General features: G+C 71.4%; 101 protein-coding genes (1 of these 101 running past the window's edge). 45 read left to right on the plus strand and 56 right to left on the minus strand.

What is annotated here, in order from left to right:
• Positions 1-159: 159 nt before the first annotated feature.
• Positions 160-1,074, minus strand: a complete 915-nt coding sequence (locus ABT127_RS00005; protein ID WP_351444027.1) for a heme o synthase — start codon at positions 1,072-1,074, stop codon at positions 160-162.
• 465 nt (positions 1,075-1,539) lie between these two features.
• Between ABT127_RS00005 and tkt the strand changes: the two genes are divergently transcribed.
• Genes tkt through pgl form a run of 5 tightly spaced genes read left to right on the plus strand, consistent with a single transcriptional unit; the run spans position 1,540 to position 8,227 of the window.
• Positions 1,540-3,627 carry a transketolase gene (gene tkt, locus ABT127_RS00010; protein ID WP_351443545.1) on the plus strand — a complete coding sequence of 696 codons (2,088 nt, stop codon included), beginning with the start codon at positions 1,540-1,542 and terminating at the stop codon, positions 3,625-3,627.
• 32 nt (positions 3,628-3,659) lie between these two features.
• Complete coding sequence (gene tal, locus ABT127_RS00015) at positions 3,660-4,778, plus strand: transaldolase (protein WP_502971599.1); 1,119 nt, start codon at positions 3,660-3,662, stop codon at positions 4,776-4,778.
• A 4-nt stretch (positions 4,779-4,782) separates the two neighbouring features.
• The gene (zwf, locus tag ABT127_RS00020) at positions 4,783-6,318 is read left to right on the plus strand and encodes a glucose-6-phosphate dehydrogenase (protein ID WP_351443546.1); all 1,536 of its coding nucleotides are present in this window, start codon (positions 4,783-4,785) and stop codon (positions 6,316-6,318) included.
• The gene (gene opcA, locus ABT127_RS00025; RefSeq protein WP_351443547.1) at positions 6,315-7,445 is read left to right on the plus strand and encodes a glucose-6-phosphate dehydrogenase assembly protein OpcA; all 1,131 of its coding nucleotides are present in this window, start codon (positions 6,315-6,317) and stop codon (positions 7,443-7,445) included. The genes zwf and opcA overlap by 4 nt, the downstream gene beginning before the upstream one ends.
• A complete protein-coding gene (gene pgl / locus ABT127_RS00030; protein ID WP_351443548.1) occupies positions 7,442-8,227 on the plus strand; it encodes a 6-phosphogluconolactonase in 786 nt (261 codons plus the stop codon). The genes opcA and pgl overlap by 4 nt, the downstream gene beginning before the upstream one ends.
• 185 nt (positions 8,228-8,412) lie before the next feature.
• Here the strand turns inward: pgl and ABT127_RS00035 are convergent, their stop codons facing one another.
• From ABT127_RS00035 to uvrC, 12 genes are all read right to left on the minus strand, one after another.
• Positions 8,413-10,113 (minus strand): FUSC family protein, encoded by a 1,701-nt coding sequence (locus ABT127_RS00035; protein WP_351443549.1) that lies wholly within the window; start codon positions 10,111-10,113, stop codon positions 8,413-8,415.
• Between the two features lie 60 nt (positions 10,114-10,173).
• Positions 10,174-10,431, minus strand: a complete 258-nt coding sequence (locus ABT127_RS00040) for a DUF2087 domain-containing protein (protein WP_351444028.1) — start codon at positions 10,429-10,431, stop codon at positions 10,174-10,176.
• Positions 10,432-10,721: 290 nt separating this feature from the next.
• A complete protein-coding gene (gene pgi, locus ABT127_RS00045) occupies positions 10,722-12,377 on the minus strand; it encodes a glucose-6-phosphate isomerase (protein WP_351443550.1) in 1,656 nt (551 codons plus the stop codon).
• Between the two features lie 174 nt (positions 12,378-12,551).
• Positions 12,552-12,887: an RNA polymerase-binding protein RbpA gene (locus tag ABT127_RS00050; protein WP_111666920.1), complete on the minus strand. Its 336-nt coding sequence runs from the start codon at positions 12,885-12,887 to the stop codon at positions 12,552-12,554.
• Between the two features lie 227 nt (positions 12,888-13,114).
• Positions 13,115-13,345 (minus strand): preprotein translocase subunit SecG, encoded by a 231-nt coding sequence (secG, locus tag ABT127_RS00055; protein WP_111666919.1) that lies wholly within the window; start codon positions 13,343-13,345, stop codon positions 13,115-13,117.
• A gap of 171 nt (positions 13,346-13,516) precedes the next feature.
• Positions 13,517-14,293: a triose-phosphate isomerase gene (tpiA, locus tag ABT127_RS00060; RefSeq protein WP_351443551.1), complete on the minus strand. Its 777-nt coding sequence runs from the start codon at positions 14,291-14,293 to the stop codon at positions 13,517-13,519.
• Between the two features lie 6 nt (positions 14,294-14,299).
• Positions 14,300-15,511, minus strand: coding sequence for a phosphoglycerate kinase (locus ABT127_RS00065; protein WP_351443552.1), 1,212 nt, complete (start codon positions 15,509-15,511; stop codon positions 14,300-14,302).
• Positions 15,512-15,649: 138 nt separating this feature from the next.
• Positions 15,650-16,660 carry a type I glyceraldehyde-3-phosphate dehydrogenase gene (gap, locus tag ABT127_RS00070; protein WP_018533283.1) on the minus strand — a complete coding sequence of 337 codons (1,011 nt, stop codon included), beginning with the start codon at positions 16,658-16,660 and terminating at the stop codon, positions 15,650-15,652.
• A 558-nt stretch (positions 16,661-17,218) separates the two neighbouring features.
• Complete coding sequence (whiA, locus tag ABT127_RS00075) at positions 17,219-18,244, minus strand: DNA-binding protein WhiA (protein ID WP_351443553.1); 1,026 nt, start codon at positions 18,242-18,244, stop codon at positions 17,219-17,221.
• Positions 18,235-19,272, minus strand: coding sequence for a gluconeogenesis factor YvcK family protein (locus ABT127_RS00080; RefSeq protein ID WP_351443554.1), 1,038 nt, complete (start codon positions 19,270-19,272; stop codon positions 18,235-18,237). Before ABT127_RS00080 ends, whiA begins: the two co-directional genes overlap by 10 nt.
• Positions 19,269-20,288, minus strand: a complete 1,020-nt coding sequence (gene rapZ / locus ABT127_RS00085) for an RNase adapter RapZ (RefSeq protein ID WP_502971600.1) — start codon at positions 20,286-20,288, stop codon at positions 19,269-19,271. Before rapZ ends, ABT127_RS00080 begins: the two co-directional genes overlap by 4 nt.
• A complete protein-coding gene (gene uvrC, locus ABT127_RS00090) occupies positions 20,285-22,378 on the minus strand; it encodes an excinuclease ABC subunit UvrC (protein ID WP_351443556.1) in 2,094 nt (697 codons plus the stop codon). Before uvrC ends, rapZ begins: the two co-directional genes overlap by 4 nt.
• 402 nt (positions 22,379-22,780) lie before the next feature.
• Here uvrC and ABT127_RS00095 point away from each other — a divergent pair, with 402 nt between their 5' ends.
• Entirely contained in the window at positions 22,781-23,731 is a 951-nt protein-coding gene (locus tag ABT127_RS00095) for a hypothetical protein (RefSeq protein WP_351443557.1), read from the plus strand.
• Between the two features lie 197 nt (positions 23,732-23,928).
• Here ABT127_RS00095 and ABT127_RS00100 read toward each other — a convergent pair whose 3' ends face one another.
• The gene (locus ABT127_RS00100) at positions 23,929-24,360 is read right to left on the minus strand and encodes a Rieske (2Fe-2S) protein (protein WP_351443558.1); all 432 of its coding nucleotides are present in this window, start codon (positions 24,358-24,360) and stop codon (positions 23,929-23,931) included.
• Positions 24,361-24,699: 339 nt separating this feature from the next.
• Here ABT127_RS00100 and ABT127_RS00105 point away from each other — a divergent pair, with 339 nt between their 5' ends.
• On the plus strand, positions 24,700-25,641 hold the full coding sequence (locus ABT127_RS00105; RefSeq protein WP_351443559.1) for a carbohydrate kinase family protein: 942 nt from the start codon (positions 24,700-24,702) through the stop codon (positions 25,639-25,641).
• A gap of 109 nt (positions 25,642-25,750) precedes the next feature.
• Here the strand turns inward: ABT127_RS00105 and uvrA are convergent, their stop codons facing one another.
• Positions 25,751-28,810 (minus strand): excinuclease ABC subunit UvrA, encoded by a 3,060-nt coding sequence (gene uvrA / locus ABT127_RS00110; protein WP_351443560.1) that lies wholly within the window; start codon positions 28,808-28,810, stop codon positions 25,751-25,753.
• Positions 28,811-29,097: 287 nt separating this feature from the next.
• On the opposite strand from uvrA, the gene ABT127_RS00115 reads away from it, so the two are divergent.
• From ABT127_RS00115 to ABT127_RS00135, 5 genes are all read left to right on the plus strand, one after another.
• Positions 29,098-29,823 (plus strand): maleylpyruvate isomerase family mycothiol-dependent enzyme, encoded by a 726-nt coding sequence (locus ABT127_RS00115; protein ID WP_351443561.1) that lies wholly within the window; start codon positions 29,098-29,100, stop codon positions 29,821-29,823.
• 9 nt (positions 29,824-29,832) lie between these two features.
• Positions 29,833-30,489 carry an MBL fold metallo-hydrolase gene (locus ABT127_RS00120; protein WP_351443563.1) on the plus strand — a complete coding sequence of 219 codons (657 nt, stop codon included), beginning with the start codon at positions 29,833-29,835 and terminating at the stop codon, positions 30,487-30,489.
• Between the two features lie 114 nt (positions 30,490-30,603).
• Positions 30,604-31,485, plus strand: coding sequence for an ABC transporter substrate-binding protein (locus tag ABT127_RS00125; RefSeq protein ID WP_351443565.1), 882 nt, complete (start codon positions 30,604-30,606; stop codon positions 31,483-31,485).
• Positions 31,482-32,363, plus strand: a complete 882-nt coding sequence (locus tag ABT127_RS00130) for an amino acid ABC transporter permease (protein ID WP_351443566.1) — start codon at positions 31,482-31,484, stop codon at positions 32,361-32,363. The genes ABT127_RS00125 and ABT127_RS00130 overlap by 4 nt, the downstream gene beginning before the upstream one ends.
• A complete protein-coding gene (locus ABT127_RS00135; RefSeq protein ID WP_351443567.1) occupies positions 32,360-33,109 on the plus strand; it encodes an amino acid ABC transporter ATP-binding protein in 750 nt (249 codons plus the stop codon). The genes ABT127_RS00130 and ABT127_RS00135 overlap by 4 nt, the downstream gene beginning before the upstream one ends.
• A gap of 5 nt (positions 33,110-33,114) precedes the next feature.
• On the opposite strand, the gene aroQ is transcribed toward ABT127_RS00135, so the two are convergent.
• Entirely contained in the window at positions 33,115-33,588 is a 474-nt protein-coding gene (gene aroQ, locus ABT127_RS00140; protein ID WP_351443568.1) for a type II 3-dehydroquinate dehydratase, read from the minus strand.
• A 172-nt stretch (positions 33,589-33,760) separates the two neighbouring features.
• On the opposite strand from aroQ, the gene ABT127_RS00145 reads away from it, so the two are divergent.
• On the plus strand, positions 33,761-35,053 hold the full coding sequence (locus ABT127_RS00145) for an MFS transporter (protein ID WP_351443569.1): 1,293 nt from the start codon (positions 33,761-33,763) through the stop codon (positions 35,051-35,053).
• On the opposite strand, the gene ABT127_RS00150 is transcribed toward ABT127_RS00145, so the two are convergent.
• From ABT127_RS00150 to ABT127_RS00180, 7 genes are all read right to left on the minus strand, one after another.
• Positions 35,043-36,143 (minus strand): calcium:cation antiporter, encoded by a 1,101-nt coding sequence (locus tag ABT127_RS00150; protein ID WP_351443570.1) that lies wholly within the window; start codon positions 36,141-36,143, stop codon positions 35,043-35,045. The two genes, ABT127_RS00145 and ABT127_RS00150, sit on opposite strands and share 11 nt — an antisense overlap.
• A 70-nt stretch (positions 36,144-36,213) precedes the next feature.
• Positions 36,214-36,522: an NIPSNAP family protein gene (locus ABT127_RS00155; protein WP_351443571.1), complete on the minus strand. Its 309-nt coding sequence runs from the start codon at positions 36,520-36,522 to the stop codon at positions 36,214-36,216.
• Positions 36,523-36,652: 130 nt separating this feature from the next.
• The gene (locus ABT127_RS00160; RefSeq protein WP_351443572.1) at positions 36,653-37,642 is read right to left on the minus strand and encodes a TerC family protein; all 990 of its coding nucleotides are present in this window, start codon (positions 37,640-37,642) and stop codon (positions 36,653-36,655) included.
• A gap of 233 nt (positions 37,643-37,875) precedes the next feature.
• Positions 37,876-39,777: a TerD family protein gene (locus ABT127_RS00165; protein WP_351443573.1), complete on the minus strand. Its 1,902-nt coding sequence runs from the start codon at positions 39,775-39,777 to the stop codon at positions 37,876-37,878.
• A gap of 9 nt (positions 39,778-39,786) precedes the next feature.
• Positions 39,787-40,407, minus strand: a complete 621-nt coding sequence (locus ABT127_RS00170) for a TerD family protein (RefSeq protein WP_502971601.1) — start codon at positions 40,405-40,407, stop codon at positions 39,787-39,789.
• Between the two features lie 108 nt (positions 40,408-40,515).
• Entirely contained in the window at positions 40,516-42,651 is a 2,136-nt protein-coding gene (gene uvrB / locus ABT127_RS00175; RefSeq protein WP_351443575.1) for an excinuclease ABC subunit UvrB, read from the minus strand.
• Positions 42,652-42,711: 60 nt separating this feature from the next.
• Positions 42,712-43,587, minus strand: coding sequence for an MHYT domain-containing protein (locus tag ABT127_RS00180; RefSeq protein ID WP_351443576.1), 876 nt, complete (start codon positions 43,585-43,587; stop codon positions 42,712-42,714).
• 268 nt (positions 43,588-43,855) lie between these two features.
• Between ABT127_RS00180 and ABT127_RS00185 the strand changes: the two genes are divergently transcribed.
• From ABT127_RS00185 to ABT127_RS00195, 3 genes are all read left to right on the plus strand, one after another.
• The gene (locus tag ABT127_RS00185; protein ID WP_351443577.1) at positions 43,856-44,740 is read left to right on the plus strand and encodes a glycerophosphodiester phosphodiesterase; all 885 of its coding nucleotides are present in this window, start codon (positions 43,856-43,858) and stop codon (positions 44,738-44,740) included.
• Between the two features lie 43 nt (positions 44,741-44,783).
• Positions 44,784-45,368, plus strand: coding sequence for a methylated-DNA--[protein]-cysteine S-methyltransferase (locus tag ABT127_RS00190; protein ID WP_351443578.1), 585 nt, complete (start codon positions 44,784-44,786; stop codon positions 45,366-45,368).
• A gap of 129 nt (positions 45,369-45,497) precedes the next feature.
• Positions 45,498-46,757, plus strand: a complete 1,260-nt coding sequence (locus ABT127_RS00195) for an MFS transporter (RefSeq protein WP_351444029.1) — start codon at positions 45,498-45,500, stop codon at positions 46,755-46,757.
• Between the two features lie 26 nt (positions 46,758-46,783).
• On the opposite strand, the gene ABT127_RS00200 is transcribed toward ABT127_RS00195, so the two are convergent.
• Positions 46,784-47,170, minus strand: a complete 387-nt coding sequence (locus ABT127_RS00200; protein WP_351443579.1) for a cupin domain-containing protein — start codon at positions 47,168-47,170, stop codon at positions 46,784-46,786.
• Between the two features lie 154 nt (positions 47,171-47,324).
• Here ABT127_RS00200 and ABT127_RS00205 point away from each other — a divergent pair, with 154 nt between their 5' ends.
• From ABT127_RS00205 to ABT127_RS00220, 4 genes are all read left to right on the plus strand, one after another.
• Positions 47,325-47,588 (plus strand): GlsB/YeaQ/YmgE family stress response membrane protein, encoded by a 264-nt coding sequence (locus tag ABT127_RS00205; RefSeq protein ID WP_351443580.1) that lies wholly within the window; start codon positions 47,325-47,327, stop codon positions 47,586-47,588.
• Between the two features lie 168 nt (positions 47,589-47,756).
• Positions 47,757-48,983, plus strand: coding sequence for a formaldehyde dehydrogenase, glutathione-independent (gene fdhA, locus ABT127_RS00210; protein WP_351443581.1), 1,227 nt, complete (start codon positions 47,757-47,759; stop codon positions 48,981-48,983).
• A gap of 157 nt (positions 48,984-49,140) precedes the next feature.
• Complete coding sequence (locus tag ABT127_RS00215) at positions 49,141-50,046, plus strand: pseudouridine-5'-phosphate glycosidase (RefSeq protein ID WP_351443582.1); 906 nt, start codon at positions 49,141-49,143, stop codon at positions 50,044-50,046.
• On the plus strand, positions 50,043-50,951 hold the full coding sequence (locus ABT127_RS00220) for a carbohydrate kinase family protein (protein WP_351443583.1): 909 nt from the start codon (positions 50,043-50,045) through the stop codon (positions 50,949-50,951). Before ABT127_RS00215 ends, ABT127_RS00220 begins: the two co-directional genes overlap by 4 nt.
• A 213-nt stretch (positions 50,952-51,164) precedes the next feature.
• On the opposite strand, the gene ABT127_RS00225 is transcribed toward ABT127_RS00220, so the two are convergent.
• Entirely contained in the window at positions 51,165-51,968 is an 804-nt protein-coding gene (locus tag ABT127_RS00225) for a methyltransferase domain-containing protein (RefSeq protein ID WP_351443584.1), read from the minus strand.
• 253 nt (positions 51,969-52,221) lie between these two features.
• Between ABT127_RS00225 and ABT127_RS00230 the strand changes: the two genes are divergently transcribed.
• The gene (locus ABT127_RS00230; RefSeq protein ID WP_351443585.1) at positions 52,222-53,349 is read left to right on the plus strand and encodes a magnesium and cobalt transport protein CorA; all 1,128 of its coding nucleotides are present in this window, start codon (positions 52,222-52,224) and stop codon (positions 53,347-53,349) included.
• 31 nt (positions 53,350-53,380) lie between these two features.
• Here the strand turns inward: ABT127_RS00230 and ABT127_RS00235 are convergent, their stop codons facing one another.
• Positions 53,381-54,025, minus strand: coding sequence for a nucleoside/nucleotide kinase family protein (locus ABT127_RS00235; protein ID WP_351443586.1), 645 nt, complete (start codon positions 54,023-54,025; stop codon positions 53,381-53,383).
• Between the two features lie 56 nt (positions 54,026-54,081).
• Here ABT127_RS00235 and ABT127_RS00240 point away from each other — a divergent pair, with 56 nt between their 5' ends.
• From ABT127_RS00240 to pdxR, 4 genes are all read left to right on the plus strand, one after another.
• Positions 54,082-54,855, plus strand: a complete 774-nt coding sequence (locus ABT127_RS00240) for a DUF2293 domain-containing protein (protein WP_351443588.1) — start codon at positions 54,082-54,084, stop codon at positions 54,853-54,855.
• A 135-nt stretch (positions 54,856-54,990) separates the two neighbouring features.
• Positions 54,991-55,476, plus strand: coding sequence for an anthrone oxygenase family protein (locus ABT127_RS00245; RefSeq protein ID WP_351443589.1), 486 nt, complete (start codon positions 54,991-54,993; stop codon positions 55,474-55,476).
• A 131-nt stretch (positions 55,477-55,607) separates the two neighbouring features.
• Positions 55,608-57,098, plus strand: a complete 1,491-nt coding sequence (locus ABT127_RS00250; protein WP_351443590.1) for a glutamate synthase subunit beta — start codon at positions 55,608-55,610, stop codon at positions 57,096-57,098.
• Between the two features lie 91 nt (positions 57,099-57,189).
• Positions 57,190-58,695: a MocR-like pyridoxine biosynthesis transcription factor PdxR gene (pdxR, locus tag ABT127_RS00255; protein ID WP_351443591.1), complete on the plus strand. Its 1,506-nt coding sequence runs from the start codon at positions 57,190-57,192 to the stop codon at positions 58,693-58,695.
• 154 nt (positions 58,696-58,849) lie between these two features.
• Here pdxR and ABT127_RS00260 read toward each other — a convergent pair whose 3' ends face one another.
• On the minus strand, positions 58,850-59,122 hold the full coding sequence (locus ABT127_RS00260) for a DUF397 domain-containing protein (protein ID WP_111661655.1): 273 nt from the start codon (positions 59,120-59,122) through the stop codon (positions 58,850-58,852).
• Complete coding sequence (locus tag ABT127_RS00265; RefSeq protein WP_351443592.1) at positions 59,123-59,992, minus strand: Sco1979 family transcriptional regulator; 870 nt, start codon at positions 59,990-59,992, stop codon at positions 59,123-59,125.
• Positions 59,993-60,324: 332 nt separating this feature from the next.
• Between ABT127_RS00265 and ABT127_RS00270 the strand changes: the two genes are divergently transcribed.
• Both ABT127_RS00270 and ABT127_RS00275 read left to right on the plus strand, forming a co-directional pair.
• On the plus strand, positions 60,325-60,816 hold the full coding sequence (locus ABT127_RS00270) for an ATP-binding protein (protein ID WP_351443593.1): 492 nt from the start codon (positions 60,325-60,327) through the stop codon (positions 60,814-60,816).
• 103 nt (positions 60,817-60,919) lie between these two features.
• Positions 60,920-61,375, plus strand: a complete 456-nt coding sequence (locus ABT127_RS00275) for a hypothetical protein (RefSeq protein ID WP_351443594.1) — start codon at positions 60,920-60,922, stop codon at positions 61,373-61,375.
• Between the two features lie 253 nt (positions 61,376-61,628).
• On the opposite strand, the gene ABT127_RS00280 is transcribed toward ABT127_RS00275, so the two are convergent.
• Together ABT127_RS00280 and ABT127_RS00285 are read right to left on the minus strand one after the other, a co-directional pair.
• Positions 61,629-61,811, minus strand: a complete 183-nt coding sequence (locus ABT127_RS00280) for a DUF8839 family protein (protein WP_351443595.1) — start codon at positions 61,809-61,811, stop codon at positions 61,629-61,631.
• A gap of 156 nt (positions 61,812-61,967) precedes the next feature.
• Complete coding sequence (locus tag ABT127_RS00285; protein ID WP_351443596.1) at positions 61,968-62,678, minus strand: DUF899 domain-containing protein; 711 nt, start codon at positions 62,676-62,678, stop codon at positions 61,968-61,970.
• 223 nt (positions 62,679-62,901) lie between these two features.
• On the opposite strand from ABT127_RS00285, the gene ABT127_RS00290 reads away from it, so the two are divergent.
• The gene (locus ABT127_RS00290) at positions 62,902-63,741 is read left to right on the plus strand and encodes a S1 family peptidase (RefSeq protein ID WP_351443597.1); all 840 of its coding nucleotides are present in this window, start codon (positions 62,902-62,904) and stop codon (positions 63,739-63,741) included.
• Positions 63,742-63,789: 48 nt separating this feature from the next.
• Here ABT127_RS00290 and ABT127_RS00295 read toward each other — a convergent pair whose 3' ends face one another.
• Entirely contained in the window at positions 63,790-65,598 is a 1,809-nt protein-coding gene (locus tag ABT127_RS00295; RefSeq protein ID WP_351443598.1) for an FUSC family protein, read from the minus strand.
• Positions 65,599-65,723: 125 nt separating this feature from the next.
• Here ABT127_RS00295 and ABT127_RS00300 point away from each other — a divergent pair, with 125 nt between their 5' ends.
• Positions 65,724-66,272, plus strand: coding sequence for a 2'-5' RNA ligase family protein (locus ABT127_RS00300; protein ID WP_351443599.1), 549 nt, complete (start codon positions 65,724-65,726; stop codon positions 66,270-66,272).
• On the opposite strand, the gene ABT127_RS00305 is transcribed toward ABT127_RS00300, so the two are convergent.
• The gene (locus ABT127_RS00305) at positions 66,236-67,060 is read right to left on the minus strand and encodes a nucleotidyltransferase domain-containing protein (protein ID WP_351443600.1); all 825 of its coding nucleotides are present in this window, start codon (positions 67,058-67,060) and stop codon (positions 66,236-66,238) included. The two genes, ABT127_RS00300 and ABT127_RS00305, sit on opposite strands and share 37 nt — an antisense overlap.
• A gap of 56 nt (positions 67,061-67,116) precedes the next feature.
• Positions 67,117-69,165 carry a hypothetical protein gene (locus ABT127_RS00310; RefSeq protein WP_351443601.1) on the minus strand — a complete coding sequence of 683 codons (2,049 nt, stop codon included), beginning with the start codon at positions 69,163-69,165 and terminating at the stop codon, positions 67,117-67,119.
• Positions 69,166-69,464: 299 nt separating this feature from the next.
• On the opposite strand from ABT127_RS00310, the gene ABT127_RS00315 reads away from it, so the two are divergent.
• A complete protein-coding gene (locus tag ABT127_RS00315; protein ID WP_351443602.1) occupies positions 69,465-70,334 on the plus strand; it encodes a SigB/SigF/SigG family RNA polymerase sigma factor in 870 nt (289 codons plus the stop codon).
• A 77-nt stretch (positions 70,335-70,411) separates the two neighbouring features.
• Here the strand turns inward: ABT127_RS00315 and ABT127_RS00320 are convergent, their stop codons facing one another.
• The 4 genes from ABT127_RS00320 to ABT127_RS00335 form a co-directional block, all read right to left on the minus strand.
• The gene (locus ABT127_RS00320; protein ID WP_502971602.1) at positions 70,412-71,419 is read right to left on the minus strand and encodes a cation diffusion facilitator family transporter; all 1,008 of its coding nucleotides are present in this window, start codon (positions 71,417-71,419) and stop codon (positions 70,412-70,414) included.
• A 111-nt stretch (positions 71,420-71,530) separates the two neighbouring features.
• On the minus strand, positions 71,531-72,232 hold the full coding sequence (locus ABT127_RS00325; protein WP_351443603.1) for a hypothetical protein: 702 nt from the start codon (positions 72,230-72,232) through the stop codon (positions 71,531-71,533).
• 175 nt (positions 72,233-72,407) lie between these two features.
• A complete protein-coding gene (locus ABT127_RS00330; protein WP_351444031.1) occupies positions 72,408-73,367 on the minus strand; it encodes a glycoside hydrolase family 6 protein in 960 nt (319 codons plus the stop codon).
• Between the two features lie 100 nt (positions 73,368-73,467).
• Positions 73,468-74,925: an NCS1 family nucleobase:cation symporter-1 gene (locus tag ABT127_RS00335; RefSeq protein WP_351443604.1), complete on the minus strand. Its 1,458-nt coding sequence runs from the start codon at positions 74,923-74,925 to the stop codon at positions 73,468-73,470.
• Between the two features lie 137 nt (positions 74,926-75,062).
• Between ABT127_RS00335 and ABT127_RS00340 the strand changes: the two genes are divergently transcribed.
• A complete protein-coding gene (locus tag ABT127_RS00340; protein WP_351443605.1) occupies positions 75,063-75,746 on the plus strand; it encodes a GntR family transcriptional regulator in 684 nt (227 codons plus the stop codon).
• Here ABT127_RS00340 and ABT127_RS00345 read toward each other — a convergent pair.
• The 4 genes from ABT127_RS00345 to ABT127_RS00360 are packed head-to-tail and all read right to left on the minus strand — an operon-like array spanning position 75,733 to position 80,612.
• Entirely contained in the window at positions 75,733-76,932 is a 1,200-nt protein-coding gene (locus ABT127_RS00345) for a nitrate/nitrite transporter (RefSeq protein ID WP_351443606.1), read from the minus strand. The genes ABT127_RS00340 and ABT127_RS00345 overlap by 14 nt on opposite strands.
• Positions 76,933-76,951: 19 nt before the next feature.
• Complete coding sequence (locus ABT127_RS00350; protein WP_351443607.1) at positions 76,952-77,698, minus strand: uracil-DNA glycosylase; 747 nt, start codon at positions 77,696-77,698, stop codon at positions 76,952-76,954.
• A 17-nt stretch (positions 77,699-77,715) separates the two neighbouring features.
• On the minus strand, positions 77,716-79,230 hold the full coding sequence (locus tag ABT127_RS00355; protein WP_351443608.1) for a YfcC family protein: 1,515 nt from the start codon (positions 79,228-79,230) through the stop codon (positions 77,716-77,718).
• On the minus strand, positions 79,227-80,612 hold the full coding sequence (locus ABT127_RS00360; RefSeq protein WP_351443609.1) for a M20/M25/M40 family metallo-hydrolase: 1,386 nt from the start codon (positions 80,610-80,612) through the stop codon (positions 79,227-79,229). Before ABT127_RS00360 ends, ABT127_RS00355 begins: the two co-directional genes overlap by 4 nt.
• 116 nt (positions 80,613-80,728) lie before the next feature.
• Here ABT127_RS00360 and ABT127_RS00365 point away from each other — a divergent pair, with 116 nt between their 5' ends.
• Positions 80,729-81,214 carry an RNA-binding S4 domain-containing protein gene (locus ABT127_RS00365; protein WP_351443610.1) on the plus strand — a complete coding sequence of 162 codons (486 nt, stop codon included), beginning with the start codon at positions 80,729-80,731 and terminating at the stop codon, positions 81,212-81,214.
• Between the two features lie 60 nt (positions 81,215-81,274).
• Here ABT127_RS00365 and ABT127_RS00370 read toward each other — a convergent pair whose 3' ends face one another.
• The 4 genes from ABT127_RS00370 to ABT127_RS00385 all read right to left on the minus strand — a co-directional run bounded on the left by ABT127_RS00370 (position 81,275) and on the right by ABT127_RS00385 (position 84,852).
• On the minus strand, positions 81,275-81,700 hold the full coding sequence (locus tag ABT127_RS00370) for a DoxX family protein (RefSeq protein ID WP_351443611.1): 426 nt from the start codon (positions 81,698-81,700) through the stop codon (positions 81,275-81,277).
• A 99-nt stretch (positions 81,701-81,799) separates the two neighbouring features.
• Positions 81,800-82,483 carry a class I SAM-dependent methyltransferase gene (locus ABT127_RS00375; protein WP_351443612.1) on the minus strand — a complete coding sequence of 228 codons (684 nt, stop codon included), beginning with the start codon at positions 82,481-82,483 and terminating at the stop codon, positions 81,800-81,802.
• Positions 82,484-82,530: 47 nt separating this feature from the next.
• The gene (locus ABT127_RS00380) at positions 82,531-83,535 is read right to left on the minus strand and encodes an acyltransferase domain-containing protein (RefSeq protein ID WP_351443613.1); all 1,005 of its coding nucleotides are present in this window, start codon (positions 83,533-83,535) and stop codon (positions 82,531-82,533) included.
• 75 nt (positions 83,536-83,610) lie between these two features.
• Positions 83,611-84,852, minus strand: coding sequence for a PucR family transcriptional regulator (locus ABT127_RS00385; protein WP_502971603.1), 1,242 nt, complete (start codon positions 84,850-84,852; stop codon positions 83,611-83,613).
• 112 nt (positions 84,853-84,964) lie between these two features.
• On the opposite strand from ABT127_RS00385, the gene ABT127_RS00390 reads away from it, so the two are divergent.
• Genes ABT127_RS00390 through ABT127_RS00400 form a run of 3 tightly spaced genes read left to right on the plus strand, consistent with a single transcriptional unit; the run spans position 84,965 to position 88,193 of the window.
• On the plus strand, positions 84,965-85,867 hold the full coding sequence (locus ABT127_RS00390; protein ID WP_351443614.1) for an SGNH/GDSL hydrolase family protein: 903 nt from the start codon (positions 84,965-84,967) through the stop codon (positions 85,865-85,867).
• A gap of 7 nt (positions 85,868-85,874) precedes the next feature.
• On the plus strand, positions 85,875-87,872 hold the full coding sequence (locus ABT127_RS00395; protein WP_351443615.1) for a hypothetical protein: 1,998 nt from the start codon (positions 85,875-85,877) through the stop codon (positions 87,870-87,872).
• A gap of 54 nt (positions 87,873-87,926) precedes the next feature.
• On the plus strand, positions 87,927-88,193 hold the full coding sequence (locus ABT127_RS00400) for a DUF6343 family protein (RefSeq protein ID WP_351443616.1): 267 nt from the start codon (positions 87,927-87,929) through the stop codon (positions 88,191-88,193).
• Positions 88,194-88,271: 78 nt separating this feature from the next.
• Here ABT127_RS00400 and ABT127_RS00405 read toward each other — a convergent pair whose 3' ends face one another.
• From ABT127_RS00405 to rpsA, 6 genes are all read right to left on the minus strand, one after another.
• Positions 88,272-88,679 (minus strand): tetratricopeptide repeat protein, encoded by a 408-nt coding sequence (locus tag ABT127_RS00405; protein WP_111661677.1) that lies wholly within the window; start codon positions 88,677-88,679, stop codon positions 88,272-88,274.
• Between the two features lie 37 nt (positions 88,680-88,716).
• Entirely contained in the window at positions 88,717-89,100 is a 384-nt protein-coding gene (locus tag ABT127_RS00410) for a DUF3592 domain-containing protein (protein ID WP_351443617.1), read from the minus strand.
• On the minus strand, positions 89,097-89,705 hold the full coding sequence (gene coaE / locus ABT127_RS00415) for a dephospho-CoA kinase (RefSeq protein WP_351443618.1): 609 nt from the start codon (positions 89,703-89,705) through the stop codon (positions 89,097-89,099). Before coaE ends, ABT127_RS00410 begins: the two co-directional genes overlap by 4 nt.
• A gap of 59 nt (positions 89,706-89,764) precedes the next feature.
• On the minus strand, positions 89,765-90,700 hold the full coding sequence (locus tag ABT127_RS00420) for a PAC2 family protein (protein ID WP_351443619.1): 936 nt from the start codon (positions 90,698-90,700) through the stop codon (positions 89,765-89,767).
• Positions 90,701-90,792: 92 nt separating this feature from the next.
• Positions 90,793-92,319 carry a flavin monoamine oxidase family protein gene (locus ABT127_RS00425; protein WP_351444034.1) on the minus strand — a complete coding sequence of 509 codons (1,527 nt, stop codon included), beginning with the start codon at positions 92,317-92,319 and terminating at the stop codon, positions 90,793-90,795.
• A gap of 321 nt (positions 92,320-92,640) precedes the next feature.
• Entirely contained in the window at positions 92,641-94,149 is a 1,509-nt protein-coding gene (gene rpsA / locus ABT127_RS00430; RefSeq protein WP_351443620.1) for a 30S ribosomal protein S1, read from the minus strand.
• A gap of 381 nt (positions 94,150-94,530) precedes the next feature.
• Between rpsA and ABT127_RS00435 the strand changes: the two genes are divergently transcribed.
• On the plus strand, positions 94,531-95,358 hold the full coding sequence (locus ABT127_RS00435) for a class I SAM-dependent methyltransferase (protein ID WP_351443621.1): 828 nt from the start codon (positions 94,531-94,533) through the stop codon (positions 95,356-95,358).
• Between the two features lie 35 nt (positions 95,359-95,393).
• Complete coding sequence (gene hrpB, locus ABT127_RS00440; RefSeq protein ID WP_351443622.1) at positions 95,394-97,925, plus strand: ATP-dependent helicase HrpB; 2,532 nt, start codon at positions 95,394-95,396, stop codon at positions 97,923-97,925.
• On the opposite strand, the gene pgfA is transcribed toward hrpB, so the two are convergent.
• The 3 genes from pgfA to ABT127_RS00455 form a co-directional block, all read right to left on the minus strand.
• On the minus strand, positions 97,915-98,910 hold the full coding sequence (pgfA, locus tag ABT127_RS00445) for a cell envelope lipid trafficking protein PgfA (RefSeq protein WP_351443623.1): 996 nt from the start codon (positions 98,908-98,910) through the stop codon (positions 97,915-97,917). The genes hrpB and pgfA overlap by 11 nt on opposite strands.
• A gap of 48 nt (positions 98,911-98,958) precedes the next feature.
• Entirely contained in the window at positions 98,959-99,093 is a 135-nt protein-coding gene (locus ABT127_RS00450) for an SPW_0924 family protein (RefSeq protein ID WP_351443625.1), read from the minus strand.
• 169 nt (positions 99,094-99,262) lie between these two features.
• On the minus strand, positions 99,263-101,011 hold the full coding sequence (locus ABT127_RS00455; protein WP_351443626.1) for a lytic transglycosylase domain-containing protein: 1,749 nt from the start codon (positions 101,009-101,011) through the stop codon (positions 99,263-99,265).
• A gap of 285 nt (positions 101,012-101,296) precedes the next feature.
• On the opposite strand from ABT127_RS00455, the gene ABT127_RS00460 reads away from it, so the two are divergent.
• Positions 101,297-102,142, plus strand: a complete 846-nt coding sequence (locus ABT127_RS00460) for a DUF4184 family protein (RefSeq protein ID WP_351443627.1) — start codon at positions 101,297-101,299, stop codon at positions 102,140-102,142.
• On the opposite strand, the gene ABT127_RS00465 is transcribed toward ABT127_RS00460, so the two are convergent.
• Positions 102,036-103,016, minus strand: coding sequence for a serine hydrolase (locus ABT127_RS00465; protein WP_351443628.1), 981 nt, complete (start codon positions 103,014-103,016; stop codon positions 102,036-102,038). The genes ABT127_RS00460 and ABT127_RS00465 overlap by 107 nt on opposite strands.
• Positions 103,017-103,258: 242 nt before the next feature.
• Complete coding sequence (polA, locus tag ABT127_RS00470; RefSeq protein ID WP_351444035.1) at positions 103,259-105,928, minus strand: DNA polymerase I; 2,670 nt, start codon at positions 105,926-105,928, stop codon at positions 103,259-103,261.
• Between the two features lie 233 nt (positions 105,929-106,161).
• Between polA and ABT127_RS00475 the strand changes: the two genes are divergently transcribed.
• The 7 genes from ABT127_RS00475 to ABT127_RS00505 form a co-directional block, all read left to right on the plus strand.
• Entirely contained in the window at positions 106,162-108,438 is a 2,277-nt protein-coding gene (locus ABT127_RS00475) for an FdhF/YdeP family oxidoreductase (RefSeq protein ID WP_351443629.1), read from the plus strand.
• A gap of 87 nt (positions 108,439-108,525) precedes the next feature.
• Positions 108,526-109,008 carry a PaaI family thioesterase gene (locus tag ABT127_RS00480; RefSeq protein ID WP_351443630.1) on the plus strand — a complete coding sequence of 161 codons (483 nt, stop codon included), beginning with the start codon at positions 108,526-108,528 and terminating at the stop codon, positions 109,006-109,008.
• A 1,335-nt stretch (positions 109,009-110,343) separates the two neighbouring features.
• Complete coding sequence (locus tag ABT127_RS00485) at positions 110,344-111,573, plus strand: branched-chain amino acid ABC transporter substrate-binding protein (protein WP_351443631.1); 1,230 nt, start codon at positions 110,344-110,346, stop codon at positions 111,571-111,573.
• A gap of 119 nt (positions 111,574-111,692) precedes the next feature.
• A complete protein-coding gene (locus tag ABT127_RS00490) occupies positions 111,693-112,622 on the plus strand; it encodes a branched-chain amino acid ABC transporter permease (protein ID WP_351443632.1) in 930 nt (309 codons plus the stop codon).
• Positions 112,623-112,627: 5 nt separating this feature from the next.
• Complete coding sequence (locus tag ABT127_RS00495; protein WP_351443633.1) at positions 112,628-114,433, plus strand: branched-chain amino acid ABC transporter permease; 1,806 nt, start codon at positions 112,628-112,630, stop codon at positions 114,431-114,433.
• A 5-nt stretch (positions 114,434-114,438) separates the two neighbouring features.
• Complete coding sequence (locus ABT127_RS00500) at positions 114,439-115,317, plus strand: ABC transporter ATP-binding protein (RefSeq protein ID WP_351444036.1); 879 nt, start codon at positions 114,439-114,441, stop codon at positions 115,315-115,317.
• Positions 115,314-115,343, plus strand: partial view of an ABC transporter ATP-binding protein gene (locus ABT127_RS00505; protein ID WP_351443634.1) — the 5' portion only. 687 nt of this gene lie beyond the right edge of the window; only the first 30 of its 717 coding nucleotides appear in the window; the start codon lies at positions 115,314-115,316; its stop codon lies beyond the right edge, outside the window. Before ABT127_RS00500 ends, ABT127_RS00505 begins: the two co-directional genes overlap by 4 nt.

The following is a 115,343-nucleotide window of genomic DNA, read 5'->3' on the forward strand; positions in this document are numbered from 1 at the left end:
CCGCGCGCCGCGCCGCACGCCGGCGCCCGCCCCGCCCCACTAACTCTTGCGGTGAGGTCGAGCTCCGGGGGGCGCGGGGGGGGGGGCGGCGGGGGGGGGGGGGGGGGGGGGGGGCCGGCCCCCCCCCACCCCACCCATCGGAAGAGCTTCAGCGCCGCGTCAGCGCAGGAACGGGTCCACCGCCACCGCGACGAAGAGCAGCGACACATAGGTGATGGACCAGTGGAACAGGCGCATCTCCTTGAGCTTGCCGCCCGTGACCTCGGCCTTGGCGCGGTTCTGCAGACCGTGCGCCTCCCACAGCCAGAAGCCGCCCGCGAGCAGTGCGACCACGGTGTAGAACCAGCCGGTGTAGCCGAGCGGCGTGAGCAGCAGCGAGACCACCACCATCACCCAGCTGTAGATGACGATCTGCTTCGCGACCACCTTGTTGGAGGCGATCACCGGCAGCATCGGCACGCCCACGCGCGCGTAGTCGTCCTTCACCTTCATGGACAGCGGCCAGTAGTGCGGCGGCGTCCAGAAGAACATCACCAGGAAGAGGATGACCGGCGCCCACGACATCGAGTTGGTCACCGAGGACCAGCCGATGAGCACCGGCAGACAGCCCGCGATGCCGCCCCACACGATGTTCTGCGACGTCCGCCGCTTCAGGATCATCGTGTAGACGACCACATAGAAGAGCAGGGCGCCGAGCGACAGCCAGGCCGACAGCCAGTTCACGGCGAAACCGAACAGCAGTGTGGAGATCACCGCGAGAGAGATGCCGAAGACGAGGCACTCGTTCGGACTCACCATTCCGGTGACCAGCGGCCGCTGCGACGTGCGCTCCATGAGCGCGTCGATGTCGCGGTCGTACCACATGTTCAGCGCGTTGGCACCGCCCGCCGACAGGTAGCCGCCGAGGCAGGTGACGAGCACCAGCTTCAGGTTCGGCACACCCTGCTCGGCGAGGAACATCACCGGAACCGTGGTGATGAGCAGCAGCTCGATGATCCGCGGCTTGGTCAGCGCCACGAACGCCTTGACTCGGGCCCCGAACGGCCGCTGGCTCCGGTTGCTGCTGCTCGTCAGCGCTCCCGCTGGACGGGATTCGACGGCCGTCACGCACACCCCTGACAGAGACTCCAGCGAGCCGCCGAAGAAGACCACTTGATGTGAAGTCCCGGTAAAGGCTCGCGCGTACCACGCCACTGTAGACGTTGCCTATACCTCGCCCTTCGTGGGGGTGGGGTCGTGTTGGGCAGCATGCCGCGAAGGACGCAACGCACACGCGCGCGGACTGCCCGCTGTCCGTTTCGCCCGGGTCCGCAGGGGCACTCCAGATGAGCCGTCAGGGCCCCGGATGAGCCCGCAGATGAGCGGGTCCGTATTCACGTGAAGAACGGCCCCGATCCCTGTCAGGAGGCGGATTCCGCGCGGGCCCGGCAGTCTGGAACGAGTCGAAAAAATGCACGTTCCCGCAAGGGTAGGCTCGACAACGGCCGGTGAGACCGACATCACCGGCATTAGCCATGTGGAGAGGAGCCCTGACTCAGGGTGAGTACCAAGCCGACCACCACAGACCTCGAGTGGACCGATGTGGACCAGCGGGCGGTGGACACCGCCCGGGTCCTGGCCGCCGATGCCGTACAGAAGGTCGGTAACGGCCATCCCGGTACGGCCATGAGCCTGGCCCCGGTCGCGTACACCCTCTTCCAGAAGGTGATGCGACACGACCCGGCGGACGCCGACTGGGTCGGGCGCGACCGTTTCGTGCTGTCCGCGGGCCACTCGTCCCTGACCCTCTACATCCAGCTGTACCTGGCCGGTTTCGGCCTGGAGCTGGACGACCTGAAGGCGTTCCGCACCTGGGGCTCCAAGACCCCCGGCCACCCGGAGTACGGCCACACCACGGGCGTGGAGACCACCACGGGCCCGCTGGGCCAGGGTGTCGCCAACGCCGTGGGCATGGCGATGGCCTCGCGCTACGAGCGCGGTCTGTTCGACCCGGAGGCCGCCGCCGGCACCTCCCCGTTCGACCACTTCATCTACGCCATCGCCGGTGACGGCTGCCTCCAGGAGGGCATCTCCTCCGAGGCGTCGTCGATGGCCGGGCACCAGAAGCTCGGCAACCTGATCCTGCTGTGGGACGACAACCACATCTCGATCGAGGGCGACACCGAGACGGCCGTCTCCGAGGACACCTGCAAGCGCTACGAGGCGTACGGCTGGCACGTGCAGCGGGTCGCCCCGAAGCCCGACGGCGACCTGGACCACGAGGCGATCTACAACGCCATCGAGGCGGCCAAGGACGTCACGGACAGGCCGTCCTTCATCGCCATGCGCTCGATCATCGCCTGGCCCGCCCCGAACGCGCAGAACACCGAGGCCGCCCACGGCTCGGCGCTCGGCGACGACGAGGTGGCCGCCACCAAGCGCGTGCTCGGCTTCGACCCGGAGAAGAAGTTCGACGTCTCCGACGAGGTCATCGGTCACACCCGCAAGGCCCTCGACCGCGGCGCCCAGGCCAAGGCCGAGTGGGAGAAGTCGTTCCAGGAGTGGCGCACCGCCAACCCGGAGCGCGCCGCCGAGTTCGACCGCATCAACGCGGGCGAGCTGCCGGCCGGCTGGGAGCAGAGCATCCCCGTCTTCGAGACGGGCAAGGCCGTCGCCACGCGCGCCGCGTCCGGCAAGGTCCTCCAGGCGCTCGGCCCGGTCGTCCCCGAGCTTTGGGGCGGCTCCGCCGACCTCGCGGGCTCGAACAACACGACGATCGACAAGACGTCCTCCTTCCTCCCGGCGGGCAACCCGCTGCCGGAGGCGGACCCGTACGGCCGCACGATCCACTTCGGCATCCGCGAGCACTCCATGGCCGCGGAGATGAACGGCATCGCGCTGCACGGCCACACCCGCATCTACGGCGGCACCTTCCTGGTGTTCTCCGACTACATGCGCAATGCCGTCCGACTGTCGGCCCTGATGCACCTGCCCGTCACGTACGTGTGGACGCACGACTCCGTCGGTCTCGGCGAGGACGGCCCGACCCACCAGCCGGTCGAGCACCTGGCCTCGCTGCGGGCGATCCCCGGGCTGCACGTGGTCCGTCCCGCGGACGCCAACGAGACGGCCATCGCCTGGCGCGAGATCCTCAGGCGCGGCAAGAAGGACTACGGCAAGAGCGCCCCGCACGGCCTGTCCCTGACGCGTCAGGGCGTGCCGACGTACGAGCCGAACGAGGACACGGTCAAGGGCGGCTACGTCCTGGCCGAGGCCTCCAAGGAGACTCCGGACCTGATCCTGATCGCCACCGGTTCCGAGGTGCAGCTGGCCGTCGAGGCCCGCGAGACGCTGGAGGCCGAGGGTGTCGCCACGCGCGTGGTGTCGATGCCGTGCGTCGAGTGGTTCGAGGAGCAGGACCAGGGGTACCGGGAGAGCGTCCTGCCGTCCGCGGTCAAGGCCCGGGTGTCGGTCGAGGCCGGTATCGGTCTGACGTGGCACAAGTACGTCGGTGACGCGGGCCGCATCGTCTCGCTGGAGCACTTCGGTGCTTCCGCCGACGGCAAGGTCCTCTTCAAGGAGTTCGGTTTCACCGCCGAGAACGTGGTGGCCAAGGCGCGGGAATCCCTCGCGGCGGCCCAGCGCTGACGCCCGTACACGACTTAGGAGATGCAATTTCCATGACAGACGCACTGAAGCGCCTCTCCGAGGAGGGCGTGGCGATCTGGCTGGACGACCTGTCGCGCAAGCGGATCACGTCCGGCAATCTCGCCGAACTGATCGACCAGCAGCACGTCGTGGGCGTCACCACCAACCCGTCGATCTTCCAGAAGGCGATCTCGGAGGGCGACGGTTACGACCAGCAGCTCGCCGACCTCGCGGCCCGCAAGGTGACCGTCGAGGAAGCGATCCGCATGATCACGACGGCGGACGTCCGCGACGCCGCCGACATCCTGCGCCCGGTGTTCGACTCGACGGGCGGCCAGGACGGCCGGGTCTCCATCGAGGTCGACCCGCGCCTCGCGCACAACACCAAGGCGACGGTCGCCGAGGCCAAGCAGCTCGCCTGGCTGGTGGACCGGCCGAACACGCTCATCAAGATCCCGGCGACGAAGGCCGGTCTGCCGGCCATCACCGAGGTCATCGGCAAGGGCATCAGCGTCAACGTCACGCTGATCTTCTCGCTCGAGCGCTACCGCGAGGTCATGGACGCCTACCTGGCCGGTCTGGAGAAGGCCAAGGCCGCCGGCCTGGACCTGTCCAAGATCCACTCGGTGGCGTCCTTCTTCGTGTCCCGCGTGGACACCGAGATCGACAAGCGGATCGACGCCCTGGGCACCGACGAGGCGAAGGCCGCCCGCGGCAAGGCCGGTCTGGCCAACGCGCGGCTCGCGTACGAGGCGTTCGAGGAGGTCTTCGGCAGCGACCGCTGGACCGCCCTGGACAAGGCGCAGGCCAACAAGCAGCGTCCGCTGTGGGCCTCGACCGGTGTGAAGGACAAGGCGTACAAGGACACCCTGTACGTCGACGACCTGGTCGCCCCGGGCACGGTGAACACCATGCCGGAGGCCACGCTGGAGGCCGCGGCCGACCACGGCCGGATCACCGGGAACACCATCGCGGGCACGTACGACAGGTCCCGCCAGGAGATCGAGGCCGTCGAGAAGCTCGGCATCTCGTACGACGAGGTGGTCCAGCTCCTCGAGGACGAGGGCGTCGAGAAGTTCGAGGCGGCCTGGAACGACCTGCTCAAGTCGACCGAGGCGGAGCTCAAGCGCCTCGCCCCTTCGGAGGGCTGAACCCTTGACCGCACACGGAGCGAACCACAATCCGCTCCGTGACGCCGCAGACCGACGGCTCCCGCGCATCGCGGGGCCGTCGGGTCTGGTGATCTTCGGCGTTACGGGTGATTTGTCACGTAAAAAGCTGATGCCTGCCGTTTACGACCTCGCCAACCGGGGTCTGCTCCCCCCGGGCTTCTCGCTGATCGGGTTCGCCCGCCGCGAGTGGCAGGACGAGGACTTCGCGCAGGAAGTGCACGACGCGGTCAAGCAGCACGCCCGTACGCCGTTCCGCGAAGAGGTCTGGCAGCAGCTCATCCAGGGCATGCGCTTCGTCCAGGGCAACTTCGACGACGACGACGCCTTCGAGAACCTCAAGGCGACGATCAACGACCTCGACAAGTCGCAGGGCACGGGCGGGAACTTCGCGTTCTACCTCTCCGTACCCCCCAAGTTCTTCCCGCAGGTCGTGCAGCAGCTCAAGAAGCACGGGCTCGCGGACGCGCCCGAGGGCTCGTGGCGGCGCGCCGTCATCGAGAAGCCCTTCGGTCACGATCTCGCCTCCGCCCAGGAGCTGAACGCGATCGTGCACGAGGTGTTCGACCCGGACCAGGTGTTCCGGATCGACCACTACCTCGGCAAGGAGACCGTCCAGAACATCCTGGCGCTGCGCTTCGCCAACCAGATGTTCGAACCGATCTGGAACCGGTCGTACGTGGACCACGTGCAGATCACCATGGCCGAGGACATCGGCATCGGCGGCCGCGCGGGCTACTACGACGGCATCGGCGCCGCCCGTGACGTCATCCAGAACCACCTGCTCCAGCTGATGGCCCTGACCGCGATGGAGGAGCCCGCCTCCTTCGACGCGGACGCGCTCGTCGCGGAGAAGGCCAAGGTGCTCGGCGCCGTGCGGCTGCCCAAGGACCTCGGCCGGGACACGGTGCGCGGCCAGTACGCGGCCGGGTGGCAGGGCGGCGAGAAGGCCGTCGGCTACCTCCAGGAAGACGGCATCGACGCCAAGTCGAAGACCGACACCTACGCGGCCGTGAAGCTGGAGGTGGACAACCGCCGCTGGGCGGGCGTCCCCTTCTACCTGCGGACCGGCAAGCGGCTCGGCCGGCGCGTCACCGAGATCGCCGTCGTCTTCCAGCGCGCCCCGCACTCCCCCTTCGACCACACGGCGACGGAGGAGCTGGGCCAGAACGCGATCGTGATCCGCGTCCAGCCGGACGAGGGCATCACGGTCCGCTTCGGCTCCAAGGTGCCGGGCACGTCGATGGAGATCCGGGACGTCTCGATGGACTTCGCCTACGGCGAGTCGTTCACCGAGTCGAGCCCGGAGGCGTACGAGCGGCTGATCCTGGACGTCCTGCTGGGCGACTCGAACCTCTTCCCGCGCACGGAGGAGGTCGAGCTGTCCTGGAACATCCTCGACCCGATCGAGCAGTACTGGGACACGCACGGCAAGCCCGCGCAGTACCCGTCCGGCACGTGGGGGCCCGCCGAGGCGGACGAAATGCTCGCACGAGACGGACGGAGCTGGCGGCGCCCATGAAGATCGATCTGACGGACACCACCTCCAGCAAGATCAACAAAGCCCTGGTGCAGGGCCGTCGTGCCATCGGCACCCCGGCCGTCGGCATGGTGCTCACCCTCGTCATCGTCACCGACGAGGAGAACGCCTACGACGCACTGAAGGCGGCCAACGACGCCTCGCGCGAGCACCCTTCGCGCACCCTCGTGGTCATCAAGCGCGTCTCCCGCTCCCCGCGCGACCGCACGAAGTCGCGGCTCGACGCCGAGGTGCGGGTCGGCGCGGAGGCGGGCACCGGCGAGACCGTGATGCTCCGGCTGTACGGCGAGGTCGTGAACCACGCCCAGTCGGTCGTCCTGCCGCTGCTCCTCCCCGACGCCCCGACGGTCGTCTGGTGGCCCGTGGACGCCCCGCTGGACCCCGCGAACGACCCGCTGGGCGCCCTGGCCCAGCGGCGCGTCACGGACACCTACGCGGCCGAACAGCCGGTCCACGAGCTGGAGGCCCGCGCGGCGTCCTACTCCCCCGGCGACACCGACCTGTCCTGGACCCGGATCACGCCGTGGCGCTCCATGCTCGCGGCGGCCCTGGACCAGGTCACGACGGACGTCACGTCGGTGGAGGTCGAGGGCGAGGAGTTCAACCCGAGCTGCGAGCTGCTGGCCATGTGGCTCGCGGACCGGCTGGACGTCCCCGTCAAGCGCACCCTCTCGGCGGGCCCCGGCCTGACCGGCGTGCGGCTCGACTCCACGCACGGCCCGATCGTCCTGGACCGGGCCGACGGCACGCTGGCCACGCTCTCCATCCAGGGGCAGCCGGACCGCGCGGTCGCGCTCAAGCGGCGTGAGACGTCCGAGCTGATCGCGGAGGAGCTGCGCCGGCTGGACCCGGACGACACGTACGCGGCCGCCCTGCGGTTCGGCGTGGACCGGCTCGGCGAACCGGCGGAGCAGAAGACGGTTCCCGCGGAGTCCGCTCCGGCCGAGAAGCAGGCCGAGGCGCCGTCGCGGCCCGCGCCCGTGAAGAAGGCCGTCGCGAAGAAGGCTCCCGCCAAGAAGACGGCAGCCAAGAAGGCGGCGGCCACGAAGACAGCAGCCAAGAAGGCCCCTGCCAAGAAGGCTCCGGCCAAGAAAGCGGCAAGCAAGTGAGTGCAGCACCCCAACTGGTCGTCCATCGCGACAAGGAGCTGATGGCGCAGGCCGCCGCGGCCCGGCTGATCACCAAGATCGTCGACGCCCAGGCCGCCCGCGGTTTCGCCTCCGTCGTCCTGACGGGCGGCCGCAACGGCAACGGCCTGCTGGCCGCGCTGAGTTCGTCCCCGGCCAGGGACGCGATCGACTGGGGCCGCCTCGACCTGTGGTGGGGCGACGAGCGGTTCCTGCCGGACGGCGACCCCGAGCGCAACTACACACAGGCCAAGGAGGCGCTGCTCGACGCCGTTCCGCTCGACCCCGCGCGCGTGCACGCCATGCCCGCGTCGGACGGGCCCCACGGGGACGACGCGGACACGGCCGCCGAGGCGTATGCGGCCGAGCTGGCCGCCGCGGCCGGACCCGAGGACCACGGGGACGTCCCGGCCTTCGACGTCCTCATGCTCGGCGTCGGCCCGGACACGCACGTCGCGTCGCTCTTCCCCGAGCTGCCGGCGGTCCGTGAGACGGAGCGGACGGTGGTCGGTGTGCACGGCGCCCCGAAGCCCCCTCCCACACGCGTGTCGCTCACGCTTCCGGCCATCCGGGCCGCGCGTGAGGTGTGGCTGCTGGCGGCGGGCGAGGACAAGGCCGAGGCCGCGGCGATCGCCCTGTCGGGCGCGGGAGAGGTCCAGGCCCCGGCGGCGGGCGCCTACGGCCGCTCGCGCACGCTGTGGCTGCTCGACGCGGCCGCGGCCTCGCAGCTTCCCCCGGAGCTGTATCCGCCGGCGGTGTCCTGACCGCTGACGCCAACGGGCCCCGTACGGACGCATGTGAACACATGTGCCTGTACGGGGCCCGACGCGTTCCGGGCCGGGTCCTCAAAGACCGGGTCCTCAAAGACCGGGTCCTCAAAGACCGGGTCCTCAAAGAAGGGCGGCGACGCCGCGCCGCTGCCGGACCACGGCGGCCATGAGGTCGCCGGTCATGCCCCCTGTTGCCCGGCGCCGACGAGCGGTTCGTCGCGTACGAGCCCCTGCCGTCGTACCGTCTCGGCGAGCGTGCGGTGGGCCCGCTGTTCGGTGCGCAGCAGTTGCTCCTCGGGCAGGGCGCGCTGCCACCATTCGCCGGCGGCGGTGTCGGCGGCGTCCCTCAGCTCCACCAGGCTGGCGGTGAGGCGGCGGCGGGCGACGGCGAGATCGGCGACGGAGCCCGCGGGGACGGCCAGCGCGCTGTCGGCGCCGGCGGCGGCCTGCTCCGTGGCGGCGAGGGCCTGCTCCATCCGGCCGCCGATGCGCCGGTTGGTGATGAGTACGGCCGCGCCCAGGCCGACCACGACACCGGCGAGGGTGTCGAGGACCCGGTCGGTGACGAGCTCCGGGACGGGCCCGACATGGGCGAACTCGGTGATCAGCAGCGCCATCGGCGTGACCGAGACGGAGCCGAGCCAGTAGTTGCGGCTGATCAGCATCTCGTTGCAGAAGCTGAGGACGACGCACAGGACGGCCAGGACGACGACACTGGTCCGGGCCAGCGGGACGAGCGCGAGGAAGACCAGGACGCCCAGGACATTGCCGAGCAGACGCTGGACCACGCGGTGCCAGGTCAGGGTGACGTTCGCCTGGTAGATCGCACCGGCCGAGACGATCGCCCAGTACGGGTGGCCGACGCCGAGGGCCAGGCCCACGTACCCGGCGGCCGCGCAGCCGACGGCGCAGCGCGCGGCGATGGGCAGCACGGCCGATCCGGGCCGCAGAAGTAGCGCCACGAGACGCTTGCGGCCCTGCGCGCGACGCCCTGCGCGCTCGGCGTCGATGCCCAGCAGTTCGTCGCCGCCGCCCGGGGGCAGCTCCACCGCGGGCAGGGGGCCGCGGCCGCGCACCTGGCGGGCCCAGCCGAGGAGCTGTTCGCTGTCGCCCGCGCGGGGCGTGCCGACCAGAGCGGCTTCGGCGTGCAGCACGAGGTGTTCCAGGGTGCGCCGGGCCGGGGTGCGCTCACCGGCGGCCAGCAGGGACTGCCAGGCGCCCTGTACGGCAGCCGCGGCGGTGTGCCGGGCCCGGGCACGCCGGGTGGCGTCCTCGGTGGCGAGAGAGGCCGCTGCGGCCTCCAGGGCCCGTGCGGTGGCGCGCCGCTCGGGGCCCTCGCGCCGGATCAGGGCCGGGGCCAGTGCGACGCACGCGGCGACGACGCCCCCGCCGAAGGTCAGCAGGACGTGGAAGGGGACCTCGCGCAGCTCCTGTGGGGCGAACAGGGTGCCCGACACGACGAAGACGGGGATCACGTGGCCGGGCGGGCCGATGCGGGTGGCGTCGCAGACGGCCTTCAGCACGCCGGCGAGCACGGCGGCGATCGCGATCAGCGCGACGACGCTGTCGACGAGCGCGGCGCAGATCAGGGCGACGGCCATGCCCGCGGTCATGCCGATGACGACCCAGGCGGTGGCGCGGGCGCGCGCGCTGTAGGGCAGCTGGTGCCCGTAGAGCGCGCAGAACGCACCGGCCATGGCGTACATCGCCAGCTCGCTGCGGCCCGCCGCGAGCAGCGGGACGAGGACGAGGGCGGCGGCCACGGCGACGCTGGTCGCGGGCTTGAACCAGATGTCGGACGGCCGGTTGATGCGGAGGACGCCGGTCAGCGGGAGTCTTCGGACGGGGGGCTGTCGGGTGGCGGACGCGGCATCACTCATATCAAAAGATTAACATGTGTTTTACCCGTAAAAGATTACGTCGAGCGGCGGCTGCTCGCGCTACCGGACCGCGACCTGGTAGTCCGATCCGTCCTTCTCGCGTACGAGCAGACCGTCGATGACGCAGTAGCGGCGCAGCGCGGCGGTGTCGTCGTGGACGGTGCGCAGCGCTTCGTTGACCTCGCGCTCGCTGTAGGAGCGGTCCGCGTCGAAGAGGGTGTCCGTGAGATGGACGAGAAGCTGGTGCCGGACGGTGGCACGCACCGGGATCGCCGTCAGCCGGCCGCCGGCGAAGAAGCCGGTGAGATGGCGCGGCACCCCCGAGGCCGGCTCGGGCGCCTTGGCCCGCCGGAACACCTCGGGTCCGGCGCGCAGCGACCCCTCGGCGTCGCGCTCGACGAGCCCGGCCGCGATCAGTTTGCCCAGATGCCTGCGGGCGACCGGGGAGTCGGCCTCGCGCGGTGGCAGGTCGTCGAGCACGATGCGCGCGTACAGCCTGAGCCGCTCGGGGTCGGCGAGCGCTGAGAACAACTGGTCCACGGGGGCCTCCGGGCGGAGTGACGGACGGAACCGGCAGTCTCGCCCGTCACCGGCCCCCGTGCATCCGATTAACGGCCTCGCAGCTCCCGGTACTTGGCCACGAGCGCCTTGGTGGACTCGTCGAGTCCGGGCACGTCCGCACCCTCCGTCAGGGCGGGCTCGACGCGCTTGGCGAGCACCTTGCCGAGTTCGACGCCCCACTGGTCGAAAGAGTCGATGTTCCACACGGCTCCCTGGACGAACACCTTGTGCTCGTAGAGGGCGACGAGCTGGCCGAGCACCGAGGGGGTGAGCTTCTTCGCCAGGATCGTGGTGGTGGGGTGGTTGCCCTTGAACGTCTTGTGCGGCACCAGGTCCTCGGCGACGCCCTCGGCGCGCACCTCGTCGGGCGTCTTGCCGAAGGCCAGCGCCTGCGTCTGCGCGAAGAAGTTGGCCATCAGCAGATCGTGCTGCGCGACGAGCCCGGGCAGCAGATCGGCGACCGGCTCGGCGAAGCCGATGAAGTCCGCCGGGATCAGCTTCGTGCCCTGGTGGATCAACTGGTAGTACGCGTGCTGCCCGTTCGTGCCCGGCGTGCCCCACACCACCGGGCCGGTCTGCCAGGCCACCTCGTCGCCGTTGCGCTGCACGTACTTGCCGTTCGACTCCATGTCGAGCTGCTGCAGGTAGGCGGTGAACTTCGACAGGTAGTGACTGTAGGGCAGAACGGCGTGCGACTGGGCGTCGTGGAAGTTGCCGTACCAGATGCCCAACAGGCCCATCAGCAGCGGAACGTTGGATTCGGCGGGCGCCGTGCGGAAGTGCTCGTCGACGAGGTGGAACCCGTCGAGCATCTCGCGGAACGCGTCGGGGCCGATCGCGATCATCAGCGAGAGCCCGATCGCGGAGTCGTACGAGTACCGCCCGCCGACCCAGTCCCAGAACTCGAACATGTTGGCCGTGTCGATGCCGAACTCGGCGACCTTCTCCGCGTTGGTCGACAGGGCCACGAAGTGCTTGGCGACGGCTTCCTGATCGGCCCTCAGTTCGGTGAGCAGCCAGTTGCGCGCGGAGGTCGCGTTGGTGATCGTCTCGATCGTCGTGAAGGTCTTCGACGCGATGATGAACAGCGTCTCCGCCGCGTCCAGGTCACGTACGGCCTCGTGGAGGTCGGCCCCGTCCACGTTCGACACGAAGCGGACGGTGAGGTCCCGGTCGGTGAAGGAGCGCAGCACCTCGTACGCCATGGCGGGTCCGAGGTCGGAGCCGCCGATGCCGATGTTGACGATGTTCCTGATGCGCTTGCCGGTGTGACCGGTCCACTCGCCGGAGCGCACCTTGTCCGCGAACGCGCTCATCTGGTCGAGGACGGCGTGCACGGCGGGGACGACGTTCTCCCCGTCGACCTCCACCACGGCGTCGCGCGGGGCCCGCAGCGCGGTGTGCAGCACGGCCCGGTCCTCGGTCGTGTTGATCTTCTCGCCGCGGAACATGGCGTCGCGCAGGGCGAAGACACCGGTCGCACCGGCCAGCTCGCGCAGCAGTCGCAGCGTCTCGTCCGTGACCAGGTGCTTGGAGTAGTCGACATGGAGGTCGCCGACCTGGTGCACGTAGCCGGAGCCACGCGCGGGATCGGCCGCGAACACCTCACGGAGCTGTACGTCGCCCAGCTGTTCCCGGTGCTTGGCGAGCGCCTGCCACTCGGGGGTCCGGTTCAGCGCTGCCTGCTTGTCGGACGCGTTCATCTCGACCTTCAGCCTTCTCTCGTACGCGCGTACGGGCGATGCCCCACTACTGCCACCCAACCTAGTTGATCAGGGTGAATCGGGCCTTTCGGCGCAACGAAATCCCGGGCGCGCGTCGGCCCGGGTACGAAGGCGGGCCGGGCACCGTCCCTGGTGCCCGGCCCGGCCGGCAGATCAGATCTCGCCCCGCAGTTTCGCGAGCGCCTCGGCGAGGATGGCCTCGCCGTCGGCGTCACTGCGACGCTCCCGTACGTACGCGAGGTGCGTCTTGTACGGCTCGGTGCGCGGCGGGTCCGGCGGATTGTCCCGGTCCTGCCCCGCCGGGAATCCGCAGCGCGGACAGTCCCAGGTCTCCGGCACCTGCGCGTCGGAGGCGAAGCTCGGCTGCGTCTGGTGTCCGTTCGAACACCAGAAGGAGATGGCCAGGCGCGGCGCGGACTCGCCACGCTCGGCCTCACCCATCGGCCCCGCCCCGACCCGACTTCCTCGGATCGCGTTGCCACTTGCCACGGTCGTAACTCCCTGCGTGATGGTGCCGCGAAGCGTGTCGGCGTCTCACTTCGCCGCGGAGCGCCACAGTCTACGTAAGGCCCAACGCGCGTCCAGTGATTGGAGTTACATCCCCTCCACCTAGACGCAAGCCCCATGATAGGCCGCGCAGTTGAGCGCGTACCTTACATGGGGCCTTACGTGAAAATACGTGACCTGTGTGCAGTTGTGACGAGTCGCTGCGAAGGTCAGTTGTTGATCTTCATGAGAATGCCGAGCACGACGATGCACGCGAACCAGAGCAGACCGATCACGACGGTGATCCGGTCCAGGTTGCGCTCGGCGACCGAGGAGCCACCGACGGAGGACTGCATGCCGCCACCGAACATGTCGGAGAGGCCGCCACCCTTTCCCTTGTGCATGAGCACCAGGAGCATCAGCAGCAGGCTGAAGACGATCAGGGCGATCGAGAACCCCATAACCACGGCTGGACCAACTTCCTCGGACTGAACTCGGACTGAAAACTGACTTGTCTGACGTTAAGGAACGACCAGGGCCGAGCAGCGTGCCGCTCGGCCCCGCAAGGGTACGACGTATCGCCGCCGGCGCATACTCACTGTCCGGACGACAGGTCGTCGATCTTCTCCGGCCTACTGCTCGCCGAAGCGCACGATCTTGACGAACTCGTCGGCGTCCAGCGCGGCACCGCCGACCAGGGCGCCGTCGATGTCGGCCTGGCCCATGATCTCCTTGACGTTGCCCGACTTGACCGAGCCGCCGTACTGGATGCGGACCTTCTCGGCGACGTCCTCGGAGTACAGCTCGGCGAGCTTGCCGCGGATGGCCTTGCAGACCTCCTGCGCGTCGTCGGCGCCGCACACCTTGCCGGTGCCGATCGCCCACACGGGCTCGTAGGCGATGACGATGGTCTCGGCCTGCTCGGCCGGGAGGTCCTTGAGGCCGCCCTCGACCTGGGCGAGCGTGTGGGAGACGTGGTTGCCCGCCTCGCGGACGTCCAGCTCCTCACCGACGCACAGGATCGGCGTGATGCCGTGCTTGTAGGCGGCCTTCACCTTGGCGTTGACGATCTCGTCGGTCTCGTTGTGGTACTGCCGGCGCTCGGAGTGGCCGATCGCGACGTACGTGCACTTGAGCTTGGCGAGCATCGGGCCCGAGATCTCACCGGTGTAGGCACCGGAGTCGTGCGCCGAGAGGTCCTGGGCGCCGTACTTGATCTTGAGCTTGTCGCCGTCCACCAGCGTCTGCACGGAGCGCAGGTCGGTGAAGGGCGGCAGGACGGCGACCTCGACGGCTTCGTAGTCCTTGTCCGCGAGAGCGAAGGCGAGCTTCTGGACGTGGGCGATGGCCTCGAGGTGGTTGAGGTTCATCTTCCAGTTGCCCGCCATGATCGGCGTGCGGGTGCTCATAAAGGGTCAGTCCTCCAGTGCGGCGAGACCGGGCAGCGTCTTGCCCTCGAGGTATTCGAGGGAGGCGCCGCCGCCGGTCGAGATGTGGCCGAATGCCTTCTCGTCGAAGCCCAGGGTACGGACCGCGGCGGCGGAGTCGCCGCCACCCACCACGGTGAAGCCCGGGGAGTCGATGAGGGCCTGGGCGAGCTCCTTGGTGCCCTCGGCGTAGTCGGGGTGCTCGAAGACGCCCATCGGGCCGTTCCAGAAGACGGTCTGCGCGTCGGCGAGCTTCGAGGCGTACAGCTTGCGGGTCTCCGGGCCGATGTCGAGGCCCTCCTGGTCGGCCGGGATGGCGTCCGCGGCGACGGTGGAGGGGTTGGCCGGGGCCTTGGTCTTGAGGTCGGGGAAGTCCGTCGACACCAGGACGTCCACCGGCAGCACGAGCTCCACACCGCTCTTCTCGGCGCGCTCCATGTACTCGGTGACCGCCGGGAGCTGGTCCTCCTGGAGGAGCGAGATGCCGACCTCGTAGCCCTTGGCCTTGAGGAACGTGTACGCCATGCCGCCGCCGATGAGGAGACGGTCCGCCTTGCCGAGCAGCTCGTCGATGACGGCCAGCTTGTCGGAGACCTTGGCGCCGCCGAGCGCGACCACGTACGGGCGCCTGACGTCGTCGGTGAGCTTCTTCAGGACGCCGACCTCGGTGGCGATGAGGAAGCCGGCGTAGTGCGGGAGCCGCTTCGGCAGGTCGTACACCGAGGCGTGCTTGCGGTGCACCGCGCCGAAGCCGTCGCCCACGTAGAGGTCGGCGAGGGCGGCCAGCCGGTCGGCGAACTCGCCGCGCTCGGTGTCGTCCTTGCTCGTCTCCCCCGCGTTGAACCGCAGGTTCTCGATGACGGCGACCTGACCCGGCTCCAGACCGTTCACCGCGTCGTGGGCGGCGGGGCCGACGGTGTCCTGGGCGAAGGCGACCGGCTTGCCGAGCAGCTCGGCGAGGCGCTCGGCGGCGGGCAGCAGGGAGAACTGCGGGTCCGGGGCGCCCTTGGGACGGCCCAGGTGGGAGGCGACGATGACCTTGGCGCCCGCTCCGGCCAGGGCCTCGACGGTCGGCAGGACGGCGCGGATGCGGCCGTCGTCGGTGATGAGGCCGTCGGCCAGCGGCACGTTGAGGTCGGCGCGGACGAACACCCGCTTACCGTCGACCCCTTCGGCGAGAAGTTCCTCAATGGTCTTCATGAGTGGGCTCCTTGAGAGGACTGGTCGTACGAGGCTGAGAGGCTGACGTGCGAAGGGCCCGGACCGTCGCGCGGCGTCGCGCGGGTCCGGACCCTTCGCTCACATCTGAGTGCCTTGCTGCTCCAGAACCTTAGAGGTTCAGAGCTGGCCGCCGACGAAGACCGTGAGGTCGACGAGGCGGTTGGAGTAGCCCCACTCGTTGTCGTACCAGCCGAGGATCTTCACCGTCTTGCCCTCCTGGACCATCGTCAGGGAGGAGTCGAAGGTGCAGGACGCCGGGTCGCTCACGATGTCCGAGGACACGATCGGGTCCTCGGTGTAGAACAGGATGCCCTTGAGGTCGCCGTCGTCGGCGGCCTTCTTGAACGCGGCGTTGACCTCGTCCTTGGTGACCTCGCGCTGCAGCTCCACGACCAGGTCGGTGGCCGAGCCGGTGGGAACCGGGACGCGCATGGCGATGCCGTCCAGCTTGCCCTTCAGCTGCGGGAGCACCAGGGCGGTGGCCTTGGCGGCACCGGTGGTGGTCGGGATGATGTTCTCGGCGGCGGCGCGGGCGCGACGCAGGTCCGAGTGCGGGAAGTCCAGGATGCGCTGGTCGTTGGTGTACGCGTGGACCGTCGTCATCAGGCCCTTGACGATGCCGAAGTTCTCGTCGAGAACCTTGGCCATCGGCGCCACACAGTTGGTGGTGCAGGACGCGTTCGAGATGACGTGGTGGTTGGCCGCGTCGTACTTGTCCTGGTTGACACCCATCACGATGGTGATGTCCTCGTCCTTGGCCGGAGCCGAGATGAGGACCTTCTTCGCGCCACCGGCGATGTGCTTCTCGGCGTCGGCCTTCTTGGTGAAGATGCCGGTCGACTCGATGACGATGTCGACGCCCAGCTGACCCCACGGGATGTCGGCCGGGTTGCGCTCCGAGAGCACCTTGATGGTGTGGCCGTCGACCGTGATGGTGTCCTCGGTGTGCGACACCTCGGCCTTGAGGCGACCCAGGATGGTGTCGTACTTCAGGAGGTGTGCAGTGGTCGCGGTGTCACCCAGGTCGTTGACAGCCACGATCTCGATGTCCGCACCCTGCTCCAGCAGCGCGCGGAAGTAGTTACGACCGATGCGGCCAAAGCCGTTGATGCCTACGCGGATCGTCACGAACCGATCTCCTCGTTGGTACGCCGGGTTTCGACGCCGGCGAGATTTATTGGGATGTCCCCGACCGCCTCCGACCCTACCTCCCATAAAGGCTTTGGGTGACATCGAGCGTCCGTACGCAGCGCACATCGGCTCGTACTCATCAGTAACGTCGTGGTCGCGGCTTATTTCGAGGGTATTTCCGCGCCGATCCGGCTGATCAGTCGCTAATTGAGCGCGGTGCCTTTCTGATGAGCGCGCGCGGGCCGGGGGCGGGGCGCGGGGCCGTCCGGGTGACGGGGCGCGGCCGCCGGCGGCGGACGGTGCGGGTGGCCGGGTACGGCGGAAGTCCGGTTTCCGGATTTCGACGGCCGCGCCGATGAGCGGATAAATGCTCGTGGGAACTGTCCACGCGATGTTTGAAGGCGCGATGACCTCCTGGACCGGATGGCCTCGCGCAAAGGCGCTTATTGAGGCGCGATATCCCGTGGTCGACCACGGTGACGCGGGTGACGGAAAAAGCCGGTGGCGGCACCCCGTCGAGGGTGCCGCCACCGGCTCGTCCGGCTGTCCGCGGGATCAGCCCGCCATGTTGTCCGCGAGGCTGTCGGCCAGGCCGTCCGCCATTTCGTCGGCCAGTTCCTCCGTCAGGTTCGACTCCGTGCCCGGGATGCCGAGGTCCTGCGCCCGCTTGTCCGCCATGGCCAGCAGACGGCGGATCCGGCCGGCGACCGCGTCCTTGGTCAGCGGCGGGTCGGCGAGCGCGCCCAGCTCCTCCAGGGAGGCCTGCTTGTGCTCCATGCGCAGCCGCCCGGCGGCCGCCAGGTGCTCGGGCACCTCGTCGGCCAGGATCTCCAGGGCGCGCTGCACGCGGGCGCCCGCGGCGACCGCTGCGCGGGCCGAGCGGCGCAGGTTCGCGTCGTCGAAGTTCGCCAGGCGGTTGGCGGTGGCGCGGACCTCGCGGCGCATCCGCCGCTCCTCCCACGCGAGCACAGACTCGTGGGCACCCATCCGGGTGAGCAGCGCGCCGATCGCGTCGCCGTCACGGACGACGACCCGGTCCACACCGCGCACCTCACGGGCCTTGGCGGCGATCGAGAGCCGGCGGGCGGCGCCGACCAGCGCGAGCGCGGCCTCCGGGCCCGGGCAGGTCACCTCCAGGGAGCTGGAGCGCCCCGGCTCGGTGAGCGAGCCGTGCGCCAGGAACGCGCCCCGCCAGGCCGCCTCCGCGTCGCAGGTGGCCCCCGAGACCACCTGCGGGGGCAGACCGCGGATCGGACGGCCGCGGCCGTCCACGAGCCCCGTCTGTCGCGCCAGCTGGTCGCCGCCGGCCACGACCCGTACGACGAAGCGCGAGCCGCGCCGCAGCCCGCCCGGCGCCATCACGATCAGCTCCGAGCTGTGCCCGAAGATCTCGAGAATGTCCCGCTTGAGCCGCCGGGCGGCCATCGCGGTGTCCAGCTCCGCCTCGATCACGATGCGGCCGCTCACCAGGTGAAGGCCGCCCGCGAACCGCAGGATCGCCGAGACCTCCGCCTTTCTGCAGCAGGTCCGGGTGACGGGAAGCCGGGAGATCTCGTCCTTCACCGCTGCCGTCATCGCCATGGGCCGATCCTTCCATGCATCCGAAAAATACGGTCGTACGCGGCGGCCAACAGCTCCGGATCATGTCTTGGAGTCCCGTCGGGCCTGGCTACCGGCGCCAGCTCGACCGCGGCACCGAATCGCTCCTTGGCGGCATCGATGAGTTCGTCGCGGTCGGGCACGGCGGCCTCGTCGGCCAGCACCACGTCCAGGGCGAGTTTAGGGGCGTGTCGTCCCAAAACCTCCAAATGACGCTGCGGTGAGAACCCATCGGTTTCTCCGGGTTGCGGCGCGAGGTTGAGCGAGAGGACCTTACGGGCCTTCGTCTCGACGAGCGCGTCGAGCAGTTCGGGCACCAGGAGGTGCGGGATCACGGAGGAGAACCAGGAGCCCGGGCCGAGCACCACCCAGTCCGCGTCGAGCACCGCGGCGACCACCTCGGGCACGGCCGGCGGGTCGTGCGGCACCACGTGCACGGACTGGACCTCGCCCGGGGTGAGGGCGACGTTCGCCTGGCCGCGGATGGTCCGGATGTCGTCCGGGCGCGCCGGATCGTCCCCCCTGACCTCGGCTTGCAGCTCCAGCGGTACCGCTGACATGGGCAGGACGCGGCCCTGCGCGCCCAGCAGCCTGCCGACCAGGTCCAGGGCCTGGACGTGGTCGCCGAGCTGCTCCCACAGGGCGACGATCAGCAGATTGCCGACCGCGTGCCCGTTCATCTCGCCCGGTGACTGGAAGCGGTGCTGGATGACGCGGGCCCAGGTCTGGCCCCAGTCGTCGTCGCCGCACAGGGCCGCGAGGGCCTTGCGCAGGTCGCCGGGCGGCAGCACGCCCAGCTCGTCCCGCAGGCGCCCGCTGGAGCCGCCGTCGTCGGCGACCGTGACGACGGCCGTGAGGTCGCCCGTGATGCGGCGCAGCGCCGCGAGCGACGCCGACAGGCCCATGCCGCCGCCGAGCGCGACGACCTTGGGCGTCGCGCCCTTGCCGGGCGTCGTCGGTGAGCTCCTGCGGCGGATCCTGCTGGTGAGCCGCAGCGTACGTCCCGTCATTCGCGGCCCATGTCCCGGTGGACGACCACGGTCTCCACGCCCTGCGCGGCGAGCCGGGCGGCGAGCTTCTCCGAGGTGGCGACGGAGCGGTGCTTGCCGCCGGTACAGCCGACGGCGATGGTCACGTACCGCTTGCCCTCGCGGCGGTAACCGGCCGCGATCAGCTGGAGCAGCTCGGTGTAGCGGTCGAGGAACTCCTTGGCGCCGGGCTGCGAGAAGACGTAGTTCGAGACCTCTTCGTTGAGCCCCGTGAAGGGGCGCAGCTCGGGGACCCAGTGCGGGTTCGGCAGGAAGCGCATGTCGACGACGAGGTCGGCGTCGACGGGCAGCCCGTACTTGAAGCCGAACGACATGACGGTGGCCCGCAGCTCGGGCTCCTCCTCGCCCGCGAACTGGGCGTCCATCTTGGCGCGCAGCTCGTGCACGTTCAGGCTGGAGGTGTCGATGACGAGGTCGGCGTCGCCGCGCAGCTCGCGCAGGAGTTCGCGCTCGGCGTCGATGCCGTCGACGATGCGGCCGTCCCCCTGCAGGGGGTGCGGGCGGCGCACCGACTCGAAGCGGCGCACCAGCGCCTCGTCGGAGGACTCCAGGAAGACGATGCGCCGGGTGACGTGCTTGGACTCCAGGTCGGCGAGGGACTCCCGGAGGTTGTCGAAGAAGCGGCGGCCGCGGACGTCGACGACGACCGCGATCCGTGCCACGTTCCCCTGCGAGCGGGCGCCGAGCTCCACCATGGTGGGGATCAGCGCGGGCGGCAGGTTGTCGACGACGAACCAGCCGAGGTCCTCCAGGCACTTGGCGGCGGTGGAGCGGCCCGCGCCCGACATGCCCGAGATGATCACCAGCTCGGGGATGGCGGAGTCGGGGACGCCGGGGGTGTCGTGGGTGGTGCCTGTGCCGGTACTCACTGGTGCTCCATCGTCGGATTGCTGCCCGGTCGGCTGCGGTGGCGCGGGGCTGTGCGCCGTACCGCCGGTGTCGCCGGTGTCGCTGCTCTCGTGGTCCTGCTCGGTCATGACTCCTGCCCCCGTCGTTCTTCCGAGGCGCCCACGGGCTCCTCGGTGGTCCGCGCGTCCGTCGCGCGGTCCGTGGTGTGGTCCGTGACGTCGACGTGGTCGGTCGTGTCGTCGTCTTCCATGATCTCTCCGGTCGCCGTGTTCACGGCCGGTGCCACCGGTGCCGACTGCGCGAAGGCGGCCACGATGGTCTCGGCCGTCTTGCGGCCTATGCCGGGAACCTCGCAGATCTGGTCGATTGTGGCGGACCGCAGCCGCTTCACCGAACCGAAGTGCTTGATGAGGGCCTGCTTACGGGCGTCGCCGAGTCCCGCTACGTCGTCCAGCGGGCCGGCCCGGAAACGCTTGGCCCGCTTGGTGCGCTGGTAGGTGATGGCGAAACGGTGGGCCTCGTCGCGAACCCGCTGCAGAAGGTAGAGCCCTTCGCTGGTCCGCGGCAGCACCACCGGGTCGTCCTCGTCGGGCACCCAGACCTCTTCCAGGCGCTTGGCGAGGCCGCACACGGCGATGTCGTCGATGCCCAGCTCGTCCAGGGCCCGCTGGGCCGCCGCGACCTGCGGCTGGCCGCCGTCCACCACGACGAGCTGGGGCGGATAGGCGAACTTCTTGGGGCGCCCGTCGTCCTCGGTGAGGCGCATCTCCTGCTCGGTCTCGTCGTCCGGCTCGGTGTCGGACCAGTCGGCCGACTTCTCCTGGGCGGCGAGATAGCGCTTGAAGCGGCGCGTGATCACCTCGTGCATGGAGCGGACGTCGTCCTGCCCCTCGAAGCCCTTGATCTGGAAGCGCCGGTACTCGCTCTTGCGGGCGAGGCCGTCCTCGAAGACCACCATGGAGGCGACCACGTCGTCGCCCTGGAGGTGGGAGATGTCGTAGCACTCGATGCGCAGCGGGGCGCTGCCCAGGTCGAGGGCCTCGGCGATCTCCTCCAGGGCGCGCGAGCGGGTGGTCAGGTCGGAGGCGCGCCGGGTCTTGTGCAGGACCAGCGCCTGCTGCGCGTTCCTGTGCACCGTCTCCATGAGTGCCTTCTTGTCGCCGCGCTGCGGGATGCGCAGCGAGACGATCGAGCCGCGGCGCTCGGTCAGCCAGGCCTGGATCGGCTCGACGGGCTCGGGCAGCGCGGGGACGAGTACCTCCTTGGGAACGGCGTCGCCGCTCTCCTCCCCGTAGAGCTGCTGGAGCGCGTGCTCGACCAGGTCACCGCTGGTGACGGCCTCGACCTTGTCGGTGACCCAGCCGCGCTGGCCGCGGACGCGTCCGCCGCGCACGTGGAAGATCTGGACCGCCGCTTCCAGCTCGTCCTCCGCGAGGGCGATGAGGTCGGCGTCGGTGGCGTCGGCGAGCACGACCGCGCTCTTCTCCATGGCCTTCTTCAGGGCCTCGATGTCGTCGCGCAGGCGGCCCGCCCGCTCGTACTCCATCTCCTCGGCCGCCGCCTGCATCTCCTTCTCCAGGCGGCGGATGTACGTCCCCGTGCGCCCGGCCATGAAGTCGCAGAACTCGTCGGCCAGTTCGCGGTGCTCGTCCGGGGTGACCCGGTCCACGCAGGGCGCCGAGCACTTGCCGATGTATCCCAGGAGGCAGGGGCGGCCGGTCCGGGCCGCGTTCTTGAACACTCCGGCGGAGCAGGTGCGCACCGGGAAGACGCGCAGCAGGAGATCGACGGTGTCGCGGATCGCCCAGGCGTGCGTGTAGGGGCCGAAATAGCGCACGCCCTTCTTCTTCTGGCCACGCATGACCTGGACGCGGGGAAATTCCTCGTTCATGGTCACCGCGAGGTACGGATAGCTCTTGTCGTCGCGGTACTTGACGTTGAACCGGGGGTCGTACTCCTTGATCCAGGAGTACTCCAGCTGCAGCGCCTCGACCTCCGTGGACACCACCGTCCACTCCACGGACGCGGCCGTGGTGACCATGGTGCGGGTGCGCGGGTGCAGGTTCGCCAGGTCCTGGAAGTAGTTCGCCAGGCGCTGGCGCAGACTCTTCGCCTTTCCGACGTAGATCACCCGGCGGTGTTCGTCGCGGAACCTGTACACCCCTGGGGAGTCGGGAATCTGTCCCGGCTTGGGGCGGTAGCTGGAGGGGTCGGCCATGTCAGACACCCTACTTCCGGGGTGTGACAGTTCGGGCCGGTCCGGCGCCGGACCGGCCGCGCACCTCGCCAGGTCAGCCCGTCCGGCGGGCGGGCCGAGCGGCCGCGGCCGTGCCGCTGCCGACCCGGCCGCGGCGCCTTCTGCCGGGTCACGCCGGGTGTCCGGGGCCTCGTCGACGCCTCCCCTCCATGTCCGGACACGCTGGCGGGGATCGGCCCTTGTCGGTAGCAGATCAACACGCTTCAATGCCGGGTGACTTCGGGCGCTGAACGACGTCGTACGGATGTGAGGGAACCCTGTACGTCGACCGACCGCCCTCACTCCGACCGGCGCGAACGCCCCGATACAGCGATGTGGATGTTCACATTCCGCAGGCAGTGTGCGGAGAAGCGGGAGACCCCGATGCGACTGGGCGAACAGCACACAGAAACCCAACGGCCACCGGCTCTGGAGGCGGCTCTGCGCAGCGGCCCGTTCCATGTCGCCCTGCGGGCCGCGATAGCCGCCCGCAGACTGCCGCTGCACCGGGTGCAGCACCATCTGTCGCGCCAGGGCATCAAGGTCGGCGTGACCAGCCTGAGTTACTGGCAGCAGGGCGCGCGAAGACCGCAGCGCGACGAGTCGATGCGGGCCGTGCGCGCGCTGGAGGAGATCCTTCAGCTGCCCGACGAGTCGCTGATCCGGCTGCTGGGGCGGAGCGAGAAGCCCGTCGCCGAGCAGCCGCCCGCGACCCGCCCGTACCGCCCCGTGACCACGGCGTCCGGGGTGCTGCACCGCCTGCTGACAGAGCTGGGATCGCCCCTGGACGGGGGGCTGCACACCGTCGGGCACTTCGAACGGGTCCGGATCGGGGCCCGCAGGGAGCTGCTCGGCAGGGACTCGCAGCACATCGTGCGGGCCCATCACGACGGGGTGGACCGCTATGTGGCCGTCCACCATGGAGACCCGGGCTGCTCCCCCAGGGACGTGGCGGTCGAGGCCATGGAGAACTGTCGTACGGGACGGATGTGCTGGGACACCAAGACCGGTGTGCTGGTGACGGAACTCCTCTTCGACACGCGGCTGCGGGCCGGTGACACCCATGTGTTCCGCTACGGGTTCCGGGACGGCACCGCGGGCACGTCGAGCGAGTACGTCCGCGGGTTCAGCCGCGCAGGCGGGCAGTACGCGCTCCAGGTGCGGTTCGCCGACGACATGCTGCCCGTGCGCTGCCACCGGTTCGCCCAGCGCTCGACGGTCGCCCCACGCGTCGACCACCAGGAGCTGACGCTCAGCGACCGGCACCGGTCGGTGCACATGGTGGAGCAGGGGGTGCGGGTGGGGCTGCTGGGGATCGGCTGGGACTGGGAGTAGGGGGTGGGGCCGGCCTGGCCTGAGCCTGGCCGGCCCTGAGTCGGTCGGCCCGGCCCGGCCCGGCTCTGCTCGGCCCGGCTCAGGCATGGTGGGCGGCCGGAAGCGGTGGGGCGGCCGGGCGGTGGCGTCGGGATCAGGACGTTCGCGGCGCGGACTACCGCTCGGAGCCCGCGACCTATCGCCTGGGGCCCGCGACCCTACGGCTTGGGGCGGGCGACGATCTTGCCGCCCTCGACCTTCACCGACAGCTCCTCCAGCGGCTGCGTCGCCGGGGACTGCAACACCTTCCCGGTGGTGGCGTCGAACTTGCTGCCGTGGCAGTTGCAGGTCAGCTCGGTGCCCTTCAGCATGCCGATCGGGCAGCCCGCGTGGGTGCAGATGGTGCTGAACGCCCTGTAGTCGCCGCTCTTGGCGCGGCTGACCACGACGTGCTCGTCCCGGTAGAGCTTCGCGCCGCCCTCGGGGACCTCGTCGGCCTTCCCCAGGTCGACGGGTGCGGTGGGTGCGGCGGCCGCGCCCGAGTCGGCGCCGGCGGAGCACGCGGTCAGGCCGATCCCGGCCGTTCCCGCCACGGCGACGCCGCGCAGCGCGGTGCGGCGGGAGATGCGGGAAGGGGGTGTGCCGGGCATCGGGGCTCCACAGGTGTCGCGGGGCGGAGGCAGCCGGGCGACAGGCCGACAACCGACCGGCGGCCGGGAACCGACCGACCTCACGGCTGACCAGAAGTGACGGATCAGACGATACCGGCGGGGAATCGGGCACCTCGCGGGCCCCCTGCTCCGTGGTGCGCGAGCGGCGTGCAAGCGATGCGCGCGGGCCGCCCGGTCCTGCCCCGGTGTGCCCGCTTCGGCCAGGGGCGTGCCCGGGTCGGGGGCGGGTGGTGTCTCGCGGGCCACCGAAGCTCTAGCCTGCCGTCGGGCGGCCCGCCCGAGCCGCACCACTTCGTCCGTCGTCTGAAAGGACCCGCTGTGATCGTCGTCGCCGGAGAGGCCCTGATCGACCTCGTCCCGCTGGGGTCGAGCCCCGACGGCGGCGCGGACCGGCAGGCTCCCGGGCTGCCCCCGCTCGCACCGCGGCTGGGCGGTGGCCCGTACAACACGGCGGTGGCGCTCGGCCGGCTCGGCTCGGCCGTCGCCTTCTGTTCCCGCCTGTCCCGGGACGGCTTCGGCGAGGCCCTGCTGGACGGCCTGCGATCCGCCGGGGTGGACACGTCGCCCGTGCAGCGGGGCGACGAGCCGACGACCCTGGCGGTCACCTCCATCGGGCCCGACGGCTCGGCCGGCTACTCCTTCTACGCGGAGGGCACCGCCGATCGCCTCTTCTCGGTGCCCGAGCGGCTTCCGGCGGGCACGCGCGCGGTGTCGTTCGGCACCTGTTCACTGGTCCTGGAGCCGGGCGCCGGCGCGTACGAGGACCTGATGCGGACGGCCGCCGCCCAGGGCCTGTTCACCGCGCTCGACCCGAACATCCGGGCCGGTCTGATCCCCGACGCGGACTCCTACCGGGCCCGCTTCAAGAACTGGCTGCCTTCGACCACCCTGCTCAAGCTCTCCGAGGAGGACGCCCGGTGGCTCGGCGGCACACCGCAGGAATGGCTGGCCGGCGGGCCCGCCGCCGTGGTGCTCACGCGGGGCGGAGACGGACTGACGGTCTTCACACGGGACGGCGGCACGTACACGGTCCCGGGCGAGCGGGTCGAGGTGGTCGACACCATCAGCGCCGGTGACACGGTCAACGCGGCGCTGCTGCACGGCCTTTCGCAGCAGGACGCCCTCTCCCCCGCGGGCGTCGACGGCCTGGACGGCGACGGCTGGACACGCCTGCTCCGCTTCGCGGCCCGCGCGGCAGCGATCACCTGCTCCCGCGCGGGCGCGGAACCGCCGTACGGGTCCGAGGTCGGAGAGGTGTAGCGGCCGGACTCCGCCTGGATGCCGCTCCGCACGCGGGCCGCGCCCACCCGCCGCGCGATCAGCGGGAAGCGGCCCTGCCCGTCTCACGGGGCAGGGCCACTTCCGGGCGTCAGGCCTTGCGGGCCCGGCCGGTCGTCTTCTTCGCCGCGGTCTTCTTGGCCGCCGACTTGGCCGGCGTCGCCTTCTTCGCCGTCGACTTGGCGGCCGGCTGGGTCGCGGCGGCCTTGGCCGTCGCCGCCTTCTTCGCCGGCGCCCTGCCCGCCGCCACCGTCTTCTTCGCGGCGGTCTTGCGGGCGCGCGTCGCGGGCGCCGGGGCATCGCTGACCCGGTCGGCGCCGAGGATGTCGCGCAGGAACTTGCCGGTGTGGCTGGCGGGCTCCGCCGCGACCTCCTCCGGGGTGCCCTCGGCGACGACGATGCCGCCGCCGCTGCCCCCCTCGGGGCCCATGTCGACGACCCAGTCCGCGGTCTTGATGACGTCGAGGTTGTGCTCGATGACGATGACCGAGTTGCCCTTGTCGACGAGGCCCGACAGCACCGTGATCAGCTTGCTGATGTCCTCGAAGTGCAGACCCGTCGTCGGCTCGTCGAGCACGTAGACCGTGCGGCCCGTGGAACGCTTCTGCAGCTCGCTGGCGAGCTTCACGCGCTGCGCCTCGCCGCCGGACAGGGTCGGCGCGGACTGGCCGAGCCGGACGTATCCGAGGCCCACGTCGTTGAGCGTCTTGAGGTGACGGGCGATGCCGGGAACGGCCTCGAAGAAGCCCAGCGCCTCCTCGATCGGCATGTCCAGGACCTCGGCGATGGACTTGCCCTTGTAGTGGACGTCCAGGGTCTCCCGGTTGTACCGCGCACCGTGGCAGACCTCGCACGGGACGTACACGTCCGGCAGGAAGTTCATCTCGATCTTGATCGTGCCGTCGCCCGAGCAGTTCTCGCAGCGGCCGCCCTTGACGTTGAAGGAGAAGCGCCCGGGCAGGTAGCCGCGGACCTTCGCCTCGGTCGTCTCGGCGAACAGCTTGCGGACGTGGTCGAAGACGCCGGTGTACGTCGCCGGGTTCGACCGCGGGGTGCGGCCGATCGGCGACTGGTCGACGTGCACGACCTTGTCGACGAGGTCGTCGCCGTCCACGCGCGTGTGCCGGCCGGGGACCGTGCGCGCGCCGTTCAGCTCGCGCGCCAGGTGCGTGTACAGGATGTCGTTGACCAGCGTCGACTTGCCCGATCCCGAGACGCCGGTGACGGCCGTGAGGACGCCCAGCGGGAAGGACACGTCGATGTCCCGCAGGTTGTTCTCCTTGGCGCCGTGCACCGTCAGACGGCGGGACGGGTCCACCGGGCGCCGCAGGTCCGGGATGGGGATGGCCCGCTTGCCCGACAGGTACTGGCCGGTCATCGACTCGGCGTTCTTCAGCAGCTCCTTCAACGGGCCGCTGTGCACGACCTTGCCGCCGTGCTCACCCGCGCCGGGGCCGATGTCGACGATCCAGTCGGCGACCTTGATGGTGTCCTCGTCGTGCTCGACCACGATGAGCGTGTTGCCCATGTCGCGCAGGCGGACCAGCGTCTCGATGAGGCGGTGGTTGTCGCGCTGGTGGAGACCGATGGACGGCTCGTCCAGGACGTACAGGACGCCGACGAGACCGGAGCCGATCTGCGTGGCGAGGCGGATGCGCTGGGCCTCGCCGCCGGAGAGGGTGCCCGCCGCCCGGTTCAGCGACAGGTAGTCGAGGCCCACGTCCACGAGGAACCGCAGCCGCTCGTTGACCTCCTTCAGGACGCGCTCGGCGATCTTCTTGTCCCGTGCGTTCAGCGTGAGCTTGCTCAGGAAGTCGGCGCAGTCGCTGATGGACATCGCCGAGACCTCGGCGATGGACTTGTCCATGACCGTGACGGCCAGCACGATCGGCTTGAGGCGCGTGCCCTCACAGGTGGGGCAGGGCACCTCGCGCATGTAGCCCTCGAAGCGCTCGCGGCTCGCGTCCGACTCGGCCTCGCTGTGGCGGCGCTTGACGAACGGCACGGCACCCTCGAAGGGCGTCGTGTAGACGCGCTCGCGCCCGTACCTGTTGCGGTAGCGGACCTCGATCTGCGTCTTGTGGCCGTAGATCAGCGCCTTCTTCGCGCGCTGCGGCAGTCCGGCGAACGGGATGTCCGTACGGAAGCCGAGGGCGTCGGCGAGGGCCCCGATGAGGCGGCCGAAGTAGTCCTTGGTGTGACCGTGCGACCACGGGTGGATGGCACCCTCGTCGAGCGACTTGTCCTCGTCGGGGACGATCAGCTCGGGGTCGACCTCCATGCGCGTACCGATGCCCGAGCAGTCGGGGCAGGCGCCGAAGGGCGAGTTGAAGGAGAAGGAGCGCGGCTCCAGCTCCTCGAAGGACAGGTCGTCGTGCGGGCAGTACAGGTGCTCCGAGTACATGCGCTCGCGCTCGGGGTCGTCCTCGGGGAGGTCGACGAAGTCGAGCACGATCATGCCGCCGGACAGGCCCAGCGCGGTCTCGACGGAGTCGGTCAGACGGCGCTTGGCGGAGTCCTTCACCGTGAGGCGGTCGACGACCACCTCGATGGTGTGCTTCTCCTGCTTCTTCAGGGTCGGCGGCTCGGAGAGCTGGATCGTCTCGCCGTCCACGCGCGCGCGGGAGTAGCCCTTGGTCTGCAGGTCGCTGAAGAGGTCGAGGAACTCGCCCTTGCGCTCGCGCACCAGCGGGGACAGGACCTGGAAGCGGCTGCCCTCGGGCAGCTCCAGGACCTTGTCGACGATGGCCTGCGGCGACTGGCGTGCGATGGGGCGGCCGCACTCGGGGCAGTGCGGCTTGCCGATGCGCGCGAAGAGCAGCCGCAGATAGTCGTAGACCTCGGTGATGGTGCCGACCGTGGAGCGCGGGTTGCGCGACGTCGACTTCTGGTCGATCGAGACGGCCGGTGACAGGCCCTCGATGAAGTCGACGTCCGGCTTGTCCATCTGGCCGAGGAACTGGCGGGCGTACGAGGACAGCGACTCGACGTACCGGCGCTGGCCCTCGGCGAAGATCGTGTCGAACGCGAGCGAGGACTTGCCGGAGCCGGACAGACCGGTGAAGACGATGAGGGAGTCGCGCGGGAGGTCGAGCGAGACATTCCGGAGATTGTGCTCGCGCGCGCCACGGACGATGAGACGGTCGGCCACGCCGGTCCGCACCTTTCTAGAGAGAAGCGACAGGGGCGAAAGCCCCCGTCTCCCGAGGTCTGACTCTCGAAGACGCCCCCGAGAGATCCCCGGGGAAGTCGTGAGAAGGCTGTCCCTCGAAGAGTAGAGGGAGCCACTGACAACGCCGGTTGGTTTCCCTGCTTGCCAACAAACTCGGACCCTCAACCATGCCCGACGCCGCACTCGACCATATAGCACGTGCATTCGATTTAGGCGCGGCGTCGGCCACCTTCACCCGAACGTGTGGCGGAGCTATCGTCGGCGCCATGATTGATCACGTGCGCGACCTGGCGTCTGTACACGAAGCGACCGACAGGCTGCTCGCCGTGGTCGCCACCCTGGACAACGCCGACGTGACCGAGCCGTCACGGCTTCCGGGCTGGAGTCGTGGGCATGTGCTCGCCCATCTCGCCCGGAACGCGGACGCGCTCGTCAACGTCCTCGCCGGCCGTCCCATGTACGTGAGCGCCGAGGCCCGTGACGCCGACATCGCGCGCGACGCCCCGCGCGGGCTGCGCGAACAGATCGACGACGTGCGCGAGAGCGCGGAGCGCTTCCGGAGGACGGGGGCCGAGGACGCGGACTGGTCGCGCACGGTCGAGCTGCGCAACGGCGTGCTGGACACCGCGGCCAACGTGCCGTTCCGGCGCTGGATCGAGGTCGAGCTGCACCACGTGGACCTCGGGATCGGCTACGACCTGGAGGACCTGTCGGAGGAGTTCACCCAGCGGGAGATCAACTTCCTGGCGAACCGCTTCCGCGATCACCCGGGGCTGCCACCGCTCCTGATCAAGCAGGACGACGGCCGGATGCTGTCGACCGGAGCCGTGCAGGCCCTCTCCCTGAAGGAGATCGAGGACGGTGCGGTCCCGCCGCTCGGCATCGTGGTGCGGGGCCGTCAGGCCGACCTGCTGGGCTGGCTCGCCGGGCGCCGGGACGGCAGTGCCCTCGGCGTCGACCGGGGCACCCTGCCGGCCCTGCCACCGCTATAGGCTGAGTCCATGACGTACAGCGGAACGGTGAGGGTCGGCGGCCCGGCGGACGTGCACGAGCTGCAGAGCCTGATGATCTCCAAGGTCGCGGTCGGCCCGATGGACAACAACGCCTATCTGCTGCGCTGCCGCGCGACCGACCAGCAGCTCCTGATCGACGCGGCGAACGAGCCGGAGACCCTGCTGCGGCTCATCGGCGACGACGGCATCGCGGCCGTCCTCACCACGCACCGGCACGGGGACCACTGGCAGGCCCTCTCCGAGGTCGTCGCGGCGACCGGCGCCCGCACGTTCGCCGGGCGCGACGACGCCGAGGGCATCCCGGTGGCGACGGACGTGGCCGTCGCCGACGGGGACACGATCGAGTTCGGCCAGATCTCCCTCACGGCCCGCCACCTGGTGGGCCACACGCCCGGCTCCATCGCCCTGGTCTACGACGACCCGCACGGCCACCCGCACGTCTTCACCGGCGACTGCCTCTTCCCGGGCGGAGTGGGCAACACCCACAAGGACCCGCAGGCCTTCACCAGCCTCATCGACGACGTGGAGACGAAGATCTTCGCGCGGCTCCCCGACGAGACCTGGGTCTACCCGGGGCACGGGAACGACACGACCCTGGGGGCCGAGCGGCCGCATCTGCAGGAGTGGCGCGCCCGGGGCTGGTAGCCCAGGAGGCCCGTACGGGACGGGTGTTCACGAACCTGCAACACCGTTCCCACCATGCGGACAGTTGCCCGTCTGACCTCGACAGACGGGCCTGAGCGCTGCCAGTCTCCCGCCATGCCTCTCGACAACCGCACCGTGCGTCTGGTCCTCTGCTCGACCGTGGTCATCGCCGCGACGGCGGCCTGCGCCCCCGAATCCGAGAACTCCGGGGACGCCACCGGCGACAAGTCCACGACCGCGTCCTCCTGCGCTCCCGGCAAGCTGTCGACGGTGTCCTCCGGGAAGCTCACCGTGGGGACGGACAAGCCGGCCTACGCCCCCTGGTTCCAGGACGACGACCCGGCCAACGGCAAGGGCTTCGAGTCGGCCGTCGCGTACGCGGTGGCGAAGCGGCTCGGCTACGAGAAGTCCCGAGTGACCTGGCAGACCGTGCCGTTCAACAGCTCCTTCGCGCCGGGTGCCAAGAAGTTCGACTTCGACATCAATCAGGTGTCGATCAGTGAGGCGCGCAAGAAGGCCGTGGCGTTCTCGTCCGGCTACTACGACGTACGACAGGCCGTCGTCGCCCTGAAGTCCTCCAAGGCGGCCGGGGCGAAGACCGTGGCCGACCTCAAGAACGTGAAACTGGGCGCGCAGGTCGGCACCACCAGCCTCGACTTCATCAACGACCTCGTGAAGCCGGACCAGAAGCCCGCCGTCTACCAGAAGAACGACTTCGCCAAGTCCGCCCTGAAGAACGGCCAGGTGGACGCGATCGTCGTCGACCTGCCGACCGCGTTCTACATCACGGGCGCCGAGGTCACCGACGCCAAGGTGGTCGGCCAGTTCGACAACACCGGTGGCACACCGGAGCAGTTCGGCCTCGTGCTCGACAAGGAGAGCCGCCTCACCTCGTGCGTGACGGGCGCCGTGGACTCCCTCCGCAAGGACGGCACGCTCGCCTCGCTGGAGAAGAAGTGGCTGTCCGAGGCCGTCGACGCTCCGGTGCTGAAGTGACCGTCGCCGACCGGCCCGCCGCGGACAAGGACGCGTACGTCCCCTCCGAGCGGCGCCTGGCCCGTGAGCGCCACCAGCGGGCCCGCACGCGGCGCGCGACCGCCGTCGCCGCGCTCAGCACCCTGGTGACCGGCGCCGTCCTGTTCCTCGTCGTCACCCGGTCCCCCGGCTGGGAGCGCACCAAGGAGACCTTCTTCAGCGCGCACTACGCGCGCGTGGCACTGCCGGACGTCCTGGAGGGCCTGTGGCTGAACGTACGGCTCCTGGTGGTGTGCGGGGCGTGCGTGCTCGTCCTCGGGATGCTGCTGGCCCTGGCACGCACGCTGCGGGGGCCGGTGTTCTTCCCGCTGCGGGCCCTGGCCACGGCGTACACGGACTTCTTCCGCGGACTGCCGCTCATCATCTGCCTGTTGCTGATCATCTTCGGCGTGCCCGCCCTGCGCCTCCAGGGAGTCACCACGGATCCCGTGCTCCTGGGCGGGGCCGCGCTGGTACTGACGTACTCGGCGTACGTCGCCGAGGTGTTCCGCGCCGGCATCGAGTCGGTGCACTCCTCGCAGCGGGCCGCCGCGCGCTCCCTGGGACTCAGCAACCGCCAGACGCTGCGCCACGTGGTCCTGCCCCAGGCGGTGCGCCGCGTCGTGCCTCCCTTGCTGAACGATCTGGTGTCGCTGCAGAAGGACACCGGGCTCGTCTCCATCGGTGGTGCGGTGGACGCCGTGTACGCGGCGCAGATCATCGCCGGCAAGGACTTCAACTACACGCCGTACGTGGTCGCGGGTCTGGTGTTCGTCGCTCTCACCATCCCCATGACCCGCTTCACGGACTGGGTGACGGCCCGTATGGACCGCCGCCGGGCTCAAGGAGGCCTCGTATGACCGAGCCCGTGCTGCGGATGCGGTCGGTGCGCAAGACGTTCGACGGGAGCGTGGTGCTGCGCGACGTGGATCTCGACGTCGCCCCGCACACCGTGACGGCGCTGATCGGCGCCTCCGGTTCGGGAAAGTCGACGCTGCTGCGCTGCGCCAACCTCCTGGAGGAGATAGACGACGGGGCGATCTGGCTGGACGGTGCGGAGATCACCGATCCGCGCACGGACGCGGACGCCGTGCGGCGCCGGATCGGGATCGTGTTCCAGGCGTACAACCTGTTCCCGCACATGACCGTCCTGGAGAACATCACGCTGGCACCGCGCCGGGTGCACGGTGTCGCGCGGAAGGCGGCCGAGGAGCACGCCAGGGGACTGCTGGAGCGTCTCGGGCTCGGCGCGAAGGCCGACGCCTACCCGGACCGGCTCAGCGGCGGCCAGCAGCAGCGCGCGGCGATCGTGCGGGCCCTCGCCGTCCGGCCGCGCCTACTGCTGCTCGACGAGATCACCGCGGCGCTCGACCCGGAGCTGGTGGGCGAGGTCCTCGACGTCGTCCGCGACTTGAAGGGCGAGGGCATGACCATGGTGCTGGCCACGCACGAGATGAGCTTCGCGCGCGAGGTCGCCGACCAGGTGTGCTTCCTGGAGGACGGTGTCGTGCTCGAACAGGGCGCCCCCGAAGCCGTCTTCGGGGATCCGCGGCAGGAACGTACGCGCCGGTTCCTGCGGCGGATCGTGGAGGCGGGGCGCCTGTAGCCGTCTCAGGCGCGCACCGCGGCGGGCGCGGCCAGCGCGGCCACGCGTTCCACCCCGAAGACGTACCCCTGCACGCCGCACCCGGCGATCACCCCGTCGGCGCGGTGCGACACGTAGGAGTGGTGCCGGAACTCCTCGCGCTGGTGGATGTTGGAGATGTGGACCTCGATCACCGGCATGCCGTCGCAGGTGTTGAGCGCGTCCAGGATCGCCACCGAGGTGTGCGAATAGGCGGCCGGGTTGATGACGATGCCCACGTGGTTCTCCCGGGCCTCGTGGATCCAGTCGACCAGCTCGCCCTCGTGGTTGGACTGCCGGAAGTCCACGGTGGCGCCCTGGGCCGCGGCCGCCTTCACGCACAGCGCCTCGATGTCGGCGAGGGTGTCGAGGCCGTAGATCTCCGGCTGGCGCTTGCCGAGCAGGTTCAGGTTGGGGCCGTTGAGAACCATGATCGGGGCGCTGGCGAGGGTGTGCGGCACTGGGACCTCCGTACGTCGGGCGGTTGCTCCCTGAGGGTCTATCACGGGCTCCCGGCACGGCCGACGTCGGCCGACACGGATCGCGTACGGGATCGCCGAGCGCACTCGTGCGCCTCCGGCCGCGCTCTCGTACGCCCCGTAACCAGCGGCGATCACGGGCAGTTGCCGCGGCATGCACACTTCTCACGGTCCGTCACTGCCGCGTCTTGCGGCGGCCGCCCTGGTCGGCACGGCCATCGAGTTCTTCGACTTCTTCGTCTACGGCACCGCCGCCGCACTCGTCCTGGGTCCGCTCTTCTTCCCGACGTTCTCGCCGCTCGCGGGAACGCTCGCGGCCTTCGCGACCTTCGGAGTGGGCTTCGTGGCGAGACCGCTCGGGTCGGTCCTGTTCGGACACATCGGGGACCGCCGTGGCCGCCGTCCCGTCATGGTCGGCTCGCTGCTGCTGACCGGGGCGACGACCGTCGCGGTCGGGTTCGTGCCCACGTACGCGTCGATCGGGGTGGCCGCTCCCCTGCTGCTGCTCGTGCTGCGCTTTCTGCAAGGGCTCGGCCTGGGCGGCGAGTGGGGCGGAGCGGTCCTGCTGACGGCCGAGCACGCGCCCGCCGGGCGGCGCGGCCTGTGGGCGAGCCTTCCGCAGATCGGGCCTTCGGCGGGTTTCCTGCTGGCCAACGGCATCATGCTCGGCCTGTCGACGACGCTCACCGACGCGCAGTTCGCGGACTGGGGCTGGCGGGTGCCCTTCTGGGCCGCCGGCGTCCTGGCCCTCGTCGGACTGTGGCTGCGCTCCTCCCTGGTGGAGAGCCCTGCCTTCCTCACCATGGAGGAACCGGCGCGGCTGCCGCTCGCCGAGGTGGTGCGCGGGCACGGGCGGCTGGTGCTGCTCACCGCCGGCGCGCTCGCCGTCGGGTACGCGATCTTCTACTCGGTGACGACCTGGTCGCTCGCCTACGGGGTGGAACGGCTGGGCGTGAGCCGCAGCGTGATGCTGGCCTGCATCATGGCGGCCGTCGTCGTCAAGGGTTCGCTGACTCCGGTGGCGGCCCTGCTCGGGGACCGGTTCGGGCGGCGGCCGGTCTGTCTCGCGGGCTGCGCCGTGGCCGTGGTGTGGATGGTGCCGATGGTGGCGCTCCTGTCCACGGGGGAACCGCTGCTGATGTTCCTGGGGTTCCTGGTGGCCCTGCTCGCGTTCATCGCGATGTTCGCCGTGATCGCCGCGTATCTGCCGGAACTGTACGAGCCGCGGGTCCGTTGTACGGGTGCCGCCGTCGGCTACAACCTGGGCGGCGTGCTGGGCGGGGCGCTGACGCCGATCGTGGCGACGGCACTGGCCGGCGAGGGAGCGGGGGTTCCATGGGGTGTGGGGTTGTATCTGTCGGGAGTCGCGGCGCTGAGCCTGGGGTGTTTCGTGCTGCTGCCGGAGACGGCGCCGGCCGTGGTGGCGCGGGACGCTGTCACGGCGTGACGGCGAGCTCCACGTACGCGGCGAGGATCACCAGGTGCACACCGCCCTGGAGCGGTGTCGCCCGTCCCGGCACGACGGTGAGGGTGCTGACCACCAGGGTCAGCGCGAGCAGGACCATGTGCGTGGCCCCCAGACCGAGGACCAGCGGCCCCGACAGCCAGAACGAGGCGATGGCGACGGCCGGCACGGTCAGTCCGATGCTGGCCATCGCCGAGCCGAGCGCGAGGTTGAGACTGGTCTGTACGCGATCGCGGCGGGCGGCGCGCAGCGCCGCGATGGTCTCCGGCAGCAGCACCAGCAGCGCGATGATCACGCCGACCACGGCCTGTGGCATGCCCGCGGCCTCCACACCGTGCTCGATCGTCTTGGAGACGCCCTTGGCGAGGCCGACGACACCGATGAGGGCGAGCCCGAGGAGACCGAGGCTGAAGAGCGCGGTGCGGTTCGTCGGTGCTTCGGCGTGGTCGTCGGCGTCGATGACGACGCCCTGCCGGGAGATCGGCAGGAAGTAGTCGCGGTGGCGCACGGTCTGCGTCGCGACGAACAGCCCGTACAGGACGACCGCGGAGACGGCCGAGAAGACCAGCTGCGACGTGGAGAACTCGGGACCGATCCTGCTCGTCGTGAACGTCGGCAGGACCAGACAGAGCGTGGCGAGTGTGGCGACGGTGGCGAGGGCGCCGCCGGTCCCCTCCGACTGGAAGATCGCCACCCGGTGGCGGAGGGAGGCCGCGAGAAGGCTGACACCGACGATGCCGTTGCAGGTGATCATGACGGCGGCGAAGACCGTGTCCCGGGCGAGCGTCGAGGTCTTGGGCCCGCCGTCGGCCATCAGTGTGACGATGAGCGCCACCTCGATGATGGTGACGGCGACGGCGAGCACGAGCGAGCCGAAGGGTTCACCGACGCGATGGGCGACGACCTCCGCGTGATGGACGGCCGCGAGCACGGAGCCCGCGAGGACCAGGGAGACGACGGCGACCAGCGCGCCCGGCAGGTCGCGCCCCCAGGTGAGCCCGAGCAGCACGATCGCCAGCACCGGCACGAGGACGGTCCACCGTGTGGCCAGTGCCCGGAGTCTGGTGCTCATGCCTTCGATGCTGCCCGGGGCGGTGTGGGGGCGCGACCTGGATCGGCGTCGCGGACGGTTCCGGCGCGGCTCACTTCAGTTCGCGCGAGTCCTTCAGATCGCAGTTGGTGAAGGCCGGCGGCCGGGTGCACAGGGCCGAGAGCTGTTCGTTGAGCTTGCCCACCTCGGGGCGTTGGTTGCTGCGCTGGGCGTCGTCGTAGGACTCGAACTCGACGATCGCGAGGTAGCGGCCCGTCTTGTCCCGGTCCTGGAGCAGGATGCGGTGTGTGGGACCGCCGGGTGTGCCCTGCATCTGCCGCTCGAACCGGTCGAGCAGTTCCCGTACCTCGTCCATCCGCTGCGACTCGAAGTCGATGATCTGGACGAACTTCTGGCTCATGGGTCCTCCCCCTCGTGCCGTCGCGCCCCGGGGACGGGACGCGCTCAGGTCACAAGCAAGCACCGGAAGGGGGTTGCGGCAATCGGCCGCGCACCCCTCCCGGTGCTGGTCATCCCTACGCCTGCTGGTGTCAGGCCTCGACGCTGTCCTTCTGAGCCTCTTCGGCCGCGTCGCGCTGGGCCTGCTTCTTCGAGGCGATGAGGCTGGTGATCGTCGTGATGATCAGGACGCCGCAGATGACGGCGAGCGAGACCGGGATGGAGATCTCCGGTACGTGCACGCCGGACTCGTGCAGGGCGTGCAGGATCAGCTTCACGCCGATGAAGCCGAGGATCACCGACAGGCCGTAGCTGAGGTGGACCAGCTTCTTGAGCAGGCCGCCGATGAGGAAGTACAGCTGGCGCAGCCCCATCAGGGCGAAGGCGTTCGCCGTGAAGACGATGTACGGGTCCTGGGTCAGTCCGAAGATCGCCGGGATCGAGTCCATCGCGAACAGCACGTCGGTCATGCCGATGGCGAGCATGACGACCAGGAGCGGCGTCATGACCTTCTTGCCGTGCTGCCGGATGAAGAGCTTCGTGCCGTGGTACCGGTCCGCGACGCCGAACTTCTTCTCCACCGACTTCAGGAGGCGGTTCTCCTCGAAGTCCTCTTCCTCCTCGTCGGCCAGGGCCTCCTTGATGAGCTTCCAGGCGGTGTAGATGAGGAAGGCACCGAAGAGGTAGAAGACCCACGAGAAGCTGGAGATGATCGCGGCGCCCGCCGCGATGAAGATCGCCCGCAGTACGAGGGCGATGAGCACGCCGAAGAGCAGCACGCGCTGCTGCAGGTGGGTCGGCACCGAGAACTTCGCCATGATCAGGATGAAGACGAAGAGGTTGTCGACACTGAGCGACTTCTCGGTGATGAAGCCCGCGAAGAACTCGCCGCCGGCCTGGCCGCTGCCCCAGACCGTCACGCCGATGCCGAAGAGCACGGCCAGGGCGATCCAGACCACGGTCCAGATGCCGGCTTCCTTGATCGACACGTCATGGGGCTTGCGCCCGATGAAGAAGTCGACCGCGATCAGGGCGCACAAACCAAGAATGGTGAGCACCCACAAGGTCATTGATACGTCCACTGCGCCTCCGGCGTCGTACGGCTACTGATCAGCGTCGTCGCTGCCGGAGGTCTCTTCCACCCGAGACCCGGTCCGGGGTTTCGGGCCGACGCCCCGGGATCGACGGCCATGGGGCCGGCGTCCGTATTGACGGGCACGTCGCGTGTGGGAGTACTCCCCTCCGCGTCAAGAAGAGTACTCGAAAGACCCATGAGAGGTAAAGGGATTAGTAAAGGAATCACCAAGTGTGCAGGTCAAAGGCCCCTGTCGCGCCGGGCTCTCGCCACCTCCGCGAGGACTTGGCGCAGGACCGCGCTGCCGCTCGGGACCGTCGGCGGCTCGTACGTCCAGGCGTGCCCGACCCAGGGGTCGGCGAGGTGGTCGTCGGGTACCGGTGTCAGGCGCAGCAGGACGCGCCACAGCGGGTCGAGGAGCGGGCCGTACTCGGCGGCGTCCGCGCGGTCGGCGACCAGCATCAGATGGACGCCCACCCGCGGTCCTTCGTCCGCGAGGTAGCGCAGCCGGGTGACGGCGCGGTCGTCGAAGCCGTGCGGGAAGTCGTGCACCACGAGCAGTTGCTCGGCCGTGTCGAGATCGGGCGGCAGGGAGTCGGCGGCGCCCGCGCGGATCGCCATCTGGACGAGATCGACCCGCTCGGTGAGCCGGGTCAGCGTCTCGGCGACGCCGGCCGCTCCCCTGGCGGGCGGACCCGCGAGCACCCCGGCGTCGACCAGGGGGGCCAGAGCCCCCGCCGCCGTGCCCGCCGGGTCGATGACGTGCACGCCGAACTCGCCCGCCGGGTACGCCGCGAGCAGCCGGGCGACGTGGAGGACGGCGGTGTGCGCGGCACGAGCCCGCAGCGCGTCGGCGTCGCTGAGCGCGTCCCCGGCGGAAGCGCCTGCGTCGATCCACAGCCCGCGCTCCAGGGGAAGCCGTACGAGCATCGGGATGCGCAGGCCCGCGGCGTCGCTCTCCGGCAGCCTCAGATCGCCCAGACGCACGGCCATGGGGTTCTCCATGGGGCTGCGGTACGCGTGCCAGCACGGGTTGTCCCAGCCGGCGTACGGCGCGGGCAGCGCGGGCTCGACCACCTCGGACTCGGCGACGAGCTGGGCCAGGTCCCGGTCGAAGGCCTCGCGGGCGCGGTCCACGAGGGCACCGTGCTTGGCCCGCGCGGCCTCGCGGGCGGCGTCGCCCTGGCTGCCGATGCGGCTGCGCGGGTCGGACAGGCCCGAGAGGATGCCGTCGAGCTCCTGCTCCATCCGGGAGTCGGCGAAGTCGACGGCGCTGCGACAGGCGGCGGCGGTGCGGGCCAGATCCTCGAACATGCCCCACACCTGGTTGTAGAGCCGCTCCTCCATGGTCCAACCGGTGGCGTCGCCCGCGACGGGCGCGGCCGGCCTGCCCGGATCGGCGGGCTGCACGGAGGGCCGGGGCGGTGGAGCCTGGCGGCGCGGGTGGCTGTAGTCGATGGGGCCGCTCGGGCCCCCTGCGGCCGGAGCCGCCGGGGTGGGCGGCAGGGCGCCGGAGGCGTGGCCCGCGGTGGCCCCCGCGCGTACCTGGCTCTCGTCCGTCGCGCGCGGGGGCGGTGCCACCGCGCGGGCCAGGCCCTGGGCGACGGCGTCGTGGATGGTGCCCGCCAGTGCCTGTGCGTCCGGCAGGCCCTGGTCGGCGAGGAGCGCGGCGAGTCCGTCGGCGTAGCCCTGACCGACGGCGCGCACCTTCCAGGTGCCCTGTCTGCGGTACAGCTCCAGGGCGACGACGGCCGACTCCGAGTCGAGGTCGGTGACGGTGTAACTGGCCTGCTCGGCGCCGTCGAGGCCGGTGACCGCGACGAACGGGGCGGCCACCGCGCCGAAGCGGGTCGGTCCGCCGGTGCCGACGGGCAGAGCGAGCAGCACGGTGACGCGGTGCACGTCCTGCGGCATCGCGTCCAGGTCGACGGCGAGGCGGTGGTCGGCCGCCGCCTGTCGCGGTACTTCGAGGCCCGGCAGGGCGGGCGCGCCGGGGTGGGCGACGCGCCCGGTGCCGTGCACGGCGCCCCGGTCGTCGGCGAGCGTGGCGCCCGCGACGACCGGATGGCCGGCCGACACCCGGATCTCCAGACGGGTCTGGGTGAGGGGGTGGTTCTGGCCCCTCACCAGTTCGGCCGCCATCGTCGCCCGCTAGAGGCCGGGCAGGATCGAGGGCATCAGGTCCTGGAACGTGCGGCCGTTGGCCGGCGTGCCGAGGGCCGTCATCCTCCAGCCCGCTCCGTCCCGGTGCACCTTGGCCATGATCTGCGCCGTGTACTGGCCGCCCCCGTCGAGCGTGAAGCGGGCCAGCTCCTGGCCGTTCGTCTCGTCGACCAGGCGGCAGAACGCGTTCTGCACTTCCTGGAAGGTCTGGCCCGTGAACGAGTTGACCGTGAAGACGATCTGGTCGATGTGGACCGGGACGCGCGCGAGGTCGACGAGGATCGCCTCGTCGTCTCCGCCCTGTCCCGCACCGCCCACCAGGTTGTCGCCGGTGTGCCGGACCGAGCCGTCGTCACTGACGAGGTGGCGGAAGAAGACCACGTCCACCGGCTGCTTGTCGGCGAAGAGGACCGCGGAGGCGTCGAGGTCGATCTCGCGGGTGCGGGTGCCGAACAGGCCCCGGCGCGGAGCCGCCTGCCAGCCGAGGCCCATCCGTACGGCGGTGAGGGAGCCTCCGCCCTGCTTCTCGAGGCTGATCCCCTGCCCCTTGTCCAAGCTGATGCCCACGCGCTGTCCCCTCTCGTACCGTCCCCTGTTGCCGCGGCGCATGCGCGGTGGGTCAAACCCTAGAGGGCGACACTGACAGCACCGCCACCGCGGGCGGAATTTTGTGGCGGTCTTGCAACACAGCCACCTCGTTCCGCCCGTCGCGGCCGGTCAGGCCAGACCCGCCTCCCTCATCTGCCGCAGCTCTTTCTTCATCTCCGAGACCTCGTCGCGCAGACGGGCCGCGATCTCGAACTGGAGATCGGCCGCCGCGGCGCGCATCCGCTCGGTCAGCTCCTCGATCTGCTCGGAGAGCTCGGCCGCGGGACGGTCGGTGGGCACGGTCGGCTCCGCCTTGCCGCGCTTCTTCTTGCCCGTGTCCGCCGTGCCGAGGGAGGGGACGGGGGCCTTGGCGCCCTTCCCGTCCTTGCCACCCTTGCGGTAGCCGGTGCCGAGCAGCGCCTCCGTGTCGACGTCCTCGCGCGCGATGGAGGCCACGATGTCGTTGATCTTCTTGCGCAGGGGCTGCGGGTCGATGCCGTTCGCCTCGTTGTACGCGATCTGCTTCTCGCGGCGGCGGTTGGTCTCGTCGATGGCCTTCTCCATCGCCGGGGTGACCTTGTCGGCGTACATGTGGACCTGGCCCGACACGTTTCGCGCGGCGCGACCGATGGTCTGGATCAGGGACGTCCCGGAGCGCAGGAAGCCCTCCTTGTCGGCGTCCAGGATCGCGACCAGGGACACCTCGGGCAGGTCGAGGCCCTCACGGAGCAGGTTGATGCCGACCAGGACGTCGTACTCGCCCGCGCGCAGCTCGCGCAGCAGCTCGACGCGGCGCAGCGTGTCCACGTCGCTGTGCAGGTAGCGCACCTGGATGCCCAGCTCCAGGAAGTAGTCCGTGAGGTCCTCGGCCATCTTCTTGGTGAGCGTGGTGACGAGGACGCGCTCGTCCTTCTCGGTGCGCGTACGGATCTCGTGCACCAGGTCGTCGATCTGCCCCTCGGTGGGCTTGACGACGACCTCGGGGTCGATGAGGCCGGTGGGGCGGATGATCTGCTCGACGAAGCCGTCCGAGCGGGCGAGCTCGTAGTTTCCGGGCGTCGCCGACAGGTAGACGGTCTGGCCGATGCGCTCCTGGAACTCCTCCCACTTGAGAGGACGGTTGTCGAGCGCGGACGGCAGGCGGAAGCCGTGGTCGACCAGGGTGCGCTTGCGGGAGGCGTCGCCCTCGTACATGGCGCCGATCTGCGGCACGGTGACGTGCGACTCGTCGATGACGAGCAGGAAGTCGTCCGGGAAGTAGTCGAGCAGCGTGTTCGGCGGGGAGCCGGGCTCGCGGCCGTCGAAGTGCATCGAGTAGTTCTCCACGCCGGAGCAGGAGCCGATCTGGCGGAGCATCTCGAGGTCGTACGTGGTCCGCATGCGAAGACGCTGGGCCTCCAGCATCTTGCCCTGCTTCTCCAGCTCGGTGAGGCGCTCGCCGAGCTCCTTCTCGATGTCGTTCGCCGCGCGCTCCAGGCGCTCGGGGCCCGCCACGTAGTGGGTCGCCGGGAAGATGTACAGCGAGTCGTCGTCGCTGATGACCTCTCCGGTGAGCGGGTGGAGGGTGGAGAGCGACTCGATCTCGTCGCCGAACATCTCGATGCGGACCGCGAGCTCCTCGTAGACGGGGAAGATCTCGATGGTGTCGCCGCGCACCCGGAAGGTGCCGCGCTGGAACGCCAGGTCGTTGCGCGTGTACTGGATGTCGACGAAGCGGCGCAGCAGGTCGTCGCGGTCGATCTCGTCGCCGACCTTCAGGGGGACCATGCGGTCCACGTACTCCTGCGGCGTGCCGAGGCCGTAGATGCAGGAGACGGAGGCGACCACGACGACGTCGCGGCGGGTCAGCAGCGAGTTCGTCGCCGAGTGGCGCAGGCGCTCCACCTCCTCATTGATCGAGGAGTCCTTCTCGATGTACGTGTCCGACTGCGGGACGTACGCCTCGGGCTGGTAGTAGTCGTAGTACGAGACGAAGTACTCCACCGCGTTGTTCGGCAGCAGCTCGCGGAACTCGTTCGCCAGCTGGGCGGCCAGCGTCTTGTTCGGCGCCATCACCAGGGTGGGGCGCTGGAGCTTCTCGATCATCCACGCCGTGGTGGCGGACTTGCCGGTGCCGGTCGCGCCGAGCAGGACGACGTCCTTCTCGCCTGCTGTGACGCGCTTCTCCAGCTCGGCGATGGCCGCGGGCTGGTCACCGCTGGGCTGGTACGGGCTGACGACCTCGAAGGGCGCCACCGTGCGTTCGATCTTGGATACGGGCCGCATGGAACCAACCGTACGACCCGCCACTGACAACCGGGCCTGATCGGCCCTCGGACGCCCGCGTCACCAGTCCTGCGGGGCGCGGCGCGGCTCCTGCCGGCCGAAGGGGCGGCGCACGCGGAGGCTCTGGCTCCGGGACGGGGTGCGGGTGCCCGAGGCGTCGCTGCGGTGGTCCGCGGCCTCCTGGGCGTCGCGCCAGTCGGGACGGCCCATGACCATCATCGGATCGAACATGACGACCACGCCGGCCAGGAGGAGGAAGCAGAGCGGGCCGATCATCATGGGCGCGATGATTCCGGCGGCCGTGTCGCCCCCGGGGTTGCCGGTGACCGAGCCCTGCACATGGACGCTGACGCCCGTCATCGCCATGTAGTGCATGCCGGACACGGCGAGCCCCATGACGAGGCTCGCGCCGAGGCTCCAGAGGATGCCGCGGACCTGTACGGCCGCCCACAGGGCGAGGGTGGCGGCCACCATGGCGATCACCACGGAGGCCACCACGGTGAAGAGGTTGTACTGAATAGCCCCGTGAAGGCGCATTCCGGCCATTCCGAGGTAGTGCATCGTGGCGACGCCCAGTCCGGTGATGGTGCCTCCGGTGAAGAGGGCGGGGCCGGTCGCCCCCTTGTAGCCGACGATGAAGACGCCGACGCCGACCATGACGATGGCGACGCCGAGGCTCGCGAACGTCGTGGCCATGTCGTAGTGGATCGGCACTCCGTCGACGGAGAAGCCCATCATCGCGATGAAGTGCATCGTCCAGATGCCCGAACCGATGGCGGCCGAGCCGAGCGCGAGCCAGCCGACCCGCCAGGTGTTGGCCACCAGGAGCGATCTGGTCGTGCAGCGCAAGCCCAGAGCGCCTCCCAGGCATGCCATGAGATACGCCACCACCGGTGTGACGAGTCCATAACTGAAGCCGTCGACCGTGCCCTGCATGCGTCGCAGCCCTTCCGCCCTGTTGTGCCGTGAGGTGCCTTGCTGGTGCCCCGGGGGCGGCCACCGTAGTGACCGCGGTTGAGCCTGAGATTAAAGCTCACGCGGGAACGTCCGAACGATTTTCCGGCAAAGAATCCTGGCATCCGACACGGGGGTCGTCGCAGTTGGGTAACTCCGTTCAACCTCTGACCATCCTTCGCCTGTGTTCTGTTGGCTCCGGACTGTCACGCTCGTGCCGTCCGTGATCTACGACGAGCGAGGAGCAGACGTGTCCGCACGTACCGCAGTCGCCCTGGCCTCCGTGACCGGCTCTGCCGTCATCGGGGTTCTGGTCCTGCCCACGGCGGCCCAGGCCGCCCCCGAGTCCGCCCAGCACCACGGTCCTGTGATCGTGGCCCACCGAGGTGCCTCCGCCTACGCCCCCGAAAATACGCTCGAAGCTGTCGACAAGGCGGACCGGCTCGGCTTCGACTGGGTCGAGAACGATGTCCAGCGCACCAAGGACGGCGCCCTGGTGGTCCTGCACGACACGACCCTGGCGCGCACCACCGACGCCGAGCAGATCTTTCCCGACCGTGCCCCGTGGAACGTACGGGACTTCACGGCCGCCGAGATCGCCAAGCTGGACGCGGGCAGCTGGAAGGGCGCCGAGTTCACGGGCGCACGGATCCCGACGCTGCACCAGTACCTGCGCCGGGTGGAGCACAACCACCAGAAACTCCTCATGGAGATCAAGTCGCCCGAGCTGTACCCGGGCATCGAGGACCAGATCCTGCGGCAGCTGGGCCGGGACGGCTGGCTGAGTCGCGGGCACGTCAGGAACCGGCTGGTCATCCAGAGCTTCGACGCCGCCAGCGTCCGGACCGTGCACGAGCGGCGGCCCGACATCACGACCGGCTTCCTGGGCACCCCCGCGGTGGCGGAGCTGCCCGCGTACGCGAAGTTCGCCGATCAGATCAACCCGTCGAACACGACCATCGGCACGGACTACGTCGCCGCGGTGCACGCGTTCAAGGGGCCGCACGGCAAGCCCCTCCAGGTCTACACATGGACCGTCAACGACACGGCAGCCGCGCAGCGGGTGGCCGGTTACGGGGTCGACGGGATCATCACGAACAACCCCGACGTGGTGCGTGAGGCGCTGGACGACTGAGGTCCGCCCGGCGTTGTCAGTGGCCCGCCGTACCGTGGTCGCCATGGACGCCACCGGGCAGAACGAGCAGAACGCGCAGAGCACTGCCGCGACGCCGCAGCGGGTCGTGTGGGCCGTCGTGGGCAGCGACATCGGGCCGCTGCTGCTGGCCGCGACGAGGGACGGTCTGGTGAGCGTGGTCTTCCACGCCACCGACGCGGTACGGGACAAGGCGCTCGGCCGGATCGGCTCCCGCTTCGGGACCGAGCCGGTCGAGGCGCCGGACTCTCCGCTGCTCGCCGACGCGATACGGCAGTTGGCGGAGTATTTCGCCGGGCGGCGGCGCGACTTCGAGCTACCCCTCGACTGGTCGCTGATCACCGGGTTCAACCGGGAGGTGCTGCGCGAGCTGGCGTCCGGCGTGTCGTACGGCGCGGTCGTGGGGTACGGGGATCTGGCCCGGCGGGTGGGGCAGCCGGCCGCCGCCCAGGCCGTGGGGGCGGCGATGGGGGCGAATCCGCTGCCGGTCGTGGTGCCGTGCCACCGGGTCGTGGAGCGCGACGGAGGCATCGGGGGCTTCGGGGGCGGTCTGGAGACGAAGCGGAAGCTCCTCGCCCTGGAAGGGGTGTTGCCCGAACCTCTGTTCTGAGAGGGTCGCTGGGCTGCGATTGCGCTGTGGCGGGGCGGGGGTTGTGTGGTGCGTGCACGTGGCGGGTGGCTCTATCGCCTCAAGGGGGCGTCCGCGAACACCGGACGGGCCGGGGGCACCGGACCGGCGGTGGACGCCCGGCCGACCGTGGGCGTCGAGTCGGACCTCGTCGCCCTGCAGCGGCGGACGCAGCGGGTGCTCGTCGCCTCGCAGATACTCGGCGGTCTGGGAACCGCGACGGGGATCGCGCTGGCCGCGGTGCTCGCCAAGCAGGTGAGCGGGGACGAGGCGCTGTCGGGGCTCGCGTCGACCGCGAGCGTCGCCGGGACCGCGGTGCTCTCCGTGCCGCTGGCCTCGTTGATGAACGCGCGGGGGCGGCGGGCCGGACTCGTGCTCGCCTATCTGATCGGCGTGGCGGGTGCGGCGCTGACCGTGGTCGCCGCCGTGGCCGGGAGCTTTCCGCTGCTGCTGGTCGGGCTCGCCGGGTTCGGCGCGGCGTCGTCCGCGAATCTGCAGGCCCGGTACGCGGCCGCCGATCTGGCCGCGCCCGACCGGAGGGCCCGCGCGATCTCGACGGTCGTGTGGGCCACCACCATCGGCGCCGTGCTCGGACCGAACATCGCGGCGCCCGCGGGCCGCAGCGTCAGCGGGTTCGGGATACCGAAGGAGGCCGGGCCGTTCGTGTGGGCGGCCGGGGTCTTCCTGGTGTCGGCGGCCCTGGTGCAGATCATGCTGCGGCCCGATCCGCTGCTGACCGCACGCGCGGCGGCCCCGGCCGAGGAGCGAAGACCCGAGGCCAGGTCCGTCCGTGCGGGGTTCGCGGCGGTCGCCGCCTCGCCCCGGGCCCGGCTCGCGCTGGTGACCGTCGCCGTGTCGCACACCGCGATGGTGTCGGTCATGTCGATGACGCCGGTGGATCTCCAGCACCATGGCACGGGCATCGAACTGATCGGCCTCGTGATCAGTGGGCACATCACGGGGATGTACGCGTTCTCCCCGGTCATGGGGCGGTTGGCCGACCGGTTCGGCCGGCTCACGGTGATCGGGCTCGGGATCGGGCTGCTCGCGTGCGCGGCGTTGCTCGCCGGAACCGCGGACGGCAGCCGTGCGCAGAGCGCGGCGGGCCTGTTCACGCTCGGGCTCGGCTGGTCGGCTGGGCTCGTCGCGGGCTCGGCGCTGCTCACCGACTCCGTGCCGCAGGCCGCGCGAGCCGCCGCCCAGGGGCTGTCCGATCTGACGACGAGCCTGGCGGCGGGTGTCGGCGGCGCGACCGCGGGCCTGATCGTGGCCACGGCCAGCTACGCGTGGCTGAACCTGGCGGCGGCCTGCCTGCTGCTGCCGCTCGCCGCGCTCGCGCTGTTCACCCGCCGCACGTCTCAACAGGGCTGACCACCGCAACCGTTCGGAGGAAACGTTCAGCCCAGCGTGATGTGGTACGCCTTGCGCAGCGTCTCGTGGACGGTCCACGTCGTGCGATCGCCCTCGCGCAGCACCGCTGCGCTGCCGGGACCGACCTCCAGGGTGTCGCCGTCCTCGACCTCGACGGTTGCGCGGCCGCTGACGACCACGAACAGTTCGTTCGCCTCCGTGTCGGTGACCACGCCCGGCGTGATCTGCCAGATGCCGCGCAGCTGGGTGCCGTCCGCCGACTCCCACAGCACCTTGCCGGTGACCTCGGGGGTGCCGGAGACGATCTGTGCGGGGTCGAGCGGCTCCGGTTCGAGCTCCACGTCCGGGACGTGCACGGCGAAAGAGGGGGCGGAGGCAGCCGTGGCGGCTGCGGTCTGATCGTTCGCGGTCATGGCTGGTCACCCTAGTCGGCGTGCGTCCCTCGCCTCACTGGACGCCTCGTAGCGTGCCGGGACCGCTGACTGGACGGCCCGTCGAGGGGCAGACGACTGACAGAGGCAGAAAGCGACTTGGCGACATTGCCACCACGAGGGAGTTCATAGCGACATGGAGATCTCCGGGATTCTCAGCGCGATAGTGATCGGCATCATCATCGGCGTCCTCGGGCGGCTGGTCCTGCCCGGACGGCAACGGATCGGGATCCTCGCGACGATCGCCGTCGGCATCGTGGCGGCCCTGCTCGGCTCGGCGATCGCCGCGGGCCTCGACGTCGCCGACACCAACGGAGTGGACTGGATCGAGTGGCTGATCCAGATCGGTCTGGCCGCGCTCGGGGTGGGGCTGCTCGACCGCGGCCGAGCGCGCCGCTGAGCACGTTCCCGGCCACCGCGCCCGCCTGCTGGCCCCTTCGCCGACGCCGCTTTCCGCAGCATCGCGCCGCACGTCTCCTCAGCGCGCTGTTTCGGTAGCAGACTCCACCGTGCGCACAGCCGGAGCATCCGCGGACGAGCGACGAAGCCGAAGGGACGGCGATCAGGCATGAGCGGAAACAGGGCAGTCGCATATCTCAAACCGGGCGCGGTGGAGGTCAGGACCATCGACCACCCGACGCTCGAGCTGAAGGACGGTCCGGGGGTGGCACGCGCCAACGTCGGCCGGACGTGCCGGCACGGCGTGATCCTCAAGGTGCTCGCCACCAACATCTGCGGCAGCGACCAGCACATGGTGCGCGGCCGCACCACCGCGCCCGAGGGCCTGGTCCTGGGCCACGAGATCACGGGCGAGATCGTCGAGAAGGGCCCCGACGTCGAGTTCCTGGACGTCGGGGACATCGTCTCGGTGCCGTTCAACATCGCGTGCGGCCGCTGCCGCAACTGCAAGGAGCGCAAGACCGGCATCTGCCTGAACGTCAACCCCGTACGCCCCGGGGCAGCTTATGGGTATGTCGACATGGGCGGCTGGGTCGGCGGTCAGGCCGAGTACGTGATGATCCCGTACGCGGACTTCAACGCGCTGCGCTTCCCGGACGCCGACCAGGCGCGCGAGAAGCTCCTCGACCTGACGATGCTGTCGGACATCTTCCCGACCGGATTCCACGGCGCGGTCACGGCGGGGACGAAGGTCGGCTCCACCGTGTACGTCGCCGGTGCCGGGCCCGTGGGTCTCGCGGCGGCCGCGTCGGCCCATCTGCTGGGCGCCGCCGTGGTGATCGTCGGCGACCTGAACCCCGAACGGCTGGCCCAGGCACGGAGCTTCGGCTGCGAGACGGTCGACCTGACGCGGGGCACGGCCGAGGACCAGGTGGCGCAGATCCTGGGCGTCCCGGAGGTCGACGCGGCCGTGGACGCGGTCGGCTTCGAGGCCCGCGCACACGGCCCGGACGCGCCCGAGGCGCCGGCGACGGTCCTGAACTCGCTGATGAGCCTCACCACGGCCGGCGGCGCGCTCGGTGTCCCCGGCCTGTACGTGACCGACGACCCCGGCGGCGTCGACCAGGACGCGCGCACCGGGACGCTGAAGGTGCGGCTGGGCCTCGGCTGGGCGAAGAGCCATCGGTTCACGACCGGGCAGTGCCCCGTCATGGAGTACCACCGGGGTCTGATGATGGCGATTCTGCACGAGCGCGTGCACATCGCGAAGGCCGTCAACGCGACGGTGATCGGGCTGGAGGACGCGCCGCGCGGCTACGCGGAGTTCGATCAGGGAGCGAGCAGGAAGTACGTCCTCGATCCGCACGGCGCCCTGAGCGGGGTACGGCCCGTCTGACGGTCCGTCCAGAGGCACGGCACAGTCGGGGGAAGGGTGCTCCACGCGCGCGTGGAGCACCCTTCCCGTTCTCCTCGTGCATGGTTCGCGGGTTTGAGAGTGACGCGCGTCCGCCAGGGATGTCAGGGACAGATCAGATGGCGGAGGAGGCACGCGCATGCTGGTGGTGTCGGACGAGATACGCGACGCGGTCGGAGCGGGGCGCCCGGTGGTGGCGCTGGAGTCGACGATCATCGCTCATGGGCTGCCGCGGCCCCGGAATCTGCGGGTGGCTCTCGAACTGGAGGACGTCGTACGGGACGCGGGCGCGGTGCCCGCGACCATCGCCGTCCTGGACGGGCGTCCCCATGTCGGCCTGGACAAGGCCCAGGTGGAGCGGGTCGCGAACGAGGACGGCATCCGCAAGCTGAGCCAGCGGGATCTTCCCCTCGCCATGGCGACGGGTGCCAGCGGCGCGACGACCGTCTCCGCGACGGCGCTGCTCGCCGCGCGTGCGGGGATACGGGTCTTCGCGACGGGCGGCCTCGGCGGGGTGCACCGGGGCTGGACGCGGACCCAGGACGAGTCGGCCGACCTGGGGCTGCTCGCCCGGACGCGGATCACCGTGGTCTGCGCGGGCGTCAAGTCGATCCTCGACGTGCCGGCCACCTTGCAGCGGCTGGAGACGCTGGGAGTGGCGGTGGCCGGGTACGGCACGGACCGCTTCCCCGGCTTCTATCTGGCCGACTCCGGAGAGCCGGTGGACTGGACGCTGCGCACTCCGGAGGAGGTGGCCCGGGTCATGCGGGCGCAGGACGACCTGGCGGCGCAGGAGTCGGCGCTGATCGTCGCCAACCCCGTACCGGAGGAGTCCCAACTGGATCCGGCGCTGCACGCGCGCGTGCTGGAGAGCGGGCTGCGGGCCTGTGCCGAGGAGGGCGTCAGCGGGCAGGGAGTGACGCCCTTCCTGCTGGACCATCTGGTGCGGCACACCGACGGAGCCTCCCTCGAGGCGAACCTGGCGGCCGTGCGCGGGAACGTCCGGCTGGCCGCGCGGATCGCGGCGGCCCGGGCGCGGATGTGACGCGGGCCGGTGGGGCACTGCTCGTCGTCGGCGACGTCGTCACGGATGTCGTCGCCCGGCATCGCGGGCCGCTCGCCCAGGGGACGGACACGGCGGCCCGGATCCGTACGGTGCCGGGTGGTGCGGGCGCCAACGTGGCCTGCTGGGCGGCGTACGCGGGCTGCCCCGACGTGGCGTTGCTCGGGCGGGTCGGTACGGACTCGGTGCGGTGGCACGAAGAGGCTCTCGTGCGGGCCGGGGTGCGGCCGCTGCTCGTGGTGGACGACGAGGCGCCGACCGGGGCCGTCGTGAGCCTCGTGGACGAGGACAACGGTGGTGAGCGGACGTTCCTGACGGACAGTGGGGCGTCCTTGCGGGTGGGGCCCGAGGACTGGTCGGCCGCGCGTCTGGACGGGGTGGGGTGGCTGCACCTGTCCGGGTATCTGTTCTTCTCCGGCACGGGACGGGCGTTGGTGTCCGCCGCGGTGCGTGACGCACGCGCGCGTGGGGTGACCGTGAGCGTGGATCCGGCGTCGGCCGGGTTTCTGCGGGAGTTGGGGGTCGAGCGGTTTCTGGCGCTGGCCGAGGGGGTCGATGTGCTGGTGCCGAGCCGGGACGAGGCGGTGCTGCTCGGTGGCGCGGAGGATGCGGGGGACGCCGGGGCGAAGCTGAGCGGGTGGTTCTCGGTGGTGGTCGTGAAGGCGGGGGCTGCCGGGGCGTTGGTGGCGCGGGGTGGAGTGGTGCGGGAGCGGGTGGGGGTCGCCCCGGGCGTGGTGGTGCGGGATTCGACGGGGGCCGGGGATGCGTTCACCGGGGCCGTGGTCGCTGCGCGGCTTCGGGGGGCGTCGTGGGGGGAGGCCGTCGGTGCGGGGTGCCGGGCCGGTGAGGTGGCCGTGGGGGTGGTCGGGGGGCGGCCGCCGGGGTGATCCGGGGGGCGGGGGTGCGGGGGTGCGGGGGCTCACCGTTCCGGGGAGGGAGTTTCCCCGGCCCGCCCCTTCCCGAGACCGGGGCTGCGCCCCTGGACCCCTTCTCGGGGTGGTCGGGGCGCAGGTGTCGGGGGGGTGGTTGAGCAGGTGTCTCGTGTGCGGGTCGTGGTGGGCTGAGCGCGCAGTTCCCCGCGCCCCTTCGGGGCGTTCTGGCTACGGTGCCTTTCTGCCCCACGTCGAGATCAGGGGGGCCGTCGCCAGGTCCATCGAGCCCTCCCTCACGTGCGCCAGGTGGCGGTCGATCTCGGCGTCCGTGGCCAGGTTCGCGGAGACCAGGTCGGTGCGGATCTGTTCGACCGTCGCCGCTTCGAGGGCCGTGCAGGCCGGGGAGGTCAGGGGGAAGTACGCGTCCGCCTCCACCTGGTGCAGGCCTGCCTCGCGCAGGAGACGGGGGAGTTTGCGGCCGTAGCTCAGATCGGCGCCGCGCTCGGCGAGGAGGGAACGGAAGCCGTGGCGCAGGCGGTTGGCCAACTGCTGTTCGGGACCGGACTCGTCGGGGCAGAGCAGCGGCTGGAGTGCGGGGTCGGCGTCCTCGATGAGGAGACGGCCGCCGGGACGCAGCGCCTTGATCATGGACTGGAGCGCCCGCTCCCGGTCCGGGACATGGACCAGGACGAGCCGCGCGTGCACCAGGTCGAAGCTCTCCGCCGGCGGGGCGTCGACGCCGATGTCGTGCCGGCGCACCTCGACCGGTGAACGGGGCGAACTGGTCTGCCACGACGTGTCGATGTCGGTGGCGAGCACCCGGCCGGTCGGCCCGACCTGCCGGGCGAGCCAGGACACCACCGAGGTGCCCCCGGCGCCGACCTCCCAGCAGCGCCAGCCGGATCCGATGCCGAGCCGCTCGATGTGACGGAACGTCGTGGGGTCGAACAGCGTCGACAGCGCGTCGAACCGCTGGCCCGCCTCGGGCTGCTGATTGTCGAGAAGGTATGCGTGGCCGCCGGTTGGAGTCATGTCCCGATCATCCCAGCCCGGCCCCGTATACCGGGCATTTGACCTGGCCGCGGACGTCTCGGCGGAGATCCCCCCGAAGGGAGCTCGACGAGACCTCGGAGAGATCCCGAAGTGATGCGGAGCGGAATCTTCCGTTCCCCCAGGGCTCGACACGATGTCGGCGATCGCTGGCAGACTGGCTCGCCAGGTCGCCCTCACGAGAGGGCGACGGCCAGGTACCAGCACGTACGAACAGCGGCGCGAGGAGCCGAGCATGTCGATGGCGGGCAATCTGCGAAGGGTCGGCAGCCTGCGCACGGTGGGCGGGCTGCGGAGGGTCGCGCGTCTGGCACGCAGACGGCCGCGGGTCGATCTGAGTCACCCGGCGCGCTCCCCGCTCGGGTCGGCGGTGGTCAACTGCGTGACGTACCGCGACGGGCGGCGGGAGACGGGCGGGCGGGATCTCGTCGAGGCGGTGCGCGCGGTGCGCAAGGCGGACGACGGATTCGTGTGGCTCGGGCTGCACGAGCCGTCGGCGCTCGAGTTCGCCGACGTCGCGGAGCTGTTCGATCTGCATCCGCTCGCCGTGGAGGACGCGGTCCACGCGCACCAGCGGCCGAAGGTCGAGCGGTACGGGTCGACGCTGTTCGCCGTTCTGAAGACGGTCTGTTACGTCGAGCACGCGGAGCTGACGGCCACCAGCGAGGTCGTCGACACCGGCGAGATCATGGTGTTCGTCGGCCATGACTTCGTCATCACGGTGCGGCACGGACGGCACGGTTCGCTCGGGCTCGTGCGGGAGGCGCTTGAGGCGGATCCGGAGCAGCTCTCGAAGGGTCCCGCCGCGGTGCTGCACGCCATCGCGGACGGTGTGGTCGACGACTACCTGACGGTGATCGACGAGGTCCAGGCGGACATCGACGAGGTCGAGACGGAGGTCTTCGCGCGGAACGGGGCACGGGCCGACCCCGGCCGGATCTATCAGCTCAAGCGGGAGCTGCTGGAGTTGAAGCGGGCGGTGGCGCCGCTGTCGCGGCCGGTGCTCGAGCTGGCGAGCCGTCCGTTCCCTGCCGTACCGACCGAGATACAGGCGTACTTCCGCGATGTGTCCGACCACCTGCTGCGGGCGGTGGAACAGATAGCGGCGTTCGACGAACTGCTCAACTCGATTCTGCAGGCCCATCTCGCACAGGTGACGGTCGCGCAGAACGAGGACATGCGGAAGATCACGGCGTGGGCCGCGATCGTCGCGGTGCCGACGATGGGCTGCGGGATATACGGCATGAACTTCGATCACATGCCGGAGCTGCACTGGCGGTTCGGCTATCCGCTCATGCTGTCCGTCATCGCCGCGATCTGTTTCGTGGTGTACCGGGGCTTCAAGCGCAACGGGTGGTTGTGACGGCGGGGCGCTTTGCGGGTCGGCACGCCGGTCAGCCCCCGTTCCACGCGGGGTGGCGGGGGTCGTCGGCGCGGATGACGACGTCGGCGTTCTCGGTGGGCGCGGTCTCGGTGTCGTAGCGGGCGAACGCCGGGAGGGTCCAGTGGTCGGGCTCGGGGGTGCGGCGGCGCAGGGCGCCGGGCGACAGGCTCACGTGGACCGTCAGGTCGAAGGGGAACCAGTGGTTCAGGAGGAGGGGGCCGTGGAGCAACAGGGCGCCGCCCGGGGCGAGTCGGACCGGGGCGCTGCGGGTGGCGCGGTCGGTGACCGGGTCCCAGAGATCGGGCAGGACGCGGCCCGTGCCGTCCGGTTCGAGGGGGCCGAAGACCTCCCGCCACAGTGCGCCGGTGTCGAACCAGCCGGTGTAGTACGCCTCCATGTCCTCGTGCCCGTACTCGTAGCGGAGGGAGGCCGGGCGCAGGAAGCCGTCCGTCGCGACGGCCAGCGAAGACCGGCCGCGCACGCGCAGCGCCTCGTGGACGCGGGCCGCCAGGTCGCCGGGACGAGCGGCCGGCGCCCCGTCGAAGGCGACCTTCGGCCAGGGGCCTCCGTCGGACGGTTTCAGGTCGAGCAGGCGCTCGGCGAGGGCGTCGCCCAGCCGTTCCCAGGTGATCGGTTCGAGTCGCACACCGTCCATGATGCCGGGCGGCACGGGAGCGGTGGCCGAGTGTCCGGGGTGGGCATGACGTCGGTATGAGCGGCGTCGATCGTCCCTTTCCCGTCACGCGCGGTCCCCTTGTCTTCCAGCCGGTCAAACGGCGGCGGTGCGGCGCGTGCCGGAGCGGGCCGCTCGCGCTGCTGGTGCTCGAGGACGGGCAGCCGCGCTGTCTGGACTGCGCGGACCTGGGGCATCTGGTGTTCCTGCCGCGCGGTGACAGCGCGCTGACCGGACGGGCGAGGCAGGAGAGCGGGCTTTCGGCGGTCGTGGTGCGGTTCCACCGGCGGCGGGGGCGGTACGAGCGGCAGGGGGTGCTGGTCGAGGAGGGCGGGCTCGCGCGGGCCGAGGCGCGGTGTCTGGCCGACGCGGAGGCGCGGGCGCGGCGCCGGGAGCGGGATGCCGCGCGCCGGGCGGCGGAGGACGTGCGGTTCGTGGCGGCGTTCGCGGCGGAGATCCGACGGCTGTTTCCCGGGTGCCCCGAGGAGCGGGCCCGGGCCGTCGCCGGGCATGCGGGGCTGCGCGGCAGCGGGCGGGTGGGGCGGAGCGCGGCGGGGCGGGCGCTGTCGGAGGGGGCGGTGACGGCGGCCGTGCGGGCGGCGGTGCGGCACGGGGACACGCCGTACGACCGGTTGCTGATGGCGGGAGTGGCGCGGAGGGAGGCGCGCAGTCGGGTCGGCGGGACGGTGCAGGCGGTGCTCGACGGGTGGGCGACGACGGCGGATGCGGCGAGTGAGGCGGTGGAGGGGGCGGCAGGGTCGGGCGACCCGGCGTATCCGGGTGATTCCGGCGATCCGGGCCGGACAGCGTGATCACGTGATCGAACGTGATGGTTTCGGTATGCGGAAGGTGTGCATACATGAACGGAAACCGCTCCCCCTACCTGCACATGTGCGGCATGATCCCTTCACATAACCAGTCAGGGGGACCCGACCGGGGGGCAGAGGATGATCGAGGGGCCGTACTTCGTTCTGGTGGTGCTCGGGGCGTTGTGGTGCGGGATCGCGGCCGGGGTGTTCGTCGCGTTCTCGACCCTGGTGATGCGCGGACTCGGCGCGCTGCCTGCCGCGCGCGGGATCGCCGCGATGAACTCGATCAATGCGGCCGCGACGACCCCCGCCTTCATGGTCGTCTTCATGGGCGCGGCCCTGCTGTGCACGGTGATCGCGGTCGTGACCTTCGTGCTCTGGCCGGACCCGGGGACCGTCGCACTGCTGCTGGGGTGTGCGCTGTATCTGGCGGGGTCGTTCGGGGTGACCATCGTGGCGAACATCCCGCGCAACGACGCGCTCGCCAGGCTGGCCGGTGACGAGGACTCCGAGAGCAGCGCGGCGTACTGGCGCCGGTACCTGAGCGAGTGGACGCTGTGGAACCACGTGCGGGGCGGCGCCGCGCTCGCCGCGTCGGCCGCGTTCGTCCTCGCCCTGACCTGAGCCGCCGCCCGAGCGAGACCCGAACGTCACGACCCGAACCTCCCGGCCCGAACGTCCCGGCCCGGCGGAACGGGCAGGGCGCGCCCACCCGACGTATCGTGACGAAAAGGTCACAGCGCAGGGAGAGGGCCATGGCCGACCCCAAGGGCTTTCTCACCACACCGCGACAGGATGCGCCGCGCCGCCCGGTCGAGGAGCGGGTGCGCGACTGGGACGAGGTCTACGTCCCCGGCGGGCTGCTGCCGATCGTGGGCGCGCAGGCGGACCGGTGCATGGACTGCGGGATCCCGTTCTGCCACGAGGCGTGCCCGCTGGGAAATCTGATCCCGGAGTGGAACGAGTTGGTCGCGCGGGACGACTGGCGCGCCGCGAGCGAGCGGCTGCACGCCACCAACAACTTCCCCGAGTTCACCGGGCGGCTGTGTCCCGCGCCCTGCGAGGCGGGCTGCGTTCTCGCCATCAACCAGCCCGCGGTGACCATCAAGAACGTGGAGGTGGCGATCGCCGACCGGGCCTGGGACGAGGGTTTCCTCGCCGCACGGCCGCCGGAACGGCACAGCGGACGGACCGTCGCCGTCATCGGCTCAGGGCCCGCCGGGCTCGCGGCGGCACAGCAGTTGACGCGTGCGGGGCACACCGTCGCCGTGTACGAACGGGACGACCGGGTGGGCGGCCTGCTGCGGTACGGGATCCCTACCTTCAAGATGGAGCGGTCCCACCTGGAGCGCAGAGTGGCGCAGTTGGCGGAGGAGGGCGTGCGGTTCCGTACGTCCGTGGAGATCGGCCGTGATCTCGGCGCCGACCGGTTGCGGGCCCGGTACGACGCCGTGGTCGTCGCCACCGGTGCGACGGCCTGGCGGGAACTGGACGTACCGGGAAGCGAGTTGGCCGGTGTCCACCAGGCGATGGAGTACCTCCCGCTCGCGAACCGGGTCGGCGAGGGCGATCTGGCGGTGTCGCCGCTCACCGCGGAGGGGAAGCACGTCGTCATCGTCGGCGGCGGGGACACCGGAGCGGACTGCCTGGGCACGGCGGTGCGGGAACGGGCGGCCTCCGTCTCGCAGTTGGACATCTACGCCCAGCCCGGAGACGTGCGCGACGAGGAGGCCGAGCCCTGGCCGACGTATCCGAAGCTGTACCGGCTGTCGGCCGCGCACGAGGAGGCGGACGAACTGCGGACCGCCCCGGCCGCCGACGCGGACGCGCGGCTCTTCGCGGCCTCGACCCTCCGCTTCACCGGGGACGCGGACGGGCGGGTGCGGGAGGTGCACCTGGTCGAGGTCGACGCGGGGCGCAGACCGCGGGCCGGCACGGAGCGCAGGCTGCCCGCCGATCTGGTGCTGATCGCCCTCGGGTTCCACGGTCCGGAGCGCCGGGCCGGCGGACTCGCCGACCAGCTGGGGCTCGGGGTGGGCGAGCGGGGCGGGTTCGTACGGGACGCCTCGTTCGCGTCCGAGGTTCCGGGGGTCTTCGTCGCCGGGGACGCGGGGCGGGGGCAGTCGCTCGTGGTGTGGGCCATCGCGGAGGGGCGGGCCGTCGCCGCGGCGGTCGACCGGTGGCTGACGGGGTCGACACGGTTGCCGGTGCCGATCGGGGCGCACGATCGGCCCATGGGCGTGTGAGGTGAGCCGCGGCGGCTGACGGCCCTTGCCCGACAGCCGCCTCCGTCGACCGCGCGGGCGATGTCGGTGACCGTCTGTAGGGTGCGGCTTCATGACGGAAGCGGGGGCGGGGCAGGGCGCGGAGCAGGGGCCGACGGCGGGCTCGTGGGTCGATGTGGCGGAGCGCGTCGGGGTCGACCTGCATCTGGAGCTGCCGGGTTCGGGAAGCCGCCGGGGCGCGCTGGCCGACGCGCTGCGGGACGCCGTGCGGTCCGGGCGGCTCTCGCCCGGGACCCGGCTGCCGCCGTACCGCGCGCTCGCCGCCGATCTCGGCGTCGCCCGCAACACGGTCGCCGACGCCTATGCCGAACTCGTCGCCGAGGGCTGGCTCACCGCACGTCAGGGGTCGGGGACGAGGGTGGCGGAGCGGGCCCTGCCGCTGGGCGGGACCGGGACCGGGCGAGTGCCGGAGGAGGCGCCGGTACGGGATCCGGGGCCGGCGCACGATCTGCGGCAGGGGGCGCCGGACGCGTCGGCGTTCCCCCGGTCGGCGTGGGCGGCGGCGTACCGGCGGGCGCTGAGCGCCGCGCCCGCCGCCGCCTTCGGGCCCGGCGATCCGCGGGGCCGGATCGAGCTGCGCACCGCGCTCACCGAGTACCTGGCGCGCTCGCGCGGCGTGCGCACCGACCCCGGGCGCATCGTCGTCTGCTCGGGGTTCGCGCACGCGCTGCGGCTGCTCCACGGGGAGAAGGTGCTGCGCGGCCCGTTCGCGGTGGAGGAGTACGGGCTGGCGTTCCACCGGGACCTGCTGCGCGGGGCGGGGGTGCGGACGGTCCCGCTCACGGTCGACGAACACGGTGCGCGGGTGGCGGAGTTGGGTGCGCTCGGCAGTGGGGTGCGCGGGGTGCTGCTCACCCCGGCGCATCAGTTCCCCACCGGCGGGCCGTTGCACCCGGAGCGGCGGGCCGCCGTGGTGGACTGGGCGCGCGGGCGCGGCGGGCTGGTGGTGGAGGACGACTACGACGGGGAGTTCCGCTACGACCGCAAGCCCGTCGGGGCGGTGCAGGGGCTCGACCCCGAGCACGTCGTGTACGTCGGATCGGTGAGCAAGAGCCTCTCCCCCGCGCTGCGGCTGGGCTGGATGGTGCTGCCGGGGCGTCTGGTGCGGGACGTGGTCGCGGCGAAGGGTGAGCGGGAGGGGTGGGCGAGCGCGCTCGACCAGTTGGCGCTCGCCGAGTTCCTGTCGTCAGGGGCGTACGACCGGCATGTACGGCGGATGCGGCAGCGGTACCGGGCGCGCCGGGATCTGCTGGTCGGGGCGCTGGCCGAGCGGGCGCCGTGGGCCGAGGTCGGCGGGGTCGCGGCGGGGCTGCACGCCGTGGTGCGGCTGCCCTCCGGACGGGAGCGGGAGGTGCTCCTCGCCGCGCGGGCGCGGGGAATCGCGGTGGAGGGGCTGGCGGCGTTCCGGCACCCGGAGGCCACGGTCGGGACCGGGGGCGGGAGCGGGAGCCGCGAACCGGGCGGCGACGGTCTGGTCGTCGGCTACGCGGCGGCGGCCGAGCGGGCGTACGGGGCGGCTGTCGAGGCGTTGTGCGAGGTGCTGGCGCGAGTGGGCTGAGCAAACCCGGCGAGCGCACCCGGCCCCGCTCGGCGCAGATCGGGCAACAGCAGATCGGGCAGCAAGGGGCGGGCGCAGGCGTCCCGCCGTACGCGGCCCGGCAGCGCAACCCCGCGCCCGGATCAGGCAGGACAGCATCATCACGGCAGCACGATCAGGACAGCAGAAAGTCCGCCGCCCCCGCCTTCGCCCCCTCGATGAAAGCGGAGATCTCGCTGAGCGTGTAGATCAGGGCCGGACCGTCCGGGTCGGAGGACTGGCGGACGGCGACCCGGCCGTCGGCCAGCTTCATCGCTTCGAGGCAGTTGCCGCCGTTGCCGCCGCTCCAGGGCTTGTGCCAGCCTTCGCCGCCGAGGTCGCGCGCGGGCATGCCGTTGTAGACCGGCTCGCCGTCGACTCCTCGTATCCGGTCCTTGATCTGGTCCATTCACAGCTCCTTGCGGAGATCGCTGAGGATCTCCTTTGTGCGTGGTGCGGTTGCGGCGTGCGCCGCCATGCGGTCCATGACTTCCAGGTGGGTGGCCACCTCGGGGCGCGCGTCGAGATAGACGGCGCCGGTCAGGTACTCGCTGTAGACCATGTCGGGCAGTTCCGGCACGGCGAACCGGAACAGCACGAAGGGTCCGTAGGTGCCCGGGTGGGGCCCGGACGCGAACTGGGCGACCTGCAGCGTCACGTTCGGCAGCTCGGTCACTTCGAGCAGCCGGTCGATCTGACCGCGCATCACCGCCGCGTCGCCGACCGGGCGGCGCAGCGCCGTCTCGTCCATGACCATCCACAGACGCGGCGCGTCCTCACGGGTGAGCAGGGCCTGGCGCTGCATGCGCAGGGCGACGTGCCGCTCGACGAGGCCCGGGTCGTCGACCAGCGCCCGTCCGATCGCCCCGGACCTCAGCACTCCGCGCGCGTACTCCTCGGTCTGCAGGAGTCCGGGCACGAAGTGCGGCTCGTACGACCTGATGAGTGCGGCGGCGCCCTCCAGGCTCACGTACATCGAGAACCAGTTGGGCAGGATGTCGTGGAACCTCTGCCACCAGCCCGGCTTGTTCGCGTCCTCGGCGAGCTGCACGAAGGCGTCGGCCTCGGTGTCGGTGACGCCGTAGGACTTCAGGAGCATCTGGAGGTACGGAATCTTGAGCGCGACTTCGGCGGTCTCCATGCGGCGGACCGTCGCGGCGGTTACGCGGAGTACTTTCGCCGCGTCCTCGCGCTTGAGGCCGGCGGCCTCGCGCAGGTCCTGGAGACGGCGGCCGAGAACGACCTGACCGACCGTCGGCGCGGACCGCGGTTCACTCACGCCGCATCCCTCCCAGCAGTCCGACCCGTCGTCCGACTCGTTGTCCCGTGTCTGAAGTCAGCCGCGCCCAGACGCGGACAACCGTGCGGGCAAGCCGAAAACCGGCCGTTCAGAGGCCGATCGCCGGTTCGTCCCACACGGTTCGCATCCAGGAGCCGCCTGTGCGGCGGGCTGTAGCCAGCAGTCTGCCATGCCTGCTCCGCGCGGCACACTGCACTCTGCACTTTTCAGAGTGGCTCTTGCCAAGTGTTCACGACGGGGCGATAGTGGCAAGCGTGATTCCGTCCGCGCCCTTAGGAACAGCAGCCGACGAAGCTACGCTCGGTGACCGTTTGGGTACGTCGCCCTTGTTCTCGGTCCGCCGCAGCAGCTTCGAGCTGGCCCCCCACCCGGGCTCCGCCGCACAGGCCCGGCGCATGACGCGCACCCAGCTGACCGGTTGGGGCGCGTGCGAGGACACCTGTGACGCGGCGGCCCTCGTCGTGTCCGAGCTGGTGACGAACGCGATCGTGCACACCGCCAGCCGCCGCATCCACTGCGAGCTGCACGATCTGCGCGGCGACGGGGAGGGCGAGCGCGTGCGGATAGCGGTCCGCGACGAAGGACGGATGCCGGGCGACAACAGCCCCACCGGCCGGATCGCCCCCGAGGAGGAGCACGGCAGAGGGCTGCTCCTGGTCGCCGCGGTCTCCACGGCGTGGGGCGCTCAGGAGACCGGCCCCGGACTGCTGGTCTGGGCGGAACTGCCGCGACAGGCAGGCGCCGGGGACACGGACCCCGGACCCGTGCCGGACACGACCGGCGGAAGCGGCTGGGTCTGGTGAACCCGTCGCCTCGACACGGACCGGACACCTCGACATGACGCCGGTGTGAACCACCGCCCGGACCGGCCGGGCGACGATCGACAAGCGTGCTGAACGGGAACGGATGGGCGTGGTGACGACGGGCACTTTGCGGACGATGCAGCTGGACTCGCTGGTCGGGCTCACCCGTCGACGGCGCACTCGGCAACCGCATCCACCCGCACCCGTGCGTCTGACCGTGCCGGACGGCATGACGGCGCCGCTCGGCTGTGACGCGGTGGCCGTGCCCGAGACCTTCGCCCGCGCGATGACGCGGCGGCTGCCCCGGATGGGGTGTGTGTACGCGGCGGAGGGGTACTGGTGGTGGCTCGTGCCGTCGGACTCGGACGTGGCGCTCGAATGGCCCGCCCCGGCGCGCTACACGCCGGGCGCCGTGGTGCCGGACGCGGCGCGGGTCCCCGATCTCATCCACTGTCCGGAGGGTGCGGTGCCCTACACCCCGCCGATTCCGCTGTACCTGGCGCTGTGCCGGGTGACGGGGACGACGCCCGCCTGGTCCCGGTCGGTCGGCACGTCGTGAGCCGCTCCTGAAGAGCTCCGCGCACACCGGGGTGACGACTGCTCACCGGCGAGGACGTCGGGGCTCCCGCTCCCGGCGTCCCGCGCCGAGTCCCCCGTCCGCGTGGTCCGGCTCCGCCGGCCCGGACGGCTCCGCTCGGTTTCGTCGAGTTCGCCGCGAAGGACCGGTGGTACCACCACGGTAGCCGCGCACCGGCGCCGCGTCTCTGCCCGCGCATCGCCTATGACGTGCACAGGTCACCACCCGGCCATGCTCAGACCACCGGCTGCGACGCACCCTCCCGCACGATCACGAGGAACGCGTCGGTCGCCAGATCCATGACGACCTCGGCCATCCTGCCCTCCACCCGGCATCGGTCCGCGAACTCCTCGGCGGGCCAGGAGCCGCGGGGCCCTCCGGCCGGGAAACGCTGCAGCACCACTCGTCCGTTGATCATCGCTCGTCCCTGTCCCCCGTGTCGTACCTGAAGCGCGGGTTCCGGTACGGTCCCGGCGCCTTGTGTGAAGGAGAACGCTGACAGGGCGGGTGAGGACTCGCAACGTGACGAGAATGACACCGAGTTGAGACGAGGTCAGGCCGTACGGAGCGGCCGTCAGTCGACGTACTCGTCGTGATAGCGCACGCGCGCACTGCCCGCGGGCGCCCCGAGAGACGTCGCCCGCCCCTCCGGTTTCTCCCATTCCTCCTGGCGGCCGAGGGCGGTGAGGTCCAGGAGGTTGCTGGTGAAGCCGATGTTGTCCAGGCCGCGGTCGAAGGCCGAGTACGTGTGGAAGATCCGCTCGCCCGTGCGCAGGAAGCAGCTCAGCCCGGGCCGCTCCTGCGGGCCGGCGTCCGCGTCCGGCCCGTCCGGCTCGCCCTGGACGGTGGCGCCGAAGTCCTGGTTGAAGTCGCTCAGATGGGAGGAGTACCAGGGCAGGGTCCAGCCCAGTCGCGCCTTGAACGGCAGGATCTTGGTGAACGGGGCCCGGGAGACCGCCGCGAACGCCGTGCCGCGGGCCCGCAGATGGGCCAGGTGCCCGATCTGGTCGAGGAAACCGGAGCAGCTGGCGCAGCCCGCGTCCCACTCCGGCGCGAACATGAAGTGGTAGACGACGAGTTGGGAACGCCCCTCGAACAGGTCGAGGAGTTCGGCCTTGCCGTCCGGGCCCTCGAGGACGTAGGCCTTGTCGATCTCCACCATGGGCAGCTCGCGCCGCCGGGTGTTCAGCGCGTCGCGCGCCCGGGTCGCCGCCTTCTCCAGGGCGAGCAGCTCCTCGCGCGCGGCCTGCCACTCCTGGCGGGTGACCACCTTCGGCAGCCCCATGGTTCCTCCTCGGATCGGGTCTCTCAGGGGGTGACCGGAGGCGGGCACGGAACTCATCGGTCCCGCGGGAAGAACTTCGCGCAGTGCGGGGGCACTTGGAACCCGCGTCCGCTGAGAACGCACTGTTGTCCGCTGAGCCGTGCGCCATCACAATGCTCATGCCAACACGGCAGAGGCACACCCCACCCATGCACCACTCTCGGCACGGGAGAGGACCCCCCACATGAAGAAGTCACTCGCCGCCGCAGCATTCGGCGTCGCTCTGATCGGTGCAACCGCCGCCCCCGCACTGGCCGCTGACGGTTCGTCGGCCGCCGGTCCCACGGTCAAGGCGGTGTCCTTCGCCGGAACGGTCGCGCTCAGCAACTGTTCCGGCTCCGTCGTCCGCGTCCCCAACTCCCAGCCGTCGGACCCGGCCCTGGTGATGTCGAACGGCCACTGCCTGGAGTCCGGTTTCCCGGGCCCGGGCGAGGTCGTGGTCAACAAGGCGTCGTCCCGTACGTTCAGCCTCCTGAACTCCGCCGGCAGCAAGGTCGCCACGCTGCGGGCGAGCAAGGTCGCGTACGGCACGATGACCGACACGGACGTCTCGCTGTACCAGCTCACCTCCACGTACGCGCAGATAGAGAGCTCGTACGGGATCAAGGCCCTGGAACTGTCGGCCGCCCACCCGACCCAGGGCACGTCGATCAGCGTGGTGTCCGGTTACTGGAAGAAGAAGTACAACTGCTCGATCGACGGCTTCGTCTACCGCCTCAAGGAGGGCGCGTGGACCTGGAAGGACTCGGTCCGCTACACCTCCGCCTGCCAGACGATCGGCGGCACGTCCGGCTCCCCCGTCCTCGACCAGACGACCGGCAAGGTCGTCGCGGTGAACAACACCGGTAACGAGGACGGCCAGCAGTGCACGGAGAACAACCCGTGCGAGGTGGACGCGAACGGCAAGGTGACGGTGCGCCAGGGCATCAACTACGCGCAGGAGACGTACGGGATCGTGCCGTGCGTCGTCGCCGGCAACAAGATCGACCTGTCGGCGCCGGGGTGCACGCTGCCCAAGCCCTGACGGCGGCGGCCGGGCGCTCCCCTTCTTAGGGGCGCCCGGTTCCCGGTCCTAGGCGGCCAGCTCCGCGAGGAGCCCGCCGATCCGTTCGGCGCACCGGCGCGGTACGCGTCCGGTGTCGTCGACCTGGACCGCGCACGCGGTGGTCGTGTCGACGAGCCGTTCCAGGACGACGGTCACCCGGTGCGCCCCGTCCGAGTGCCGGGCCACGACGGGCAGTTCGGCGGCGGCGAGGTCGACGGCGGCCCGGGCCTGGGCCAGCGTCCGGTACGCCTCGCGGCGCAGCGCCCACCGCCTGGCCCGGTCCTGCGGCCGGCCGGAGTCCTCGCTCAGCACGTGCCGTACGTAGGCGTGGGCGGCCTCGCGCGCGACGGCCACCCGCACCCGCACACCGCCGCCGCGGTGGCCGCCGGGCCCCGGAAGGTGCCCGGCGACCAGCACGATGGCGCAGGCGAGCAGTGTCTCGGTGATCCGGCCCGCCGACGCCTGCGGTTCCCCGCCGACCATGACGAGGGACAGGACGAGCACGGTGACGACCGCGGTCTGCGCGGCGAAGTGCCGGGTGGCCACGGGGATCAGTGCCCCGCACAGCGCCACGAGCGCGACGAGTCCGCCGGGGCGGGGCAGCAGCGCGGCGAGTCCGGCGAACGCGGCGGCGCCCGCGACGGTTCCGGCGGCCCGGCACAGGGCCCGCGAGGCGAGCGGCCCGAGGTCGGGCTTGACGAGGAAGACGGCGGTGGCGGGCAGCCAGTACCAGTGCAGGGGGTGCAGTGCCTGGGCGACGGCGGCGCTGGCCCCGAAGGAGAGTCCGACGCGGAGCCCGTACTCGCGCCCGCCGGGCCCGACCGCCCGGCCGAGCACGGTCCGCGGACTGTTCCCGCGCCGCGGCTGGGCGGGCGCGCGGCCCCCGTCGAACACCTCGGCGGCGCGCAGCAGCGCCTCGTCGAGCGCGCGCAGCCCCGCGGCGCTGCGGGTGGGCGCGGGCAGCGGCCCCACCGCAAACCCGGTCCGTACGGCGGCGGCGAGCCGGCGCGGCCCCTCCGCGGCCCGCTCCGGCACGGTCGTTCCGGCCCAGGCCAGCGCGGTGGCGGCCTCGGCGAGCGGCAGCGCGGCGACGTACTGCGCGCGCAGCCGCCGGGTCGCGGCGCCGTCGCCGCGCAGGGCGTCCTGCGCCTGGTCGAGCGCGGCGGTCAGGGCGGCGCGGCGGGCCCGGGAGTCGGTCCGCCCGGCGGCCTCGATGAGCTGGGCCACGGCGTCGTACACCGCGGCGACGGCGAGGCGCTCACCGTCGTAGAGGTAGCCCAGTCCGCGCCCGGGACGCCTGGCCGCGGCGGGCGAGGGCAGTGCGACGCGCAGCAGGATCAGCCAGGCGGCGCCGCCCACGAACAGCAGCGCCCGCTGCCATCCGGCCTCCGGCAGCGGCATCCCGGCACCGATGGCGACGGTCACCAGCACCTGCGTACCGGCGGCCGACGCGACGGGACCGACGGCGCTGACCGCCCCGCCGACGAGCCCGAGCACGGCGAACGCGGCGACGATCACCACCCCGTACCCGAACCCGGCCCCGCCTCCGGCGAACGTGCTGAGGGCCGTTCCGACGACCATGCCCGCGCCGCCGGCGAGCGCGGGCCCGCCGAGCCGGGTGAGGGCGGCGAGCCGCGGCCCCGGCCGGTCGTTGACTCCGGCGAGCATGGCGCCGAGGGCGAGCAGGACGCCGCTGGACGGGCTCCCGGCGAGGACGCCGGCCAGCAGCAGCGGCCCGGCGGCGAGCGCGCCGCGCACCACGGCGGGCCACGGGACGGGGGCGCGCTGGGCGCGCAGGGCGTGCCCGAGCCAGAGGGGAAGCGGGCGGCGAGGCAAGACGGGCTCCTGTCGTACACGGGGGTACCGGACGCCGTCGGCCAGACCTGAACTGGTCCTTCTACGGTAACGGCAGTTCATGGAGGGGAAGGAACGCCCGCATTTCCGCAATGTGACACTTGACCGTGCCCACACCACGCCCTGACGAATCCGCCGACGGCTGGCCGGACGCGTCCGGCGACACGGCGCTCACGATCCACGTCCCCGAGGCGGACCACCTGGTCCGGACCCCGGCGCGGGCGCATGTGACGGTCCTCTATCCGTTCCTGCCGCTGGCGCGGATCACCGGGGAGACGGACGAGGTGCTGCGTGACCTGTTCGGGGCGGTCCCGGCCTTCACCCTCACGTTCGACGGGCTGTCCCGCTGGCCGGGCGTCCTCTATCTGGCGCCGTCCCCCGCCGAACCGCTGCGCGCGCTCACGAAGGCCCTGCGGCAGAAGTGGCCGGAAGCGGTCCCCTATCGCGGTGTCTTCGGCGACGACGGCCTCGACCCGCATCTGACCCTGGCGAGCGGCGCGGGCACCGACGGCATTCCCGACGCCGACGTCACCCCGCGCCTGCCGCTGCGGGCGCCGGTCACCGAGGTGCGGCTGATCGTGTCGGACGGCGCCGGAACCCCGTGGCGGGACGTGCGCGCCTACCCCTTGGGCACTTCTTCTCCGGGAACTGTCTGACGGGCGTCGTCGACCGCGGCGGCCAGCAGTTCCTCGGCCCGGTCGACGAGTTCGGCGAGCCCGGGGCCGGGATCGGTGACGATGGCGTCGATGCCGCGCAGGCCGGCCCGCTCCAGCAGCCGCTTCTCGTTGGTGACCCACTCCCCGCGCGCGGCGAGCACCGCGTGCGCGGCCGACATGGCGGCGACGGCGACGGCCCCGACGACTTCGGTCCGGCCGCCCTTCGGCGCGTTCCCGGCCCGCGCGTAGTGCAGGGTGATCCGGGCGCGCCCCCACCACTCGTCGGGCGCGGCCGCGCGCAACGCGGCCGGATAGCCGTCGGGCTTCGGCATCGTGCCCCGCAGGACGCGGTTGACGGCGAGCTCGGCGACGACGATGTAGCTGGGGATCCCGGCGAGGTGGAACATCAACGGCTCCACCCGGAACCGCCCGGCCTCGGCGTCGGCCAGCACCCGCTCGACGTCGTCGAGATCGCGGTAGTGCACGTCGACGCGCCGGCCCTCGACGATGAACCATCCCCCGCCGTTGAACACCCCGCCGCCCCACCCGCCGATCTCGGTGGCCTCCCCCTCCCAGCCGAGCGCACGCAGGTGCCGCGGCGCGAAGAGCCCCTCGCCGCCCCGGTAGTAGACGGCGGTGTCCCAGTCGCTGTCGGGGGTGTGGGTGCCCTGCGCCCGGGAGCCGCCGAGGGCGACGGCGTGGACTCCGGGGAGGGCGGCCAGAGCGTCGGCGAGGCGGTCGAGGAAGGCGGCGTCGGCGGCGGCCGCGTCGGCGGTCGGTACGGGCATGGGAGCACCGTAGCCGTCGGCTCCGCCCGTGCCACCCGCTTTTCCGACCGCCGGGCTCAGCCCACCGGCACCCCGCCGTCCGGCACTTCGGGCCGCTCCGGGCGGAGCCGTGCGTGCTGGTCGACCTCGCCCTGCAGGCGGCCGAGCAACGCGGTCCATGTTCCCTGGTGCCCGCTGAGGCCGACGTCGACGGCCGTGCGGACGCGCTCCGGCTCCGGGCCCGCGTGGTCGATGCCCGAGACCTTCTGCCGGTTCGAGACCAGGATCATCGTCGGGCCCGGGACGTGGTGATCGTGCCCGAGCCACTTCGCGTACTCCCAGTCCCGCTTCTTCGTCGCACCGACGAAGAGGACCCGCAGGTTGGTGACGACGACCTCGCCCGAGTCGGTCCGCTCGTTGTACTGCTGCCCCTGCCGCTGCCGGACCTCGACGAGCCGGGCCGGTGCGACCGCGAGCACGTCCTCGCCCCTGCGGCGCCTGCCCCAGCGCCATTCGGCGACGGTGGAGCGGCCCGCCTTCAGGTCGCGGGCGAGGTCGACGCGGGCCGTGAGACGACGGTGCTCCGCCGTCCAGGCCGTCAGTTCCCGCTCGTACGCCGCCAGGGCGCGGCGCGCCTCCTGCTCCCGGCGGGCCTCTTCCCTGGCGTGCTGCGCGGCGCGGCGCCGCAGGTCGCGTTCGACCGCGGCGGCGACGCGGGCCCGCCGCCGGGCCCTGAGCCAGGCGGCGAGGCGCGCCCGGCGCAGCCAGACCAGCACGGCGACCGCCACGACGAGCAGCAGCAGGATCAGGGCGACCACGATCTGTGCCGTCGTCCAGTCGTCCGTCACGTGCACGGTCAGGGTGCGCCGAGTGGTGTTGCCCGAGGCGTCGGTCACGGTGACGGCGACGGTGACGTCGCCGGGCGCGACGGACATCCGTACCGTGCGCCGACCGTCGTCCAGGGTGAACGTCCGGCCGAGGGCCGCCGGGGACACGATCCGGGCCGTCGCCCCGGTCTCCCCGGTGACGGTGAGCACGAGTTCCCGGTGCCTGGCGCGTTCCTCGTCGTACCCGAGGGCCGCCTTCGGGGCCTTGGTGTCGACGACGATCCTGGGCCCCTCGGCCGTGGCGGCGCGGCCGAAGGGGTCGGTGAGGGTCAGCTTCGGGAGGTACGAGCCGTCGGGGAGGGGCAGGGCGAACTTCGTGTGCCCCGCGTCGTCGAGGGTGATCTCGCGGGTGCGGGTGCCGATCTCGACGGTGCCCCGGGCGCCGCGCGGGCCGGTGACCGTGAAGGCGGTGGTGCCGTCGCGGGAGGGGGTGCCGGGGTCGAGCCGGGGCGTCAGCGCGCTGACGTCGACGACCGCCTTCGTCCGCACCTCGGTGACGTTCCCGGTCTCGTCCCGCAGCGAACCGGTGATCGCGTGCGTGCCGTTCGGCAGCCAGAGCGTCCTCTTGACGTCGCCGTCCTCGGTGGTGCCGCGCAGCCGGGTCGAGGTACCGGCCACCCTCAGGTCGTAGTCGGTGCCGGGGTCGGTGGTGAAGGACAGTGCGACCGCGCCGGTCGTCCCGTCCGGGTCACCGACGGTGAGATCGTCCAGCGCCGGCCTGTCGGCGTCGACCTCGACCGTGAACTCCTCGCTCGGCTCGCTGGAGTTGTCCGCGGCGTCGACGGCCAGGACGACGTAGGTGTGCTCGCCGCTGTCGGCGGTGAAGCCGATGGTCTGGGAGGTGCCGGTCGCCGTCGCCTTCGCGACCGGATCGTCGTCCTCCCGCACTTCGATCCGCGAGCCGCGCTCGGCCTTGACCGTCACGGTGACCCGGCCCCGGGCCCCGGCCACGTGCCGGGCCACCGACGGCGCCTCGGGCGGTTCGAAGTCCTCGGTCTCCTGCCCGTCGTCCGCGCCCGTGCCCGTGCCCGTGCCCGGCAGGCTGTCGTAGCCGCACTCCGAGAAGTACCCGAGGTCTCCGCAGACGTACGAGCCGGTGTCGGAGGGGCAGGAGTGCCAGCGGTGGCAGCCGTCCCGGTGCGCGCTCGCGGCGGGCGCCGCGCCGAACAGGGCCGTCAAGGAAAAGGTGAGTGCGGCGCCGACGGTCGCACAGCGGCGCAGGATGACGCGAACGTTCACGTGCGGTGAATCCCCCAGTTCGGCCGTCACCCCCACGAGACGGCAGCACCGCAGCTTCGCACACACAATCCACACACTTCAATCACAAGGTCATCAACCGCATCCAGAAACGGTGACGTTGGCGAAGGAGATGGGGTCGGAGCAGCGGGAACCGGCCGGCCCCGCACCCACTCAGGCGGCGCATGCCGCGGAAGAACATCGAAAGACTCTCCGTATCGTATGTATGTACGCATGAGACCGGGGTAACCGCAGGCGTGCGGGGAGATTTATTCACACGACGAGAGGCAGGACTGGCGGCAATGAGTACCGTGGCAGTTCACGAACAGGCGCACATCACGGCCGATCAGGCCGAGGCGAGTCTGATCGAGCGCGCCTACGCCGATCCCGCCTCCGTGCGCCCGAAGGACGCCCGCGAGCTGGGCAAGCACTTCTTCGACCGTCTCACCCACCTCGAAGAGGGCACGCACGAGTACAGCTACGTGCGCAATGTGCTCATCGAGATGAACCTCTCCCTGGTGCGGTACGCGGCCTCGCGCTTCAAGCACCGCGGCCAGGAGGAGATGGAGGACATCGTCCAGGTCGGCACGATCGGTCTGATCAAGGCCATCGACCGGTTCGAGCTGACCCGCGAGGTCGAGTTCACCTCCTTCGCGGTTCCTTACATCGTCGGTGAGATCAAGCGCTTCTTCCGCGACACCTCGTGGGCGGTGCACGTGCCGCGCCGGCTCCAGGAGGCGCGCATAGAGCTGTCCAAGGCCACCGAGGAGCTGCACACGCGGCTGGGCCGCACGCCCTCGACGGCGGAGCTGGCCGAGCTGATGCAGCTCGACGTGTCCGAGGTCGCCGAGGCGCAGAAGGCGTCCAACGGCTACAACAGCGTCTCCCTCGACGCGGCGGTCAACGGGTCGGACGACGAGTCCGACACCATGCTCGCCGACTTCATCGGCGTCGACGAGGACCGCTTCGAACTCGTCGAGAACTTCCACTCGCTGGCGCCGCTGGTCGCCGATCTGGACGAGCGGGACCGTCGCCTGATCCACCTGCGCTTCGTCGAGGAGCGCACGCAGCAGGACATCGCCGACGAGCTCGGCTACTCGCAGATGCACGTCTCCCGTCTGATCACCAAGGTGGTGGGCAAGCTCCGCGCGGGTCTGATGGCCGCCGAGTAATACCCCCGCACTTCTTGAAAAGGCTCTGCGCCGCCCGTTCGAACGGGCGGCGCAGAGCCTTTTCGGTGTCGGTACGGTCAGGTCGTGCGCGCACGCTCCGCCGGGCCCGTCCACTCCCCCGTCGGCGCCTCGACCACGTCCAGGAACATCTGGTCGGCCTCCGGCCAGCGCTCGTGCACCGTGCGCTTGATGCGCTCGCTGACCAGCTCCAGCTGCTCGCTCTCCAGGCCGGGAACCAGATCGACCCGGGCCGCGACCAGCGTCGAGTCCATCCCGAGGCGCATGATGTGCAGGGCCGCCACGGCCTCGATCTCCGGCTGCTCGTCGAGCAGTTCCCGGATGTCGTGGTGCAGCTTCGGGTCGCCCTCGCCGATCAGCTGGTCGCGGGCGCTGCGTCCGAGGCGGTAGGCGACGAACACCAGCAGCACGCCGATGATCAGGGACGCGGTCGCCTCCCACTCGATGTGGCCGGTGGTCCGGTGCAGCACCAGGCCCGCGGCCGCGAGGACGACGCCGATGACGGCGGTGGCGTCCTCGGCGAGCACCGTGCGCAGGGTCGGGTCCTCGCCGATGCCCTCACCGGGCTGCTTGCGCACCTGGTGCACGGCGCGGGCCAGCGAGGTGCCCTCCGCGAGGAAGGCGACGCCCAGCACCACGAGCCCGACGACGAAGCCGCTCTTCGACTCCTCGGCACCGCCCTGGGTGAACGCCTCGTACGCCTGGAAGAAGGAGAAGCAGCCACCCATGACGAAGATTCCCACGGCGGCGAGGAGCGACCAGAAGAACCGCTCCTTGCCGTAGCCGAAGGGGTGCTGGCGGTCCGCCGGGCGCCTGCTGCGCCGCAGCGCGGCGAGCAGGAACACCTCGTTGAGGCTGTCGGCGACCGAGTGGGCCGCCTCGGACAGCAGCGCGGGGGACCCGGCGAAGAGTCCGCCGACCGCCTTGGCGACGGCGATCAGCAGATTCGCGCCGAGTGCCACCAGCACGGTGAACCGGGTCTTGCGGTCCTCCTCCGAGGGGCCCTGGACGGCCCCCTCCGGTTCGGTCGATGTGTCGCTCGGTGTATCGGTCGATGTGTCGGTCACGTCGGCATCTCACAGTCGTCGGGGAGAAGGGAAGCGCTTGACAGCGAACTTCCGGATAACCGGGGCCGATGCCCCTAAACCCGGCGACCCTGCGGGCCGGTACACCCGTGGCTACTGGGCCGCGAGCTGCTTCAGATCGACCGTGTCCCCGGACGCGGGCTGCTCCGGCCGCACGGGCTTGTCGTAGTCGGAGAACGTGGTCGTCTCCGGCTCACTGCCGCCGGTGGTGGTCACCTTGAGGATGTAGGGCTTGCCCTCGGCGGCGACGTAGAGGGTCGACTTCTCGTTCCCCTTGCTCTTGTGCAGGGCCAGCGCCTTCGTGCCGTCGATGGTGCTCGTGTCGCCCTTCTTCAGGCCCTGGCGCTCGGACTTGTCCTCGTCCATCGCGGCGAGCAGGCCCTGCTTGTCGCACAGACCAGTGATCTGGTTGTCCTGGGCCGGCATCTTGACCCACTTGTCGGCGACCTTCGGCACGATCTTGTCGGCGCCGGGCTGCTGCTTGAGGCTGGTGCGCCAGTACTGCTCGTCGCCCTTCAGGTAGAACGTGGCCTTCACGTGTCTGACCTCGGCCTTCGCGCCCGACATGGTCACCGTGCCCTGGCAGTTCTTCTCCTGGTCGACCGCGAGGTCGATGACCATCGACTCGCCGCCGCTCCGGCTGACCTTGCCCTTCATGTGCAGGGACTCGGCCGCTTTCGTGGCGGCCACCGCCTTGTCCGCGATCTGGTCCGCGCTGTCCCCCTTGAACGCGTCGTCGCCGCCATCCCCGCCGCCGCACGCTGCCAGGCCGGTGACGGATATGCCTGCGACCATGCATGCTGCGACTGTCCGCGCGATGCGCATCGGACCGCCTTTCCGCGGGTGCCTCCGCCCCCGCTTCCGAGTGTTCATGATGAAGAAACGCCCGGTTACCCCTGGCGATCCCGGAAACACCCGGAAGTCACCATTCCGCAAAATACGGCCCAAAACAGCGCGACACCGTCCGCCGTCAGCCGCGCGCGTTCCGCGCCAGTTCCAGGCCCTTGGCCGCCCACCAGGCCCCCGCCGCCGGGCCGCCCCGGCACGTCCCGTCCGACTCCCCCGGCCGCTTCACCCAGAGGTACGCGTCCACCAGCGGGTCCCCGGTGCGCGTGGTCGGCGCGACGCCCAGCGCGCGGCCGGGCGGGTTGCACCAGGCGTCCGCTCCCCGGTAGGGGCCGTTGCCGTTCCTGCTGGTGTCGATGACGAGGTGCTTGCCGCCCCCGAGGGCCGTCACCAGCCGTCGCCCGTATGCGGAACTCTCCTTGTTCGTACGGTAGTTGGAGACATTCAGCGCCACCCCGTCGGCCTTGCCCACGCCCGCCGCCCGCAGCGCCGCCGCCAGCTGCCACACGTCCGGGATCCAGCTCGCGTTCCCCGCGTCGAGGTACACCCTGGTCCGCGGGAGCGCCGAGAGCCGGTTCACCGCGTAGGCGAGCAGACCGTTGCGCTCCTTCGTGTCGGCGCCGGCGCACCCCGCCACCGTCGCGGCCACCGCGTCCGGCTCGACGATCACGTACGCGGCGCGTGAACCGATGCCGGAGGCGAAGGAGTTGACGTACGCGCGGTAGGCCGCCGCGCCGGCGGCGCCGCCCGCCGAGTGCAGGCCGCAGTCGCGGTGCGGGATGTGGTAGGCGACCAGGACCGGAGTGCGGTGGGCGCGGGTCGCGGCCAGGGTGACGGTGCGGACGGCGGGGCCGGGGTTCGCACCGTTGAGCCAGGTCGCCTGGGGGCGGGTCGCGATGCGGTCGATGAGGCGGGCCTCGCTCGCCCGGCCCTGCTCGCGGTAGGCCGCCGCCTGGCGGGCCGCCGCGGTGTCCGGGTCCACCCAGAAGGTGGCGGCCGGGCCCGCCGCGGGGTGCGCGGCCGAGGCCGGGGTCAGGGTGAGGAACGCGGCCAGCAGGGCGCCCAGAACGGGGCGCGGAGACATGAGCATGGCCGGATGATCGTCGGGGGCCCGGCCCAACAGGCCCCGCGACGGGCCGGGTTGTCCCCGAATGCACTCGTTCGGCCGCGCCCCGGGCCACGGGTCAGACGGCGGCCCGCTCCGTGCGGCAGATCAGCCCGTACAGGCCCGCCGCCACCGCGGTCCCGATGAACCACGAGTACGCCGCGACCTCGTCGAAGTACGGCACGAGGGCGAGGACGACGGCGAGCGCCGCCGACGGGACGAAGGCCGCGAGCGCCTTCGGGTTCACGCCCCGGCGGTAGTAGTAGCGGGAGCCGGGCGTCGCGTCGAACAGGGCGGCGGTGTCGATCCTGCCGCGCTTGACCCAGAAGTAGTCGAGCATGATGACGCCGAACAGCGGGCCCAGGAAGGCGCCCAGGCCACCGAGGAAGTAGTTCACGACGTTCGGGTTCGAGTACAGGTTCCACGGCGTCACCACGAGCGCGGCCACCGTCGAGATCGCTCCGCCGACCTTGAAGGTGATCTTCTGCGGCCAGACGTTCGCCAAGTCGTAGGCCGGGGAGACGAAGTTGGCGACGATGTTCACGCCCATGGTGGCGATGGCGAAGGTCAGCGCGCCGAAGATCAGGACCCAGGTGTTGCCGATCCGGGCCACCAGCATCGCCGGATCGGTGATCGCCTCGCCGAAGACCTCGACGCTGCCCGCCGTCACGACCACCGAAAGGACCACGAACGCGGTGGAGTTGATCGGCAGGCCCCAGAAGTTCCCGCGCCGGACCGTCCGGTAGTCGGGGGCGAAGCGGGAGAAGTCGCAGAAGTTGAGCATCAGCGTGCCGTAGGTCGCGAGGATCAGGCCGATCGCACCGAACCACTGCCGGAACTGCTCGCCCGTCGAGACCGGGTGCGGGGTGGTGGTGAGCGAGATCGTCCAGCCCGCCTTCGCCCAGATCCAGATCGCCAGGGCGAGCATCACCACCCAGATCGCCGGGCCGCAGAAGTCCTGGAACTTGCGGACCGACTCCATGCCCTGCGTGATGATCAGGAACTGCACCAGCCACAGCGCCAGGAAGGACGCCCAGCCCAGCGCGTGCAGGCCGAGGAAGGAGTGGCGCGTCCAGGACTCCATGCCGGGGAACGCCGCCAGCACCATCACGTTCACCGCCACCGACGCCAGATACGTCTGGATGCCGTACCACATGATGGCGATCACGGCCCGGACCAGCGCCGGGATGTTGGCGCCCCAGACGCCGAAGCCGATGCGGCTGACGACCGGGAACGGCACTCCGTGGCGCTGGCCGATGCGGCCCATCGCGTTGCAGCCGGCGTAGATGATCACGAAGCCGATGAGCAGGGCCGTGAAGATCTGCCAGGCGTTGAGGCCGAGCACCAACAGGCCCGCCGCGAAGGTGTAGTTGCCGAGGTTGTGGACGTCGGACATCCACAGGGCGAAGAGGTCGTAGACCTTCCAGGTGCGTTCCTTGTCGCCCGCGGGCGCCAGGTCCTCGTTGACCAGGCGGGGGTCGGGGACGAAGTCACCGCCGCCCCACGACGACGTCTTCACCGGTTCGGCCACGGACATGGGAGCCTCCTGGGTCCTGGGACACCACTTTGGTATACCAAAGCGCCGCCATGGTCCCGCTGCCGACAACTCCCGGCAATATCCGTGCAGTTACGTCTCGGTAAATCACCTCGGAGCGGATCGGCGAGGATGGGGGCATGACGACGGCTGAACCGCTGGGGGCGGTGCGCGAGCGGGTGCTCGGCGCGCTGCGGGAGGACATCGTCGCCGGGCTGCTGCGGCCCGGCGACCGGCTGGTCGAGCGGGAGCTGGCCGAGCGGTTCGGGGTGTCACGGGTACCGGTGCGCGAGGCGGTACGGGCGCTGGTCGCCGAGGGGTTCGTCACCTTCGACACGCCCCGGCGCGCGGTCGTGCGCACGCTCACCCGCGCCGACGTCGCCGAACTCTTCGAGCTGCGGGAGGCGTTGGAGGTCTACGCGGCCGGGCTCGCCGCCGAGCGGGCGGGCGCGGACGAGCTGGCGCGGCTGGCCCTGCTGCTCGACCGCGCCGCCGAGGCGACCCGCGCGGACGACGCCGCGACCCTGACCGACGTCAACTCCCGCTTCCACGACGACCTGCTCGCCCTCGCGGGCAACGGCCTCCTGGTCACCGTCATGCAGCCGGTCGCGGGCCGTCTGCGCTGGCTGACCCGGCGCAACGAGGAATGGCCGCAGCAGCTCGCCGAGCACCGCGAGCTGTACGCGGCCGTGGCGGCGGGGGACGCGGAGCGGGCGCGGGCGGTCGCGCTGTCCCACGTACGGACCAACTACCGCTCCACCGTGCGCCATCTGTTCGGCGACGGGGAGCCGCCGCCGGACCGGCCGGGCGTCAGTCCGCCTTGATGGTCCGCATCCGCCCGTACGCGTACACGCACCCGGCGAGCGCCAGGTCGGACAGGAGCATGAAGCCGATGGAGTACGAGTCCTTGGCGCTGTAGATCGCGCCCATCACCAGCGGCGGGACGAAGCCGCCGAGGCCGCCCATCGCGCCGACGATGCCGGTGACCGAGCCGACCTGCGGCTGCGGGGTGACCTGCGAGACGAGCGCGAAGACGGAACCGCTCGCGGTGCCCAGGCCGGCCGCCATCAGCAGGAAGCAGATGGTGCCCATCGGGTTCAGCTGCGGGTCGAACGCCTGGAGGATCGCGAACAGGGCGACGACGGCCAGGGCGCAGGAGGTGACGACGGCCGGGTGGATGCGGTCCGAGAGCCAGCCGCCGATGGGCCGGAAGATGACGGTGACCAGGGCGAAGCCGGCCGCCTTGGTGCCCGCGTCGGTGGGGCTGAGTTCGTACCAGGTCTTCAGGTACGTCGGCAGGTACACGCCGAAGGCGACGATGCCGCCGAAACCGATCGCGTAGAGCGCGGAGAGTTCCCAGGTGACGCGGAGCCTCCCGGCGCTGCCGAGCCGCTTGCCGAGCGAGGTCGTGGGGATCTTGCGGTCGGGGTGGTCGGTGATCAGGACCGCCGCCAGGACCGCGTACGCGGCCAGCGCGATGGCGACGACGAGGAACGGCAGGTTCTCGCCGTGCTTGGCCATGCGGGGCGTGAAGTAGCCGGACAGGGCCACACCGCCCATGCCCATGCCGAAGATGCCGAGCGCGAGACCTCGGTGGGCGGGCGGGAACCAGGAGTTCACCAGCGGGATGCCGATGGCGAAGGTGGTGCCGCCGAGGCCCAGCAGGAAGCCCACGACGATCATCGCGAGGAAGTTGTGCCGGGCCGGGATCACCAGCAGCACGGGGACGATGGTGAGCGCCGAGATCAGCGGGAAGAGCAGCTTGGCGCCGTAGCGGTCGGTGAGCGCGCCGACCGGGATGCGGCCGAGCGAGCCCACGAGCACGGGCACCGCGACGAGGAAGGACTGGGCGAACGAGCTGAGGCCCAGGTCCGAGCCGAAGACGCCGGCGAGCGGCGCGATCAGGTTCCAGGCCCAGAAGGTGAGCGCGAAGCCCACCGTGGCCACGACCAGGTTGCGGTAGGCGGCGGCCGGGGGCTTGAGGTGCTGCGGAGTCTCCGTTGGCGTCACCCTTTCACGCTAGGAAGGGTCACCTGTCCGCACCTGATCTGTTGCTCCGTTCGGTGGCGGGCGGGCGCACCGGAAGGCCCGCCGCGGCCGCCGCCCCGCCGAGCACCTCACGCAGCATCCCGGGCGTGAGCCGTCCCGTGAAGGTGTTGCGCTGGCTGACGTGGAAGCAGCCGAACAGATCGAGCCCGTCGAGGTCGACGCGGACGCCGTGGCCGAAGGCGGGGCGGGGCCGGGGCAGGGTCCATCCGGCTTCGGCGAAGGCGGGCCAGGCCGCCTGCCAGCCGAACGCGCCGAGCACGACGACGGCGCGCAGGGTGGGCCGCAGCAGTTCCAGCTCGCGCACCAGCCAGGGGCGGCAGGTGTCGCGCTCGGCCGGGGTGGGCTTGTTGGCGGGCGGGGCGCAGTGCACGGGCGAGGTGATGCGCACGCCGTGCAGGGTGAGCCCGTCGTCCGCGGCGACGGCGTCCGGCCGGGAGGCGAGCCCGAGGTCGTACAGGGCGCGGTACAGCACGTCGCCGGAGCGGTCGCCGGTGAACATCCGGCCGGTGCGGTTGGCACCGTGCGCGGCCGGTGCCAGGCCCACGATCAGCAGCGACGCGTCGGGCGGGCCGAATCCCGGGACCGGCCTGCCCCAGTACGTCTCGTCGGCGAAGGCCGCCCGCTTCTCCCGGGCGACCTCCTCCCGCCAGGCGACGAGCCGCGGGCAGGCCCGGCAGCCGGTGATCCGCTCGTCCAGCTCCCCCAGGCCGTGACCGTCGTCGTCCATGGCTTCGACCTTAGGGGCTACGTGAACGCGGCTCCCAGCGCCACGAACGCGCAGATCAGGATGAAGAGGATGGCGAGCAGCGGCCACACGAAGCGCAGGTAGCGGTCGTAGCCGACCTTGGCGAGGGCCACCCCGCCGATGGTGACGGCGGTGGTCGGCACCCACAGGTTCATCCAGCCGCTGGCCGCCTCCCAGGCGGTGACGACGACCGCGCGCGAGACGCCGGCGAAGTCGGCGAGCGGGGCGAGGATCGGCATGGCGAGGGTGGCGTGGCCGGAGGTGGACGGGATGAGGAAGGCCAGCGGCAGGTTCACGACGAAGACGATGATCGCGAAGATGCCGGACGAGGTGCCCTTCACGACGCCCTCGATGGCGTGCAGCACGGTGTCGGTGATCTTCGAGTTGTTCATGATCACGGTGACGCCGCGGGCCAGCAGGATGACCAGCGCGGGCGAGACGAAGTCGGCGGCGCCCTGGATGATCGTGGAGCTGATCTTCTGCTCCCCCATCCGCGCGACGAGCCCGACGAGCACGGCCGCGCACAGGAACAGCGCCGCGAGCTGCGGGAAGGACCAGCCGAGCTCGAAGCCGTACGGGGTCGCGTCCGCGTCGCCGGTCAGGGCGCTCGCCCAGGGCACGACCGAGAAGATCATGAAGGCGAAGACGAGGGCCGTGACGACGAGGACGGCCTGGTGCAGCCGGGTCAGCTCGGGCACCTCCCCCTCGGCGGCGTCCGAGGTCTCGCGGTCCCCCGGCAGGAACCCGGAGAGCGAGCGCTCCGGGTTCTTCTGGACGCGCCGCGCGTACCGGATGACGTAGGCGACCGTCACCGCGGTGAGCACCACCCACATCACGAAGCGGAGCACGATGCCGTCGCCGAGGGAGATGTCGGCGGCCGAGGAGGCGACGCCGGTCGCGAACGGGTTGACGGTCGAGCACAGCACGCCGACCCCGGCGCCGAGGATGATCGCGCCGACCGCCGTCATCCGGTCGTAGCCGAGCGCGAGCATCAGCGGCACGATCAGCCCGTAGAACCCGAGGGTCTCCTCGGCGAAGCCCTCGACGGTGCCGAGCACCGAGAAGACCACCATGACACCGGCGATGAGCAGTGCCCCGCGCGAGCGCAGCCGGTGGGCGAGCAGGCCGATGCCGCGGTCCAGCGCGCCGGTCGCGAAGACGACGGTGATGAACGCGCCGATGGCCAGCACGAACAGGAAGACACCGGCGCTGCCGTACAGGTCACCGGAGTTGTCGGGACCGACGAGCGAGGTCTTCGCGTCCTGGATGCCGTAGAGGCCGTTGACCGGGGAGAGGAAGAGGTCGTTGAGGCGGTCGACGAAGGACTGGCCGGAGGGGACGCGGTGGTAGGTCCCCTCGACGGGGGCGCCGGCGTCGTTGCGGTCGTACTGGCCGGAGGGGATCAGGAAGGCCAGCAGCCAGACCGCGATCGTGACGACGGCGAGCACGGTGAGAGCGCTGGGAAAGGTGAATTTCCGCTTCTTGTCCGGCTGTTGGGCCGTCTCGGTGCTCATGCCCGGCCCTCACGGGTGAAGTCCGCCGCGTACCCGGTGACGAACGCGCACATGGCGACGACCGTGGCGCGCAGCTCGGAGAGGAGGACGCGCTCGTTCGGGGCGTGCAGATTGCACTGGTTGTCCTGGGCGCCGAAGAGCAGCACCTCGGCGTGCGGGGCGGCCTGGGCGAGCCCGTTGACCAGCGGGATGGAGCCGCCCGTCGCGATGTACGAGGCCTCGGTCCCCCAGGCGGTCGCGAGCGCGGCGCGGGCGGCGCGGTAGGCCGGGCCGTCGGTGGCCGCCTCGTAGCCGGGTCCGGTGTCGCCGGGGGTGACGGTGAGCGGAACGCCGAACGGCTTGAGCGCGCTCAGGTGGTCGACCAGCGCCGCCTGGGCCTCGGCCGGGTCCTGCCGGGGGTGGAAGCGGAGGTTGAGCTTGGCGCGTGCGTACGGGACCACGGCGGAGGCGGCGTGGTCCACGCTGGGCGCGTCGATGCCGATGACGGTGATCGCGGGGCCGCTCCACAGGCGCTCGCCGAGGGTGCCGCTGCCGAGCAGCGGGAGGCCCGCCTCGACGCCGGCGAGGTCGCGGAACTCGTCCTCGGTGAACCCGGCGCCGGTCCACTCGTCGCGGCGCAGGCCCTCGACGGCGACGTCCCCGTGCACGTCGTGCAGGGTGGCGAGGGCCTTGAGGAGGACGAGCAGCGCGTCGGGGGCGGCGCCGCCGAACTCGCCGCTGTGGCGCGGTTCCTTCAGCGTGCGGACCTCGACGACCACCTCGGCGGCGCCGCGCAGGCCGGTGGTGAGGGTGGGGGTGCCGGGGCGGACGTTGCCGAGGTCGGCGATGACCATGGCGTCACAGGCGAACCGCTCCGGGTCGGTGGGCGGGTAGGTGTCGAAGGGGCTGCCGTACTCCTCCTGCCCCTCGAAGACGATCTTGATGCCGACCGGCGGGCGGCCGCCGAAGGCGCGGAGCATCCCGAGGTGCGCGATGACGTTCGACTTGTCGTCGGCGATGCCGCGCGCCCGCAGCCCCTCCTCGCCGCCTTCGCGGACCGGGGTCGGCTCGAACGGCGGGGAGTCCCACAGGCTCTCGTCGCCGGGCGGCTGGACGTCGTAGTGCGAGTAGAGCAGGACGGTCGGCGCGTCCGGGGTCGGCGGCGGGATCTCGCCGAAGATCACCGGGGCGGTGTCGGGCAGCTCGATGGTCTCGACGTGCGCGACACCGGCGTCGCGGAGCAGTCCGACGAGGAGGTCATGGGCCTCCCGGACCGGCTCGGCCGGGAAGCCCGGGAAGGCGATCGACGGGATGGCAGCGAGCCGCTCCAGATCGGCCCGCAGCCCGTCCATCAGCCGGTCGGCCGCCGCCCGGGGGTCCTGCGATTCCTGCGGATCTGCCATGACGTACACGCCCCTCGCTGTGTTGAATGCACGATTCGTCCGGATTATCCGGGTCGGGGCGGGGTGGTTCGTCCGTGGCTCGCCGACGGGGGCGGCAACGGCATTAAGGTCGACGCATGGCAGCGAACACATCGCAGACGCCGGGAGCGCCGAAGGACCCGGCCGAGGCCGCGCGGGCGGCGGCACCGGCCGGCGGCGAGAGCGTGCGCGTCGACAGCTGGATCTGGTCCGTGCGGCTGGTCAAGACGCGCTCGGCGGGCGCCGCGGCCTGCAAGGGCGGACACGTCAAGGTCAACGGGACGAGCGTGAAGCCCGCGCACGCGCTGCGCGCCGGTGACGAGGTGCGGCTGCGCCAGCCCGGCCAGCGGGAGCGGGTGGTCGTGGTCAAGCGCCTGATCCGCAAGCGGGTCGGGTCGCCCGTCGCCGTCGAGGCGTACGTCGACAACAGCCCGCCGCCTCCCCCGCGCGAGGTCGTGGCCCCGGTCGGCATCCGCGACCGCGGCACGGGCCGGCCCACCAAGCGGGACCGCAGGGAACTGGAGCGGCTGCGCGGCGTCTTCGGGCAGGGTCCGGGCGAGGAAGCCGGTCCGCAGCAGCACTGAACCGGAACCCACTCGCGGTGGGCCCCGGTTCAGCGCTGCTGCGGGTGCTGCCGCGTGGCGTCAGACGGCACGGCGCACCAGCGCCACGAGTTCCCGGTTCTTCCCGCGCCGCGCCCACGCGAGGACGGCGAGGGGGACCATCAGGATCAGCGGTGTCGCCGCGTTCTCCCCGTCGAAGGCGACGATCTGGGTGACGCACGCGCCGACCATCAGGGCGCTCAGCGCGATCGGCGCCACACCCGACAGGACGGGCACCAACAGGGCGACGGCACCGGCGAGTTCGAGCGCTCCGATGACATACATGCCGGTGGCGCCCCAGCCGATCGTGTCGAAGGAGTCGACCGCGGCGGAGACCGCGAAGAGCTTGGGCAGGGCGCTCGCGACGGCGAAGAACGCGGCGAGCACGATCGTGGTCGTGGTCAGCGCGATCCGGGCGCGACGGGAGCGGACGGGGGCGGCGGCCGGGGCGGCGGCGAGATGCGTCATGACGGTCTCCTGAGCGGTGCGAGCGAGCGGCCGGTCGGTCGCTCTCACCGGTTAAGACCGGGGCCGCCCCCGGAACTCATCGCCCCGCGGAGCCCCGCGTCAGGCGGGCACCGCCCGGACCCACACCCGGTCGTCGGTGAGATAGCGGTCCACCTTCAAGCCGGCGTCCGCCAGCGCCTGTTCGAACTGCTCCGGGGTCATCGGCAGGATCCGGTACGTCTGCGTCCACACGGCGTCCGGGAACAGGTACTCCACCGTCGAGGAGCGCACCCCGCCGCCGACCGGCTCCGACGACACCATGCGGATGGTGAACCCCGCCTCCTCCAGGCGGCGCTCCTTCGGCAGGTCCTCGTACGCGCCGTCGCGCACCCGCTGGATCAGCACGCAGCCGTCGTCGGCGACATGCCGCCGGACCGTGTCGAGCATGCCGCGCCGGACCGCCGCGTCCCCGGTGTTGACCAGGATCGAGGCGAGCAGCACGACGTCGAACTTCTCCCCTCCGAGGTCCAGGCCCTCGATGGTGGAGCGGACCGTACGGGCGCCACGGACCCGCTCCAGCATCTCGGGCGACTCGTCCACCGCCGTGACCTCGAAGCCGCGCTCCAGCAGGGGGTGCGTCACCCTGCCCACCCCGCAGCCCAGTTCGAGCACACGGGCGCCGGCGGGCACGGCGCCCGCGACGATGTCCGGCTCGCCCTCGACGGGCAGTCTCGAATAGAGCTCCACCGCGCAGCCGTCGGGCGTGATGGCGCCCGGTCCCGTCCCTTCGTATCCCGTACGCATCTCAAGGCTCATGCACAGGCAACGGCCCGGCCAGTACCGGCGGTTCCTCACATCGGGAACCAGCCGCTCCCCGGGTACCAGTGGCCGCCCGCGTCGAGGTGGCCGAGCACGGCGCGCTGCAGGCTCGTGCGGCGGGGCAGCTCGGCGCGCGGGGTCCCGGTGCCGCCGAAGACGAAGGCGACCGGCGTGTCGTCCTCGGGCTCGGGCGCGGTCCCCGGAGGCGCGGGAAGCGGCGCGAACCGCTCCTGGAAGCGGACGATGTTGGAGTCGGCCGGCAGGTACTTCCGCAGTTGCCCGTCCAGGAGCCAGGAGTGGCAGACGGCGACCCGGACCGGCTCCCGGGGGAAGTGCCGGGCGAAGAAGGTCCGGGCGCGGGCGATCGAGTCGTCGCAGGCGCGCGGGGTGAAGGGGCCCCGGAAGTCGGGGATGTGCACGCTCAGGCACGGATCGCCGGGCCCCGCGCCGCCACCGGCGGCCGCGACCGCCTTCCCCGTGCGCTCCCCCAGCCGCTGCCCCTCGAACTGGAGCCGCCCCAACTGGTAGAGCTCGCCGCGGAAGTGCCGGGTCGGCCACCACGGCACGAGCAGTCCGGTCGTGCCGAATCTCCTGCGGTGCACGGCGAGATTGCGGCCGAGGTCGGCGAGCGTGTGCCGGGAGACGTCGTCGGGGATGCCGTGCTCGCGGTGCAGGGCGCGCACGTGCGGCAGCGCGGCGACGAACACGAAGACGGCGAAGCAGCGGCCGAGCGTTCCCGCCGCGGCCGGGACGTCCGGGAGGCTCGTCCCCTCCCCCGGTTCCCCGAGCCGCCACAGCAGCCCGCCGACCGCCCGGGCCAGCAGGTCGGTCAGCTCCCTGGAAGCCGTCATCTCCCGGTGCAGGGAGATCAGTTGCGCGATGTCTTCGTGCGGGACGGCAAGATCCAGCAGGACGTCGGGGAGGTCGAGGTCGGACGGCAGGGCCGCGGCGAGGCGGGGTATCCGCGGGTCGTCCAGCGCGGCGAGCCAGGCGGCGCACCTCTCATCGCCCTCGAGCGTCTCCAGCAGGTCCGCCACGCCGTCTCCTTCGTTCAGCCGGGTCGACCAGTCGGCCAGGTCAGACCGGGCGATCGGGTCGGCCGGGGCCGCCTGTCATGGACTCAACGTACGCGCACGCCGCGCCACCAGCGCCGCCGTCAGGTGCTGGAGACCGGCGGGGTGGCCGGGCGACAGACCGGTGAGGCGGGTGATGCGACGGATGCGGTAGTCGACGGTGTTGGGGTGGATGTGCAGGGCGGCGGCGCAGCCGCGCCGGTCCAGGCCGTGCCGCAGGTACGTCTCCAGGGTGTGCAGCAGCTCCGGCTTGCTGTCGAGGGGTTGCAGGAGCCGGGCGAGGCCTTCGAGGGCGACGCTGGGGCGGCTGAGCTGGTAGTCGAGGAGCACGTCGGCGAGCCGGTACAGGCCCGGACCGCGCCCGGTGCGCTCCACCAGGTCCACGATCTCGGTGTTCTCGGCGACGGCGGCGGCCACTCCGGCGGGCTCCACGACGGCCGCGGCGGCGGTCACCGGGACCCCGGCCGCGCCCGCCGCCGCGTCGGTCAGGGCGCACAGTTCGGGCCAGGGCGGCGGGTCGGCGAGCGGCAGCAGCGCGGTGCCGCCGGAGCTGTCGAGCGAGGTCAGGGCGGGCTCGCCGGTGCCCGCGCCGAAGGCGTCGAGGGTGGCGCGGACCCGGCGGATCTTGCGTCGGGCGGCGACGCCCGCGCCGGGCCCCGGCAGGGTCTCGTCGGGGTGGGTGCCCAGTCGCAGGGTCAGGGCCGCGTAGAGGGCGGCGGGCCGCTGGACGCCGGGCCGCTCGGCGGGCTCACCGGCGAGCAGCGCGGCCAGCAGGGCGTGCCGGCCGCCGTGTTCCTGACTGTCGAGGATGGCGCGGGTCTGGAGGTAGGCGCGGCTGACGGCGGAGGTCACCTGCTGCTGGAGGACCATGATCCGGTCGACGGCCTCCTTGAGGTCGGGCAGTTCGGCGGGGCGGGCGTCCTGCGACAGCTCGGCCCAGCACATCGCCGTACCGATCTGGTACGCGGTGAGGATCGCGTCCAGCGGGACGCCCTCCTCGGCGCGCTGGGCCGCGGAGTCGCGCTGCTGGGCGAGTTCGGCGTCGGTGGCGGGCCTGCGGTGCTCGATGACGTCGGCGAGCAGCCGCAGCGTGTACTGCACGATGTCGGCGATGTCCCCGGCGATCTCCTCGCCGGGCAGCTCGGCGTAGACCGGGAGTTCGCTGCGCAGCCGGGTGACGACCCGCCGGGTGAGGGCGGGGACGCGGGCCCGCAGCCGCGCGGCGGCCGGGACGCCCGCGACGATCAGTGGGCCCGTGGCCCCGGTCTTGTCACGCGTCACAACTTTCCCCCGGTAAGTCTGCGTTACCGACCAGTTAAGCGCTGCCTCACGAGTCTGCATCATGTGCGGCGACCCCATCCATGCCCCACCGTGAGATTCAGGGAGCCGCACCGTGAACTCTCTTCGCAGCAAGGGACTTTCGGCCCGCAACAGAAGAGGTCTGGGGGCCGTGCTCGTCGCCGTCGCGGCCCTGGCGACCCTCGGCGCGGGCACCGCCCAGGCCCGGGCCGCCGCGCCCCAGGTGTACGTGGCGCTCGGCGACTCGATGGCGTCGGGCCCGCTGGTGCCGCCGATCACGGGCCCGCTGGCCTGCGGCCGCTCCACCCGCAACTACGCGCATCTGCTGGCCGACCGGCTGAAGGTGACGACCTTCCGTGACGTGACCTGTTCCGGCGCGGACACCGACGACATGTCCAACCCGCAGAAGCTGTCCCTGCTGGGCGTCGACATGGGTACGGCGGCGCCCCAGTTCGACGCGCTCAGCGCCGACACCACCCTGGTCACGCTCACCATCGGCGGCAACGACGCGGGCCTGGTCGGTGTCGCCCAGGACTGTATGCAACTCGACCCGACGGCGGACAGCTGCCAGAAGAAGTTCGTCGTCGACGGCGTCGACAGGGTCTCCCAGCGGATCGAGGCGTTCGGCCCGAAGCTGGCGGCCGTCCTCGACACCGTCCACCAGCGCTCCCCGCAGGCCCGGGTCCTGGTCACCGGCTACGGCGACTACATCAAGAAGGGCGGCTGCTGGCCGATCGTCCCGGTCCTCGGCAGGGACGCCGACTGGCTCCAGGGCAGCGTCGACCACCTCAACTCGGTGATCTCCGCGCAGTCCGCCGCGCACGGCGCCGAGTACGTGGACGTGCGCACCCCGAGCGCGGGCCACGACGCCTGCCGCGCGGTCGGCACCAAGTGGGTGGAGGGCTTCGTCCCGACGGCCCCGGCGGCGCCGCTGCACCCCAACGCCCTCGGCGAGGCCGCTTACGCCGGCTTCATCGGCGCGCACATCGGAGGCTGACGCCGTCGTGCGCTCCCGCTCCTTCGCCCTGACGCTCGTGGCGGCGCTGCTCGGCGCCGCCACGCTGCTCGCCCCGTCCGCGTCCGCGAACCCGCCCTCCCCGCAGGGTGGTTGTGATCCGCTGACGGCCACCGGCGGCGACTGCCTGCTGCCCTTCCCCAACGACTGGTACACCCGCGCGGACGCCGGTACGCCGACCGGCCGCCGGGTCGCCTTCACCTCGGAGATGCTGCCGCGCGGGGCCGCCGCGCCCGCCGTGGACCCGACGGCCTGGAACCGCTCGGACGGCTTCTCGCCCGGCGCGGCCCTGCTCGTCCAGGTCCCGGGCCTCGACCTCGCGGCGACGGGCGCGGCCCCGCTGACCGACATCGGCAGCTCCCTCGACCGTGACGCGCCGATCGTGCTCCTGGACACGACGACCGGCGAGCGCCATCCCTACTGGGCCGAGCCGGACGCCAACGCGACGAGCGGGGACCGCCGGGCGCTGCTGATCCATCCGGCGAAGAACTTCAGCGAGGGCCACCACTACGCCGTGGCCCTGCGCGGCCTCAAGGACGCGACCGGGCACCGGCTGCCGACGCCGGATGCGTTCGCGAGGGTGGCGGGCAGGCAGCTCCCGCGCCATGACGCCCTGGCCGCCCGGCAGCGCCAACTACAGCCTGCGCTCCAGGCATTGAGGAACCACCGGATCAACACCGGTGATCTCTATCTGGCCTGGGACTTCACCGTCGCCAGCGCCCGCAGCCTGACCGGCGACCTGTTCTCCATCCGCGACGACGCCTTCCGCCGGCTGGGCTCGGCGTCACCCGGGTTCACGGTCACCGGCGTCAAGGACCTCACGCCCGACCAGGACGCCCGGATCGCCCGCGAGGTCACGGGCACGGTGACGGTCCCCGGCTATCTGTCCCTGCCGGGCGGCCCACCCGGATCCACGTTCGCCCGGGACCGCGACGGCACCCCGCGCCACCTCCCCGGCAACGTCCAACTGGCCTCGTTCCGCTGCGAGATACCCCGTACCGCCTTCACCGGACGGCCGTCCCGCCCGGCCCTGTACGGACACGGTCTGCTCGGCAGCGCGGGCGAGGTCGGCGCGGGCAACGTCAAGGCCATGGCGTACGAGCACGACTTCACCTTCTGCGCGACCGACTGGATCGGCATGGCGCAGGCCGACATCCCGGTCGTGCTCGGCGCGCTCGCCGACCTCAACCGCTTCCCCGCGGTCCCCGAGCGCAGCGAGCAGGGCATGCTGAACGCCATGTTCCTGGGCCGCGCCCTGATCCACCGGGACGGTCTCGCGAGCGACCCGGCGTTCCGCACCGCGGACGGCCGTCCGCTGATCGACACCGCGCACGGCCTCTCCTACGACGGCAACAGCCAGGGCGGCATCCTGGGCGGCGCCCTGGTGGCGGCCTCGCGGGACGTACGGCGCGGGGTGCTGGGCGTGACCGGCATGAACTACGGCCTGCTGCTCAACCGCAGCGCGGACTTCGCACCGTTCCAGCAGGTCCTCGACGTGGCCTACCCGGACCGGCTGCGCCAGCAGATCGTCCTCCAGCTCTACCAGATGGTCTGGGACCGCGGCGAGACGAACGGCTACGCGCAGACCCTGGCCGGGAACGGGGACCGCGTCCTGATGCACATCGCGTACGGGGACCATCAGGTGGCCAACGCGGCGGCCGACGTGGAGGCCCGCACCCTCGGTGCCCGCCTGCTCACCCCCGCGCTCGCCACGGGCCGCAGCCCCGACAGGGTCCCGTACTGGGGCATCCCCCGGGCCGGAAAGCCGCCGCTGCGCGACGGCTCCGCGATGGTCGTCTGGGACAGCGGCACCCCGGCACCGCCGGTGACGAACACCCCGCCCACGGAACCGGCGTACGGCAAGGACCCGCACTCCGATCCGCGCGCCACGGCGGCGGCCCGCCGGCAGAAGGCGACGTTCCTGCGCACCGGTGCCGTCATCGACGTCTGCGACCGGGCGCCCTGCCGCTCGCTTCCCACCCCGTGACGTGAAGAGGCACTCTGGAGGGGGGTGCCTCTTCACTCCGTGGAGGTGACGGCCATGCACCTGATCCGGACCGGTGACGAACCGGTCACCGCCCGCAGCCCGCTTCGCCTGCGCCTGGGCCTGGCCCTGTTCGGCCTGCTGTGGACGACGGCCGGCACCGTCGCCTTCCTCCTCGCCCACCGCCCCGGCTGGGCCCTGGCCTGCGGCGCGCTCTGGCTGATCACGACGATCGACCTGCTCATGATCACCCGCCACATCCGCCAGGGCCCCCACTACCAGCCGGGCCGGAACATCCCCCCGTACAGAAAAAGCGCCCCGTAAGGGGCGCGGGGAACTGCGCGAGCAATCACAGACGACCCGAACCAGCCGACGAAGGACCAGCCCCGACGGCGCGACGGCTCAGTCGTCGAACCGCGCCGCCGCCACATACTCGGGCTGCGGATCCAGCGCGGCGGCCAGCCGGAAGTGCCGCCGAGCCTGCTGCGGCCGCGCCCAGCGCTCATAGGTGCGGGCCAGCGCGAAATGCGCGAACGCGTTGTCCGGCTCGCGCTCCAGGACGATGGAGAACTCCAGCTCGGCGGCCCGCAACTGCGCGGCGGCGAAGAAGGCGCGCGCCCGCAGCAGCCGCGCGGCGGTGTTCTCCGGGTGCGCGGCGATCACGTCGTCGAGCAGCTTCACCGCACCGCGCGGGTCCCGCGCGGCGAGCAGCTGCTCGGCGGCGCGGTAGTCGATGACGTGCGTCTCCGGGGTGGCGTCGGACACGGTGTGCTCCCTTCCGGTGTCGACCACGTCAACGCCGTGGCCCATGAGGGCTATTCCTGCCCGCCCCGCACCGTCAGGACACTCAGCCCAGCGACACGGCGAGCACCATCCCGGCCAGGACGAGCACGGCGCCCGCGATCATGAAGCTCCGGTCCACACCGGGGCGTTCCCCGCCGAGGAGCACGGTCTCGCGCGGGTCGTCGGTGTCGTACGCGACGCTGACGACACCGCCCGCGGGCAGCGGCAGGCGTTTGCTGGCGGGGACCGGCGAGACGACCTCTATGACCTGGCCGTCACCGGTCGCGAACTGCAGCAGCGGCCGGTCGGACCCGGGTTGCGGCGGCTTGACCAGGGCCTCGACCACGTTCCCCGCCACCTTCACGCGCCGGGTGCGCTGCAGTCCGTAGGCGCCCGCGAGGAGGGCGACGAGCCCGCCCATCGCGGTGCACGCCGCCAGAACGATCATTTCGACGCGGTGCGCGCCCGGCGCACCAGGTCGGCCCAGACGGCGTCGACCTGCTCCCTCAGCCGGTCCAGGGAGACGTCGTTGTCGATCACGACGTCGGCGATGGCGAGCCGCTTCTCGCGGGTGGCCTGCGCGGCCATCCGGGCCCGCGCGTCCTCCTCGCTCATGCCGCGCAGCCGGGTCAGCCGGTCGAGCTGGGTCTCGGCGCTCGCGTCCACCACGACGACCAGGTCGTAGAGCGGCGCCAGCCCGTTCTCCGCGAGGAGCGGTACGTCGTGGACGACGACCGAGTCAGGTCCCGCCGATTCCTGGAGCTCCGCGGAGCGCGTGCCGACCAGCGGGTGCACGATCGCGTTGAGGGTGGCCAGTTTGTCGGAGTCGGCGAAGACGATCGACCCCAGCTTCGGGCGGTCGAGCGTGCCGTCGGCCGTGAGGACGTCGTCGCCGAACGCCTCGACGACGGCCGCGAGCCCCGGTGTGCCGGGCTCGACGACCTCACGGGCGATGCGGTCGGCGTCGATCAGGAGCGCGCCGCGCTCCACCAGGAGTCTCGACACTTCGCTCTTGCCGGAACCGATTCCCCCGGTCAAGCCCACAGACAACAAGTCCGCGCCTCCCACTCGCCTCGGCACCCCGGCCCGCGGGGAGCGTCCTTGCGACGAGACTAGTCGCCTTCCCGCTCCGCCAGGAACCTCTCGAACTCCAAGCCGATCTCGTCCGCCGAGGGGATCTCCATCGACTCGGCCAGCATGTTGCCCCGCGACTCGGCGCCGGCCGCCGCGTCGTACTGGTGCTCAAGTCCCTGCACGAGCGCGACGAGTTCCTCGTCGCCCTCCTGGATCTGCCGGTCGATCTCCGTCTGCGTGCGGTGCGCCTCGGTGCGCAGCGCGTGCGCGATGCCCGGCAGGACGAGCCCGGTGGCGGCGGTGACCGCCTCCAGGGCGGTGAGCGCGGCGTCCGGATACGCGGAGCGCGCGATGTAGTGCGGGACGTGCGCGGCGACGCCGAGCACGTCGAACCCGGCCTGCGTCAGCCGGTACTCGATCAGCGCCTCGGCGCTGCCCGGCACCTGGGCCTCCTCGAACGGGCTGCGGTGCCCGGGCACCAGGTCCACGCGGTTCCCGTGCGGGGTGAGGCCGACCGGGCGGGTGTGCGGCACGCCCATCGGGATGCCGTGGAAGTTCACCGCGAGCCGGACGCCGAGCCGCTCCACGATCTCCTGGACGGCCGCGGCGAACCGCTCCCACTCCACGTCCGGCTCGGGGCCGGACAGCAGCAGGAAGGGCGCCCCGGTGGCGTCCTGGACGAGCCGCACCTCGATCGAGGGGACCTCGTAGTCGCTCCAGCTGTCGCGCTTGAACGTCAGCAGCGGGCGGCGGGCCCGGTAGTCCACGAGCCGGTCGTGGTCGAAGCGCGCCACGAGCTGGTGCGGCAGCGCGTCGAGGAGACGCTCGACGATCTGGTCGCCGGTCTCTCCCGCGTCGATGTAGCCGTCGAAGTGATAGAGCATGACAAGGCCGGCGGACTCCTGGGCGAGCGCCATGTCGACCGTGGCCAGGCCCTTCGGCTCCCATGTGTACAAATCCTGCGGATCAAGCACAGTGACCGCTCCTCCTCGTGTTCTTCAAGGGGAACGCGCCGGAAGGGCGCGAGCATTCCCGCCCGCGCCCTTTCTCAGCTGCCTCTTACACGTCAGCTCGCCATCACGCGCGCGTGCAGCTTGGTCACGGCCCGCCGCGCCGACGTGAACGCGCCGTGCTGCCAGGCGTCGGTGTGGCTGAGCCAGTCACCGGCGAAGTAGACGCGGCCCGACGGATCGTCGAGCGGCCTGTAGCGCGGGTCGTCGGGGCCGCCGGGGGTGTTGTGCCAGGCGCCCTCCAGGTGCGGGGTCTGCCGCCAGTGGTGGGAGAACGACGTGGCGAGTTCGGTGCGGTACTTCTCGCCGTAGATCTTCACGCCCTGCGCCACGGCCCGTGCCTCGCGCGCCGCCGGGCTCAGCTTCGCGTACGCGTCCGCGTCGTCACCGTAGTTGTAGTACCCGATCATGACGCCGCGCTCGCCGTGGAACCCGTACGACGGGTGCCAGATGTGGCTGAGGTCCATGTCGGTCTCGGTGATGCCGCCGTAGATCCGGTGGTCGAGCTCCCACCAGCGGGACCTGTACTCCAGGCCGATCTTTCCGGCGGACTGCGGGGTGATGGCCTCCAGGGCGCTCTGCACGCCGGAGCCGAGGTTGTGGGGAATCCTGGCGAGGATGTTGGGCGGCAGCGCGCCGACGCAGAAGTCCGCCTCGATCGTTCTGGTGCGTCCGCCCTGCGTGTAGGTGACGACGACCCGGTCGCCCTTGTCCGTGATCCTGCTGACGGCCGCCCCGGTGTGCACCCTGCGCGCGCCGACGGCCTTGGTCAGCGCCTGCGGTATCCGGTCCATGCCGCCCACGGGCTGGAACATCAGCATGGCCTGGTCGAAGCCGAACTCGAAGGAGAAGTACCGTCCGACGCCGCTCGCGAACACCTCGGACGCGGACGGTACGTCGCCGAGCAGCACCCCGGGCGTCCCGGCGGCCGCGGGCACGGTCGTGTAGCCGCGCCGCTCGCCGCCCTCGTAGGTCAGCTTGTCCCCCAGCTCCCCGAAGTCGGCCAGGAAGTCGACGAGCCGTTCCTGGTCGGTGGCGGTCAGCTCCTTGTCGAGCGCGCCCTTGTTCGTCGCCTTCGCCAGCAGCTCGGACAGATAGCCGTACACGTCGGCCTTGGCGGTGCGGTAGCGCACGGGCTTCGTCATGCCGGCCGACTCGTTGAAGAGGTAGGCGTCGGCATTGGTGTTGGTGAACACCTCGACGGGGACGCCGAGTTCACGGCAGTAGTCGAGGGTGACCATCCACTGCGGGAGCCGCGCGGGCCCGGCGTTCATGTACTGCCCGTCACTGAAGCGCGCGGTCTGCTTGTTGCCGTACAGGTCCACGGTCGAGTCGCCGCCCCGCACCGTGAAGTTGCGGCCGCCCGTACGGTCCCTGGCCTCCAGGACCGTACAGTCGTAGCCCGCCTTGCCCAGCTCGTAGGCGGTGGCCAGACCGGCGATGCCGCCTCCGACGATCACCACCTTCGCGGCGCCCCGCCCGCTGAGCGAGAAGTCCCCGGGGCGCGGTGCGCGATAGGGGAGTTCACGCTGCGCGGCCTGCGCCGTGGGGGCGAGGCCGAGGGCGCCCATGGTGGCGAACATGGCGCCCGCGCCACCGGTGAGCCCGACGTTGCGCAGAAAGGCCCGCCGACTGTTTCCCGTGCCCGCCGTCTGCTGCTGTGCTGCTGTCATGTGCAGGGCTCCCTCAGATCCGAGTGATCTTGCGTGACTCGGGGATCCTGGCAACGCCCTGTTACGGCACACGGACAACTGTTGTATCGGCCAAGTTTCTGACGCCCCGCAAGGGGCGCGGGGAACTGCGCGAGCAACCACGACGGCGCGGCACAAAAAGAACGGCGGGCCGCACCCCCGAAGGGATACGGCCCGCCGAACAACTACCTAGCGGAACCCGAAGGGCTCAGCTCAGCTCTGACCACCGGCCAGCTTCTCGCGAAGGGCGGCAAGCGCCTCGTCCGAAGCAAGCGCACCGGAGTTGTCGTCCGACTCCGAGGAGTACGAACCGCCGCCGCCACCGGAGGCAGCCGGGGCCGCGCCGGCGCCGGCGACAGCACCCTCGGCCTCGGCCTGGGCGTCGGCCTCGCGGGACTTGATGACCTGAGCCTGGTGCTGCTCGAAGCGCTGCTGCGCCTCGGCGTACTGGGTCTCCCAGGCCTCGCGCTGGGTCTCGAAGCCCTCGAGCCAGTCGTTGGTCTCGGGGTCGAAGCCCTCGGGGTAGATGTAGTTGCCCTGGTCGTCGTAGGACGCGGCCATGCCGTACAGGGTCGGGTCGAACTCGACGGCCGACGGGTCGGCGCCGAAGGCCTCGTTGGCCTGCTTCAGCGAGAGGCTGATGCGGCGGCGCTCGAGGTCGATGTCGATGACCTTGACGAAGATCTCGTCGTTGACCTGGACGACCTGCTCCGGGATCTCCACGTGGCGCTCGGCCAGCTCGGAGATGTGGACCAGACCCTCGATGCCCTCGTCGACGCGGACGAACGCACCGAACGGAACGAGCTTCGTGACCTTACCCGGGACGACCTGACCGATCTGGTGGGTCCGGGCGAACTGCTGCCACGGGTCCTCCTGCGTCGCCTTCAGCGACAGGGAGACACGCTCGCGGTCCATGTCGACGTCGAGAACCTCGACGGTGACTTCCTGGCCGACCTCGACAACCTCGGACGGGTGGTCGATGTGCTTCCAGGAGAGCTCGGAGACGTGGACGAGACCGTCGACGCCACCCAGGTCCACGAAGGCACCGAAGTTGACGATCGAGGAGACGACGCCGGAGCGGACCTGACCCTTCTGCAGGGTGGTGAGGAACGTCTGGCGCACCTCGGACTGGGTCTGCTCGAGCCAGGCACGGCGGGACAGGACCACGTTGTTGCGGTTCTTGTCCAGCTCGATGATCTTCGCCTCGAGCTCCTTGCCCACGTACGGCTGGAGGTCGCGGACACGACGCATCTCGACGAGGGAGGCCGGCAGGAAGCCACGGAGGCCGATGTCGAGGATGAGACCACCCTTGACGACCTCGATGACGGTACCGGTGACGATGCCGTCTTCTTCCTTGATCTTCTCGATCGTGCCCCAGGCACGCTCGTACTGAGCGCGCTTCTTGGACAGGATCAGACGGCCTTCCTTGTCCTCCTTCTGGAGAACCAGGGCCTCGATCTCGTCGCCGACGGCCACGACCTCGTTCGGGTCGACGTCGTGCTTGATCGAGAGCTCGCGGCTCGGGATGACACCTTCGGTCTTGTAACCGATGTCGAGGAGAACCTCGTCCCGGTCAACCTTGACGATGACGCCGTCGACGATGTCGCCATCGTTGAAGTACTTGATCGTCTCGTCGATGGCGGCGAGGAAAGCTTCCTCGTTACCGATGTCGTTGACCGCAACCTGCGGGGTGGTGGCGGTGGTCTCGGTGCTGCTCGTCATGTGGGAAAGGGCTCCGGCGGACATTGAAAGTCGGTGGGTACTGCTACGCCGGGACCTGTTTCGCACCGAAGAAGCCGGACAGCCTAGGAAGCGCCGAATCCCGATCTTCCGGGAGGCGCCTCGACAACCGAGGGGACATACGACAGATGCGAGCGCAGCCTGCTATGTCTGAGGAACGCAGGCCCGCAGCGCAACTTGTAGCATACGGGGGCAGCCGGACACGGTCAATGCGCGAAGGCGCACACCCGGGGCGGATCGCCGCATACCCGGCACACATCGCGTCCCACGAGGCCACGCGGTCCGCAGTGCAGGCAGATTAGTACCAGGGAGCCGATCATCCAAGAGTCCGGACCAATCGAAGCGTACGAGCCGTCGACCTCCATGAACACGGTCGACGAGGACTCCACGGCCACCCGGCGTGACGCGGACACCACGGAGAGCGCGCGGGCCAACCGCGGCTGGTGGGACCGGAACGCGGACGACTATCAGGTGGAGCACGGCACGTTCCTCGGCGACGACCGTTTCGTCTGGGGCCCCGAGGGGCTCGACGAGGTGGAGGCCGAGCTGCTCGGCCCGCCCGAGGAGCTCGCGGGCAAGGACGTCCTGGAGATCGGCGCGGGCGCCGCCCAGTGCTCGCGCTGGCTGGCCGCGCAGGGGGCCAGGCCCGTCGCCCTCGACCTCTCGCACCGCCAGCTCCAGCACGCGCAGCGCATCCAGGACGGCTCCGCGATCAGGGTGCCGCTGGTGGAGGCGGACGCGGGCGTGCTCCCGTTCCGGGACGGCTCCTTCGACCTGGCCTGCTCCGCGTACGGCGCGCTCCCCTTCATCGCGGACCAGGTGCAGGTGCTGCGCGAGGTGCACCGGGTGCTGCGGCCCGGCGGCCGCTTCGTCTTCTCCGTCACGCACCCGATCCGCTGGGCGTTCCCCGACGAGCCGGGCCCCGAGGGCCTGACCGTCTCGGCCTCCTACTTCGACCGCACCCCTTATGTGGAGCAGGACGACGACGGGCGCGCGGTCTACGTCGAGCACCACCGCACCGTCGGGGACCGGGTCCGGGACGTGGTGGCCGGCGGCTTCCGGCTCGTGGACCTGGTCGAGCCGGAGTGGCCCGCGTGGAACACGCAGGAGTGGGGCGGCTGGTCGCCGCTGCGCGGCAACCTGATCCCGGGCTCGGCGATCCTCGTCTGCGAGCGGGACGACCGGGCCTAGCTCCTGTCTTTCGGGCGTGCTGGAGACTGGGCGTCGTGATCCGCAGTGATGCCCTCTCCGCCCTGCCCGTCCGGTCCGCCGTGCCCGCGCTGCGGCGCGCGCTCGACGGGTCCGGGGTCGCCGTGCTCGTCGCGCCGCCCGGCACCGGCAAGACCACGCTCGTCCCGCTGGTCCTCGCGGGGCTGCTCGACGAGGGCGCCGCGGTGCGCCGGGTCGTGGTGGCCGAGCCGCGGCGGATCGCGGCGCGGGCGGCGGCCCGGCGGATGGCGTGGCTGCTGGGCGAGCATGTCGGCGAGCGGATCGGGTACACGGTGCGCGGCGAGCGGGTCGTCGGGCCGCGGACCTGTGTCGAGGTCGTCACCACCGGCGTGCTGCTCCAGCGGCTCCAGCGCGACCAGGAGCTGGCCGGCGTCGACGTGGTGATGCTCGACGAGGTGCACGAGCGGCATCTCGACGCGGACACCGTGGCCGCCTTCCTGTGGGACGTGCGGGAGACGCTGCGGCCCGAGCTCGAACTGGTCGCGGCGTCGGCGACGACGGACGCGCAGGGCTGGGCCCGTCTGCTCGGGGACGCGCCGGTCGTCGAGGCCGAGGGCGTCGCGCACCCGGTGGAGGTGGTGTGGGCGCCGCCCACCGCGCCGGTCCGGCCGCCGCACGGGATGCGGGTGGATCCGGCGCTGCTCACCCACGTGGCGTCGGTGGTCCGGCGGGCGCTGGCCGAGCGGGCGGGCGACGTGCTGTGTTTCCTGCCGGGCGTCGGCGAGATCGCGCGGGTGGCCGGACAGCTGGGGAGCCTCGGCGGGGACAGCGCCGGCACCGAGGTGCTCCAGGTGCACGGGCGGGCGCCCGCCGCCGTGCAGGACGCGGTGCTCTCGGCGGGCACGCGGCGCCGGGTGGTGCTGGCGACGGCCGTCGCGGAGTCGTCGCTGACGGTGCCGGGGGTGCGGGTCGTCGTGGACGCCGGGCTGGCGCGCGAGCCCCGCGTCGACCACGCGCGGGGGCTGAGCGCGCTGACGACCGTACGGGCGTCGCGCGCGGCCGGGACGCAGCGCGCGGGCCGCGCCGGGCGTGAGGCGCCCGGGGTGGTCTACCGGTGCTGGGCGGAGGCGGAGGACGGGCGCCTTCCGCGGTTCACCTCCCCCGAGATCAAGGTGGCGGACCTGACGGCGTTCGCGCTGCAGGTGGCGTGCTGGGGTGATCCGGAGGCGTCGGGTCTCGCGCTGCTGGACGCGCCGCCCGGCGGGGCGATGGCGGCGGCGCGGGACGTGCTGGTGGCGGTCGGGGCGGTCGGCGGGGACGGTTCCGGGCGGGTGACGGCGCGCGGGCAGCGGCTCGCGCGGCTCGGGCTGCATCCGCGGCTCGGGCGCGCGCTGGTCGACGCGGCGCCGGTGGTGTCCGCGCGGCGGGCCGCGGAGGTCGTCGCGCTGCTGAGCGAGGAGCCGCCGCGCGCGTACGGCGACGATCTCGGGCAGGCGCTGCGGTCGGCCCGGCGCGGGGGGGACGCGTACGCGGGGCGGTGGGCCGCGGAGGTGCGGCGGCTGTCCCGGGTGGCCGGGGCGTCCGAGGAGCCCGGCGGGAGCGGCGCCGACCTGTCCGACGAGCAGGCCGCCGGGCTCGTCGCCGCCCTCGCGTTCCCCGAGCGGGTGGCGCGCCGCTCGGGCGGGTCGTTCCTGATGGCGTCGGGCACCCGGGCCGATGTCGGGGACGGATCCGCGCTGCGGGACGCCGGGTGGCTGGCCGTCGCCGTGGCCGACCGGCCCGTCGGCGCCGGGCACGCGCGCGTGCGGCTCGGGGCCGTGGTCGACGAGGAGACCGCCCGGTGGGCCGCCGCGCACTTGCGGGCGGAGGGTGACGAAGTCGTTTGGGCGGACGGAGAGTTGGTGGCTCGGCACGTCACCCGGCTCGGCGCGATCGAACTGACGGTGCGGCCGCTGAGGAGCCCGTCCCCCGCGCTCGTACGGGAGGGTCTGCTGGCGGGGCTGCGGCGGGAGGGGCTCGGGCTGCTGCGCTGGGGGCGGGAGGCGGAGGCGCTGCGGCAGCGGCTGGCCTTCGTCCGGCGGCACGTCGGTGAGCCGTGGCCGGACGTGAGCGACGAGGCCCTGTACGCGCGCGTGGACGACTGGCTGGAGCCGGAGCTGGGGCGGGCCCGGCGGCGCGCGGACCTGGCCCGGATCGATGCCGGGTCGGCGCTGCGGCGGCTGCTGCCGTGGGCGAGCGGGGACGCGGCGCGCTTCGACGAGCTGGCCCCGGAGCGGATCACGGTGCCCAGCGGGTCGTCGGTGCGGGTGGACTACGCCGATCCCGAACAGCCGGTGCTGGCGGTGAAGTTGCAGGAGATGTTCGGACTCCAGGAGACGCCTGCCGTGGCGGGGGTGCCGCTCCTCGTCCATCTGCTCTCCCCCGCCGGGCGGCCCGCCGCCGTCACCGCCGACCTGGCCTCGTTCTGGCGCGACGGCTACCGGTCGGTGCGGGCCGATCTGCGCGGCCGGTACCCGAAGCACCCGTGGCCCGAGGACCCGGCGGCGGCGGAGCCGACCCGGCACACGAACGCGCGGCTCAGACGCTGACCGGCTCCGGCTCGGCCGGGGCGTGGGGTTCGGGGTTCCCGGGACGGCGGCTGCGGGCCTCCAGCCACAGGGCCAGGGCGAGCAGCAGGACGCCGAGGATCAGGAAGCCCCAGGGGAGGTAGGAGGTGAGCAGCAGGACCAGGGTGCGCTGGGACTTGACCAGGTCGACCGTGTCCTTGATGTAGTCCTCGCGCATCTTCACGTCGCCGGCGAACGCGGTGATCTTCTTGCCGTCGCCGCCGAGCAGGGTGCCGCCGCGCATCTCCTCCTTGTGCTTCTCGTCGCCGTAGACGGGGGCGCCGGTGGTGGGGTCGACCAGGAAGGTGCGCACGGTCGTGTACCACATCTCGGTGCCGGTCTTGGCGACGGACTCCGAGGTGATGCCCTTGACCGGGAGCTTCTTGGGGAAGGGCACCTTGGTCCAGGGGATGGTCTGCTCGAAGCGGTAGACGGTGACGCCGCGGAAGTCCTCGGTGCCCTTGTAGTGGATGGGGCGGGTGATGCGGGCGCGCGCGTCGAAGTACTCGTAGTCCCGCTTCTCGGTCAGGAACGGCCACTTGAACTCGATGCCCTCGCGCGTGACCTGGTCGCCGTCGACGGATTCGCCGGTCGCGTGGACGGGCTCCTGGCTGTGCGCGTCGAAGATGTAGCGCTCGGGGATCTGGGAGACGAACTCACCGTCGGGGCCCACGATGTAGCTGAGGCCGTCCCAGACGACGACGTCGCGCCCGGCGCTCTTCTCGATCTTGTCCGACTCCTCGACGTTCCCCTTGAGGGTCTGTACGACGGTGAGCTTGGGGACCTTCTTGGCCTGCATGGTGCCGTAGTCGACGAGGGTGGCGTTCTTCGCCTCCAGGACCATCGTCTGGTACTGGTTCGCCGGGACCTTCGCCAGCCGGGGGAACGCGTACCAGCGCATCAGCGGGGACATCGCCGTGAAGAACACGGCGAAGGCGAGCAGGATCAGGCTTGCCTTGCGGCGCATCTCGGCGGCCCTCCTCAACTACGGGTTCAGGGACGGTGGTTCGGACGGTCACGGGTGGTCGGGGACGGTGGTGAGCAGGGGTTTCGGGGAGGTCTCGCCCGTGGGGGCGCCGACCGCCGAGATGGTGAGGACGAGGGCGAGGGCGGCGGCGAGGCCGATCGCCGCCGCGATGAGGGCACGCATGTCCGGCCTCCCGAGTCTGGATCTGATGGGTCGTCAGAGTCTTGGGTCGGAGCACCGTAGCAATGCCGGACGGAGATGAGAACACGTTGGACGCGACCTGACGCCGGGCACGCGCGAGCCCCCGGCCGATCGTCGGCCGGGGGCTCGGAGGGGCGGTGCGCGCCAGGATCTACGCGGACGGGCTCGCGGACGTGGAAGGCGTCCCGGAGGCACCGTCGCTCGGGGTGTCGGTGGGGGCGGCCGTCACCTTCAGTTCGACGGTGACGGTCGCGCCGCCCGCCGTGGTGACCCGCAGCAGGAACGTGCCGGTGGCGTCGTCCGCGTACAGCTTCGGGAGGGCGAGCAGGCCGTCCTTGCCGGTCTTGAGGCCCTTGAGGGTGCGCACGGTCTTGCCGTCCGCGTCCTTGAAGGAGGGGCCCGTCGTCGCCTCGGCCGGGTCGTCCTCGGCCTTGATGAGGGTGGCGGTGGCGGTGACGCCGTCGGCGACCGCGCCCTTGTACGTCGCCTTCAGCGTCACGGCGCCGTCGTCGAAGGTGCCGCCGGCGACACAGGTGAGTTCCTTGTCGCTGGTGCGGGCCAGCGCGTCGGCCACCCGCTCGGTGACCTTCGCGGTGTAGTCGAGGCCGGTCACGGAGCTGCCGACGACGGTGGCGCGGATCGTGAAGGTGCCGGTCTTCTCGCCCGCGGTCAGCTTCGGCGCGGTGGCCGTGCCGGCGGTGGTCGTGGTGACGACGGCGCTCGTGGCGTCGCCGTCGAACCGGGCGTCCGTGCTGCCGATGATCCGGAAGCGCACCTTCACCTTGGCGACGCCCTTGCCCGCCTTGTCCTTGGCCCGCACCTGCACCCGCTCGGCGAAGGCGTCGCCGGCCGTCGCGCCGAGCGTGCCGGTGTCCGCGTCGGCCAGCTTGGTGACGGAGTCGGTGGGGGTCGGCGTGGGCGTCGGCTTCGGCGAGGGATTCGCCGGGGTGGAGGGGTCGGTCGGCTTCGGGGTCGGGTGCGGCGAGCCGCCGGAGCCCGGGGTGGTGGGCGACGGGCTGCCGCCCGGGGTGGTGGGCGACGGGGACGGGGTGGGCGTCGACGGCGAACCGCCGTTGCCGCTCGGGTGCTTGGGCAGCACGCCGGTGCCGTCCGGGACCTCGTAGCTGCCCTTGCGGTAGTACTCCATCCAGGACAGGACGGTGGCGAGGTAGTCCGAGGAGTTGTTGTAGCTGAGGATCGCCTTGTTCAGGTCCTTGGCGTTCGACAGGTCCCAGTCGTAGCGGCACAGGTAGTGGCCGGCGGCGAGGGCCGCGTCGTAGATGTTGTTGGGGTCCTTCTTGCCGTCGCCGTTGCCGTCGCGGCCCGCCCACTCCCAGGTGGAGGGGATGAACTGCATGGGGCCGATGGCCCGGTCGTGGACCGTGTCGCCGTCGTAGAGGCCGCCGTCGGTGTCGGTGATCTTCGCGAAGCCGTTGCCGTCGAGGGGCGGGCCGAGGATCGGGCTCTTCAGCGTGCCGTGCGCGTCGACGTTGCCGCCGCTCGCCTGGCCCGACTCGACCTTGCCGATCGCGGCCAGCAGCTGCCAGGGCAGATTGCAGCCGGGCTTGGACGACGCCAGCTCGGCCTCGGCCTTCTTGTACGCGTCCAGGACGGTGGCGGGGATGCCTGCCTCGGCCTCACTCGCGCCGCCGCCCGTGCCGGGCGACGGGGTCGCGGGCGCGGTGGGGCTGTCGAGCGGCGGGAGTTCGGTGTAGTAGTCGGGGCCCGACGCGGTGTCGGGGGTGTCGCCGTCGGAGTGGTCGGCCGCCGAACGGCCGCTGTCCGCCTGGTGCGGGGTCACGCCCGGTGCCTGCGAAGCCGAGAGCGCCGCCACCGCCGCGGCGGCGATCGCGGTCGTCATCACGCTCCTGCGCAGCCTCCTGCCGAAAACCGCCGCCATACCGCGAACCCCTCCCGCAATCGCCCGTACCGGCCTGGGCACCGGGTTCGCCCCGGGTTGCGGAGCTGCACGGCGCCGTCGCACGCTCCCCAGCGCACGACCCCGCCGACACTACGTCAACTTCTTTCGCGCGGACACCCTCTCTCGTGGCCCTGAAAGCAGGGGCGGTGTCCCCGGCCCGCTGTTCACCGTCCCCTCGGGCGGGCGACGCGAAGTGTTGCCGTACGCTTCGACGCTTGCTCACCGCGCGCCGCCGCGTCAATGCCCAGTCGATACGGGGGAACCGTGCCGTTCACCATCAGCCATGCCGCCGCCGTGCTGCCGTTCGTGCGGCGCGACGGGTCGGGGCGGGGCCGGCTCGTACCGTCCCTGCTCGTGGCCGGTTCGTTCGCGCCGGACCTCACCTATTTCGCGGCGAGCGCGGTGCCGGGCGCCATGGAATTCGGCGCGTTCACGCACTCGTTCACCGGGGTGTTCACCGTCGACGCGGTGTTCGCGGCGGGGCTGCTCGCGCTGTGGCGGCTGGTGCGCGAGCCGTTGCTCGCGCTGCTGCCGGGCGGGGTGCGCGCCCGCGTGTGGACGGTGGTGCGCGGCCGTCCCGTGCGCGCCCGCGGGTGGTGGCTGTGGTGGTACGTCTCCGCGGTGACCGGCTCGCTCACGCACGTGGTGTGGGACGCGTTCACCCACCCGGACCGGTGGGGCACACGGCTGCTGCCCGTGCTCGGCGAGACGGTCGCCGGATCACCGGTCTACTGGTACGTGCAGTACGGCAGTTCGGCGCTGGCGCTCGTCGTGATCGCGGTGTTCCTGTGGGGCGCGGTGCGCGGCGCCACTCCCTCGGACGGCCTGCCCGCACCGCACGCCCGGCAGCGGTGGCTCGCGCTCGTCGTGATCGGCGGGTGCGCGTGCGGGTGCGGGGCGGCACGGGTGGTGCGCTGGCTGTCGTACGTGGAGGAGCAGGGGCTCGCCTGGAAGCCGTGGGAGATCGTGCCGACCGTGTGCTTCGGCGCGGGCGCGGGGCTCGTCATCGGGCTCGTGCTGTACGCGCTGCTGCTCCGGGTGCGAACCAGGCCGGCCGTTCCGGAGCGTCCGGAGCGTCCTGCGGAACCGAGCCGTCCGACTGCTCGCTGATCTCGTCCGGCGGGGTGAGGCCGATCCCCCCGGCCCGCCCCTTGTTGAGGGTGCGGTGGACGGCCTGCGCCACGCGTTCGACCGTGCGCACGCCGTAGGCCATCGACGGGTTGTCGTGGCTGAGCACTGCGATGCGGTAGGTGCGGCCCTGGCCGGTGAACGCGCCGATGCTGTGGATGCGCCAGCCGTGCGTGGCCCGCGGCAGCCAGCCGTTCTTGAGGTGGGCGCGCAGGCCGCGCGGCATCCCGGCGGGCACGCCCCAGCGCTGGTTCTTGCGCACCTCGCTCATCAGCTTCAGCCCGTACGCGCGTGATGTCGCCGTCAGGAACGAGCGCCGGGCGGTGAGCTTGCCGAGGAGCCGCAGTTGGTCGGCGGCCGTGGTGCGGGTCAGGCCCCAGTAGCCGTAGGGGCCGAGGACGGTGCGGGTGGCGCCGGCCTGGGTCAGGGTGGTGCCGAGGCGGGTGCGGCCGAGGTCGTTCCACAGGCGGCCGGCGGCGGCGTTGTCCGACCGGCGGATCATGGGGCCGAGGTTGTCGCGCTCCCAGGCGGTCGGCCCGCGGCCGCGGCTCTGGGCCCGGCGCAGGGTGGCCTCCATCATCAGGACCTTCACGAGGGACGCCGCGTCGTAGCGGGTGCGCGGGGTGAGGGTGCAGTCCAGCCCGGTGCGGTCGTCGTGCACGGCGAGCGAGACGGTTCCGCGCCGCCCGGCGAGCGCCGTCCTCAGGTCCCGGGTGAGCTGTCCGGCCAGAGCGGGGTGGCGGGCGGCACGGCAGGCGGGGGTCCGGGGGGCCGCTTCCGCTTTCGCGGTGGGGGTGGTGGTCAGGAGGGCGGCGAGGGCGAGGGTGAGGGTGGTCAGGGTGCGGGTGCGGGGCATTGGCTCATCGTGCGGGGGCGCTCCGCTGGGGGCGCGGTGTGGGGGCTGAACGGGGGTGCCCGTTCAGCCCCGGGATCCCGGGTCGTCGGTCGGCTGACGGCCGGTGGGGGCTGGTCGCGCAGTTCCCCGCGCCCCTGAGGCATGCGCTGCGCGCAGCCTCCCCGATGAGATGGCGCACGAAGTGCGCATCTCAGGGGCGCGGGGAACTGCGCGGCCAGCCACGACGAGAGCCGCACTCGAGGCTAGTGGGCGGCCGATTCCCAGTCGTGGCCCAGGCCCACCGAGACATCCAGCGGGGCGCGGAGCGCGACGGCGCCGGCCATCTCCCGCCGCACCAGCTCCTCCGCGACCGCGGCCTCCCCGGGCGCGATCTCCAGCACGATTTCGTCGTGCACCTGGAGCAGCATCCGGGAGGAGAGCCCCGCCTCGGTGAGCGCCTTGTCCACGTTCAGCATCGCGATCTTCACGATGTCGGCGGCGGTGCCCTGGATCGGGGCGTTGAGCGCCATGCGCTCGGCCATCTCGCGGCGCTGCCGGTTGTCCGAGTTCAGGTCGGGCAGATAGCGGCGCCGCCCGAGCACGGTCTCCGTGTAGCCGGTGGCCCGCGCCTCGTCGACCACGCGCCGCAGGTAGTCACGGACCCCGCCGAACCGCTCGAAGTACGTGTCCATCAGGGCGCGGGCCTCCCCCGCCTCGATGTTCAGCTGCTGCGAGAGCCCGAACGCGGACAGCCCGTAGGCCAGGCCGTACGACATCGCCTTGATCTTGCGCCGCATCTCGGCGTCGACCTGGTCCCGCTCCACGCCGAACACCTGGGAGGCGACCGTGGTGTGCAGGTCCTCGCCGGAGGCGAACGCCTCGAGGAGGCCCTCGTCCTCGGAGAGGTGCGCCATGACGCGCAGCTCGATCTGGCTGTAGTCGGCGGTCATCAGCGACTCGAAGCCCTCGCCCACCACGAAGCCGCGGCGGATCGCGCGGCCCTCGTCGGTGCGCACCGGGATGTTCTGCAGGTTCGGGTCGGTCGACGACAGGCGGCCGGTCGCGGCGACCGTCTGGTTGAACGTGGTGTGGATGCGGCCGTCGGCGGCGATCGTCTTGATCAGGCCCTCGACGGTGACGCGGAGCTTGGCCTGCTCGCGGTGGCGCAGCATGATCACGGGCAGCTCGTGGTCGGTCTGCGTGGCCAGCCACGCCAGGGCGTCCGCGTCCGTCGTGTAACCGGTCTTGGTCTTCTTCGTCTTGGGCAGGTCCAGCTCGCCGAAGAAGACCTCCTGGAGCTGCTTGGGCGAGCCGAGGTTGAACTCGTGCCCGACCGACGCGTGGGCCTCCTTCACCGCCTGCTGGACGGCGCCCGCGAACATCTGCTCCATGGTCTCCAGGTGGGCGCGGTCGGCGGCGATGCCGTACCGCTCCAGGCGGGCGAGGAGCACGGAGGTGGGCAGCTCGATGTCGGTGAGCAGGTCGGCGGCGCCGACCTCCTTCAGCCGCTCGCCGAACGCCTCGCCGAGGTCGAGGATGGCGCGGGCCTGCACCATGAGCGCGTCGGCCTCGGCCTGTTCGTCCTCCTCGGAGCCGAACGCGAGCTGCCCGTCGGCGGCGCCCGCCGGGGCCAGCTCGCGGCCCAGGTACTCCAGGGACAGCGCGTCGAGCGCGAAGGAGCGGCGGCCCGGCTTGACCAGGTACGCGGCGAGCGCCGTGTCCATGGTGACGCCCTCGACGCTCCAGCCGTGCTCGGCGAAGACCCGCATCACGCTCTTGGCGTTGTGCAGCACCTTCGGCTTCGCCGCGTCGGCGAGCCAGGCGGCGAACGCCTTCTCGTCGGCCTCGTCGAGGGTGGTCGGGTCGAACCAGGCGGCCTCGCCGTCGGCGGCGGCGAGCGCGACCTCGGTGACCGAGCCGGTGCCGAGCGACCAGGTGTCGACGGAGGCGAGCCCGAGCACCGCCGTGCCGTGCTCGGCGAGCCACGGCGCGACCTCGCCGGTGGCCAGGACCGTGCCGTCCAGCTCGACGCCCGGCTCGGCCGGGGCCGCCTCGGCCTCGGCGGCGCCCGGGTCGACGGCGAACAGGCGCTCGCGCAGCGACGGGTTCCGGATCTCCAGGGTGTCCAGGATCATCGCGATCGCGGTGCGGTCGTACGCGGCGCGCTCCAGGTCGCCGACGGTCTTCGGCAGCTCGACGTCGCGGACCATCTCGGTCAGGCGGCGGTTCAGCTTGACCGCCTCGATGTGGTCCCGGAAGTTCTGCCCCGCCTTGCCCTTGACCTCCTCGGCGCGCTCGACCAGCTCGGCGAACGAACCGAACTGGTTGATCCACTTCGCCGCCGTCTTCTCCCCGACGCCGGGGATGCCCGGCAGGTTGTCCGACGGGTCGCCGCGCAGCGCCGCGAAGTCCGGGTACTGGGAGGGGGTGAGGCCGTACTTCTCCTCGACCTTCTCCGGCGTGAACCGGGTCAGCTCGGAGACGCCCTTCGTCGGGTACAGCACCGTCACGTTCTCCGAGACGAGCTGGAAGGAGTCGCGGTCGCCGGTGACGATCAGGACCTCGAAGCCCGCCGCCTCGGCCTGGGTGGCGAGCGTGGCGATGATGTCGTCGGCCTCGAAGCCGTCGACGGCGAAGCGCGGCGTGTGCATCGCGTCGAGGAGCTCGCCGATCAGCTCGACCTGCCCCTTGAACTCGTCCGGGGTCTTCGACCGGTTCGCCTTGTACTCGGTGAACTCCTCGGACCGCCACGTCTTGCGCGACACGTCGAACGCCACCGCGAAGTGCGTGGGCGCCTCGTCGCGCAGCGTGTTCGCCAGCATCGACGCGAAGCCGTAGATCGCGTTCGTCGGCTGGCCGGAGGCCGTCGTGAAGTTCTCCGCGGGCAGCGCGAAGAACGCGCGGTAGGCCAGCGAATGCCCGTCCATGAGCATCAGCCGGGGGCGCCCACCGGCACCGCTGTCCGCCGCCTTCGTCGCGCCAGCCGCCGTCTTCTTCGCCGTCTTCGCTGCTTTTTCTGCCACGTCCCCGATCCTGCCAGACCCCACTGACACTCCGGTCCACCCCGACCGGGCGGCGGCCCTGTCGGACCTCCGTGCGAGGATCGGAGAGGTAGCTCACAGCACGCTCGCAGGACCGCGCAGAACCGCTCGAAGGGGAGCCCGACATGGCCGGCAAGCCGCCCGCATCCGATCCGGTTCAGGACGCGCCGCAGGTGGGGGCGCCGCAGCACCACGCGGCCGGCCTGCCCGCCGTCAGGCACACGCTGAAGATGGCGCGCGAGCAGATGGGCGTGAAGCGCACCGCCCTGACCCTGCTGCGCGTCAACCAGAAGGACGGCTTCGACTGCCCGGGCTGCGCCTGGCCCGAACCGGAGCACCGGCACGCCGCGGAGTTCTGCGAGAACGGCGCGAAGGCGGTCGCCGAGGAGGCCACGCTGCGCCGGGTGACCCCCGAGTTCTTCGCCGCGCACCCGGTCACCGACCTGGCCACGCGCTCCGGGTACTGGCTGGGCCAGCAGGGCCGCCTCACCCACCCCATGTACCTCGCCGAGGGCGCCTCCCATTACGCGCCGGTGAGCTGGGAGCGGGCCTTCGACATCATCGGCGAGGAGCTGACCGCGCTCGCCTCCCCCGACGAGGCGGTGTTCTACACGTCGGGGCGCACGAGCAACGAGGCGGCGTTCCTCTACCAGCTCTTCGCCCGCGAGTTCGGCACGAACAACCTGCCCGACTGTTCGAACATGTGCCACGAGTCGTCCGGCTCGGCGCTCACCGAGACCATCGGCGTCGGCAAGGGCAGCGTCCTGCTCGAAGACCTCTACAAGGCGGACCTGATCATCGTGGCCGGGCAGAACCCGGGCACGAACCACCCGCGGATGCTCTCCGCCCTGGAGAAGGCCAAGGCCGGCGGCGCGAAGATCATCTCCGTGAATCCGCTGCCGGAGGCGGGCCTGGAGAAGTTCAAGAACCCCCAGACCCCCAAGGGCCTCACCAAGGGCGCCACGCTCACCGATCTGTTCCTGCAGATCCGGCTCGGCGGCGACCAGGCCCTCTTCCGCCTCCTGAACAAGCTGATCCTCGCCACCGAGGGCGCCACCGACGAGGCGTTCATCGCCGAGCACACCCACGGCTTCGAGGCGTTCGCCGAGGCCGCCCGCGCCGCCGACTGGGACGAGACCCTGACGGCGACCGGCCTGTCCCGCGCCGACATCGAGCGCACCCTGGAGCTGGTCCTCGCCTCCCGCCGCACCGTCGTGTGCTGGGCGATGGGCCTGACCCAGCACAAGCACTCCGTGCCGACCATCCGCGAAGTGGTCAACTTCCTGCTGCTGCGCGGCAACATCGGCCGCCCCGGCGCCGGCGTGTGCCCGGTGCGCGGGCATTCGAACGTGCAGGGCGACCGCACCATGGGCATCTTCGAGCGCCCCGCGCCCGCCTTCCTCGACGCCCTGGAGAAGGAGTTCGGCTTCGCGCCCCCGCGCGAGCACGGCTTCGACGTCGTCCGGGCCATCCGTGCGCTGCGCGACGGCGACGCGAAGGTCTTCTTCGCGATGGGCGGCAACTTCGTCTCGGCGTCCCCCGACACCGACGTCACGGAGGCGGCCATGCGCCGCGCCCGGCTGACCGTCCACGTGTCGACGAAGCTGAACCGCTCGCACGCCGTCACCGGCGCCCGCGCCCTGATCCTGCCCACGCTCGGCCGCACCGAACGCGACCTTCAGGGCAGTGGCGAGCAGTTCGTCACCGTCGAGGACTCCATGGGCATGGTGCACGCCTCGCGCGGCCGCCTGGAGCCCGCGAGCCGCCACCTGCTGTCCGAGCCCGCCATCGTGACCCGCCTCGCCCGCCGCGTGCTGCCCGACTCGGCGCTGCCCTGGGCGGAGTTCGAGAAGGACTACGCCACGATCCGCGACCGCATCGCCCACGTGGTCCCGGGCTTCGAGGACTTCAACGCCCGGGTGGCCGACCCGGCGGGCTTCGCACTCCCGCACGCCCCGCGCGACGAGCGCCGCTTCCCCACCGCCACCGGCAAGGCCAACTTCACGGCAGCGCCCGTCGAGTACCCCCGCCTGCCCGAAGGCCGGCTGCTGCTCCAGACACTGCGCTCGCACGACCAGTACAACACCACCATCTACGGCCTGGACGACCGCTACCGCGGCATCAGGAACGGCCGCCGGGTGGTCCTCGTCAACGCCGAGGACGCCAAGGAGCTCGACCTCGCCGAGGGCAGCTACGTCGACCTCGTCAGCGAGTGGACCGATGGTGTGGAGCGGCGCGCCCCCGGGTTCCGCGTCGTGCACTACCCGACGGCCCGCGTCTGCGCGGCCGCCTACTACCCGGAGACCAATGTCCTGGTGCCGCTGGACGCCACCGCGGACACCAGCAACACCCCCGCCAGCAAGTCCGTCGTGGTGCGCCTGGAACAATCCGGCACCGACTGAGCGTTCGCTCAGCGAGCGCGTACGGGTAAGACGCACCCAGGCACCACACAGCCAGACACTGAGGAACGACGGACGGAGCAGGGCCCCATGGGCGAGCAGAACCAGGTGAAGTTCCCGCAAGAGGTCCTCGACGAGTACAAGGACTACGGCATCGACCTGCCCGCCCTGTTCTCCGCCGGGCATCTCGGCACCCGCATGGGGATCGAGATCAAGGAGGCGTCCGCGGACCGCGTCGTCGCCACCATGCCCGTCGAGGGCAACACCCAGCCCTACGGCCTGCTGCACGGCGGCGCCTCCGCCGTGCTCGCCGAGACCCTCGGCTCGGTCGGCGCGATGCTGCACGGCGGCATCGGCCGCCTCGCCGTCGGCGTCGACCTGAACTGCACGCACCACCGCAGCGCCCGCTCCGGTCACGTCACCGGTGTGGCCACGCCCGTGCACCGCGGCCGCACCACGGCCACGTACGACATCGTGATCACCGACGAGCAGGACCGGCGGGTCTGCTCGGCCCGCCTGACCTGCCTGCTCAAGGACGCCCCGATGACCGACTCGGCGCCGCCGGCAGCGTGAGCGACCCGGCCCCGGCGGGCACGGTCGCCCTCGTGCCCGCAGGACGGCGCAGCGTGTACTCGTGGCCGGTCGGGATCAGGGCCACGCCGACCCGGCGCCCGGCCTTGCAGACGTAGTCCTCCGGCTGCGGATCCCCCCGCAGCCGGTACTCCCGGCGGTCCGGATGGCGTGTTTCGTGCGGTACGCGCGGCCCGACCGTGCCGTCGGTGGCGCGGACGTCACGCGAGCCGGTCCGGGCGCGCCGCGTCGGGCGAGGTCACCGGCTCCTCGGCGGGGACGGTACGACCCGCGCCGGTCGGCGACCGCACGGCCGACGGGCACCTTCCGGACATGCCCGGCATCGGGCCCGTGGAGCCGTGACGGCCCCGCCGACGCCGACGCCGCCGACTGCGCACCCACCCCGCACGCCGACGTCACCCGGCACCGCCACCCTCGGTAGCGGCTCCCCACGCCTGCACGACCACAGGACCGCCCCGCCGCCACACCACCACCGGCCCCTCGCCCCCGGCGCCGCGCCCCGCACCGCCGCCCTCGCCACCGCCTCGCCGCTCCTGCCGGCGGCCCCGCACGCTCCCGCCCTCGCCCCGTGGCCCGCCCCGGTGACCCCTCTGCGCCACGACGGCCCGCGACGCCCTCGCGTTCACCGTCCGTGTCGACCGGATCGTCGACATGACGATCAGTCACATACATTCAGCAAAAGTGCAGTTGGCGGTCCGTGTCACTCCAGAAACTCTTTTCACAGCAGCCGCAGGAACACCCCGCACACACCGTGCACACCGGGCACACATCGACGTCCGCATCTGCGCCGCGCTCCCCCACCCCCACACCGCCGCACACAACCGGCGCGGCCGCGAACACCGCGACTTCCTCCTCCTCGACCGCGCCCACACCGCCTGCCGCGCCCGCGGGACGAACTCACACAGCGGTAACAGCCAGTTACCTCTGCCGCAACGAAGCAATGCGAAGGTCACGCGCCGCCCCCGTGCCCGGCGCGCCCCGCCCCCGACGGACACAACCCCCCGAACCGCCCACCACCCACCCGACCAAGATCACCTCAAGTCCCAGGGAAGAACAGGGCGTTCTCGTCAAGCGATCTTTTCCGCCACCGGCACATCCGCCCCAATCGCCCACACCGCACCCCGCCGAATCCGCCCCGGCATAACAAGAGCGTCACAGCCTCTCCCGCATCCACTCTGCACTCCCCCACCTGCGCTTATAGTCACGGCCAGTCACCGCGCCGCCGGGCGCGTCACTTGCACGGCCCTGTACCACCCGTACGGCCCGGCGAGACACACGGCCCCCGACCAAAGGGCCGCGCCAGGGAGAGGATTGATCGTGCGACACCGTTCTCAGCTCATACTCACCGCAGTGCTCACGACCGGAGCACTCACGCTCAGCGCCTGCGGATCGCGCGACGAAGGCGGCGACAAGTCCGGCGACAAGGGCAACACCACCGTCGTCATCGGCGTGGACGCCCCCCTCAGCGGCGACCTGTCGGCCATCGGCATCGGCATCAAGAACTCCGTCGACCTGGCCGCCAAGACCGCCAACAAGAACAAGGAAGTCCCGGGCGTCACCTTCCAGATCAAGGCGCTGGACGACGTCGCGAACCCCTCCACCGGCGGCCAGAACGCCACCACCCTCGTCGGCAACAAGGACGTCCTCGGCGTCGTCGGCCCGCTGAACTCCAGCGTCGCCCAGTCGATGCAGAAGACCTTCAACTCCGCGAACCTCGTGGAGATCTCGCCCGCGAACACCGCCCCCGAGCTCACCCAGGGCGCCAACTACGCGAAGCAGAAGGAGCGTCAGTTCAAGACGTACTTCCGCACCGCCACCACCGACGCCCTCCAGGGCCCGTACGCCGCCCAGTACGCGTACAACACCCTGAAGCTCAAGACGGTCTACTCCGTCGACGACAAGAAGACCTACGGCGCCGGCCTGGCCCGCACCTTCCGCCAGGAGTTCACCAAGCTGGGCGGCAAGGTCGTCGCCACCGACCACATCAACCCCGACGACCGCGACTTCGGCGCGATCTCCACCAAGATCAAGAACTCGAAGGCCGACTTCGTCTACTACGGCGGCGAGTACCCGGCCGGCGCCCCGCTCTCCAAGCAGATCAAGGACGCCGGCGCCAAGATCCCGGTGATCGGCGGCGACGCCCTCCAGAGCGCCGACTACGTCAAGCTCGCCGGCAAGAACGCCGAAGGCGACTTCGCCACCTCCGTCGGCGCCCCGCCGGAGCAGCTCGACACCGCCAAGAAGTTCATCGCCGACTACCAGGCCGGCGGCTACAGCGACCCGTACGAGACCTACGGCGCCCTCTCCTACGACGCCGCATGGGCCATCATCCAGGCCGTCAAGGCCGTCGTGAACGACAACGACGGCAAGGTGCCCTCCGACGCCCGCGCCAAGATCGTGGAAGCCACCCAGAAGGTCTCCTTCAACGGCGTCACCGGCCAGGTCGCCTTCGACGAGTACGGCGACACCACCAACCGCACCCTGACCGTCTACCAGGTCAAGGGCGGCAAGCACACCCCGGTCAAGACCGGCGAGCTGGAGAAGTAACCCACCGGGACCACCCGCGGTAACCCTCTCCGGGATCCCACCGCACCAGCCCACGGCGCGGGGGGCACCACAACAGCCCCCCGCGCCCTCGCACTTGAGACAACCTCGGAGGCCCAGCGGTGCACGATCTGCCGCAGCAGCTGGTCAACGGCCTGATCCTCGGAGCCCTGTACGGCCTCATAGCCGTCGGCTACACCATGGTCTACGGCATCATCCAGCTCATCAACTTCGCCCACGGCGAGATCTACATGATCGGCGGCTTCGGCGCCCTCACCATGTATCTCTGGCTCCCGGGCGGCACGTCCCTCGCCATCGCCATGCCCCTCATGCTCCTGATGGGCATCGCCTGCTCCGTCCTCGTGGCCGTCGGCGCCGAACGCTTCGCCTACCGCCCGCTGCGCAACGCCCCACGCCTCGCACCACTCATCACCGCGATCGGCCTGTCCATCGCGCTCCAGCAGGCCGTCTGGGCCTTCTACCCCGACGCCAAGGCCGACCGCACCTTCCCCCAGTTCTCCGGCGGGCCCATCGACCTCGGCGCCTTCACCATCCAGCGCGGCGACCTCTTCCTCATCATCGCCGCCCCCGTGTGCATGGGCTTCCTCGCCTACTTCGTCGCCCGCACCCGCACCGGCCGCGCCATGCAGGCCACCTCCCAGGACCCGGACACCGCCCAGCTCATGGGCATCAACACCGACCGGATCGTGGTCACCGCCTTCGCCATCGGCGGCGCCTTCGCCGCCGTCGCCGCCATGGCCTACGGCCTCAAGTACGGCCAGGTCGGCTTCAAGATGGGCTTCATCGCCGGTCTCAAGGCCTTCACCGCGGCCGTCCTCGGCGGCATCGGCAACATCTACGGCGCCATGATCGGCGGCCTCGCCCTCGGCCTCGCCGAATCCCTCGCCACCGCCTACATCCAGGACATCCCCGGCATGGAACTCCTCGGCGGCGGAGCCTGGAAAGACGTCTGGGCCTTCGTCCTCCTCATCCTCGTGCTCCTGCTGCGCCCCCAGGGCCTGCTCGGTGAGCGCGTCGCGGACAGGGCGTGATCACGATGACCGACACCACGACCACCACCCCCGCCACCACCGGGACGACGCCCCACAGCGCCCTCATCCCCCTGCCCGAGAAGGCCGCCCGCTACGGCACCATCGGCGGCGCCGTCCTCACCGCCGCCGCCACCTTCATGGCATGGACGTGGACCGCCGAATTCCCCGGCGACCTCACCGTCACCGGCTACCCCGGCGGCCTCCAGGTCCTCACCCTCATCGGCGCACTCCTCACCCTCCTGCTCGCCCTCTCCGCCCTCGGCATCCGCGGACTGCGCTGGCTCACGCCCGGCGGCACCACCGCCCCCACCCTGCTCTTCGCCCTCGGCACCTTCGGCACCACCGGCTACACCCTCGGCGCCATCAGCTACCGGCTCGGCGGCGCCGTCAACCTCGAACCCGGCGCCTGGATCGCGGGCATCGCCGCGCTCCTCACCGCCGTCTGCGCCCTCGGCCTCCCCGCCGACCAGCCCGACCCCGACGCCACCTACGCCTGGGCCCGCCTGCGCAACACCCTCAAGGCGCCCCCCGCCCGGCCCGCCGCGATCACCCTGCCCTCCTGGGCCGAGATCCTGGTCATCGCCGTCGCGTTCGGCATCGGCCTCTACGTCTTCACGTACGGCATCGACACCGAGTACGTCGAACTCTTCACCGGCTACCTGATCCTGGTCCTCTTCGGCGGCGTCGCCCTGACCAAGAGCGGACTGCCCTCGCGCCTCACCGCGCTCACCGCCAAGCACCGCACCATCGCGCTCACCGCGGCCTTCGTCGCCGCCGCCGCGTTCCCCTTCACCCAGACCAACGACACGTACACCAACGTCGCCGCGAACATCCTCGTCTTCGCGACCGTCGCCCTCGGTCTCAACGTCGTCGTCGGCCTCGCCGGACTCCTCGACCTCGGCTACGTCGCCTTCCTCGGCGTCGGCGCCTACGCCGCGGCCCTCGTCTCCGGCTCCCCGGACTCCACCATCGGCGTCCACTTCCCCTTCTGGGCCGCCGTCCTCACCGGCGCCGGCGCCTCGCTCGTCTTCGGCATCGTCATCGGCGCCCCGACCCTGCGACTGCGCGGCGACTACCTCGCCATCGTCACGCTCGGCTTCGGTGAGATCTTCCGCATCACCATGAACAACCTCGACGGCGACTCCGGCCCCGACGTCACCAACGGGCCCAACGGCATCCCGAACATCCCGGACCTCGAAATCTTCGGGTTCAACCTCGGCGAGACCCACACCGTCCTCGGCGTCGACCTCGGCCGGTTCGCCAACTACTACCTGCTGATGCTGGTCTTCACGATCATCGTCGTCACCGTCTTCCGCCGCGCGAACGCCTCGCGCATCGGCCGCGCCTGGGTCGCCATCCGCGAGGACGAGACCGCCGCCCAGGCCATGGGCATCAACACCTTCCGCCTCAAGCTCCTCGCCTTCGCCCTCGGCGCCTCCCTCGCCGGCATGGCAGGCACCGTGCAGGCCCACGTCCAGTACTCCGTCACCCCCGACCAGTACAAGTTCGTGGAGAACGCGCCGCCCAACTCCGCCTTCCTCCTCGCCGCCGTCATCCTCGGCGGCATGGGCACGGTCAGCGGACCCCTCGTCGGCGCCGCACTGCTCTACCTCATCCCGGCGAAGCTCCAGTTCATCGGCGACAAGCAGCTCCTCCTCTTCGGCATCGCCCTCATCCTCCTGATGCGGTTCCGCCCCGAAGGCCTCATCGCCGACCGCCGCAAGCAGCTCGAATTCCACGAGACCGACCAACTCGACGTGCCAGAACAACGTTTGCCCGACGAACCGGCCGTCACCAAGGCTGGGGCGTGACCACCATGACCACACCCACGACCACCACCACGGCCACCACGACCGTCCTCGAAGCCAGCGGCGTCACCATGCGCTTCGGCGGCCTCACCGCCGTCCGCGACGTCAGCCTCACCGTCGGCGAAGGCGAGATCGTCGGCCTCATCGGCCCCAACGGCGCCGGCAAGACCACCTTCTTCAACTGCCTCACCGGCCTCTACGTCCCCACCGAGGGCAAGGTCTCCTACAAGGGCACCGTCCTGCCGCCCCAGCCCCACCTCGTCACCCAGGCAGGCATCGCCCGCACCTTCCAGAACATCCGCCTCTTCGCCAACATGACCGTCCTGGAGAACGTCCTCGTCGGACGCCACACCCGGACCAAGGAAGGCCTCTGGTCCGCCCTCCTGCGCGGCCCCGGCTTCAAGAAGGCGGAGCGGGCCTCCGAGGAACGCGCCATGGAACTCCTGGAGTTCACCGGCCTCGCCAAGAAGCGCGACCACCTCGCCCGCAACCTCCCCTACGGAGAACAGCGCAAGCTGGAGATCGCGCGCGCCCTCGCCAGCGACCCCGGGCTCCTCCTCCTCGACGAGCCCACCGCCGGCATGAACCCCCAGGAGACCCGCGCCACCGAGGAGCTGGCCTTCGCCATCCGCGACCAGGGCATCGCCGTCCTCGTCATCGAGCACGACATGCGCTTCATCTTCAACCTCTGCGACCGCGTCTCCGTCCTCGTCCAGGGCGAAAAGCTCGTCGAGGGCACCAGCGACGTCGTCCAGGGCGACGAACGCGTCATCGCCGCCTACCTCGGCACCCCCTTCGAAGGCGCCCCCGAGGACCCCGCCATCGAAGAGGTCCAAGCAGCCGAAGCGGCAGAAGCAACGGACGCAGCCGAAGGGAACGACCAGTGACCGCTCTCCTGGAGGTCGAGGACCTC

The organism is Streptomyces sp. NPDC001904 (assembly GCF_040297005.1).
Classification (GTDB): Bacteria; Actinomycetota; Actinomycetes; order Streptomycetales; family Streptomycetaceae; genus Streptomyces.

Bases quoted from the DNA above. Each gene is read 5' to 3' on its own strand.
- ABT127_RS00370 (WP_351443611.1), bottom strand. From the start codon at position 81,700: ATGACGCATCTCGCCGCCGCCCCGGCCGCCGCCCCCGTCCGCTCCCGT.
- ABT127_RS00400 (WP_351443616.1), top strand. From the start codon at position 87,927: ATGCACCTGATCCGGACCGGTGACGAACCGGTCACCGCCCGCAGCCCG.
- ABT127_RS00095 (WP_351443557.1), top strand. From the start codon at position 22,781: ATGCGACTGGGCGAACAGCACACAGAAACCCAACGGCCACCGGCTCTG.
- ABT127_RS00495 (WP_351443633.1), top strand. From the start codon at position 112,628: ATGACCGACACCACGACCACCACCCCCGCCACCACCGGGACGACGCCC.
- ABT127_RS00465 (WP_351443628.1), bottom strand. From the start codon at position 103,016: ATGCCCCGCACCCGCACCCTGACCACCCTCACCCTCGCCCTCGCCGCC.
- ABT127_RS00165 (WP_351443573.1), bottom strand. From the start codon at position 39,777: ATGGCGGCCGAACTGGTGAGGGGCCAGAACCACCCCCTCACCCAGACC.
- ABT127_RS00180 (WP_351443576.1), bottom strand. From the start codon at position 43,587: ATGCAGGGCACGGTCGACGGCTTCAGTTATGGACTCGTCACACCGGTG.
- rpsA (WP_351443620.1), bottom strand. From the start codon at position 94,149: ATGACGAGCAGCACCGAGACCACCGCCACCACCCCGCAGGTTGCGGTC.
- ABT127_RS00150 (WP_351443570.1), bottom strand. From the start codon at position 36,143: ATGAGCACCAGACTCCGGGCACTGGCCACACGGTGGACCGTCCTCGTG.
- pgfA (WP_351443623.1), bottom strand. From the start codon at position 98,910: ATGCGCCGCAAGGCAAGCCTGATCCTGCTCGCCTTCGCCGTGTTCTTC.
- secG (WP_111666919.1), bottom strand. From the start codon at position 13,345: ATGGGGTTCTCGATCGCCCTGATCGTCTTCAGCCTGCTGCTGATGCTC.
- rapZ (WP_502971600.1), bottom strand. From the start codon at position 20,288: ATGACCGAGCAGGACCACGAGAGCAGCGACACCGGCGACACCGGCGGT.
- ABT127_RS00170 (WP_502971601.1), bottom strand. From the start codon at position 40,407: ATGCGCCGCGGCAACAGGGGACGGTACGAGAGGGGACAGCGCGTGGGC.
- ABT127_RS00455 (WP_351443626.1), bottom strand. From the start codon at position 101,011: ATGGCGGCGGTTTTCGGCAGGAGGCTGCGCAGGAGCGTGATGACGACC.
- ABT127_RS00285 (WP_351443596.1), bottom strand. From the start codon at position 62,678: ATGGGGCTGCCGAAGGTGGTCACCCGCCAGGAGTGGCAGGCCGCGCGC.
- ABT127_RS00365 (WP_351443610.1), top strand. From the start codon at position 80,729: ATGGCAGCGAACACATCGCAGACGCCGGGAGCGCCGAAGGACCCGGCC.
- ABT127_RS00080 (WP_351443554.1), bottom strand. From the start codon at position 19,272: ATGACGGGACGTACGCTGCGGCTCACCAGCAGGATCCGCCGCAGGAGC.
- whiA (WP_351443553.1), bottom strand. From the start codon at position 18,244: ATGGCGATGACGGCAGCGGTGAAGGACGAGATCTCCCGGCTTCCCGTC.
- ABT127_RS00065 (WP_351443552.1), bottom strand. From the start codon at position 15,511: ATGAAGACCATTGAGGAACTTCTCGCCGAAGGGGTCGACGGTAAGCGG.
- ABT127_RS00350 (WP_351443607.1), bottom strand. From the start codon at position 77,698: ATGGACGACGACGGTCACGGCCTGGGGGAGCTGGACGAGCGGATCACC.
- ABT127_RS00100 (WP_351443558.1), bottom strand. From the start codon at position 24,360: ATGCCCGGCACACCCCCTTCCCGCATCTCCCGCCGCACCGCGCTGCGC.
- ABT127_RS00280 (WP_351443595.1), bottom strand. From the start codon at position 61,811: ATGATCAACGGACGAGTGGTGCTGCAGCGTTTCCCGGCCGGAGGGCCC.
- ABT127_RS00480 (WP_351443630.1), top strand. From the start codon at position 108,526: ATGGGCGAGCAGAACCAGGTGAAGTTCCCGCAAGAGGTCCTCGACGAG.
- ABT127_RS00145 (WP_351443569.1), top strand. From the start codon at position 33,761: ATGCACACTTCTCACGGTCCGTCACTGCCGCGTCTTGCGGCGGCCGCC.
- ABT127_RS00115 (WP_351443561.1), top strand. From the start codon at position 29,098: ATGATTGATCACGTGCGCGACCTGGCGTCTGTACACGAAGCGACCGAC.
- ABT127_RS00325 (WP_351443603.1), bottom strand. From the start codon at position 72,232: ATGGTCGCAGGCATATCCGTCACCGGCCTGGCAGCGTGCGGCGGCGGG.
- ABT127_RS00425 (WP_351444034.1), bottom strand. From the start codon at position 92,319: ATGTTCGCCACCATGGGCGCCCTCGGCCTCGCCCCCACGGCGCAGGCC.
- ABT127_RS00215 (WP_351443582.1), top strand. From the start codon at position 49,141: ATGCTGGTGGTGTCGGACGAGATACGCGACGCGGTCGGAGCGGGGCGC.
- uvrC (WP_351443556.1), bottom strand. From the start codon at position 22,378: ATGGCCGACCCCTCCAGCTACCGCCCCAAGCCGGGACAGATTCCCGAC.
- ABT127_RS00450 (WP_351443625.1), bottom strand. From the start codon at position 99,093: ATGCGTGCCCTCATCGCGGCGGCGATCGGCCTCGCCGCCGCCCTCGCC.
- ABT127_RS00305 (WP_351443600.1), bottom strand. From the start codon at position 67,060: ATGCCCGTACCGACCGCCGACGCGGCCGCCGCCGACGCCGCCTTCCTC.
- ABT127_RS00410 (WP_351443617.1), bottom strand. From the start codon at position 89,100: ATGATCGTTCTGGCGGCGTGCACCGCGATGGGCGGGCTCGTCGCCCTC.
- ABT127_RS00250 (WP_351443590.1), top strand. From the start codon at position 55,608: ATGGCCGACCCCAAGGGCTTTCTCACCACACCGCGACAGGATGCGCCG.
- ABT127_RS00235 (WP_351443586.1), bottom strand. From the start codon at position 54,025: ATGGACGGTGTGCGACTCGAACCGATCACCTGGGAACGGCTGGGCGAC.
- ABT127_RS00275 (WP_351443594.1), top strand. From the start codon at position 60,920: ATGGGCGTGGTGACGACGGGCACTTTGCGGACGATGCAGCTGGACTCG.
- ABT127_RS00200 (WP_351443579.1), bottom strand. From the start codon at position 47,170: ATGACCGCGAACGATCAGACCGCAGCCGCCACGGCTGCCTCCGCCCCC.
- opcA (WP_351443547.1), top strand. From the start codon at position 6,315: ATGAAGATCGATCTGACGGACACCACCTCCAGCAAGATCAACAAAGCC.
- ABT127_RS00230 (WP_351443585.1), top strand. From the start codon at position 52,222: ATGTCGATGGCGGGCAATCTGCGAAGGGTCGGCAGCCTGCGCACGGTG.
- ABT127_RS00335 (WP_351443604.1), bottom strand. From the start codon at position 74,925: ATGTCCGTGGCCGAACCGGTGAAGACGTCGTCGTGGGGCGGCGGTGAC.
- ABT127_RS00225 (WP_351443584.1), bottom strand. From the start codon at position 51,968: ATGACTCCAACCGGCGGCCACGCATACCTTCTCGACAATCAGCAGCCC.
- ABT127_RS00240 (WP_351443588.1), top strand. From the start codon at position 54,082: ATGAGCGGCGTCGATCGTCCCTTTCCCGTCACGCGCGGTCCCCTTGTC.
- ABT127_RS00125 (WP_351443565.1), top strand. From the start codon at position 30,604: ATGCCTCTCGACAACCGCACCGTGCGTCTGGTCCTCTGCTCGACCGTG.
- ABT127_RS00340 (WP_351443605.1), top strand. From the start codon at position 75,063: ATGACGACGGCTGAACCGCTGGGGGCGGTGCGCGAGCGGGTGCTCGGC.
- ABT127_RS00315 (WP_351443602.1), top strand. From the start codon at position 69,465: ATGAGTACCGTGGCAGTTCACGAACAGGCGCACATCACGGCCGATCAG.
- ABT127_RS00035 (WP_351443549.1), bottom strand. From the start codon at position 10,113: ATGAGTGATGCCGCGTCCGCCACCCGACAGCCCCCCGTCCGAAGACTC.
- ABT127_RS00135 (WP_351443567.1), top strand. From the start codon at position 32,360: ATGACCGAGCCCGTGCTGCGGATGCGGTCGGTGCGCAAGACGTTCGAC.
- uvrB (WP_351443575.1), bottom strand. From the start codon at position 42,651: ATGCGGCCCGTATCCAAGATCGAACGCACGGTGGCGCCCTTCGAGGTC.
- ABT127_RS00245 (WP_351443589.1), top strand. From the start codon at position 54,991: ATGATCGAGGGGCCGTACTTCGTTCTGGTGGTGCTCGGGGCGTTGTGG.
- ABT127_RS00500 (WP_351444036.1), top strand. From the start codon at position 114,439: ATGACCACACCCACGACCACCACCACGGCCACCACGACCGTCCTCGAA.
- ABT127_RS00435 (WP_351443621.1), top strand. From the start codon at position 94,531: ATGAACACGGTCGACGAGGACTCCACGGCCACCCGGCGTGACGCGGAC.
- polA (WP_351444035.1), bottom strand. From the start codon at position 105,928: ATGCTCATGGACGGGCATTCGCTGGCCTACCGCGCGTTCTTCGCGCTG.
- ABT127_RS00375 (WP_351443612.1), bottom strand. From the start codon at position 82,483: ATGCGTACGGGATACGAAGGGACGGGACCGGGCGCCATCACGCCCGAC.
- pgi (WP_351443550.1), bottom strand. From the start codon at position 12,377: ATGAACGCGTCCGACAAGCAGGCAGCGCTGAACCGGACCCCCGAGTGG.
- fdhA (WP_351443581.1), top strand. From the start codon at position 47,757: ATGAGCGGAAACAGGGCAGTCGCATATCTCAAACCGGGCGCGGTGGAG.
- ABT127_RS00290 (WP_351443597.1), top strand. From the start codon at position 62,902: ATGAAGAAGTCACTCGCCGCCGCAGCATTCGGCGTCGCTCTGATCGGT.
- tpiA (WP_351443551.1), bottom strand. From the start codon at position 14,293: ATGAGCACCCGCACGCCGATCATGGCGGGCAACTGGAAGATGAACCTC.
- tal (WP_502971599.1), top strand. From the start codon at position 3,660: ATGACAGACGCACTGAAGCGCCTCTCCGAGGAGGGCGTGGCGATCTGG.
- ABT127_RS00120 (WP_351443563.1), top strand. From the start codon at position 29,833: ATGACGTACAGCGGAACGGTGAGGGTCGGCGGCCCGGCGGACGTGCAC.
- ABT127_RS00190 (WP_351443578.1), top strand. From the start codon at position 44,784: ATGGACGCCACCGGGCAGAACGAGCAGAACGCGCAGAGCACTGCCGCG.
- ABT127_RS00475 (WP_351443629.1), top strand. From the start codon at position 106,162: ATGGCCGGCAAGCCGCCCGCATCCGATCCGGTTCAGGACGCGCCGCAG.
- ABT127_RS00330 (WP_351444031.1), bottom strand. From the start codon at position 73,367: ATGTCTCCGCGCCCCGTTCTGGGCGCCCTGCTGGCCGCGTTCCTCACC.
- ABT127_RS00205 (WP_351443580.1), top strand. From the start codon at position 47,325: ATGGAGATCTCCGGGATTCTCAGCGCGATAGTGATCGGCATCATCATC.
- ABT127_RS00360 (WP_351443609.1), bottom strand. From the start codon at position 80,612: ATGGCAGATCCGCAGGAATCGCAGGACCCCCGGGCGGCGGCCGACCGG.
- ABT127_RS00260 (WP_111661655.1), bottom strand. From the start codon at position 59,122: ATGGACCAGATCAAGGACCGGATACGAGGAGTCGACGGCGAGCCGGTC.
- ABT127_RS00355 (WP_351443608.1), bottom strand. From the start codon at position 79,230: ATGAGCACCGAGACGGCCCAACAGCCGGACAAGAAGCGGAAATTCACC.
- ABT127_RS00405 (WP_111661677.1), bottom strand. From the start codon at position 88,679: ATGGGCCACGGCGTTGACGTGGTCGACACCGGAAGGGAGCACACCGTG.
- ABT127_RS00155 (WP_351443571.1), bottom strand. From the start codon at position 36,522: ATGAGCCAGAAGTTCGTCCAGATCATCGACTTCGAGTCGCAGCGGATG.
- pdxR (WP_351443591.1), top strand. From the start codon at position 57,190: ATGACGGAAGCGGGGGCGGGGCAGGGCGCGGAGCAGGGGCCGACGGCG.